The sequence below is a fragment of the Brevundimonas sp. genome (assembly GCF_035935935.1).
Taxonomy (GTDB): domain Bacteria; phylum Pseudomonadota; class Alphaproteobacteria; order Caulobacterales; family Caulobacteraceae; genus Brevundimonas.
In genome coordinates, this window is sequence record NZ_DASYWO010000012.1 from 1 (window position 1) to 110,948 (window position 110,948).

At 69.7% G+C, this 110,948-nt stretch carries 110 protein-coding genes and 1 tRNA gene (1 of these 111 running past the window's edge); 58 read left to right on the forward strand and 53 right to left on the reverse strand.

The window, feature by feature from the left end:
* Positions 1 to 277 precede the first annotated feature (277 nt).
* On the forward strand, positions 278 to 1,663 hold the full coding sequence (gene gor / locus VGR32_RS12200; protein WP_327451030.1) for a glutathione-disulfide reductase: 1,386 nt from the start codon (positions 278 to 280) through the stop codon (positions 1,661 to 1,663).
* On the opposite strand, the gene VGR32_RS12205 is transcribed toward gor, so the two are convergent.
* On the reverse strand, positions 1,660 to 2,124 hold the full coding sequence (locus VGR32_RS12205; RefSeq protein ID WP_327451032.1) for a response regulator: 465 nt from the start codon (positions 2,122 to 2,124) through the stop codon (positions 1,660 to 1,662). The genes gor and VGR32_RS12205 overlap by 4 nt on opposite strands.
* Positions 2,125 to 2,253: 129 nt before the next feature.
* On the opposite strand from VGR32_RS12205, the gene VGR32_RS12210 reads away from it, so the two are divergent.
* Positions 2,254 to 2,853: an ATP-binding protein gene (locus VGR32_RS12210; RefSeq protein WP_327451034.1), complete on the forward strand. Its 600-nt coding sequence runs from the start codon at positions 2,254 to 2,256 to the stop codon at positions 2,851 to 2,853.
* Positions 2,854 to 2,857: 4 nt separating this feature from the next.
* Here VGR32_RS12210 and VGR32_RS12215 read toward each other — a convergent pair whose 3' ends face one another.
* Complete coding sequence (locus tag VGR32_RS12215; RefSeq protein ID WP_327451036.1) at positions 2,858 to 3,310, reverse strand: hypothetical protein; 453 nt, start codon at positions 3,308 to 3,310, stop codon at positions 2,858 to 2,860.
* Positions 3,311 to 3,399: 89 nt separating this feature from the next.
* Positions 3,400 to 5,184 (reverse strand): acyl-CoA dehydrogenase C-terminal domain-containing protein, encoded by a 1,785-nt coding sequence (locus VGR32_RS12220; protein WP_327451038.1) that lies wholly within the window; start codon positions 5,182 to 5,184, stop codon positions 3,400 to 3,402.
* 84 nt (positions 5,185 to 5,268) lie between these two features.
* Between VGR32_RS12220 and VGR32_RS12225 the strand changes: the two genes are divergently transcribed.
* Both VGR32_RS12225 and VGR32_RS12230 read left to right on the forward strand, forming a co-directional pair.
* The gene (locus VGR32_RS12225; RefSeq protein ID WP_327451040.1) at positions 5,269 to 5,820 is read left to right on the forward strand and encodes a cytochrome b; all 552 of its coding nucleotides are present in this window, start codon (positions 5,269 to 5,271) and stop codon (positions 5,818 to 5,820) included.
* On the forward strand, positions 5,817 to 6,734 hold the full coding sequence (locus tag VGR32_RS12230) for an L-threonylcarbamoyladenylate synthase (RefSeq protein WP_327451042.1): 918 nt from the start codon (positions 5,817 to 5,819) through the stop codon (positions 6,732 to 6,734). Before VGR32_RS12225 ends, VGR32_RS12230 begins: the two co-directional genes overlap by 4 nt.
* Before the next feature lie 64 nt (positions 6,735 to 6,798).
* On the opposite strand, the gene rpiA is transcribed toward VGR32_RS12230, so the two are convergent.
* The gene (gene rpiA, locus VGR32_RS12235) at positions 6,799 to 7,485 is read right to left on the reverse strand and encodes a ribose-5-phosphate isomerase RpiA (RefSeq protein ID WP_327451044.1); all 687 of its coding nucleotides are present in this window, start codon (positions 7,483 to 7,485) and stop codon (positions 6,799 to 6,801) included.
* The gene (gene glmU / locus VGR32_RS12240; protein WP_327451047.1) at positions 7,482 to 8,819 is read right to left on the reverse strand and encodes a bifunctional UDP-N-acetylglucosamine diphosphorylase/glucosamine-1-phosphate N-acetyltransferase GlmU; all 1,338 of its coding nucleotides are present in this window, start codon (positions 8,817 to 8,819) and stop codon (positions 7,482 to 7,484) included. The genes rpiA and glmU overlap by 4 nt, the downstream gene beginning before the upstream one ends.
* Positions 8,820 to 8,883: 64 nt before the next feature.
* Between glmU and VGR32_RS12245 the strand changes: the two genes are divergently transcribed.
* The 5 genes from VGR32_RS12245 (at position 8,884) to VGR32_RS12265 (ending at position 14,059) form a co-directional block, all read left to right on the forward strand.
* Entirely contained in the window at positions 8,884 to 9,606 is a 723-nt protein-coding gene (locus VGR32_RS12245; RefSeq protein WP_327451049.1) for an HAD-IA family hydrolase, read from the forward strand.
* 8 nt (positions 9,607 to 9,614) lie between these two features.
* Positions 9,615 to 9,689: transfer RNA gene (locus tag VGR32_RS12250), tRNA-Val, on the forward strand.
* A 54-nt stretch (positions 9,690 to 9,743) separates the two neighbouring features.
* Complete coding sequence (locus tag VGR32_RS12255) at positions 9,744 to 10,898, forward strand: aspartyl/asparaginyl beta-hydroxylase domain-containing protein (protein WP_327451051.1); 1,155 nt, start codon at positions 9,744 to 9,746, stop codon at positions 10,896 to 10,898.
* A 105-nt stretch (positions 10,899 to 11,003) separates the two neighbouring features.
* Positions 11,004 to 12,905 carry a DEAD/DEAH box helicase gene (locus VGR32_RS12260; protein ID WP_327451053.1) on the forward strand — a complete coding sequence of 634 codons (1,902 nt, stop codon included), beginning with the start codon at positions 11,004 to 11,006 and terminating at the stop codon, positions 12,903 to 12,905.
* Positions 12,906 to 12,973: 68 nt separating this feature from the next.
* Entirely contained in the window at positions 12,974 to 14,059 is a 1,086-nt protein-coding gene (locus tag VGR32_RS12265; RefSeq protein WP_327451055.1) for a sn-glycerol-3-phosphate ABC transporter ATP-binding protein UgpC, read from the forward strand.
* A gap of 22 nt (positions 14,060 to 14,081) precedes the next feature.
* Here VGR32_RS12265 and VGR32_RS12270 read toward each other — a convergent pair whose 3' ends face one another.
* From VGR32_RS12270 to VGR32_RS12280, 3 genes are read right to left on the reverse strand one after another with little or no spacing between them, the layout of a single operon-like run.
* Positions 14,082 to 17,294 carry a discoidin domain-containing protein gene (locus VGR32_RS12270; protein WP_327451057.1) on the reverse strand — a complete coding sequence of 1,071 codons (3,213 nt, stop codon included), beginning with the start codon at positions 17,292 to 17,294 and terminating at the stop codon, positions 14,082 to 14,084.
* Between the two features lie 20 nt (positions 17,295 to 17,314).
* The gene (locus tag VGR32_RS12275) at positions 17,315 to 18,142 is read right to left on the reverse strand and encodes a carbohydrate ABC transporter permease (protein ID WP_327451059.1); all 828 of its coding nucleotides are present in this window, start codon (positions 18,140 to 18,142) and stop codon (positions 17,315 to 17,317) included.
* The gene (locus VGR32_RS12280) at positions 18,139 to 19,077 is read right to left on the reverse strand and encodes a sugar ABC transporter permease (protein ID WP_327451061.1); all 939 of its coding nucleotides are present in this window, start codon (positions 19,075 to 19,077) and stop codon (positions 18,139 to 18,141) included. Before VGR32_RS12280 ends, VGR32_RS12275 begins: the two co-directional genes overlap by 4 nt.
* A 275-nt stretch (positions 19,078 to 19,352) precedes the next feature.
* Here VGR32_RS12280 and VGR32_RS12285 point away from each other — a divergent pair, with 275 nt between their 5' ends.
* Positions 19,353 to 21,146 (forward strand): ABC transporter ATP-binding protein, encoded by a 1,794-nt coding sequence (locus tag VGR32_RS12285; RefSeq protein ID WP_327451063.1) that lies wholly within the window; start codon positions 19,353 to 19,355, stop codon positions 21,144 to 21,146.
* Positions 21,139 to 22,278: a glycosyltransferase gene (locus VGR32_RS12290; protein ID WP_327451065.1), complete on the forward strand. Its 1,140-nt coding sequence runs from the start codon at positions 21,139 to 21,141 to the stop codon at positions 22,276 to 22,278. Before VGR32_RS12285 ends, VGR32_RS12290 begins: the two co-directional genes overlap by 8 nt.
* 6 nt (positions 22,279 to 22,284) lie before the next feature.
* Here VGR32_RS12290 and VGR32_RS12295 read toward each other — a convergent pair whose 3' ends face one another.
* The 5 genes from VGR32_RS12295 to VGR32_RS12315 all read right to left on the reverse strand — a co-directional run bounded on the left by VGR32_RS12295 (position 22,285) and on the right by VGR32_RS12315 (position 30,906).
* Positions 22,285 to 23,544, reverse strand: a complete 1,260-nt coding sequence (locus tag VGR32_RS12295) for a sugar ABC transporter substrate-binding protein (RefSeq protein ID WP_327451067.1) — start codon at positions 23,542 to 23,544, stop codon at positions 22,285 to 22,287.
* Positions 23,541 to 24,968 carry a glucoamylase family protein gene (locus VGR32_RS12300; RefSeq protein ID WP_327451069.1) on the reverse strand — a complete coding sequence of 476 codons (1,428 nt, stop codon included), beginning with the start codon at positions 24,966 to 24,968 and terminating at the stop codon, positions 23,541 to 23,543. The genes VGR32_RS12295 and VGR32_RS12300 overlap by 4 nt, the downstream gene beginning before the upstream one ends.
* Positions 24,969 to 25,061: 93 nt before the next feature.
* Positions 25,062 to 28,115 (reverse strand): TonB-dependent receptor, encoded by a 3,054-nt coding sequence (locus VGR32_RS12305; RefSeq protein ID WP_327451071.1) that lies wholly within the window; start codon positions 28,113 to 28,115, stop codon positions 25,062 to 25,064.
* A 1-nt stretch (position 28,116) separates the two neighbouring features.
* Complete coding sequence (locus VGR32_RS12310) at positions 28,117 to 29,178, reverse strand: LacI family DNA-binding transcriptional regulator (RefSeq protein WP_327451073.1); 1,062 nt, start codon at positions 29,176 to 29,178, stop codon at positions 28,117 to 28,119.
* A 207-nt stretch (positions 29,179 to 29,385) separates the two neighbouring features.
* Entirely contained in the window at positions 29,386 to 30,906 is a 1,521-nt protein-coding gene (locus VGR32_RS12315) for a carboxylesterase/lipase family protein (protein WP_327451075.1), read from the reverse strand.
* 110 nt (positions 30,907 to 31,016) lie between these two features.
* Here VGR32_RS12315 and VGR32_RS12320 point away from each other — a divergent pair, with 110 nt between their 5' ends.
* Both VGR32_RS12320 and VGR32_RS12325 read left to right on the forward strand, forming a co-directional pair.
* Positions 31,017 to 32,525, forward strand: a complete 1,509-nt coding sequence (locus VGR32_RS12320; protein WP_327451077.1) for a sensor histidine kinase — start codon at positions 31,017 to 31,019, stop codon at positions 32,523 to 32,525.
* Entirely contained in the window at positions 32,526 to 32,897 is a 372-nt protein-coding gene (locus VGR32_RS12325) for a response regulator (protein ID WP_327451079.1), read from the forward strand. It abuts the gene before it with no gap.
* A 12-nt stretch (positions 32,898 to 32,909) separates the two neighbouring features.
* On the opposite strand, the gene VGR32_RS12330 is transcribed toward VGR32_RS12325, so the two are convergent.
* From VGR32_RS12330 to VGR32_RS12340, 3 genes are all read right to left on the reverse strand, one after another.
* Positions 32,910 to 33,119, reverse strand: a complete 210-nt coding sequence (locus VGR32_RS12330) for a DUF3126 family protein (protein WP_125256962.1) — start codon at positions 33,117 to 33,119, stop codon at positions 32,910 to 32,912.
* A gap of 69 nt (positions 33,120 to 33,188) precedes the next feature.
* The gene (gene cysE, locus VGR32_RS12335) at positions 33,189 to 34,010 is read right to left on the reverse strand and encodes a serine O-acetyltransferase (protein WP_327451081.1); all 822 of its coding nucleotides are present in this window, start codon (positions 34,008 to 34,010) and stop codon (positions 33,189 to 33,191) included.
* A 17-nt stretch (positions 34,011 to 34,027) separates the two neighbouring features.
* The gene (locus VGR32_RS12340) at positions 34,028 to 34,669 is read right to left on the reverse strand and encodes an NUDIX hydrolase (RefSeq protein WP_327451082.1); all 642 of its coding nucleotides are present in this window, start codon (positions 34,667 to 34,669) and stop codon (positions 34,028 to 34,030) included.
* Positions 34,670 to 34,714: 45 nt separating this feature from the next.
* Here VGR32_RS12340 and VGR32_RS12345 point away from each other — a divergent pair, with 45 nt between their 5' ends.
* Together VGR32_RS12345 and VGR32_RS12350 are read left to right on the forward strand one after the other, a co-directional pair.
* Entirely contained in the window at positions 34,715 to 35,299 is a 585-nt protein-coding gene (locus VGR32_RS12345) for a nitroreductase (RefSeq protein WP_327451083.1), read from the forward strand.
* Complete coding sequence (locus VGR32_RS12350) at positions 35,296 to 35,712, forward strand: GNAT family N-acetyltransferase (RefSeq protein WP_327451084.1); 417 nt, start codon at positions 35,296 to 35,298, stop codon at positions 35,710 to 35,712. Before VGR32_RS12345 ends, VGR32_RS12350 begins: the two co-directional genes overlap by 4 nt.
* Here VGR32_RS12350 and VGR32_RS12355 read toward each other — a convergent pair.
* Together VGR32_RS12355 and queF are read right to left on the reverse strand one after the other, a co-directional pair.
* The gene (locus VGR32_RS12355) at positions 35,709 to 36,563 is read right to left on the reverse strand and encodes a DUF817 domain-containing protein (RefSeq protein ID WP_327451086.1); all 855 of its coding nucleotides are present in this window, start codon (positions 36,561 to 36,563) and stop codon (positions 35,709 to 35,711) included. The genes VGR32_RS12350 and VGR32_RS12355 overlap by 4 nt on opposite strands.
* Positions 36,564 to 36,630: 67 nt before the next feature.
* Positions 36,631 to 37,092, reverse strand: a complete 462-nt coding sequence (gene queF, locus VGR32_RS12360) for a preQ(1) synthase (RefSeq protein ID WP_327451088.1) — start codon at positions 37,090 to 37,092, stop codon at positions 36,631 to 36,633.
* Between the two features lie 86 nt (positions 37,093 to 37,178).
* Here queF and VGR32_RS12365 point away from each other — a divergent pair, with 86 nt between their 5' ends.
* The 6 genes from VGR32_RS12365 to VGR32_RS12390 all read left to right on the forward strand — a co-directional run bounded on the left by VGR32_RS12365 (position 37,179) and on the right by VGR32_RS12390 (position 40,610).
* Positions 37,179 to 37,925 (forward strand): TonB family protein, encoded by a 747-nt coding sequence (locus tag VGR32_RS12365; RefSeq protein ID WP_327451090.1) that lies wholly within the window; start codon positions 37,179 to 37,181, stop codon positions 37,923 to 37,925.
* Positions 37,926 to 37,988: 63 nt separating this feature from the next.
* Complete coding sequence (locus tag VGR32_RS12370) at positions 37,989 to 38,924, forward strand: nitronate monooxygenase (protein WP_327451092.1); 936 nt, start codon at positions 37,989 to 37,991, stop codon at positions 38,922 to 38,924.
* Positions 38,925 to 38,992: 68 nt separating this feature from the next.
* On the forward strand, positions 38,993 to 39,703 hold the full coding sequence (locus VGR32_RS12375) for a TorF family putative porin (RefSeq protein WP_327451094.1): 711 nt from the start codon (positions 38,993 to 38,995) through the stop codon (positions 39,701 to 39,703).
* Between the two features lie 168 nt (positions 39,704 to 39,871).
* Positions 39,872 to 40,084 (forward strand): cold-shock protein, encoded by a 213-nt coding sequence (locus VGR32_RS12380; protein ID WP_327451096.1) that lies wholly within the window; start codon positions 39,872 to 39,874, stop codon positions 40,082 to 40,084.
* 105 nt (positions 40,085 to 40,189) lie between these two features.
* Positions 40,190 to 40,333: a hypothetical protein gene (locus tag VGR32_RS12385; RefSeq protein WP_327451098.1), complete on the forward strand. Its 144-nt coding sequence runs from the start codon at positions 40,190 to 40,192 to the stop codon at positions 40,331 to 40,333.
* 25 nt (positions 40,334 to 40,358) lie between these two features.
* A complete protein-coding gene (locus tag VGR32_RS12390) occupies positions 40,359 to 40,610 on the forward strand; it encodes a hypothetical protein (protein WP_327451100.1) in 252 nt (83 codons plus the stop codon).
* Positions 40,611 to 40,614: 4 nt separating this feature from the next.
* Here the strand turns inward: VGR32_RS12390 and VGR32_RS12395 are convergent, their stop codons facing one another.
* From VGR32_RS12395 to VGR32_RS12420, 6 genes are all read right to left on the reverse strand, one after another.
* On the reverse strand, positions 40,615 to 41,775 hold the full coding sequence (locus VGR32_RS12395) for a cystathionine gamma-synthase (RefSeq protein WP_327451102.1): 1,161 nt from the start codon (positions 41,773 to 41,775) through the stop codon (positions 40,615 to 40,617).
* Complete coding sequence (locus VGR32_RS12400; RefSeq protein WP_327451104.1) at positions 41,772 to 42,500, reverse strand: dienelactone hydrolase family protein; 729 nt, start codon at positions 42,498 to 42,500, stop codon at positions 41,772 to 41,774. Before VGR32_RS12400 ends, VGR32_RS12395 begins: the two co-directional genes overlap by 4 nt.
* A 10-nt stretch (positions 42,501 to 42,510) precedes the next feature.
* Positions 42,511 to 43,236, reverse strand: coding sequence for a dienelactone hydrolase family protein (locus VGR32_RS12405; RefSeq protein WP_327451106.1), 726 nt, complete (start codon positions 43,234 to 43,236; stop codon positions 42,511 to 42,513).
* Positions 43,237 to 43,366: 130 nt separating this feature from the next.
* Positions 43,367 to 44,158: an alpha/beta hydrolase family protein gene (locus VGR32_RS12410; protein ID WP_327451108.1), complete on the reverse strand. Its 792-nt coding sequence runs from the start codon at positions 44,156 to 44,158 to the stop codon at positions 43,367 to 43,369.
* Positions 44,159 to 44,261: 103 nt separating this feature from the next.
* Positions 44,262 to 45,662: a cystathionine beta-synthase gene (locus tag VGR32_RS12415; RefSeq protein WP_327451110.1), complete on the reverse strand. Its 1,401-nt coding sequence runs from the start codon at positions 45,660 to 45,662 to the stop codon at positions 44,262 to 44,264.
* 98 nt (positions 45,663 to 45,760) lie between these two features.
* Positions 45,761 to 46,114: a hypothetical protein gene (locus VGR32_RS12420; RefSeq protein ID WP_327451112.1), complete on the reverse strand. Its 354-nt coding sequence runs from the start codon at positions 46,112 to 46,114 to the stop codon at positions 45,761 to 45,763.
* A gap of 104 nt (positions 46,115 to 46,218) precedes the next feature.
* Here VGR32_RS12420 and rnr point away from each other — a divergent pair, with 104 nt between their 5' ends.
* The 4 genes from rnr to VGR32_RS12440 are packed head-to-tail and all read left to right on the forward strand — an operon-like array spanning position 46,219 to position 51,515.
* On the forward strand, positions 46,219 to 48,534 hold the full coding sequence (gene rnr, locus VGR32_RS12425) for a ribonuclease R (protein WP_327451114.1): 2,316 nt from the start codon (positions 46,219 to 46,221) through the stop codon (positions 48,532 to 48,534).
* On the forward strand, positions 48,531 to 49,226 hold the full coding sequence (locus tag VGR32_RS12430; RefSeq protein ID WP_327451116.1) for an NUDIX hydrolase: 696 nt from the start codon (positions 48,531 to 48,533) through the stop codon (positions 49,224 to 49,226). The genes rnr and VGR32_RS12430 overlap by 4 nt, the downstream gene beginning before the upstream one ends.
* A gap of 31 nt (positions 49,227 to 49,257) precedes the next feature.
* Positions 49,258 to 51,111 carry a sulfotransferase gene (locus VGR32_RS12435; RefSeq protein WP_327451118.1) on the forward strand — a complete coding sequence of 618 codons (1,854 nt, stop codon included), beginning with the start codon at positions 49,258 to 49,260 and terminating at the stop codon, positions 51,109 to 51,111.
* On the forward strand, positions 51,108 to 51,515 hold the full coding sequence (locus VGR32_RS12440) for a DUF5990 family protein (RefSeq protein ID WP_327451120.1): 408 nt from the start codon (positions 51,108 to 51,110) through the stop codon (positions 51,513 to 51,515). The genes VGR32_RS12435 and VGR32_RS12440 overlap by 4 nt, the downstream gene beginning before the upstream one ends.
* Here VGR32_RS12440 and VGR32_RS12445 read toward each other — a convergent pair.
* Entirely contained in the window at positions 51,490 to 52,056 is a 567-nt protein-coding gene (locus tag VGR32_RS12445; RefSeq protein ID WP_327451122.1) for a hypothetical protein, read from the reverse strand. The genes VGR32_RS12440 and VGR32_RS12445 overlap by 26 nt on opposite strands.
* A 108-nt stretch (positions 52,057 to 52,164) precedes the next feature.
* On the opposite strand from VGR32_RS12445, the gene rpmG reads away from it, so the two are divergent.
* Positions 52,165 to 52,332, forward strand: coding sequence for a 50S ribosomal protein L33 (rpmG, locus tag VGR32_RS12450; protein ID WP_003164451.1), 168 nt, complete (start codon positions 52,165 to 52,167; stop codon positions 52,330 to 52,332).
* A gap of 11 nt (positions 52,333 to 52,343) precedes the next feature.
* Here the strand turns inward: rpmG and VGR32_RS12455 are convergent, their stop codons facing one another.
* Complete coding sequence (locus VGR32_RS12455; RefSeq protein WP_327451123.1) at positions 52,344 to 53,072, reverse strand: Crp/Fnr family transcriptional regulator; 729 nt, start codon at positions 53,070 to 53,072, stop codon at positions 52,344 to 52,346.
* 152 nt (positions 53,073 to 53,224) lie between these two features.
* Here VGR32_RS12455 and VGR32_RS12460 point away from each other — a divergent pair, with 152 nt between their 5' ends.
* The 3 genes from VGR32_RS12460 (at position 53,225) to VGR32_RS12470 (ending at position 53,994) form a co-directional block, all read left to right on the forward strand.
* The gene (locus tag VGR32_RS12460; protein ID WP_327451124.1) at positions 53,225 to 53,404 is read left to right on the forward strand and encodes a DUF3606 domain-containing protein; all 180 of its coding nucleotides are present in this window, start codon (positions 53,225 to 53,227) and stop codon (positions 53,402 to 53,404) included.
* A complete protein-coding gene (locus VGR32_RS12465) occupies positions 53,404 to 53,544 on the forward strand; it encodes a hypothetical protein (RefSeq protein WP_327451125.1) in 141 nt (46 codons plus the stop codon). The genes VGR32_RS12460 and VGR32_RS12465 overlap by 1 nt, the downstream gene beginning before the upstream one ends.
* 78 nt (positions 53,545 to 53,622) lie before the next feature.
* Positions 53,623 to 53,994, forward strand: coding sequence for a response regulator (locus VGR32_RS12470; RefSeq protein ID WP_327451127.1), 372 nt, complete (start codon positions 53,623 to 53,625; stop codon positions 53,992 to 53,994).
* Between the two features lie 12 nt (positions 53,995 to 54,006).
* On the opposite strand, the gene VGR32_RS12475 is transcribed toward VGR32_RS12470, so the two are convergent.
* Together VGR32_RS12475 and VGR32_RS12480 are read right to left on the reverse strand one after the other, a co-directional pair.
* Positions 54,007 to 55,371, reverse strand: coding sequence for a PleD family two-component system response regulator (locus VGR32_RS12475; RefSeq protein ID WP_327451129.1), 1,365 nt, complete (start codon positions 55,369 to 55,371; stop codon positions 54,007 to 54,009).
* Positions 55,372 to 55,381: 10 nt separating this feature from the next.
* Positions 55,382 to 55,759 (reverse strand): response regulator, encoded by a 378-nt coding sequence (locus VGR32_RS12480; protein WP_327451131.1) that lies wholly within the window; start codon positions 55,757 to 55,759, stop codon positions 55,382 to 55,384.
* Between the two features lie 117 nt (positions 55,760 to 55,876).
* On the opposite strand from VGR32_RS12480, the gene VGR32_RS12485 reads away from it, so the two are divergent.
* Positions 55,877 to 57,148: a DNA polymerase IV gene (locus VGR32_RS12485; protein ID WP_327451133.1), complete on the forward strand. Its 1,272-nt coding sequence runs from the start codon at positions 55,877 to 55,879 to the stop codon at positions 57,146 to 57,148.
* Between the two features lie 24 nt (positions 57,149 to 57,172).
* The gene (locus VGR32_RS12490; protein WP_327451135.1) at positions 57,173 to 57,913 is read left to right on the forward strand and encodes a polysaccharide deacetylase family protein; all 741 of its coding nucleotides are present in this window, start codon (positions 57,173 to 57,175) and stop codon (positions 57,911 to 57,913) included.
* On the opposite strand, the gene VGR32_RS12495 is transcribed toward VGR32_RS12490, so the two are convergent.
* A complete protein-coding gene (locus VGR32_RS12495) occupies positions 57,808 to 58,800 on the reverse strand; it encodes a hypothetical protein (RefSeq protein WP_327451137.1) in 993 nt (330 codons plus the stop codon). The two genes, VGR32_RS12490 and VGR32_RS12495, sit on opposite strands and share 106 nt — an antisense overlap.
* Before the next feature lie 100 nt (positions 58,801 to 58,900).
* Between VGR32_RS12495 and VGR32_RS12500 the strand changes: the two genes are divergently transcribed.
* Both VGR32_RS12500 and VGR32_RS12505 read left to right on the forward strand, forming a co-directional pair.
* Positions 58,901 to 59,359 carry a RidA family protein gene (locus VGR32_RS12500; RefSeq protein WP_327451139.1) on the forward strand — a complete coding sequence of 153 codons (459 nt, stop codon included), beginning with the start codon at positions 58,901 to 58,903 and terminating at the stop codon, positions 59,357 to 59,359.
* Positions 59,356 to 60,498, forward strand: a complete 1,143-nt coding sequence (locus tag VGR32_RS12505) for a GNAT family N-acetyltransferase (protein WP_327451141.1) — start codon at positions 59,356 to 59,358, stop codon at positions 60,496 to 60,498. Before VGR32_RS12500 ends, VGR32_RS12505 begins: the two co-directional genes overlap by 4 nt.
* On the opposite strand, the gene VGR32_RS12510 is transcribed toward VGR32_RS12505, so the two are convergent.
* Positions 60,495 to 60,869, reverse strand: a complete 375-nt coding sequence (locus VGR32_RS12510; RefSeq protein WP_327451143.1) for a hypothetical protein — start codon at positions 60,867 to 60,869, stop codon at positions 60,495 to 60,497. The genes VGR32_RS12505 and VGR32_RS12510 overlap by 4 nt on opposite strands.
* Before the next feature lie 260 nt (positions 60,870 to 61,129).
* Here VGR32_RS12510 and VGR32_RS12515 point away from each other — a divergent pair, with 260 nt between their 5' ends.
* From VGR32_RS12515 to VGR32_RS12525, 3 genes are all read left to right on the forward strand, one after another.
* Entirely contained in the window at positions 61,130 to 62,647 is a 1,518-nt protein-coding gene (locus VGR32_RS12515; protein WP_327451145.1) for a DEAD/DEAH box helicase, read from the forward strand.
* A 93-nt stretch (positions 62,648 to 62,740) separates the two neighbouring features.
* Complete coding sequence (locus VGR32_RS12520) at positions 62,741 to 63,802, forward strand: GGDEF domain-containing protein (RefSeq protein WP_327451147.1); 1,062 nt, start codon at positions 62,741 to 62,743, stop codon at positions 63,800 to 63,802.
* A 46-nt stretch (positions 63,803 to 63,848) separates the two neighbouring features.
* Positions 63,849 to 64,643, forward strand: a complete 795-nt coding sequence (locus VGR32_RS12525) for a 1-acyl-sn-glycerol-3-phosphate acyltransferase (protein WP_327451301.1) — start codon at positions 63,849 to 63,851, stop codon at positions 64,641 to 64,643.
* Here VGR32_RS12525 and VGR32_RS12530 read toward each other — a convergent pair.
* From VGR32_RS12530 to VGR32_RS12575, 10 genes are read right to left on the reverse strand one after another with little or no spacing between them, the layout of a single operon-like run.
* The gene (locus tag VGR32_RS12530; RefSeq protein WP_327451149.1) at positions 64,600 to 64,962 is read right to left on the reverse strand and encodes a TfoX/Sxy family protein; all 363 of its coding nucleotides are present in this window, start codon (positions 64,960 to 64,962) and stop codon (positions 64,600 to 64,602) included. The two genes, VGR32_RS12525 and VGR32_RS12530, sit on opposite strands and share 44 nt — an antisense overlap.
* A gap of 3 nt (positions 64,963 to 64,965) precedes the next feature.
* Positions 64,966 to 65,352, reverse strand: coding sequence for an iron-sulfur cluster assembly accessory protein (locus tag VGR32_RS12535; RefSeq protein WP_327451151.1), 387 nt, complete (start codon positions 65,350 to 65,352; stop codon positions 64,966 to 64,968).
* A gap of 3 nt (positions 65,353 to 65,355) precedes the next feature.
* Positions 65,356 to 65,742 carry an SUF system Fe-S cluster assembly protein gene (locus tag VGR32_RS12540; protein ID WP_327451153.1) on the reverse strand — a complete coding sequence of 129 codons (387 nt, stop codon included), beginning with the start codon at positions 65,740 to 65,742 and terminating at the stop codon, positions 65,356 to 65,358.
* The gene (locus tag VGR32_RS12545; RefSeq protein ID WP_327451154.1) at positions 65,739 to 66,977 is read right to left on the reverse strand and encodes a cysteine desulfurase; all 1,239 of its coding nucleotides are present in this window, start codon (positions 66,975 to 66,977) and stop codon (positions 65,739 to 65,741) included. Before VGR32_RS12545 ends, VGR32_RS12540 begins: the two co-directional genes overlap by 4 nt.
* The gene (gene sufD, locus VGR32_RS12550; RefSeq protein WP_327451156.1) at positions 66,956 to 67,981 is read right to left on the reverse strand and encodes a Fe-S cluster assembly protein SufD; all 1,026 of its coding nucleotides are present in this window, start codon (positions 67,979 to 67,981) and stop codon (positions 66,956 to 66,958) included. Before sufD ends, VGR32_RS12545 begins: the two co-directional genes overlap by 22 nt.
* Complete coding sequence (gene sufC / locus VGR32_RS12555; RefSeq protein WP_327451158.1) at positions 67,978 to 68,739, reverse strand: Fe-S cluster assembly ATPase SufC; 762 nt, start codon at positions 68,737 to 68,739, stop codon at positions 67,978 to 67,980. Before sufC ends, sufD begins: the two co-directional genes overlap by 4 nt.
* Before the next feature lie 2 nt (positions 68,740 to 68,741).
* On the reverse strand, positions 68,742 to 69,230 hold the full coding sequence (locus VGR32_RS12560; RefSeq protein WP_327451160.1) for a hypothetical protein: 489 nt from the start codon (positions 69,228 to 69,230) through the stop codon (positions 68,742 to 68,744).
* Entirely contained in the window at positions 69,227 to 70,693 is a 1,467-nt protein-coding gene (gene sufB / locus VGR32_RS12565; RefSeq protein WP_327451162.1) for a Fe-S cluster assembly protein SufB, read from the reverse strand. The genes VGR32_RS12560 and sufB overlap by 4 nt, the downstream gene beginning before the upstream one ends.
* Entirely contained in the window at positions 70,693 to 71,826 is a 1,134-nt protein-coding gene (locus VGR32_RS12570) for a cysteine desulfurase family protein (RefSeq protein ID WP_327451164.1), read from the reverse strand. Before VGR32_RS12570 ends, sufB begins: the two co-directional genes overlap by 1 nt.
* Positions 71,823 to 72,302, reverse strand: a complete 480-nt coding sequence (locus VGR32_RS12575) for an Rrf2 family transcriptional regulator (protein ID WP_327451166.1) — start codon at positions 72,300 to 72,302, stop codon at positions 71,823 to 71,825. The genes VGR32_RS12570 and VGR32_RS12575 overlap by 4 nt, the downstream gene beginning before the upstream one ends.
* A 151-nt stretch (positions 72,303 to 72,453) precedes the next feature.
* Between VGR32_RS12575 and VGR32_RS12580 the strand changes: the two genes are divergently transcribed.
* Positions 72,454 to 73,104: an alpha/beta hydrolase gene (locus tag VGR32_RS12580; RefSeq protein WP_327451168.1), complete on the forward strand. Its 651-nt coding sequence runs from the start codon at positions 72,454 to 72,456 to the stop codon at positions 73,102 to 73,104.
* 61 nt (positions 73,105 to 73,165) lie between these two features.
* Here the strand turns inward: VGR32_RS12580 and VGR32_RS12585 are convergent, their stop codons facing one another.
* Positions 73,166 to 74,368 carry a DUF1343 domain-containing protein gene (locus VGR32_RS12585; protein ID WP_327451170.1) on the reverse strand — a complete coding sequence of 401 codons (1,203 nt, stop codon included), beginning with the start codon at positions 74,366 to 74,368 and terminating at the stop codon, positions 73,166 to 73,168.
* Positions 74,365 to 74,868, reverse strand: a complete 504-nt coding sequence (locus VGR32_RS12590) for a DOMON-like domain-containing protein (RefSeq protein WP_327451172.1) — start codon at positions 74,866 to 74,868, stop codon at positions 74,365 to 74,367. Before VGR32_RS12590 ends, VGR32_RS12585 begins: the two co-directional genes overlap by 4 nt.
* Positions 74,869 to 75,071: 203 nt before the next feature.
* On the opposite strand from VGR32_RS12590, the gene tyrS reads away from it, so the two are divergent.
* The 4 genes from tyrS to VGR32_RS12610 all read left to right on the forward strand — a co-directional run bounded on the left by tyrS (position 75,072) and on the right by VGR32_RS12610 (position 78,667).
* Complete coding sequence (gene tyrS, locus VGR32_RS12595) at positions 75,072 to 76,328, forward strand: tyrosine--tRNA ligase (protein WP_327451174.1); 1,257 nt, start codon at positions 75,072 to 75,074, stop codon at positions 76,326 to 76,328.
* Positions 76,328 to 76,792 carry a peroxiredoxin gene (locus VGR32_RS12600; RefSeq protein WP_327451176.1) on the forward strand — a complete coding sequence of 155 codons (465 nt, stop codon included), beginning with the start codon at positions 76,328 to 76,330 and terminating at the stop codon, positions 76,790 to 76,792. Before tyrS ends, VGR32_RS12600 begins: the two co-directional genes overlap by 1 nt.
* Positions 76,793 to 76,992: 200 nt before the next feature.
* A complete protein-coding gene (locus tag VGR32_RS12605) occupies positions 76,993 to 78,129 on the forward strand; it encodes a peptidoglycan DD-metalloendopeptidase family protein (protein ID WP_327451178.1) in 1,137 nt (378 codons plus the stop codon).
* Positions 78,119 to 78,667, forward strand: coding sequence for a polymer-forming cytoskeletal protein (locus VGR32_RS12610; protein WP_327451180.1), 549 nt, complete (start codon positions 78,119 to 78,121; stop codon positions 78,665 to 78,667). The genes VGR32_RS12605 and VGR32_RS12610 overlap by 11 nt, the downstream gene beginning before the upstream one ends.
* 42 nt (positions 78,668 to 78,709) lie before the next feature.
* Here the strand turns inward: VGR32_RS12610 and prfB are convergent.
* From prfB to VGR32_RS12625, 3 genes are all read right to left on the reverse strand, one after another.
* A protein-coding gene (gene prfB / locus VGR32_RS12615; RefSeq protein WP_327451181.1) for a peptide chain release factor 2 occupies positions 78,710 to 79,832 on the reverse strand; the annotation gives its coding sequence in 2 pieces (ribosomal slippage) (positions 78,710 to 79,762 and positions 79,764 to 79,832; 1,122 coding nt in all).
* A gap of 75 nt (positions 79,833 to 79,907) precedes the next feature.
* A complete protein-coding gene (locus tag VGR32_RS12620) occupies positions 79,908 to 82,295 on the reverse strand; it encodes a penicillin-binding protein 1A (protein WP_327451303.1) in 2,388 nt (795 codons plus the stop codon).
* An 87-nt stretch (positions 82,296 to 82,382) separates the two neighbouring features.
* Positions 82,383 to 83,594: an N-acetylmuramoyl-L-alanine amidase gene (locus VGR32_RS12625; RefSeq protein ID WP_327451183.1), complete on the reverse strand. Its 1,212-nt coding sequence runs from the start codon at positions 83,592 to 83,594 to the stop codon at positions 82,383 to 82,385.
* A gap of 435 nt (positions 83,595 to 84,029) precedes the next feature.
* Between VGR32_RS12625 and VGR32_RS12630 the strand changes: the two genes are divergently transcribed.
* The 3 genes from VGR32_RS12630 to VGR32_RS12640 all read left to right on the forward strand — a co-directional run bounded on the left by VGR32_RS12630 (position 84,030) and on the right by VGR32_RS12640 (position 88,884).
* Positions 84,030 to 86,552, forward strand: a complete 2,523-nt coding sequence (locus VGR32_RS12630) for a ribonuclease E/G (protein ID WP_327451185.1) — start codon at positions 84,030 to 84,032, stop codon at positions 86,550 to 86,552.
* Positions 86,553 to 86,669: 117 nt separating this feature from the next.
* Positions 86,670 to 88,079 carry a M48 family metalloprotease gene (locus VGR32_RS12635; protein ID WP_327451187.1) on the forward strand — a complete coding sequence of 470 codons (1,410 nt, stop codon included), beginning with the start codon at positions 86,670 to 86,672 and terminating at the stop codon, positions 88,077 to 88,079.
* Between the two features lie 19 nt (positions 88,080 to 88,098).
* Positions 88,099 to 88,884, forward strand: coding sequence for a DsbA family protein (locus tag VGR32_RS12640; RefSeq protein ID WP_327451189.1), 786 nt, complete (start codon positions 88,099 to 88,101; stop codon positions 88,882 to 88,884).
* Between the two features lie 3 nt (positions 88,885 to 88,887).
* Here VGR32_RS12640 and VGR32_RS12645 read toward each other — a convergent pair whose 3' ends face one another.
* Both VGR32_RS12645 and thiS read right to left on the reverse strand, forming a co-directional pair.
* Entirely contained in the window at positions 88,888 to 89,667 is a 780-nt protein-coding gene (locus VGR32_RS12645; protein WP_327451191.1) for a HisA/HisF-related TIM barrel protein, read from the reverse strand.
* Positions 89,668 to 89,676: 9 nt separating this feature from the next.
* On the reverse strand, positions 89,677 to 89,874 hold the full coding sequence (gene thiS, locus VGR32_RS12650; RefSeq protein ID WP_327451192.1) for a sulfur carrier protein ThiS: 198 nt from the start codon (positions 89,872 to 89,874) through the stop codon (positions 89,677 to 89,679).
* A gap of 92 nt (positions 89,875 to 89,966) precedes the next feature.
* Between thiS and VGR32_RS12655 the strand changes: the two genes are divergently transcribed.
* From VGR32_RS12655 to aat, 4 genes are read left to right on the forward strand one after another with little or no spacing between them, the layout of a single operon-like run.
* Positions 89,967 to 90,419 carry a type II 3-dehydroquinate dehydratase gene (locus VGR32_RS12655; RefSeq protein WP_327451194.1) on the forward strand — a complete coding sequence of 151 codons (453 nt, stop codon included), beginning with the start codon at positions 89,967 to 89,969 and terminating at the stop codon, positions 90,417 to 90,419.
* Positions 90,420 to 90,452: 33 nt separating this feature from the next.
* Positions 90,453 to 90,980, forward strand: coding sequence for an acetyl-CoA carboxylase biotin carboxyl carrier protein (accB, locus tag VGR32_RS12660; RefSeq protein WP_327451196.1), 528 nt, complete (start codon positions 90,453 to 90,455; stop codon positions 90,978 to 90,980).
* 3 nt (positions 90,981 to 90,983) lie between these two features.
* The gene (accC, locus tag VGR32_RS12665; RefSeq protein WP_327451198.1) at positions 90,984 to 92,336 is read left to right on the forward strand and encodes an acetyl-CoA carboxylase biotin carboxylase subunit; all 1,353 of its coding nucleotides are present in this window, start codon (positions 90,984 to 90,986) and stop codon (positions 92,334 to 92,336) included.
* A 3-nt stretch (positions 92,337 to 92,339) separates the two neighbouring features.
* Complete coding sequence (gene aat, locus VGR32_RS12670; protein ID WP_327451200.1) at positions 92,340 to 93,008, forward strand: leucyl/phenylalanyl-tRNA--protein transferase; 669 nt, start codon at positions 92,340 to 92,342, stop codon at positions 93,006 to 93,008.
* Here aat and VGR32_RS12675 read toward each other — a convergent pair.
* Together VGR32_RS12675 and VGR32_RS12680 are read right to left on the reverse strand one after the other, a co-directional pair.
* Positions 92,975 to 93,670 (reverse strand): DUF2155 domain-containing protein, encoded by a 696-nt coding sequence (locus tag VGR32_RS12675; protein ID WP_327451202.1) that lies wholly within the window; start codon positions 93,668 to 93,670, stop codon positions 92,975 to 92,977. The genes aat and VGR32_RS12675 overlap by 34 nt on opposite strands.
* Positions 93,667 to 94,059 (reverse strand): NADH:ubiquinone oxidoreductase subunit NDUFA12, encoded by a 393-nt coding sequence (locus VGR32_RS12680; RefSeq protein WP_327451204.1) that lies wholly within the window; start codon positions 94,057 to 94,059, stop codon positions 93,667 to 93,669. Before VGR32_RS12680 ends, VGR32_RS12675 begins: the two co-directional genes overlap by 4 nt.
* Positions 94,060 to 94,289: 230 nt before the next feature.
* Here VGR32_RS12680 and VGR32_RS12685 point away from each other — a divergent pair, with 230 nt between their 5' ends.
* The 3 genes from VGR32_RS12685 to VGR32_RS12695 all read left to right on the forward strand — a co-directional run bounded on the left by VGR32_RS12685 (position 94,290) and on the right by VGR32_RS12695 (position 98,211).
* Positions 94,290 to 96,647, forward strand: a complete 2,358-nt coding sequence (locus VGR32_RS12685; RefSeq protein ID WP_327451207.1) for a TSCPD domain-containing protein — start codon at positions 94,290 to 94,292, stop codon at positions 96,645 to 96,647.
* Between the two features lie 45 nt (positions 96,648 to 96,692).
* Positions 96,693 to 97,193 (forward strand): pentapeptide repeat-containing protein, encoded by a 501-nt coding sequence (locus VGR32_RS12690; protein WP_327451209.1) that lies wholly within the window; start codon positions 96,693 to 96,695, stop codon positions 97,191 to 97,193.
* A gap of 61 nt (positions 97,194 to 97,254) precedes the next feature.
* Positions 97,255 to 98,211 (forward strand): pentapeptide repeat-containing protein, encoded by a 957-nt coding sequence (locus VGR32_RS12695; RefSeq protein WP_327451212.1) that lies wholly within the window; start codon positions 97,255 to 97,257, stop codon positions 98,209 to 98,211.
* A 23-nt stretch (positions 98,212 to 98,234) separates the two neighbouring features.
* Here the strand turns inward: VGR32_RS12695 and aspS are convergent, their stop codons facing one another.
* Entirely contained in the window at positions 98,235 to 100,064 is a 1,830-nt protein-coding gene (gene aspS / locus VGR32_RS12700; RefSeq protein ID WP_327451214.1) for an aspartate--tRNA ligase, read from the reverse strand.
* A gap of 201 nt (positions 100,065 to 100,265) precedes the next feature.
* On the opposite strand from aspS, the gene VGR32_RS12705 reads away from it, so the two are divergent.
* From VGR32_RS12705 to VGR32_RS12720, 4 genes are read left to right on the forward strand one after another with little or no spacing between them, the layout of a single operon-like run.
* Positions 100,266 to 100,913: a chromosomal replication initiator DnaA gene (locus VGR32_RS12705; protein ID WP_327451216.1), complete on the forward strand. Its 648-nt coding sequence runs from the start codon at positions 100,266 to 100,268 to the stop codon at positions 100,911 to 100,913.
* 51 nt (positions 100,914 to 100,964) lie between these two features.
* Positions 100,965 to 103,181 (forward strand): RNA degradosome polyphosphate kinase, encoded by a 2,217-nt coding sequence (locus VGR32_RS12710; protein ID WP_327451217.1) that lies wholly within the window; start codon positions 100,965 to 100,967, stop codon positions 103,179 to 103,181.
* Positions 103,165 to 104,667 (forward strand): Ppx/GppA phosphatase family protein, encoded by a 1,503-nt coding sequence (locus VGR32_RS12715; RefSeq protein ID WP_327451219.1) that lies wholly within the window; start codon positions 103,165 to 103,167, stop codon positions 104,665 to 104,667. Before VGR32_RS12710 ends, VGR32_RS12715 begins: the two co-directional genes overlap by 17 nt.
* A complete protein-coding gene (locus tag VGR32_RS12720) occupies positions 104,667 to 105,035 on the forward strand; it encodes a VOC family protein (RefSeq protein ID WP_327451221.1) in 369 nt (122 codons plus the stop codon). Before VGR32_RS12715 ends, VGR32_RS12720 begins: the two co-directional genes overlap by 1 nt.
* Here the strand turns inward: VGR32_RS12720 and rnd are convergent.
* Entirely contained in the window at positions 105,032 to 106,183 is a 1,152-nt protein-coding gene (rnd, locus tag VGR32_RS12725) for a ribonuclease D (protein ID WP_327451222.1), read from the reverse strand. The genes VGR32_RS12720 and rnd overlap by 4 nt on opposite strands.
* 80 nt (positions 106,184 to 106,263) lie before the next feature.
* Here rnd and purM point away from each other — a divergent pair, with 80 nt between their 5' ends.
* Together purM and VGR32_RS12735 are read left to right on the forward strand one after the other, a co-directional pair.
* Entirely contained in the window at positions 106,264 to 107,301 is a 1,038-nt protein-coding gene (gene purM / locus VGR32_RS12730; protein WP_327451223.1) for a phosphoribosylformylglycinamidine cyclo-ligase, read from the forward strand.
* Positions 107,302 to 107,318: 17 nt separating this feature from the next.
* On the forward strand, positions 107,319 to 108,701 hold the full coding sequence (locus VGR32_RS12735) for a M28 family peptidase (RefSeq protein WP_327451224.1): 1,383 nt from the start codon (positions 107,319 to 107,321) through the stop codon (positions 108,699 to 108,701).
* A gap of 1 nt (position 108,702) precedes the next feature.
* Here VGR32_RS12735 and VGR32_RS12740 read toward each other — a convergent pair whose 3' ends face one another.
* Complete coding sequence (locus VGR32_RS12740; protein ID WP_327451225.1) at positions 108,703 to 109,908, reverse strand: DUF418 domain-containing protein; 1,206 nt, start codon at positions 109,906 to 109,908, stop codon at positions 108,703 to 108,705.
* 93 nt (positions 109,909 to 110,001) lie between these two features.
* On the opposite strand from VGR32_RS12740, the gene purN reads away from it, so the two are divergent.
* The gene (purN, locus tag VGR32_RS12745) at positions 110,002 to 110,604 is read left to right on the forward strand and encodes a phosphoribosylglycinamide formyltransferase (protein ID WP_327451227.1); all 603 of its coding nucleotides are present in this window, start codon (positions 110,002 to 110,004) and stop codon (positions 110,602 to 110,604) included.
* Between the two features lie 51 nt (positions 110,605 to 110,655).
* On the opposite strand, the gene ndk is transcribed toward purN, so the two are convergent.
* Positions 110,656 to 110,948, reverse strand: the 3' portion of a protein-coding gene (ndk, locus tag VGR32_RS12750; protein ID WP_327451229.1) for a nucleoside-diphosphate kinase. 127 nt of this gene lie beyond the right edge of the window; the window shows 293 of its 420 coding nt (coding positions 128–420); its start codon lies beyond the right edge, outside the window — the gene reads right to left on this strand; its stop codon occupies positions 110,656 to 110,658.

Consider the following 110,948-nt stretch of genomic DNA (forward strand, 5'->3'; position numbering starts at 1 on the left):
GGTTCGCAAGTCTCCCGCCCGCCCGCCGAAGGCGCGTCCGTTAGTCGCCAAGCAGCGGCCCTATGCGGTGGTCCTCTCCACCTCGGACAGCTTTCGATCAGACGGACCGCGCGGAGCGTCGTCGCGAAGCCGAAACGGTAACACATCACAGCATCCGGGCTCCGCGCCCGGCGCTCCGCCCGCCCTTTCCACCCTCGCCCTCATGCGGCGGGGCGCTTCCGCTTGCCCGGCGCCTGCCGCGCGCCTACCTCCGCGGTTCACGCCGCCGGAGCCCGACATGACCGCCTTCGACTACGACCTCTTCGTCATCGGCGCCGGCTCGGGCGGGGTTCGCGCCGCGCGGCTGGCGGCGCTGGACGGCAGGCGCGTGGCGGTGGCCGAGGAGCATCGCGCCGGCGGCACCTGCGTCATCCGCGGCTGCGTGCCCAAGAAGTTCATGGTCATGGCCTCGGACTTCGCCCACCAGTTCCACATCGCCGAAGGCTACGGGTGGACGATTCCTGAGCCGACCTTCGACTGGCCGGCCTTCATCCAGACCAAGGACGTCGAGATCGCCCGCCTGTCGGGCATCTACGCCGCCAACCTCGGCAAGGCGGGGGCCGAGCTGATCCACGGCCGCGCGGTGCTGAAGGACGCCCACACCGTCGAGATCGTCGGCAAGGACCGGACCTACACCGCCGAACGGATCCTGATCGCCACCGGCGGCCGGCCGTGGGTTCCGCCCGAACTCCCCGGCGTGGAGCACGCGATCACGTCCGAGGAGGCCTTCCACCTGCCCGAGCTGCCCAAGCGCATCCTGATCGCGGGCGGCGGTTACATCGCGGTCGAGTTCGCCGGCATCTTCGCCGGCCTGGGCGTCGAGACGACCCTGATCTATCGCGGGCCGAACATCCTGCGCGGCTTCGACGACGACGTGCGCGCGCATCTGGCCGCCGAGATCGAGAAACGGGGCGTGAAGGTCATCCTCGGCTGCCAGCACGACCGCATCGAGAAGACGGCGACGGGTCTGGTGAACCACCTGGAGAACGGCCACGCGGTCGAGACCGACGTGGTCATGTTCGCCACCGGCCGCATTCCCTACGTCCGCGATCTGGGGCTGGAGACCGCGGGCGTCGAGCTGACCGACGACGGGGCGATCAGGGTGGACGCGTGGTCGCGAACCACCGCGGAGAACATATGGGCCATCGGCGACGTCACCGACCGCATGAACCTGACGCCCGTCGCGATCCGCGAGGCCGTGGCCTTCCACTCCACCGTCTTCCGCGACCGGCCCATGAAGTTCGACTATGAGGCGGTCGCCACGGCCGTCTTCAGCCAGCCGCCCGTCGGCACCGTCGGCCTGTCCGAGGCCGAGGCGCGCCGGGCCTGCGGCGGGGGCGTGGACGTCTACATGACGCGGTTCCGGCCGATGAAATACGCCTTCACCGGCTCGGACGAGCGCATGCTGATGAAGCTGGTGGTCGATCGCGAGACCGACCGCGTCGTCGGCGTGCACATCGTCGGACCCGACGCGCCGGAGATCATCCAGGTCGCGGCGATCGCGGTGAAGGCCGGCCTGACGAAGGCGCAATGGGACGCCACCTGCGCGGTGCATCCGACGGTGGCGGAAGAGCTTGTGACCCTGCGCGAACCCGTCCGGCCGCAGGACACGTCGCTGGGCTAGTGCGGGGCCACGTCCGGCGGCGGCGTGGTCAGCCACGGCGCCAGCCGGAACCGCCGCGGCGGCGCGCCCACGGTGCGGGTGGTGATGAACTGGCGCGCGAAGGTCACGACGCCCCGGATCGTCTGCTCGTCGAACGGCTTGCACACCGCGCCCAGGGCGCCGGAGAAGCCTTCGGGGATCTGCTCCGGGTTGGCGGTCAGGAAGATCACCGCCGCGCCGTGCCCGGCCACCAGCCGATGCGCGATCTGCGGCCCCGTCATGCCGTCCATCAGGTTGACGTCGACCAGGGCCAGATCCGGCTTCTCGCGTTCGGCCACCGCGAAGGCCCCGCGGGTGTCCACAGCGACGCCCACGACCTCGCAGCCCGCGTCGAGCAGGATCAGCTCAAGCTCCATGGCCAGCAGGGCCTGATCTTCCACGATCATGACCCTCAGCCCCTCGACGCCCGTCACTGTTCGCATCCCCCTCGCGCCTTCCGCCCCGCCTTCACCATAAGTGTCAGCGAGCGGACACTTGCAACGTGGCGATGGCGGCTTGGTTCGCCGTCCGCTATGAAATTTTCCGGGGAATCAGGGCGTCGGAGTTCAGTGATGGCGGAAATGTCGCTTGCGGGTCTCATGGGGCCGGGCCCCACCGGTCCGGACGCGTGCTGCCGATTTCTCCAGACCCTCATCTCGATCCGCCTCCGGACCGTCGACGATCCGGAGTCGCGGCGACATCTCGGCTGGATCAGCGACATGGCCGCCGCCGTCGGCCTGCTGAGCGAGCGTCATGGTCAGGGCGATCCCTTCGACGCCTACGTCGAGGAGGCGCTGGCCTTCTGGCGTCGCAGTCTGGAATCCCGCGGCATCCGCCTGGAAGTGCGCGGCCGCGTGGGCGACCTGCCCGAGTCGCAGCGTCTGCCGCTGGCGGTCATCCTGCACGAGCTGCTGACCAACGTGACGCGCCACGCCTTCGCCGAGGGCAAGGGCGGCGCGGTCGCCGTCGCCTTCTCCGCCACCCGGTCGGGCCTGAGCCTGGTCGTGCGCGACACCGGCGCGGGCGCGGCCGTCCCTCGAAAGGGCGACGGCCTGTCGCTGATCGAGGGCCTCGTGGCGGGCCACGACGGCACGATGGCGCTGGAGACCTCGCCGGGCGCCGGCTTCGCCGTGCGGATCGGCCTGCCGTCCGGCGCCGAGCGCCTGAACTGAGGCCCTACTGCTCCTGCATCACCCGGCGGGCGTTCACCGCGAACGTCAGGGGATCGTCGAAATAGCCCTGCTTGCCCGGCGCGGCCGCACAGACCTGACCGCGCACGTCGTCCATCAGCGCCCCTGGGTTGATCGACGTCCAGCTGCCGTCGCCGACGAAGTCTTCCGAAGCCGAGCTGCCGTCGATGTAGAAGAAGCTGGAGCGCACGGTCTTGTATCGCGACTGGGAGCAGTCGACGTCGACCAGGGAGGTGGCCCAGTCGAACTGACCCGCCTCGGCCTGCACCGCGACCAGCGCCGTGTTGATCTGGCGCATGTTGCCGTTGATGCGCATCGAGCCCCAGTCGACGGCCATCACGGCGCTGTCGGAGATGGCGATCGCCTCCCACTCGTCCGCCGCTGCGGCGCCGGCGCTCAGCATCAGGGCGGCGGCGCCCACGAACATCGATTTCAGCATGGTCGGATCCCCTCCACAGCGATGCCGCGAACATCGCTCAGCGGAAGCCTCCCGTCGAGACGGATTTCCTCTCCGTTCCTGACGGCCCCTCACCCGGCCAGCACGTCGACGGACATGCGCCCCAGGAGGGCACCGCCCTGACCGATCGCGGCCAGCCGGCTGGAGGCGTGGCCCAGCACGTTGGCGGCGTAGATCTCGTACAGCGCGATGCGGCCTTCGAGGAACACCGGGTCGCCCTGCCCGGCCTCCAGTTCGGCCCGCGCCTCAAGCGCGCCGCGCGCCAGCATCCAGCCGCCGATCACGTCGCCCATCAGCTTCAGATAGGCGTCGGCGCCCGCCAGCACGTCGGCCGCGCGCGCCGGATCGGTCTTGGCGTCCAGAAGCCAGAGCGTGGCGTCCTCGACCGCCTCGACGGCGGCCGCCAGACGTTCCACCGGCTTGCCGGAATACAGCCGCGGCAGGCGGGCGAGGTCCGCCTTCATCTCGGCGACGACCGCCCGCGCCGCGTCGCCGCCGTCCTGCGAGAGCTTGCGGCCGACCAGGTCCATGGCCTGGATGCCGTTGGTGCCCTCGTAGATCGGCGCGATGCGCGCATCGCGATAGTGCTGGGCGGCCCCGGTCTCCTCGATGAAGCCCATGCCGCCGTGCACCTGCACGCCCATCGAGGCCACTTCGACCCCGACGTCCGTCGACCAGGCCTTGGCGATGGGGGTCAGCAGGTCCTCGCGACCCTTCCACGCGGCGCGCTCGTCCGCCGTGGACGCGTGCCGCGCCAGATCCGCGGCCACGCCGCAGGACAGGCAGATGGCCCTTGCGGCGGCGATCTTCGCCTTCATGACGGACAGCATGCGGCGCACGTCGGGATGATCGACGATCGGCGCGTTCGCCTCTCCGGTCAGGGCGCTGCGGCCCTGACGACGCTCCCGCGCATAGGCGAGCGCGCCCTGGTGCGCCCGCTCGGCGATTCCCACGCCCTCCACGCCCACGGCGAGGCGGGCGGCGTTCATCATGACGAACATGTGCGACAGCCCCTCGTTGGGCTTGCCCACCAGTTCCGCCGTCGCGCCCTCGTAGCTCATCACGCAGGTGGGCGAGGCGTGGATGCCCAGCTTGTGCTCCACGCCGACGGGACGGAACGCGTTGCGGTCGCCCGTCGACCCGTCGGGCTTCACGAGGAACTTGGGCGCGAGGAACAGGCTGATGCCCTTCGGCCCCGGCGGGGCGTCCGGGAGACGGGCCAGCACCATGTGGACGATGTTGTCCGTGGCGTCGTGGTCGCCCCATGTGATGAAAATCTTCTGGCCCGTCAGGGAATACGTCCCGTCGCCGTTGGGCGTCGCCGTCGACGTCAGGGCGCCGAGATCGGTGCCGGCGTGCGGCTCGGTCAGGACCATGGCCCCTGTCCACTCACCGGACACCAGCTTCGGCAGGTAGACCGCCTTCTGGTGGTCCGTGCCGTGCTCTTGCAGGGCTTCGATGGCCGCCAACGACAGCATCGGACACAGGCCGAAAGCCATGTTGGCCGCATGCACGGTTTCGTAGGCGGCGAGTTCCAGCGCTTTCGGCAGCCCCTGCCCGCCATGCGCCGGCGACGCCGTCAGGCCGGTCCAGCCGCCCTCCGCGAACTGACGATAGGCCCCGGCGAAGCCGGGGGCGGCGCTCACTGCGCCGTTCGCATACTTCGCCCCGGCCAGATCGCCGGGCCGGTTCAGCGGAGCCAGCACGTCCTGCGAAAATGCGCCCGCCGCGTCCAGCACGGCGTGCATCAGATCGTCGTCGTAGTCCGGAAACGCTCCCGTGGCGGCGAGGCGATCGATGCCGGCCACGGCCTTGAGCGTGAAGGCGAGGTCGCGAATGGGGGCGCGGTAGGTCATGGAACCCTCTTGAAGTCATCACGTCTTGGCCTGACGTGGCGCATGCCCCAAGGTGCCCCGGCGCCGCAGCGGAAGGGAAGGCCCATGAGCGAACCGCGTCACCGCTATTCCACGGTCTCCCTGACCCTGCACTGGCTGACGGCCCTGCTGGTGGTGGGCCAGATCGTCCTGATCTCGGTCGCCGAAGAGGTCAGCGGATCGGAGCGCGGCTTCTGGATGATGCTGCACAAGTCGGGCGGCGCGACCATCCTGATCCTGACGCTCATCCGGCTGGGCTGGCGCGCCGCCAATCCGGCCATCCGGCTGCCGGCGACCACGCCGAGGTGGCAAAGGCTGGCCGCGCGAGCGACGCACGTGCTGTTCTACGTCCTGCTGCTGGCGCTGCCGCTGACGGGCTGGCTGGCCGGGTCGGCGGCGGGGCGCGGCTTCGAATGGTACGGCCTGTTCGACTTCCCGCTGCTGCCGATCGGCGGCGGGCGCGATCTGGCGCGGACCCTGATGGACGTCCACGAGGCGCTGCCGAAGCTGCTGTACGTGCTGCTGTTCCTCCACGTCGCCGGCGCCCTGAAGCATCAGTTCGTCGACAGGGACGACGTGCTGCATCGGATGATCCCGGCGATCCCGCGACGGCCATGAGCGATCCGACGGCGCGGGCCGCGGCCGCGCTGGCGGCGGGCGAACTGATCATTCTGCCGACCGAGACCGTGTACGGACTCGGCGCCGACGCGGCGAACGCGCAAGCGGTGGCCAAGGTCTTCGAAGCCAAGGGCCGGCCGAGGTTCAATCCCCTGATCGCCCACGTCGCCGATGCGGCGCAGGCGGACCGGATCGCCGTGCTGGACGCCGCGGCGCGGCGGCTGGCCGCGCGGTTCTGGCCGGGCCCGCTGACCATCGTCGCCCCGGCCCGCGAGGGGGTGGGGGTCTGTGATCTCGCGCGCGCCGGACTGGACAGCGTCGCGGTGCGCGTGCCGGGCCACGCGACGGCGCGGGCGGTGATCGCGGCCTTCGGCGGAGCCGTCGTCGCCCCGTCGGCCAACCGGTCGGGCCGACCCAGCCCAACGACCTTCGCCGACGCCGTCGAGGAGACGGGCCATGCCGTGGCCGAGGCTTTGGACGGCGGGCCCTGCGCCGTGGGCCTCGAGAGCACGGTCGTCTCGGTGCTGGACGGGCGGATCGCCCTGCTGAGGCCGGGCGCCGTCACGCGCGTCGAGCTCGAGGCCGTCGTCGGGCGCCTGTCCGAGGTGGGGGACGGACGGCGCTCACCCGGCCGTGTGGCCCTCCACTACGCGCCCGACGCCCCGGTCCGGATCGAGACGACGCAGACGGCCCCGGGCGAGATCCTGCTCGGTTTCGGGCCCGGCGTGGGCGACCCGCGCTGGAGCCTCAGCCCTTCGGGCGACCTGCGCGAGGCCGCGGCCAACCTGTTCCGCCTGCTGCGCGAGGCCGACCGGGAGCGGCCCTCGGCCATCGTCGTGGCGCCGGTGCCGAAGGACGGACTGGGAGAGGCCGTGTTCGACCGGCTGCGGCGCGCGGCCGGGCACGTCGGCTGATCCGGCGGGTGTGCCCCGCGAAACTCGGCAGGCCGCATCGGCCCTCAGGCCAAGGGCAACCACATCACGGCGCCATCGTCTCCACGCCGTCCCCCGTGCCGATGATGGCTTCGTCCGCAAGGTCGAGGAATAGGCCGTGCTCCACCACGCCGGTGACCAGCTTCAGGTCGTCGGCGAGACGGGCGGGGTCGTGTATGACGCCGCATTTCGCGTCATAAATCAGGTTGCCGCCGTCGGTCCGGACCTGCCCCCTTTCGGCGGTGCGGACACGGGCCGGCAAGGCGACGTCGTGGTCGATCAGGACGTCGGCGATCCGGTTGCCGGTGGTCTTGTGGCCGAAGGCGACGACCTCGATCGGAAGGGGAAAGGCCCCGAGATGGGGCACCACCTTGGCGGCGTCGGCGATGACGATGCAGGTCGACGACGCCTCCCACACCAGCTTCTCGCGCAGCAGGGCCGCGCCGCCGCCCTTGATCAGGGCCAGACCGGGCCCGATCTCGTCCGCGCCGTCGACGGTCAAGTCGATGCGCGAGACGTCCTCCAGCGTGACGAGAGGCAGGCCCAGCTCGCGGGCGAGGTCGGCGGTGGCCTCGGAAGTGGGGACGCAGCGCAGGTCCGGCAGATTGCGGGCGGCCAGCGCCTTCACGAACCAGGCGGCGGTCGAGCCGGTGCCGAGGCCGACGGTCATGCCCGCCTCGACGCGCAGGGCGGCGGCTTCGCCGGCGGCTCTCTTCTGCGCGTCGGCGCTCACGCCTTGGCCGCCTTCTTCGCCCGCATCGTCTCCATGAAGCGGGCGGCCCAGCCGGGCTTGGCGGTCTGCGGCGCGCGGGACAGGGCCAGGTCGCCGGGCGCGACGTCCGACGTCACCACCGAGCCTGACCCGACCATGGCTCCGGCGCCGATGGTGACGGGCGCGACCAGCGAGGTGTTGGAGCCGACGAAGGCTCCCTGCCCGACTTCGGTGCGGTGTTTGAAGAAGCCGTCGTAGTTGCAGAAGATCGTGCCCGCCCCGATGTTGGCGCCCGCCCCCACCACGCCGTCGCCCAGATAGGACAGGTGGTTGGCCTTCGCCCCGGCGCCCATCGTGACGTTCTTCACCTCCACGAAATTGCCGACCTTGGCCTTGTCGCCCAGCTTCGCGCCGGGGCGCAGACGGGCATAGGGACCGACCTCGGCGCCGGAACCGACCTCGGCGCCCTCAACATGGCTGAAGGCGCGGATCTTCGCGCCGGCGCGCACGACGGCGCCGGGGCCGAAGACGACGTAGGGCTCGATCACGGCGCCGGGCTCGACCGCCGTGTCCCAGCTGACGAAGACGGTGTCGGGGGCGGGCATGCGGACGCCCGAAGCCAGTAGGTCTTCACGCCTCACCTTCTGGAACAGGGCCTCGGCCTGGGCCAGCTCGCCCTGGGCGTTGACGCCCATGACGGCGTCCTCGTCGGCGAAGACGGCCCGGGTCGGCTCGCCGCGGGCGCGGGCCAAGGCGACGACGTCGGTGAGGTAGTACTCGCCCTTGGCGTTGTCGTTCTTCACCTCGGCCAGCAGGTCGAACAGCAGGCGCGACGGCGCCGCCATGACGCCGGAGTTGCAGGCGGTGACCTTCAGCTGGTCCGGCGAGGCCTCCTTGTGCTCGACGATCGCTTCCAGCCCGCCGTCGGCGTCGATCAGCAGACGGCCGTAGCCGGTGGCGTCGCGCGCCTCGAAGCCGACCACGGTCAGGGCGTCGCCGAAGACCGGCTCGATGTCCGAGGCCTTCAGCAAAGGCACGTCGCCGTAGGTGACGACCACCTGGCCGTCGAAGTCGGCCATCAGTTCACGCGCGGCCAGGACGGCGTGGCCGGTGCCGAGCGGGGGATCCTGCACCGCGACGGCGCCGCCGCCGAGCCGTTTCTCGACGTGCGCGCGGACTTCCGGCGAATGGTTTCCGACCACCACGATCACCCGCTCGCAGCCCAGCCCCTCGGCCGCGTCGATGGCGTGATCCAGCATGGCGCGCCCGCCGACGGGGTGCAGCACCTTGGGCAGACCGGACTTCATCCGGGTGCCTTGGCCGGCGGCGAGGATGATGGCGGCGCGACGGGTCATGCGGGCTCCGGATTCGACGTTCGCCGCGTTTTACGGCGGCCCGGACTCAAATAGAACCACGCGCATGAAAGACCTGAGCGGCTGGACTTTCGCCTTCGACCTGGACGGGACCCTGGTCGAGACCGCGCCCGACCTGATCGGCACGCTGAACCGGCTGCTGGCGGCGCGCGGGCTTGCACCGCGGCCGGTTTCGGCGGCGCGCCACCTCGTGGGCCACGGCGCGGTCGCCCTGCTCAAGGACGGGTTCCGCGAGGCCGGCGCCGAATGGGACGCGGCGGAAGAGCCGACGCTGCTGGCCGCCTTCCTCGACGACTATCTGGCGCACATCTGCGACCACAGCCACGTCTATCCGGGCGTTGAGGCCGCGCTGGACCGGCTGGCGGCGCGCGGCGCGATCCTGTGCGTGGCGACCAACAAGCCGACGCACCTGTCCCTGGCCCTGTTCGACCGTCTGGGACTGACCGGACGTTTCGCGGCCATCTGCGGCGCGGACGCGGTGTCGGCGCGCAAGCCCGACGCCGCGCACATCCGCGAGACGGTGGCGCGGGCCGGCGGCGACCCGGCGCGCGCGATCATGGTCGGCGACTCGATCACCGACGTGTCGGCCGCGCGGGCGACGGGCGTGCCGGTCATCGTCACGACCTTCGGCTACACCGAAATCCCCGCTCACGACCTCGGCGGGGACGCCGTGATCGACGGGTTCGGGGAGCTGGAAGGGGCGGTCGACGCGCTCATCGCACGCGGGCTTGCTTACCCGAACGCTGCGGGCTATGTCCCCGCCTCCTGAAACGGCCCGGATGCGTAGCTCAGCGGGAGAGCACCTCGTTCACACCGAGGGGGTCACAGGTTCAATCCCTGTCGCATCCACCATTCAGGGTCGGTGGCGCTGATTGAGGAGACGGCCCGGTCGCGTTAGACGAAGGCATGTCCAGCACGACGCGCGCGCTCATCCCCGAAGCCGTCAGGGCGATCCAGAACGGCGACTGGCTCACGGCGCGCAGCCGCCTGGAAGCTGCGGAGATCGCGGGATCGGTCGACGCCGACCTGCTGTCCCTGCTGGGCTACGCCTGCCACAAGCTGGATGATCCGGAGGCGGCTCATGGGGCCCTGGACCGGGCGCTTCGGATGGACGGCTCCAGCATTCGCGCGCTTCTGACGAAAGCGGACCTCCTCGCAGCCCAAGGGGCACGGCGGGAAGCGAACCTGTATTACGGTGCGGTGGTGCGAGGTGGCGAGGGCCGCGCCCTGTCGCCCGACCTTGCCCACGGCGTGCGTCGCGCGAAAGCCGTGCAGGAACGTCTGGCGGGGGAAATGCGGGCGCATCTCCGCGCCGAGCTGGAACGCTCAGGCTACACTGAGGTTCGGTCGGACCGTCGGTTCACCCACGCCCTCGATCTGCTGGAGGGCCGCCGGCAGGTTTACCCTCAACAGCCGAGCGCCTTCTATTATCCCGAACTGCCCACCATCCAGTTCTTCCCGCGGGACCGGTTTCCGTGGCTGGAGGCGGTGGAAGTGGCGGGCGACGACATGCGGTCGGAGCTGCACGCAGAACTGGCGCGAGGCGGCTTCGCCCCTTACCTCCAGACCGTCCCGGGCATGCCCAATCAGGACTACCCGCTGATCGACAGCCTGGACTGGAGTTCGTGCTTTCTGGTCAGGGACGGGGCGAAGACCGAAGCAGCGCAGAGGTGCCCCCGCACGATGGCGGCGCTGGCCGACGTTCCGCTTTGCACGATCCCCGGACGCTCGCCGCAGATCATGTTCTCGCAGCTTCGTCCCGGCGCGCACATCCGGCCGCACACAGGTGGGGTGAACACCCGGCTGATCTGCCATATGCCGCTGATTGTGCCGGACGGCTGCTGGTTTCGGGTGGGCAACGAGACACGGTCGTGGGAGCGTGACGAGGCATGGGTGTTCGACGACACGATCGAGCACGAGGCCAGGAACGAGGGGACGCAAACCCGGGTCGTGCTGATCTTCGACGTCTGGCGCCCTGAACTGAGCGTCGAGGAGCGTGAGCTCGTCACGGTCCTGTTGCAGGCCTTGGACGCGTTTCAGCCCGGCGCGGCCTGGGACTGAGGTCCGGATGGTCGCGCTTCGGCCTTGATCCACAGGCAGAAGCCCCGCCCCTTTTGCCGAACCCCTGCCCACGCGGCGTCGCGTGGCGCCTGAACTGGACGCCTGATGCCCTTTCCCGCCAGCCATCCCGCGCTCGACCGAGCCCTGACCGAGCGCGGCTATGACGAGCCGACCGCGGTTCAGTCCGCCGTGCTGGAGGCCGAGCCGGGCCGCGACCTGCTGGTCTCGGCGCAGACGGGGTCGGGAAAGACGGTGGCCTTCGGCCTGGCGCTGGCCCCCACCCTGCTGGGCGACGCCGAGCGGTTCGCGGACAACGCCGCGCCCGAGGCGCTGATCATCGCCCCGACGCGCGAGCTGGCGCTGCAGGTGTCGAAGGAGTTGGAGTGGCTGTACGCCAGGGCGGGCGCGCGGATCGCCACCTGCGTCGGCGGCATGGACCCGCGGGCCGAGCGTCGCGTGCTGGAACGCGGCGCCGCCATCGTGGTGGGCACGCCCGGCCGTCTGAAGGACCACGTCGAGCGCGGCGGGCTGGATCTGTCGCAACTGAAGGCCGTGGTTCTGGATGAGGCCGACGAGATGCTGGACATGGGGTTCAGCGAGGACCTGACCTTCATTCTGGACCAGGCGCCGGCGGAGCGGCGGACGCTGCTGTTCTCGGCCACGATCGCGCGCGAGATCGCGCAGCTGGCGAAGACCTATCAGCGCGACGCCATCCGCATCGACACGACGTCGAAGACGGTCGCGCACGGCGACATCGCCTACAAGGCCATCCGAGTCGCGCCGCACGAGATCGAGCACGGCGTGGTCAACGTGCTGCGCTGGTTCGAAAGCCCCGGCGCCCTGGTGTTCGCCAACACGCGCGAGCGGGTGAAGCACCTGACGGCGTCCCTGCGCGAGCGCGGCTTCCAGGTCGTGGGCCTGTCCGGCGAGCTGACGCAGTCACTGCGTTCCGAGGCGCTGCAGGCGCTGCGCGACGGCCATGCGCGGGTATGCGTTGCCACCGACGTGGCGGCGCGCGGTCTGGACCTGCCGGACCTGGGTCTGGTGATCCACGCCGAGATCCCGGTGAACAAGGCGACCCTGCTTCACCGCTCGGGTCGGACCGGCCGCGCGGGCAAGAAGGGCACCTCGGTGCTGATGGTCAGCCACACGCGGCGCCGCAAGGTCGAGCTGATGCTGCGCTCCGCCAACATCGAGGCGGAATGGTCGGGCCCGCCGTCGGCCGACGAAATCCGGGCGAAGGATCAGGAGCGCATGCTGACCGACCCGGTGCTGACGGCCCCGGCGGACGACGAGGCGCTGGAGATGGGCCGCAAGCTGCTGGAGCGGTCGAGCCCCGAACAGGTCGCGGCCGCGCTGATCCGGCTGTATCGCGAGAAGCTGCCGCCGCCCGAGGACGTCCAGGACGACGCGCGAATGGCGCGCACGATGGAGGGCGAGCGCGGACGCCGGGAACGCGAGCCGGTCGACTTCGCCCAGGGCGGCGACATGAGCTGGTTCCGCATCAACGTCGGCCGCGAGAAGAACGCAGACCCGAAATGGCTGCTGCCGCTGATTTGCCGCCTCGGCCACGTGACCAAGCGCGACGTCGGCTCGATCAAGATCTTTGACCGCGAAACCAAGTTCGAGATCACGCAGGACGCCGAGGCCAGGTTCCGCGCGGCCATCGCGAAAGCGGGCGACGAGGACGTGTCGATCAGCGACGCCGTGGCTCCGGCGCCGGGCGAGAAGACCGCACGGCCCAAGCCCTTTGCCAAGCCGCGCCGCGACTTCGACGGGCCGAAGAAACCTTGGCAGCCGCGGCCCGAGAAGCCGGCGGAAGCCGCGCCGCCGGACGGCGGCAAGCCGAGGTGGGTGAAGCGGACGAAGGACGATCCGACGCCTCCCGGCAAGAAGCCGTGGGTCGAAAAGCCCAAGGGCGACAAAAAGCCTTGGACGGGCAAGGCGAAACCGTATCAGGCGAAGCCCGGCGCCAAGCCGTTCAAGGGCAAGCCGAAGCGCGCCTGAGGATTGCGCCGGCCCTGTAACCGTTTACGCTGACGCCAAACAAGAAACCGGCGTGGGCGGATAACGAGATGGCGGGCGTTAGGCTGAGCGGCGTGAGGAAGAGCTTCGGCGCCGTCGAGGTGCTGAAGGGCGTCGACCTGGAGATCGCCGACGGGGAATTCGTGGTCTTCGTCGGACCTTCGGGCTGCGGCAAGTCCACCCTGCTGCGCACCATCGCCGGACTGGAAGAGCTGGACGGCGGCGCGGTCGAGATCGGCGGACGCGACGTGACCGGACTGTCGCCGTCGGACCGCGGCATCGCCATGGTGTTCCAGTCCTACGCCCTCTATCCGCACATGACGGTGCGCGAGAACATGGGCTTCGCCCTGTCTCTGGCGAAGGTCGACAAGGCCGAGGCGAAGCGCCGCGTCGACGCGGCCGCCGAGGTGCTGAACATCACCGACTATCTGGACCGCAAGCCCAAGGCCCTGTCGGGTGGGCAGCGCCAGCGCGTGGCCATCGGACGCGCCATCGTGCGCGAGCCCGAGGTCTTCCTGTTCGACGAACCGTTGTCGAACCTGGACGCCGCCCTGCGGGTCCGCATGCGCTACGAGTTCGCGTCGCTGCATCAGCGGCTCGGCACGACGATGATCTACGTCACCCACGACCAGGTGGAGGCCATGACGCTGGCAGACCGGATCGTGGTGCTGAACGCCGGCAGGATCGAACAGGTCGGCGCGCCGATGGAGCTCTACGAGCGCCCCGCCAATCGCTTCGTCGCCGAGTTCATCGGCAGCCCGAAGATGAACCTCATCCCGGCCGAAGTGCTGGAGGCCGGCAGCGGACAGGTGACCGTGAAGACCGCGTCCGGCGCCGTCCTGCCGGCGTCGGTGAAGGCCGGCGCCGCCAGGGCAGGGGACAAGGTGACGCTCGGCGTCCGGCCCGAGCATCTGTCGACCGAAGGCCCCGGCGGCGCCCTGACGGCGACGACCACATTCGTGGAGACCCTCGGCCACGCCACCTATGCCTATCTCGAAGGCGGTGAGGGCGAGACGCTGACGGCCCAGCTGGACGGCGCCGCCCGACCCGCCCAGGGTCAGTCACTGACGCTCAAGGCGCCGGCCGAAAAGGTGCAGCTCTTCGACGCCGACGGTCGGGCGTTCGAGCGGGCCTGACGACGGCTTCGCCCGGGGTCGCTCAGCGCATCTCCACCTGTGCGGCGCCCGCCGGCACCTTCAGGACGTGTCCTTCCCACTGCGCCGCGCGGCCGTCGATTCGCACGCGGGCGGGGACCGGCTGATCGTCCGGCCAGTGCAGCTCGAACCCGCCGGGGGGAGAGGCGACGCCGGTGAACGTCAGGGTCCAGACGCCGTCGTCGCGCTTGAGGTGCCAGCTCAGCATTCCGTGGGCGGTTCGCAGGTCGCGGACGCCGACGCCGGTCTCCGACGCCATCCAGTCGAACGGCAGGCCGGCGGCCAGAACCAGAACCCCGTCGTCCACCCGCTCGTACACCAGCAGCTCGATGGCCGAACGGATGTAGTCCGAGCTGATCCAGGCGTGCGGCATGTCGCCGATGAAGCGCGGCTCACGCTCGTGGTGACCCACCACCTCGGCCCAGCCGTTCCACGCTGCGGGGCGCATGTCGGCGAAGTAGAAGTCGAGCGCGCGCAGCGCCTCGTCGCGGCGGCCCAGGCGGATCAGGGCGCCCACGTTGCGCAGTTCGTAGGGCGTGTAGTCGCGCCACGTCATGCGGTTCTCCTGCCGCGCCGTGAAGTTCTCCCACCACTTGTCGAAGGTGCTCTGGAGCAGCGCGTGCGGCAGCTCGTCGATCAGGCCGCCCGGCGACAGGCCGATGGTCGTCGACGTGGCGTCGAAGTCGCCCCGGTCGGCGGCGCCGGCGATCCAGTCAATGCCGTGGAAGCGCGCCGTTCCCTCGATTGACGCCATGACGTCGGAATTGAACTCCGCCCCGGCCGCCCTGATGCGGGCGGCGGCTTCGGTTTCGCCCAGCGCCTCGGCGATGAAGGCCGCGTCGCGGTAGCCGACCAGACCCCAGAAATCGTCCCAGTAGGAATAGGCGGGGTCGTCGGAATAGCCCTCATGGCTGATTGTCGGCGGCAGCAGGCCGAACAGGTGACGCTTGTCGGCCGCCTCGAAATCCGGCGTGCGCGTCGAGGCGCGCAGGCCGTCCATGTAGGCGACCGCCTTCTGCACCTGCGGCCACACCCGGCGCAGGGCGGGCAGGTCACGCGTGTGGCGGTAGTTTTCGGCGGCCAGGAAGATGAACTCCCCATGGCTGTCGTTCTCCGGCACCGGATCCGAGCCGCGGGCGTCGACGCAGCAGGGCACCTTGCCGTCCTCGAACACGAAGGGCGCGTACCAGTCGAGATATGCCGCGGAGACGTCGGCATGACCCAGCCGGTTCAGACCCTCGGCCATCATGGCGCCGTCGCGGATCCACGACCGGTTGTAACTGCGCGTGCCTGGCTGGATGATCGGCCCCTGACGGGACATCAGGATGTGCGCCAGCGAGGACTTGGCCACGTCCTCGATGCGCTGGGCTTGCGGCGGCAGGATCAGGTCGAAGCGGTCCACCTTCGCGCGCCACTCGCCCGCGACGACGGCCTCCGCCCGATCGAGTATGGCTTCCACCGAGGCGGTCGGCTGAAGGTCGGGCGTCGGCCCCGCAAGCCGCGCGAGAAAGCCGAAGGTGCGGGTCTCACCGGGCTGCAGCGTGACGTCGTACAGCAGGGCGCCGGCCATCAGACCGGAGGCGTCGGATTCCACCAGCCGGTCGCCCGGCGCGCGGCGCGCGGAGGCGTCGGCGATCAGGGCCTGCGGATCGGCGCCGGCCTGAAAGGTCGCGGCCGTGACGGCGCTCGGCATGACCAGGGCCGACACCCGCACGTCGTCGTTCAGGACCAGCGTCGCGCCATTCCAGTCGAACTGTTCGATCGGGCCGACGCCGCCGGGAATGGCGAGAAACTGCACAGGTCCGTTGACCTGATACGGGCGCGCCGCCAGCGCCAACGTGAGGGTGCGTGGGCGCGACGAGGTGTTGGTCAGGTCGTATCGGCCCCACAGAGCGGCCGAGTCCGGCGTGCCTTCGGCGAAGCTGGTGATCGCCAGCGTCCAGTCGTCCGACGTCCAGGTGACGGTGGGGATCGGCAGATCGTCGTCCCGCAACGACTGCCGCAGATTGACGTCGGCCCAGGTGATCAGCCGGCCGTTGTCGACCACGAAGGGTTCGATCGAGGGCCCGGCGCGGCGCAGCTCGACGGCGCCGTCCTCGCCCATCAGGCCGCTCTCGCCGCCGCCGTCGACCCCCACCAGCGTCCAGTAGGGCTGCTCGCCCACGAAGCCGCGCGGATACAGGCCGCGCAGGTTCTCTTCCGCCACCGCCATGACGAACTTCGTCGGCGTCTCGCCGAACGCCAGCGGCTCGATCTCCACGGACGACAGGGCATAGGCATTCGCTGCCAGCGCCGGGCGATTTTCGGCCTGGGATTGATCGAAGACGCCGCTGCGCTCGACGGGCTCGCGCAGTTCCAGGCGCAGCCAGCGCGCCGAGGCCTCAGGCGTGCGCAGCCAGTCGGTCCCGCCGTCGCCGTCCGTCACCCGCGCCAGTTCCCGCCACTCCCTTCCGTCCGAAGAGGCCATGACGGCGTAGTCGCCAGCCGCGAGCCGATCCGCCCAACGCAGGGTCAGACCCCCGAACTCGCGTTCGTATCCGAGATCCAGCGTCAGGAACTGGCCGTCGCCGGGGCGGGATCGCCAAAACGTGCCGGGGTCGTCGTCGACGGCGCGCGCGGCGACGTTCAGCCCGTCGACGCTGCTGGCCTCGGCCACCGGCCGCGGCGGAACGCCCGGTTCGGGCGGAAGCTCGCGGATCTCGAGCTGGTCGACCTCGAGCGTGCCCTTGCCGCCCTGCCCCGCCGTGACCACGAATTCGATCCGCTCGGCGCCGCGGAAGGTGCGGTCCGGGTCGGGGCCCCAAGCCCAGGTTATCTGGCGCTTCTTGATGGTGAAGCGGGTCCACTCCGACGGGGCGACGAAGTTCTCGATGCGGCGCCAGTGGACGTTGCGGCCCGAGGCGTCGGCGAACTTGATCTCCAGCGTGTTGGGACGCATGTCGCCGCGCGCCCAGAAGCTGATCTCGAAATTTTCCGGCACGTCCAGATCGACGGCGCGCGCGGCGAAGGCATAGCCCGAGCGGCCGTTGAAGTCGTAGGTCAGCCGCATCGCGCGCCCGACCCGGCCGTCGACCGGGGCGACGACGGAAGACACGTCGGTGGAGGCGTCGGCCGTCCACGGGGACAGCTCCTCGAAGGCGTCGAGGATGCGCGTCTCCTGTGCGGCGGCGGGCGTGGCGATCAACAGGGCAGCGACGACGCCGGGGAGGACGCGCATGGATTCAGCTCCGCGGTGGGTCAGCCCTTCACGCTGCCCGCGAGCATGCCGCGGATGTAGTAGCGCTGAAGGGCGAGGAAGAGGATCAGCACCGGGGCCACGGTGACGACGGCGCCGGCCATCATCATCTCGGCGTCCATCACATGCTCACGCGACATGGCGGCCAGGGCCACCGGCAGGGTGTAGTTGGACTGGTCGGTCAGCACGATCAGCGGCCACAGGAAGTCGTTCCAGCTGCCCAGGAAGACGAACAGGCCGAGGGTCACGACGATCGGCTGCAGCGTCGGCAGCACCACACGGCGGAAGATCTGGCCCTCCGACGCCCCGTCGACGCGCGCGGCCTCCAGCATCTCGTCCGGGATGCTCAGCGCGTACTGGCGCACCAGGAACAGGCCGAAGATGGACGCCAGCCAGGGCACGAGCGCGCCGGCGTAGGTGTTCACCAGACCCATGGACTTCAGCATCAGGAACAGCGGCAGGGTGCCGATCTGGGCCGGCACGACCAGGGCGGCGACCAGCAGCTGGAACAGGCGGTCCCGGCCCGCGAACCGCAGCTTGGCGAAGGCATAGCCGGCGGGCACGGTGAACAGCAGGGCCAGCACGGTGGCCAGCGTCGCCAGGATCAGGCTGTTCAGCATGTAGCGGCCCATGCCCTGCGTCACGAACAGGTCGCGATAGTGCTCCAGCGTCGGCCGGGCCGGGATCATTGGCGGCGGGAAGGTCGCGGCCTCGCCCTGGCTCATGAAGCTGACCGACACCATCCAGACCAGCGGAAACAGCACGATCGCCACCAGCGCCGCGACGGCGAGGTTGGCAAGCACGGCCTTTGGGGTCCAGCGGCGGGTCACTCGTAGGCCCCCACGCGCCTGGCCACCGCCAGCTGGATCAGGGTCACGGCCAGGATGCAGAGGAACAGGACGAAGGCGACGGCCGAGGCGGAGCCGAGGTTCCACCATTTGAAGCCCTCTTCGTACATGAAGTAGAGCACCGTCACGGTCGACTGGGCGGGGCCGCCCTGGGTCATGACGTAGGGCTCGGCGAACAGCTGGAAGAAGCCTGCGACCGAGATGATGGACACCAGCAGCAGCGTCGGCGCGATGGCCGGCAGGGTCACGTGGCGGAAGCGGGTCCAGGCTCCGGCCCCGTCGATGCGCGCGGCCTCATGCAGCTCGTCCGGAACCGTCTGCAACACGGCGAGGAAGATCAGCATGTTGTAGCCGAAGGTCTTCCACACGACGAAGATCAGGATCGCCGGGATCGACGTGGCGGGGCTGCCCAGCCAGTCGACGGGCGGGATGCCGAGGCCCGACAGGGCCCAGTTCAGCACGCCGTAGCGCGTGTGCAGCAGGTAGTTCCACAGCACGGCGGTGGCGACCAGGGTGGTGACGTAGGGGGCGAAGAAGGCGACGCGCCACATCGGCCGCCAGCGCACGATGCGGGCGTTCAGCAGCAGGGCCGCCGCCAGCGAAGCTCCCACCGAGGCCGGCACGCCGATGAGGGCGAACAAGCCGGTGTTCTTCATGGCGCCCCAGAACAGCGGATTGCCGAACAGGTTCGCGTAGTTGTCGAGGCCGACGAAGCGCAGGTTGCGCAGGTCCGCCAGGGCGTAGATGTCAAAATCGGTCAGGCTGAGCAGCAGCGCCGCGATCACCGGAACGGCGAAGAAGAGGCCGATCGCGATCAGGGCCGGCGCCACGAAACCCCAGGCCGCGTGCGAGCGGTTCGCCGGTCGCGCGGCGGCGCGGCGCGGCTCGGCGGCGATGGTGGCCTCGACGGCGGTCATCCTGGTCCTCTCCGCTTCGCCCCGAGCCGACGAAAAGTCTTCGTCATTCAGGCATCAAGGCCGACGCACCCTAGGACCCTGTCTTCGTCGTGTCGACGCGGAACGGGCCCGGGCGTGTCCTTGAGGCATCACCCGCCCGCGCGGCGCCAATCAAAACAGGTTTCGCGCACGGCCGTTCTGTCGGGCGCCGACGGTTTGGGCTAACGGGACGCTCGGCTCCGGCGATCCCGCCCGCCCGCGACGCGCCTCATTCCCGCGACCCTCACAGGCTGACCGTGACCTCACCCGAAGCGAACCTCGAACACCGGTCGACGCCGTCGCGCTCGATTCCGGACGCGCTGAAGGTGCTGTACGCCAGTCTGTCGCCCGCTCGGCGCAGGGCCGTTCTGCCGCTGCTGGCCCTGATGCTGGCCGGCGCCGTGGCGGAGCTCTTCACGATCGGGGCGCTGCTGCCCTTCCTGTCCGTGCTCGCCTCGCCCGACGGCTCGCCGCTCGTCACCGCCATCCGACCCGGCCTGGACTTGGTGGGCGCGCGCACGCCGTCGCAGATCCTGTGGGCGGTCACCGGCCTTTTCGCGTTCGCCGTGCTGGCGGCCAGCCTGATGCGTCTGACGCTGCTGTGGGCGTATCAGCGCTTCGTCTACGGTGTGGCCTATGAGCTGGCCGTGAACATCTACGGCGGCACGCTGACGCAGCCCTACATCTATCACACGCGGAGCAACACCAGCGAGATCATCGCCTCTCTGACCAAGATCGAGATGGTCACGAACCAGGTCCTGATGCCCGCCATTTCGGCCCTCGTGGCGCTGGTCATCTCGGTCTTCCTGATCGGCGGACTGGTGGCGATGGACCCGTGGGCCGCCCTGGTGGCCGGCGGCGGCTTCGTGGTGCTCTACGTCGCGACGTCCTTCCTCACCCGGCGCGGACTTGATCACGCGGCCGGCGCAGTGGCGGCGGCGCAGGACCAGAGGGTGCGCATCATGCAGGAAGGTCTCGGCGGAATCCGCGACGTCCTGATCGACCGTTCACACCCCGTCTTCGTCGGCGCCTATGAGCAGTGCGAAGCCCGCTTCCGCGACGCCCGCTCGCGCATCGCCCTCTATGCCAACGCGCCGCGCTTCATCGTCGAGGGCGCCGGGATGGTGCTGATCGCGCTGGTCGCGGTGACGGTCGTCGGCCGCCCCGGGGGCCTCGGCGGAGCGCTGCCGATTCTCGGCGCGCTGGCGCTGGGCGGGCAGAAGCTCCTCCCCATGGTGCAGCAGATCTATCTCGGCTGGGCGCAGACCGTGGGCAATCGCCAGAACCTGTTCGACGTCGTCGACCTCCTGCGTGCGACCTCGGCCGGAGCGGACGTCGCGTCGACCGAAGTCTCGCCGCTGCCGTTCCGGTCGGTCATCTCCCTGGACGGCGTCGGCTATGCCTATGAGACGGGTCGCAAGGCGGCGCTTTCCGGCGTGACCCTCGAAATTCCTCGCGGCGCGCGCGTCGGCATCAGCGGCAAGACGGGCAGCGGCAAGTCGACCCTGATGGACCTCGTCCTCGGCCTGCTGGAGCCGACGGAAGGCCGCATTCTCGTCGACGGCGTCGCCCTGACCGACGCCAACCGCGCCGCGTGGCAGAAGAACATCGCCCACGTGCCGCAGGCCATCTTCCTGTCCGACGCCAGCGTGGCGGAGAACATCGCCTTTGGCGTCAGCAAGGACCGGATCGACCTGACGCGGGTGCGTCACGCCGCCGAGCAGGCCGAACTGTCCGACGTCATCGCGGCCCTGCCCAAGGGTTACGACACGCGCGTGGGCGAGCGCGGCATTCAGCTGTCCGGCGGCCAGCGCCAGCGGATCGGCATCGCCCGCGCCCTGTACAAGCAGGCCCGGGTTCTCGTCTTCGACGAGGCCACCAGCGCGCTCGACACCGAGACCGAGGTCGCCGTCATGAGCGCCATCGAGCGTCTGGACCGCGACCTGACCATCCTGATCATCGCCCACCGGCTGTCGACGCTCGAGAACTGCGACGTGGTGTTGCGACTGGAAGGTGGCCGTGTGGTCCAGCAGGCGTCCACCCATGTCTGACGACGCGGCGCCGCGGCCGGAGACGGCGGGCGTCCGGCCTCTCGTCATCGTGTCGCGGTCGCTGACCCGCGAGGTTCTGGCCGACGGCCGGATCACGTCCTCCAGCCAGAAGTTCGAACGCGGTTTCGTCCTTGGCTGCTCGGCTCGGACCCCGGTCACGGTCGTCAACGTCAGCAAGAGGGGCGACGGCGGACGGGAGGGACGAATCGGCGACATCCGCTTCCTGTCGACGACCTATGCCGGCCTGATTCCGACCCTTATTCGCGTCGCCCCCCGCGATGCGGCGGTGCTGACGACGGGGTACGGGCCGATCACCATGATCGCGCTCGCGGTCAGCCGGCTTCTCGGCAAGCGGGTGTTCGCCTTCATCTATGACAGCCATCTCAACGATCTGAACGGCAGGTCGCTGGCCGGCAGGCTGGCCATTCACGCCTACTTCGGCATCGGCTTCCTGCTGGCGCATCTGATGAACGGCTGGATCGTGCTGAACGACGCCTTCGTCCGCGCCGGCCGCCTTCCGTCGCCGCCATGCCTGAAGGTGCGCGTGGGGGTCGACCCTGCGCTTCGCCCTTCCCCGCCCCGGCCCGCGACGGCGTCGGACAGGCCGGTCTTCGTCTGGTCGGGCACGCTGAACGCCGACAACGGCACGCAAGTCCTGATCGACGCGGCCGGCAAGATGGGCGCGCGCGCGTTCGAACTGCATGTCTACGGCTATGGTCCGATGACGCATCTGGTCCAGGAGGCCGCGGCCCGCGACCCCCGCATCCGGTTCCACGGCCGTGTGGACAACGCCGAAGTCGTGGCGGCCCAGCGCCGTGCCGACGCCCTGGTCCATCTGCGCGATCCGCGGTCGGCCGGCTCGGACCACGCCTACCCGTCCAAACTGATCGAATACCTGTGCAGCGATCGTCCGGTGATCTCGAACCCGATTCCGGTGATCTCGGACGTGCAGGACCTGCTGATTCCACTCGACGCCTACGACGCGGAAGCGCTGGCGAGCACGCTGTCGGCCATCGTCGACCGACGTCTGGCGCTGCCGCGGCAGACCGGAGCGGCGGCGGTGGTGGTTGCCCGGCAGAACTGGAACACGGTCTCCGCAGAGGTGCTCGACTTCGTCAGCGCGCCGCGCTGAGGCCGGTCACGCCCTGCCCTGCTCGCGCATCCAGCGGCGCTTGGCCAGAAGCCGGTCGGCGCGGCGATCGATCTCCGTCGCGGCGGTCTCCGGTGTGAACTCGCCGCGGACCATGCGCTCCGCCACGATCTGCATTTCCGTGACGATCCGCTCCCACTCCGGCGCCTTGGGCACCGGCCTCGCCCGCTCCAGCTGCCCCTTGAAGGCGGCGATGGCGGGGTCGGCGACCACGGCGGGATCGGCCCAGGCGCTGGGGCGACTGGGCAGGTCGCCGGTGATGCGGTTGAACTCGACCTGATTGGACGGATCCATGAGGAAGCGGACCAGTTTCCACGCCGCCTCCTGATGCGGCGACGACCGGTAGACCACCAGCGAGGACCCGCCCGGGGCCGAGGCGCCCGGGCCGCGCGGACCCGGCACGCCGGCGGTGTTCCAGCGCGTGGTCGGGGAGAGGCGGTCGCGGAACTCGCCGATCGTCCAGGGACCGGAGAAGTGGAAGCTGAACCAGCCGCGGTCGAACTCCGTCCAGACGTTGGAGATCTGGGTCGACGACGCGACCGGAGCCAGCCCCTCGTCGAACAGGCTCTTGTAGAAGGCCAGCGCGGCGACGAACGACGCGCTGGAGAAATTGCCGCGCGTGTCCTCGTCGCGCAGCAGCGGCTCGTCGCCCTGCAGCCCCAGCGTCAGCAGCTGCTCGAACTCGTTCAGGGGCAACAGGATGGCATAGCGGTCCGGGCCGACCCGGCGCTTGATGGCGTGCATGGACGCCTTCCAATCGGCCCACGTCGTCGGCACGGCCTCATAGCCCGCCTCGGCCAGCAGGTCGGTGCGCACGAACAGCAGGCGCGTGTCGACGTACCAGGGCACGCCGACCAGACGCCCGTTCACCCGGTTGGTGTCCAGCACCGCCGGGAACTGGTCGGTCAGCAGGTCCGAGGCGGCCGCGGGCAGCTCGCTGATGGCGCCGATGGCGGCCATTTCCGACACCCAGGTGTTTCCGACCTGGCTGAGATCCGGCAGCGACGACCCGGCATAGGCGGTCAGCAGCTTCTGGTGCGCGGCGGTCCACGGCAGGGCCTGCACGTCGACCGTGACGCCCGGGTTCTGGGCCTCGAACCGGGGCAGCAGCTGCGGCACGTTGGTCGCCTCGTTGCCCATGGCCCAGAAGGTCAGGCGCGTGCCGGACCCGCGCGGCGCGCAGGCCGCGACCGAGGCGCCGGCCATCATGGCCAGGGCGGCGCGACGGTCTGGCCGCGTCGGGTTCACGCCCGGTCCAGCCAGCCGCCGGTGAAGCCGGCGCGCTTCAGGCCGCGGATCAGGTTGGGCTCCGAGCGCATCCGTTTCCAGACGGCGTCGCTGCGGCCGTTCTCGATCTGGATGACGATCGGCCCCTGATCGATGCCCAGATAGTCGCCGTCGACCCAGCCCACGCCCGGGACCAGAGACCCATGCAGCAACGGCCCGTCGCGCTGCGTGAGCGTGGGGTTGAAGCTGTCGAGGAAGCCGTACTGCGTCCAGATCCCGGCGCCATAGCGCGACTTCAGCGCCTTGAAGCAGGCGGTCACGTCCGCGGGCGCGAACGGATAGCTCCCCAACGCTGCCGTCGGGGCCAGCGTCCCGTCGTCGCGCTCGCCCGGGCCGCGCGCGGAATAGCTGAAGAATTCGCGCTCGCGCCCGTCGACGACCTGTTTGAAGTCGCCCGGTCCGTCGCACGCCGTCAGGCCCCAGATTTCATCCGAGTATCCGACCCAGCCCTTCGGATTGCGGACGGCATAGTCCTTTTGCGCCGCGACGGCGCGGACGCTGTTCTGGAAGTAGTCGAAGCCGGGAATCTCGGCCTGCACGCCGCCCATCCAAGCGTCGTGGATGCCGCGGAAGTCGACGTACATGTGACTGTACTGGTGCCCGAAAAGCGGCGCGAACTGCAGGTGCTTCGGGCCCCATTCGGCGTTGAAGCTGCGGTCGTAGACCGAGCACCACTCGGTCCACACGTCGGCCGACACGGGATGGGTGTCGCTGCCGATCGCCAGCAGCAGCACCAGCATGCCCTCGTTGTAGACGTGCCAGTCCGCCGGGATGAAGCCCGTCTCCGGATGCCAGCCCATGGAGATCCGGCGCGGCCGGACCTCGACCCAGTCCCACTCCACGCGGTCGTAGATGGCCTGCACCTTGGTCCGGATCTCGGTCTCTTCCGGGTGGTCGGCGTCGAACCACTGCTTGGCGTAGAGCATGCCGCCCAGCAGCAGGGTGGTGTCGACGGTCGACAGCTCGGTCGTTCCGAACCGATGGCCGGTCTTCATGTCCAGGAAATGGTAGAAGAAGCCCTTGTGCCCCGTCATGCCCGTGGCGGCGGGCCCCTGCGGCGCGTCGTGGAAGAAGCGGATGGTGGCCAGGGTGCGCTGACGCGCCTCCTCCCGGCTCATCCAGCCGCGCTCGACGCCGATCGGCCAGCAGGTCAGGGCGAAGCCCACGGCTGCGACCGAGGCGAACGACGGCGTCGGCCAGCGGTCCGGCGTCAAGCCGTTCTGACGGTTCTGGGTCTCGGCGAACCAGCGGAAGGTGCGGTGCTGCAGATCGGTCAGCTCGGGATCGACGCCGCCCGTCATGCCCGGCAGCGACAGGGTCGAGCAGCCTGACCCCGCCAGCGCGGCGGCGGCACCCACGGACAGAAGAAGCTGACGACGGTCCATGGGCAAATCCTCTTACGCGACGCTTGGGAACACAAAAGAAAACAGGCCGCCGCGACGATTTGGGCGTCGCGGCGGCCCGGCAGGCAAGGCGGATCAGAACTTGTAGCGGGCTCCGATCTGGAAGGTCCGGGTCGGGAACAGGACCGCGGAAGGACGACCGAAGTTCGGATTCGGCGACGTGGCCGAGCCGGTGCCGCCGTCGAAGTTGGTGTAGTTGTCGAAGTTGAAGACGTTGATGGCGTCGACGAAGACCGACATCTCCGACCCGTTCCAGAGGCTGAAGTCCTTGGTCAGGCGCAGGTCCAGGTTCCGGTAGGCGAAGGCGTTCGGAACGATGAACGAGTACTTCTCCGGATCACCCGCGTACGGGCGGAAATAGAACCTGGAGCCGGTTCCGTCGAAGACGTTGAACGGGGTGCCCGAGCCGAGCGTGAGGATGCCCGACAGCTGCAGGTCCCACGGCAGATCGACGGTGCCGTTGGCGACGATGCGGTGCTCTTCGTCGTTCGCCGAACGGCGGGTCGGCGAGCTTTCGACGCTGAAGCAGTCAAAGCAGAAGTTGTCGTTGCCGCCGTTCTGCAGCGACTCCGACCACGTGTAGGCGATGTTCAGGCCCCAGCCGGAGTCGGCCGTGTAGGGCTTGTCCAGCTTGACGTAGAGGGCGGTGAACTCGCGCTCCTTGTTGTGGTCCGACACCAGGTAAGAGCGGTACGGGTTGGCGGCCCCCGGCGAGCAGAATCCGCCGTTGTCGCCGTAGCCGTCGCCGTCGTTGCCGTAGGTGGGCTCGCGGCAGCGGTTCAGGTACTGCCACGTGAACTCGTTTTTGGTCTTGCCGTAGGCCAGCGTGAACTCCGACTGCCAGTCGCCGAAGCGCTGGCGCACGCCGAAGTTGACCTGGTCGGTGACCGGCGGCTCCCAGTCGTTCGCCAGCAGGAAGGCTTCGCCCTTGCCCGGAATGGTGGCAAACACCGGATCGAGCCCGCCGGCCGTCCCGTAAGACGCCTGCCACAGGATGGGATCCCCGGCTTCACCCGGCAGATCGACGCCCGGACCGGGGTCGCGGTCCTGCCCGGCGGGCCGTCCCGTGGTGGAGAAGAAGGCGTTCTGGCGGATGTCCAGCGGCTTCACGATCTCGTCGTACGAGAAGTTGAAGTTGATCCGGTCGTAGTAGCGCCCGGCGCCCCCGAAGATGACCGTCGAGCGGTCTCCGAACACGTCGTAGGAGAAGCCGATGCGGGGCTGGAAGGCGCCCGCGAACGGGTCGCGGTTGTCGCCGGTCGAGATGTAGTCGTCGCGGTTGAACCAGCTCGGCGCGTAGCCGGCGGGCTTGCCGCCGTCCGTCGAGGCGATCCACTGATCGAGACCTGCGACCACCGATGCCGGGGTCACATAGTCCTTGTTGTTGGCGTTGGTCTCGTAGTCCCAGCGCAGCCCGAGGTTGATCTCGAGCTGGTCAGTGATCTGCCAGTCGTCCTGGATGTAGAGGCCGATGACGGTGTTATCGAGATCGACGTTCGGGAACGAGCGACCCAGTTCGACGCGGTACGGCACGGTGGCCGAACCGCTGAGCTCCGGGCGTCCGTCCACGTCGAAGTAGAACAGCGGATTCCGGCCGAACTGCTTCAGAACCTCGTAGTTCTGCATCGCGACCTTGCCGCCGAGCTTGATGGTGTGGAAGCCATTGAGCTCGACTTGGTCGAAGGTCAGATCGTTGCGGAAGGTGAAGCCGCTGTCGGAGATGTCCTGCGTCGAATCCCGGCCGCCGCGGTTGAAGATCGCCGTGCCCCCGAAGTAGTCCGGCTGGAAGCCCGGCGCAGGGCTCGTGTCGTTCTCGAACAGACGATAGTTCTCGCCCCGGTCGGTGAAGTTCGCGGCGCCCGGGTTGTAGTGATAGTCGCGGTAGTCGACGGCCATCTCGTTGAGGAATCCGTCGCCTTCCCACTGCCAGCGCAGGTTGCTGGCCAGCGTGTCCTGACGCAGGTCGTTGGCGCGCTCGAAGGAGTCGATGCCGCCGAAGTCGCGCAGTTCCGACTCGTCGCGATAAGTGACGCTCCAGTCGACGCGATGACCCTCGCTCGGCTGCCAGCTCAACTTGCCGAAGAACAGGTCTTCCTGGAACGGCGCGGCGAAGTCGCCGAGGAACGGCCCGAACTGGGCGACGAACCGCGGATCGGTCCGAGTCAGGGCGACGGTGTTGGCCCGATTTTCCTCCTTGCGCTCATAGGTGGCGAAGAAGTGCAGCCGGTCGCGGATGATCGGCCCGCCGACGGCCACGCCCCACTGCTCGATGCTCAGATCGGGCTCTTCCTGCGCCGGGTTCGCGAAGCGGCCCCGCTCAACCATGCTCTCGTCGCGGTAGAGGCCGAAGACCTCGCCCTCGAACTCGTTGGTGCCCGAACGGGTGACCGCGGTGATGATTGCGGACGAGGCCTGCTCGTACTCGGCCTTGAAGTTCTGGGAGACGACGCGGAACTCCTGGATGCCGGCTTGGGGGAAGGGATTCCCTCGGCTGTCGTCCTGGCCGATGATGCCGCCGGCGATGACGTTCGACTTCAGGCTGGCCCCATCGATGAAGGCGTTGACCGACTCGGCGCGCTGACCGCCTGCCGTGATCTGCTGCTCCGTCTCGTCCTGGGAAACGCGGACGCCGGGAGCGAGAGCCGCGAAGTTCAGGAAGTTGCGGTTGATCTGCGGCAGATCCTCGATCTGCTGGCTGGTGACGTTCGTGGCGTTCTCCGGCGTACGAACCTCGACCAGACGGCGGCCGACCACGACGATGTCGTCGACCTGGGTGGCCCCGGCGATGGCGACGCCGTCGACCGCGAGGTCCAGATCGCCCACCTGACCGACGCCGATCGACACCACGTCCGAGGCGCTTTCGCCGTCGGCTGTCGTGACGGTCACCTCGTAGGTGCCCGGCCGCAGGCCTGACAGCACGTAGTCGCCGTTGGCGTTCGCCGTGGCCCGCGAGGTGAAGCCTGTCGCGACGTCGCGGGCGACAACCGAGGCGCCCGCCTCAGCGGCGCCGCCGTCGGTGATCGAGCCGCGGATGGTAGACGTGGCGACCTGCGCCGAGGCCGTGCCGGCCAGTCCCAGCGAGACCGCGACGGCGAGGGCGGAGGCCGCCCCGAGATAACGCATGTTCATCCTAGACATCCTGATTGTCCCCCTGAGCGGAATGATGCGCGACCGGCGTCCGCTCGTTCGCCGCGCGTGGTTTCGCGTCCGGCCCCGAGGTGGAGCCGCGGATCACGAGTTCTGGCCGGACGGTCTGACGTCCGGCGTCCTGCTGGCCGTCGATCTGGGCCAGCAGGCGCACCAGCGCACTGCGGCCGATCTCGGCGATGTCGATGCGAAGGGTCGTCAGCGCGGGCCGCACCAGCGAGGCCAGCGGCACGTCGTCGAAGCCGACGACGGCGACGTCCTCCGGGCAGCGGCGACCGGCGTCCTGCAGCGCCAGCATGACGCCGAGCGCCATCATGTCGTTGCCGGCGAAGACGGCGTCCACGACGCCCCCGCGGGCCAGCTCCAGCCCCGCCCGGCGACCGGAGGCCATGTCGAAATCGCCTTCCACCACCCGGGCGTCCAGACCGGCGCCGGCCATGGCCTCGAGGTAGCCGGCGAGGCGGGCCTCGGCCTCCATGTTGTCGGTCGGACCGGCCACGTGGGCGATGCGCCTGCGGCCGAGCGAGATCAGATGCTGCACCGCGGCGACCGCGCCCCCCCGGTTGTCGACGACGATCGACGGCCCGTCGGCGTCGGCCGCGCCGTCGTTCAGCCGCACCACCGGCAACCCGCCGGTCACCGCCGCCGTCGCCTGCCCCACTTCCGCGTGCGGCGACATCAGGATCAGGCCGTCGACGCGTCCCCGCATCGAGCGCACGGCGGCCGCCGCGGCGCCCGCCTCGTCGTGGGAGCTGGAGACGATCAGGTGATACCCGCGCTCCCGCGCGGCCAGGTCCACGCCGCGGATCAGCTCGGAAAAGAACTCGCCGTAGAGGTCCGGCAGAATCACGCCGACCGTCTGGCTCCGGCTTGTCGACAGGCTGCGGGCGCCGGAGTGCGGCACGTACTGCAGCGCCTCGACCGCCTCCATGACCTTCTTGCGCGTGGCGTCGGTCACGGGACCGGCGCCGTTCAGCACGCGCGAGACCGACGCCACCGACACCTCGGCGCGCCGCGCGACGTCGCGGATGTTGGCGGGCTTCACGCCGCCGCTCCGCACGCGTGATCGAATGTGGGGGAAGGCCCCAAGACGCGTCTCTCCCGCACGCGGCCCGATCCCGGCCCCTTGTCGAGGTCCGCCCCGGCCGAACGTGTAAACGGTTACATGACACACCCTCAATGCGCCCCGCAAGGGCCGCAGTTCGGACACATCCGCCGCTGTGTTCGACGCGCTACAGCGCTATTGGGCCCGTCAGCGCGTCCGGTCGTAGAACTGCGAGATCAGGTCGAGGCGGGCCGGGTTGGGGATGGCCTTCGCCACCGGCCCGCCGTTCGTGAACTCCAGCAGCATGTCGGCCTCCGCCCGGACGTCGGGCCATGACGGCCTGCCGCCGCCGTTGGGGTCGCCGACGCGCGCAAAATCGGTCCAGTAGCCGGCCATGTCGGCCGAGGCGCGCCGATCCCGATCGCCCAGCGGTCGTCCGACCGTGTGCAGGGTCTCGAACACATAGGGCCGCTCCGAAGCGTGGGTCGCGCCACCGCTCGGTTCAGGGTTCGAATCGGGCACCACGTCGAACCGGTAGAGCCACGTCGGGTGGCCGGCCCGGGCGTGCAGGCGCGCAAGATGTCGAACCGGCTCGTTGAAGATGAAGTCGCTGACGACGTGCTGGTCGTAGGCTTCGCCGCCGCCGTAAGCCGCCAGCAACGCGTCGTGCTCCGCCTCGGTCAACGCGTCGTCGACCCGCCCGTAGGCCCCGGCGTCGGTCGGCCGGATCCACCAGAACTCGGCGCTGTTCGTGCCGATCAGAAGCGGGACCGGCGCCTGGCGTCCCCCCTCGAAGGCCTCGACGACGTCCTCGGTCAGCACCCGGCCGTCGACGATCAGGTTGTCGGAGTAGAAGGCGGGCATGGGCGTCAGAAGCTTCTCTGCCGGAACCGCCCTAAGCGTCTCGGCGTCGACGTCCGCGCGCAGCCCCGCCCCGCGCGCCCAGGCCCGTCCAAGCGACTGGGCCGAGGGCCGGCCCGGGCGGTCCAGCGCCAGTTCGGCCGACTGCTGACGCCCCAGTCCGGACTGGATCGCAGCGCGATGAAACAGTCCGCGCGCCCCCGGGGCGATCATGAGCTGCGTCACCGCCACGCCGCCGGCCGACTCTCCGAAGATGGTGACGTTCGAGGGGTCGCCGCCGAAGGCCGCGACGTTTTCCCTGACCCATTCCAGGGCGGCGATCTGGTCCATCACGCCGTAGTTGGCGGCAGGCTGATCGGCCGCGCGGTCGGCCGCCAGCGCGGGATGATCGAAAAAGCCCAGCCGGCCCAGCCGATAGTTGATCGTCACGACGACCACATCGCGTCGCGCCAGCGCCGAGCCGTCGTACAGGGCCGCCGTGCCGGACCCGTTGTTGTAGCCGCCGCCATGGAGCCAGACCATGACGGGCAGATCCCGTGCGCCCTCCGGAGCCCAGACGTTCAGCGTCAGGCAGTCCTCGCTCATCGGCAGGGGACCGACGCCGGGGTCGCCGTTGGCCGGCGGCTGAATGCAGATCGCGCCGTACGACGAGGCGTCGCGCGCATGTTCCCAGGCCGCGGGCGGCCGGGGCGGGGTCCAGCGGAGAGGGCCGACCGGCGGCGCGGCGTAGGGAATGCCCTTGAAGGCGACGACGCCCTCTCCGCGCACGCCCGTGACCCCGCCGGACGTCGTCTGGGCGCTCGGCCGGGCGGGGTCCTGAGGCGAAACGAGGAACATGGCGGCGACGGTCAGGGCAAGCAGCGACATGGCGCCACGCTTGCGCCGCCGCTGTCGGGGCGACAATGCAGAAATAGTTTCATCTGCGACGGAACCCGGATGAAAAAGCTGCGTTTCAACGCCCGCATGCGGGGGACATCTTGAAGCATCTGGCGCTGAGCGGCGACCTTGCGCGCGACATCGCGCTGGCGTTCGACGCCTCGCCCAACCCCTATATGCTGCTGACGCCGGACATGCGCTATGCCGGCATGAACCAGGCCTATCTGGACGCGGTCGGCCGCACGCGCGACGACCTGCTGGGCAAATACATCTTCGACGTCTTCGACGGCGGCGGGCCGGACCCGGCCGCCAAAACCAACGTGGAGCGGCTGCGCGAGTCCCTCGAGCACGTGGCGGTGACGGGCGAGCGCGATCTGCTGCCGCTGATCCACTACCCGATCGAAACCGCGAGCGCCGACGGCAGCCGCCGGGTCGAGGACCGCTGGTGGAGCGCCACCCATACGCCCGTTCGCAATGCGACGGGCGACGTCGTCTACATCCTGCAGCACACCCAGGACGTCACGGAGATCGAGCGTCTGCGCCGGCGCGTGGGCGATGAGGACCGCACGACCGTGGCGGCCATGCTCAGCGGCGACATCATGGCGCGCGCAGAGCACCTGCAGCAGGACAACCGGCGGCTTCAGACCGAGCGGAACCGCTTGCTGGACATGTTCCTGCAGGCGCCCGGCTTCATCGCGGTGCTGACCGGGCCCGAACACGTCTTCCAGATGCACAACGCAGCCTATGCGGAGCTGGTCGGACGAGACGATCTGGACGGCAAGAGCCTCAGGGATGCCCTGCCGGAGATTCGCGATCAGGGGTTCGTCGACCTGCTGGACGAGGTCAGGAGGACGGGCGAGCCGTTCCGGGGGCAGGCTGTGCCGGTTCAGCTGGCGCGCGCCGGGCGCGGCGCGCTGGAAACCGTCTATCTTGACTTCATCTACCAGCCCCTGCGCGACGCCGACGGCACGGTCGCCGGCGTCTTCGTGCAGGGGCACGACGTGACCGACGCCGTGCTGGCCGACCGGCGCCAGCGGCTGATGATCGACGAGCTGAACCACCGGGTGAAGAACACCTTGGCCACGGTGCAGTCGATCGCCATGCAGACCGCCCGGTCCCACGCCGAGCCCGAGCGGTTCGCCGAGAGCTTCCAGTCGCGCCTCCTCGCCCTGTCCCACACCCACGACCTGCTGACACGCAGCCATTGGGAAGGCGCCGATCTGCATGAGGTGCTGGAACACGAGACGGAGGCGCACGGACGCCAGCGGGTACTGCTGAACGGTCCCGTCGTCGCGCTTAAGCCGTCGGCGGCCCTTTCGCTCGGCATGGTGTTCCACGAGCTGGCGACCAACGCGGCCAAGTACGGCGCGCTCAGCTTGCCGGAAGGAAGGGTGACGGTCGACTGGACGGTCGACGCCGACGCGCGCATGACGGTGACGTGGCGCGAGACCGGCGGGCCGCCGGCTTCGCCGCCGGGGCGGCGCGGGTTCGGCAGCCGCCTGATCGAGCGCTCGGTGCGGCACGATCTCGGCGGCGAGATCACGATGGAGTACGGCGACCGCGGACTTGCGGTCGTCATGGCGTTTCAGGTGGATTCGGGGCGAAGCTGAATGAGTGCGTTGAAGGATCGGCGCGTGCTGGTGGTCGAGGACGAATCCCTCGTGGCCATGCTGCTGGAGACCATGCTGGAAGATCTGGGCTGCGTGCCCGTCGGCCCGGTGGCCTCGGTCGACGAAGGCCTGCGGCTGGCGCAGGAAGACGGGCTGGACGCCGCCCTGCTGGACGTCAACGTCGCGGGCACGCCTGTGTTTCCGGTGGCCGAGGCGCTGGAGGCGCGGGGCATCCCGCTGGTCTTCTCGACCGGTTACGGAGAGGGCGGCCTGCCGGAGAACTGGCGCGGCCGACCGACGGTGCAGAAGCCGTTCACCGAGGCGGTGATCCGCGACGCCCTGATGCGGGCGCTGGGCGTCGCGACCGTCTGATCCCTGAAGCCCTCAGGGGTTGGGCAGGTCCTCGCCGAGGATGGCCATCTCGAACATGAACGAGCCGTCCCCGTCCTCATCCTCGAAGACCACGCCCACGAACTCGTCGTCGACGTAGACCTCGGCCGAATCCGCCTGCTTGCGCGCGCGGACCTGGATGCCGCCGTGGTTGAAGGTGCGCTTCAGGTGCGTCTCCAGACGCTTGATGTCGGTGTCTTTCACGGGCGGACCTTCCAGTCTGAAGCGATGTCGCGCGGACCCTAGAGAAGGGGTCGGCGAAACGAAACCCCGTCAGATCACGAAGTCGTAGACGACGTCGGCGAGCGTGTGGTCCATGGTCCGCGCAGGCGCCGCCTCGGTCGGGCAGTTGACCAGGCGGGCGGGCACCCCGGCCACGGTGCAGCCGGCGGGCACGGGCTTGAGCACCACCGAGCCCGAGGCGACCTTGGCGTAGTCGCCGATCGTGATGTTGCCCAGCACCTTGGCCCCGGCGCCCAGAAGGACGCCCTTGCCGATCTTGGGATGCCGGTCGCCGCGCTGCGCGCCCGTGCCGCCCAGTGTGACGGCATGCAGCATAGAGACGTCGTCGCCGATCACCGCCGTCTCGCCGATCACCACGCCGGTGCCGTGATCGATGAAGATGCCCCGGCCCACACGCGCGGCCGGGTGCACGTCGACCTGAAACAGCTCGGACATGCGGCTCTGGATGTGGAAGGCCAGCGTCGTACGGTCCTGCCCCCACAGCCAGTTGGCCACGCGCCACGCCTGCAGGGCCTGGAAGCCCTTGAAATACAGGAACGGCTGCAGCAGCGAGCGGATGGCTGGATCGCGCTCCTCGACCGCGCGCAGATCGGCCTCGGCGGCGTCGACCAGATCGGGCCGGTCGGCATAGGCGGCCAGGCAGACCTCGCGCACGGTCATGGCGTTCAGCTCCTGATCGCCCAGCTTGCGCGCGATCTGGAAGCTCAGGGCGCCGGCCAGCCCCTCATGGGACAGCACGACGGCGTTCATCTGGGACGCCAGCCCCGGTTCCCGCGCGGCGGCCTCGGCGGCGGCGTCGCGCAGGCGCGCCCACAGGCTGGGCGCGACGGGCGCGAGTTCGGGAAGGGCCATGGCGTCCTCCGGGACGATCAACGCGGGCGGCCCAGCATGACGTGCGAGAGCCAGCCGGGCAATTGCGAGGTCACCGCCATATGGTGCGCACGAAGCGCGGTCGCCACGGTGAAGGCGTCGCGGACCTGCCCGGCGGCGACGGCGTCGATCAGATCGAGGAAGGGCACGCGGACCACGCGGAAGGCTTCCGTCGGGTCCGGCGAGGTCGGAACGGGATCGAGCTCCCAGGCCAGAAACGCCACGGCCTGCTCATCCGTGACGCTGTTCGACATGTCCATGCGCAGGACCTCGCGCCACGTGCGGGCCGACAGTCCCGCCTCCTCGGCCAGTTCCCGGGCGGCGGCCGCTTGCGGGTCCTCGCCGGGTCGGGCGCCGCCCTCGGGCATCTCCCAGGACCAGGTCGTCAGGACGAAACGGTGCTGACCCACCAGGGTCACGGTGCCGTCGCCATGCAGCGGCAGGACGCCGGTGGCCAGCGCCGTCGGGCGCATGACCACGTAGTCGGCCGCGGCCCCCGTGGGCGCCGTCGCCGCGTGTTCCGTCAGGCGCATCCACGGATTTTCGAAGATCAGCCGCTCGCCATGGTCCTTCCAGGGCGGCGGCCGCCCGGAGCCGTCGTCCCACGGAGGATCGCTGCGGGCGTCGTCGCGGCCGGTCATGCGCGCGGTATGGCGGATCGGACGGGCCGCGACTAGGTGAGGCGCATGAGCGATTTCGGAACCGCCCTGCCCCACCCCGCGCGCGACGCGGCCCTGATCGAACGCCTGCGCGCCCGCCGCTCCGCCCCGGCGCAGGGTCTGGCTGCGCCCGGGCCGTCCCACGCGGACCTTGAGGCCATTCTGGAAATCGGACTGCGCTCGCCCGACCACGGAAAGCTGTTCCCGTGGCGTCTGGTGGTGATCGGACCGCAGACGCGCGCGCGGTGGGTGGCGGAACTCGAGGCCGCCGCGCCGACCGACAAGGACCGCGCCGTGCTGCGCAAGCTGGCGGCGCCGCCCGTGACGGTGATGGTCGTCTCGACGCCTGTCGACAGTCCCAAGGTTCCGCTGTGGGAGCAGCAGCTGTCGGCGGGCGTGGTCTGCATGAACCTGGAGCACGCGGCGAACGCCCACGGATATGCGACCAGCTGGATCACGGACTGGTATGCCTACGACCCCCGCGCCCGGGCCCTGATGGGCCTGCGCGACGATGAGACGGTCGCCGGCTTCATCCACATGGGGACGGCCGCGGAACCCTTGCTGGAGCGCCCCCGGCCCCGGGTCGGCGACAAGGTGGAGCGTCTGCCATGACCCTGCCCGCCGGCTACGATCTGGCTTATGAGACGCCGGCCGTCGACGAGCACGTGCGGCTTCGTACGGACGCCGGCATGACGCCGATGGCGGCGGAGAACGCCGGTCGCGGCCTGCCGAACACCCTCGTCGGGGTCGTCGTGCGGCACGACGGCCGTGCAATCGGCATGGGACGCGCAATCGGCGACGGCGGCCTGTTCGCCCAGATCGTCGACGTCGCGGTCGATCCCGCGCATCAGGGCAAGGGGCTGGGCAAGGCGATCATGGCCGCGCTGATGAGCCGTCTCGCCGAGCTGGCGGCCCCGGGGTGCTACGTCAGTCTGATCGCCGACGGCGAGGCCTGGAAACTCTATGAACAGTACGGCTTCAGGCCCACCGCGCCCCGATCGATCGGCATGGCGCGCCTGCTCTAGGCCTCGCGCTGGGGCCGGCGGACGATGGCGACCAAAGCCACGCTCACCAGCATCAGCAGGTACCAGCTGCCGAATTTCTGCAGGGACACCATGCGCCAGACCGCGTCCTGATCCGGATAGGTCCAGGCGCGGGCGAAGGTGGCCAGGTTCTCGGCGAACCAGATGAACAGCGCGACCAGGCCATAGCCCGCCAGCAAGGGCATGCGGCGGCGCGCGCGATCGGCGACGAAGCTGAAGCTGCCCGCGGCGAACATCAGGGCGCTGGCGGCGAACAGGGCGATCCGCACGTCCGGCAGCCAGTGATGGGCGAAGAAGTTCACATAGATCGCGGCGGCCAGCAGCCACAGGCTCCACAGCGGCGGAAAGCGGCGCACCCGAATGTGGAAGATGCGCTGGACCCGCGCGATGTACGACCCCACCGCCGCGTACATGAACCCCGAGAACAGCGGCACGTCGCCGACCCTCAGCAGGCTGGGTTCGGGATAGATCCAGCTGCCGTGGGCGGTCTTGAAAAGCTCCATCACCGTGCCTGCGAGATGGAAAAGGAAGATCACCCGCGCCTCGGCCCACGTCTCCAGCCTGAAGGCGAGCATGCCGGCCTGGATGGCGAGCGCGCCGAAGACGAGGAAGTCGTAGCGGGCGACGGGTGCGTCGTCGGGCCACAGCAGATGCGTGGTCAGGACCAGCCCGAGGAGCAGGCCGCCGAACAGGCAGGCCCAACCCTGCTTCAGCCCGAACCAGACGAGCTCGAACCCCGCGGCCCGCCAGCGATCGCGATCGGCCCAGTCCTGGGTACGGGCGAGCCACCGACGGCCGAGGTTTTCGAGAGGGGGACGGCGCGCGTCGGTCATGCCGGGACGTCAGCAGACCCGCTGCCACGATTCATGAGCCCGTCATGAGCAAACGCCAAAAAACGGCTCAGCCGCGCCCGCGATAGGTCGGGACGCCGGGGTCCGGCAGCCAGAGGCCCTTCGGGGGCTCGCCGGATTGCCAGAACACGTCGATGGGGATCCCGCCCCGGGGATACCAATAGCCCCCGATGCGCAGCCAGCGCGGCTGAAGCAGCCCAAGCAGCCGCAGGCCGATGGAGACGGTGCAGTCCTCGTGGAAGGCGCCGTGGTTGCGGAAGCTGGTCAGGTACAGCTTCAGCGACTTCGACTCCACCAGCCAGTCCTGCGGCGCGTAGTCGATGACCAGGTGGGCGAAGTCCGGCTGGCCGGTGACGGGGCACAGGCTGGTGAACTCCGGCGCCGTGAAGCGCGCCAGATACAGCGCGTCGGGATGCGGATTGGGCACGCGCTCCAGCGTCGCCTGCTCGGGCGAGGCGGGGATGGGCGTATGGGCGCCGAGTTGAGACAGGTTGGAGGTGTCGGTGGTCATGGCTTGCGGCGAAGCTTTCGTCGGGCGATCAAGGCGCGATGGTCAGTGGAGTTAGTCGCTTGCGCGGGAAATGCCAAAGTCTGGGCTTGCTGGCCCTGCTGCTCCTTGTTCCGGGTGCGGCGCGCGCGCAGTCCGAAGACACGCGACCGCCGGTGGCCGTGATCGTGCCGCAGTCGGCGGGCGCGCCTCCGCCGCGCCCCTCGATGATCACGAACCCGGCCTGGGGAAGGCAGCCGAGACTCGAATATCCCGAACCGGCCCTCGACGCCGGCGTCGAAGGCTCGGTGACCCTGCGGTGCACCGTCTCGCGCACCGGATATCTGGTCGACTGCGAGGTTCTGGAAGACGTGCGCCCGGGCTTCGGCTTCGCCGAGGCGGCGTTGGCGGGCGCGGCGACGGCGCGCGTGTCGCCCCGCACGGTCGACGGTCTTGCCGAGGACGCCAAGGCGACGTGGACGGCGACCTTCCGCCTGCCGGAGGAGCCGGGGCCGCCGGCGCCTCCCCCGGGCGGCGGGCTCTACGACGCCAACGGTGGCTTGCTGGACGTCCCGCCGCGCTGGGCGCGACGCCCCGTGCCGGTCGCCGACGACTTGCCGGCGGCCCTGCTGCGAATGCGGTCGCCCGTGCATGCCGGCGCGCTTGTGGCCTGCCGCGTGCGGACGGACGGGCGACTTGAGGACTGCCGGGCCGAAGCCGAAACCCCGCGGGGCGCCGGGGTGGGTGAGGCGGCCGTCGGGGTCGTCAGGCGCGGACGCCTGGCCATGCCCATCGAGTCGGGTTCGGCGGCTGGGCCCTTCACGGTGCGCAGCACGATCACCTTCCACATTCCTTGACGCCGTTTGCCTTCCCCGACGGCGCCGTCCTATCCGTATTCAAACGCAACGGGGTGCATGCGCATGGCCATTCCTGAGAGCCTGAGGTCCGGACTGACGCTGCCGGTCATCGCGGCGCCGATGTTTCTGGTTTCGGGGCCGGACCTGGTGGTCGAGTGCTGCAACGCCGGGGTCATCGGCACCTTCCCGTCGCTGAACCAGCGCACGACCGACGGCTATCGGGAATGGCTGCACGAGATCAAGGCGCGGCGGAAGACGGGCGCGGCCGCGTTCGGCGTCAACCACATCGTGCATCCGACCAATCCGCGCCTGATGGCCGACATGATGGTGTCGGTCGAGGAGAAGGTGCCGCTGATCATCACCAGCCTGGGCGCCGTGCGGGACGTGGTCGACGCCGTGCACGGCTATGGCGGCGTGGTGTTCCACGACATCGCCAACATCCGCCATGCGCGGAAGGCGGCGGAGGCCGGCGTCGACGGCCTGATCCTGGTCGCGGGCGGCGCCGGGGGGCACGCGGGGGTGATCCATCCCTTCGCCCTGGTGGAGGAGGTTCGAAGCTTCTTCGGCGGCACGATCATCCTGTCGGGCTGCATCTCGACCGGGCGGGACGTGGCCGCGACGCGCGCGCTGGGCGCGGACTTCGCCTACATGGGCACCCGGTTCATCGCCACGACCGAGAGCGCGGCGCAGGGCGAATACAAGCAGATGATCGTCGACTCGGGATCGACCGACGTGACCTACACGCCGGCGGTTTCGGGCATTCCGGCGAACTTCCTGACGAAGTCGCTGGTCGCCAACGGCATCGACCCCAGGTCCCTGCCCGAGCACAAGCTGGACATGGGCGAAGAGGCGAAGGCGTGGAAGACGGTCTGGTCCGCGGGCCACGGTTCCGGCGCGATCCACGACGTGATCCCCACAGCCGATCTGATCGCGCGCCTGAAGGCCGAGTATGGCACGGCGGTCGCCGCCTTCGCCGACGAGCCCTGGCGCGCCGCCTGAGCCCAGACTTCATTTCGCCGTCGCGCCGCGGTAGGAGAGCCGCGCCTTTCCTCCGTCCACGGACCGTCATGACCCTGCGCCCGCTCGCCCTCGCCCTGCTCGCTTCGGCCCTCGCCGCGCCCGCCCTGGCACAGGATGCCGATCCGGCGCCGCGGGGCAGCTGGAGCTTCGGCGCGGGCGTGCAGTCCGACAATCGGTCGAAGCAGGTGTCGAAGTCAGACGGAGACCCCTCGGTATGGGCCTTGGCCGAATACGCAAGCGCCGACGGGGCCTTCTATTTCGGCCCCGCGGTGGAAACCGTGAAGTCCAACGGCGCCGAGGTCGAGGTGTCGCTGATCGGCGGGTGGCGCCCCCAGGTCTGGGGCTTCGACGTCGACCTGTCGGCGGAGCACAAGTGGCTGGTCGACGCGGCCATGACCGACGACGCCGGCGCGTGGGAGTTCACCGCCGACCTGATCCGGTCCATCGGACCGGTCGAGGGCAAGCTGCGTCTGCAGCACACGCCGGACGGCGTCGGATCGACCGAGGCCTGGACCTGGTACGAGGCCCGCGCCAGCTGGGACCAGTCGCCGCGCCTGAGCTGGTCGGGCGGCGTGGGCCAGCGCGAGCAGGAGGTGGGCGTGGACTACGTCGGCTGGGACGTCGGCGCCACATGGCAGGTCACCGACCGGCTGGAGCTGGACGCCCGCTGGCACGACACCGACGCCGACGGCCCCGCCGTGGTCGGAACGGAGATCTACGACGGCAGGTTCGTGGTCGGTCTGGCGACCTATTTCTGACGGTCCGCTTGCCTGGACCCCTTCGGGCGCCCATGTGAAGGGAGTCGACATCTCGTTTGCGAAACGCTGCCCTTTGCATCGCGCACCGAGGTTCCGCCGATCCCATCCCAGACCCGACGGGCCGCCGGGAATCCTCCCTTCGGCCAACCGCTTAGCGGAGGTCAGCTCATGGCGACCGGCACTGTGAAATGGTACAATTCCACCAAGGGCTACGGCTTCATCCAGCCAGACGACGGCGGCAAGGACGTCTTCGTCCATGCCTCCGCGCTGGAAACTTCGGGTCTGGGCGCCCTGAACGAGAACCAGAAGATCTCGTATGAGGTCGAACGCGACTCCCGTTCGGGCAAGGAGTCCGCAGGTCGTCTGAAGGCGGCGGAGTAGATCATCCTCCCCGTCGATCCCGGCCGTCCCGGCCCCGCGACGACGCCCGAACCCATCGCCTTCGAAGGCGAGGTCGTCGCTCTGTTGCCGCTGGGGCTGAGACGGGTGCGCCTGACGAACGGGCACGTGGTCACGGTCCTGCCGCCGCGTGGCCAGGATCTGCCGCCATGCCTGATCGGCGACGCCGTGCACATCGAGATCGCCTTCAATCAGCTGAGGGGCTGGCGTCTGTCCGGACGCCGGCCCTGAGGCCGCCATCGAAAAGGAGCCGCCCATGACCCCGCTGAGCGACCGCGTGCCTCACCTGAACGACGACGACCTCAACGTCCTCCGCGCCAACGCCGAACGGCTGATCGTGCACGGATCGATGACGCAGATGACGGCGGCGTCCGAGCTGCTGCCCTTCATCGACGAGGAACGCGCCCGCCGGGCCGCCCTGCCCCCGGCGCCGGTCGTGCGCAAGGCGCCCGTGCGCAAGAAGAAGGTCCCGCCGGCGACCGGGCATCAAACGGCCTTGTCGGGCTGACGCCTCAGCCCAGCGCCTGGTCCAGGTCGGCGATCAGGTCTTCGACGTCCTCGACGCCGATCGACAGGCGGATGAGGTTCTCGGTGACGCCTCCAGCCTCGCGCAGAGCCTTCGGGACGCTGGCGTGGGTCATGATGGCCGGGTGGTTGACCAGGCTTTCGACGCCGCCCAGCGACTCCGCCAGCGTGAACACCTCCACGCGCTCCAGCACCTGCCGTGTGCGCGACAGGTCGCCGTCGATGAAGGCGGTGACCATGCCGCCGAACCGGCCGTTCATCTGCCGCGCCGCCAGGTCATGCTGCGGGTGGGAGACCAGCCCGGGGTAGACGACGCGGGCCACGCCTTTCCGCTCTTCCAGCCAGCGCGCGACGGCCAGGGCGTTCTCGTTGTGCGCCTTCATGCGCACGCCCAGCGTCTTCAGGCCGCGATTGGCCAGAAAGGCGTCGAACGGCCCCATCACCCCGCCGACGGAGTTCTGCAAGAACTTCAGCTGGGCCGCGAGGTCGGCGTCCGCCGTGACCAGCGCCCCGCCGATGACGTCCGAATGGCCGTTCAGGTATTTCGTCGCTGAATGCATGACCACGTCGGCCCCCAGCGACAGCGGCTGCTGGCTCCACGGCGTGGCGAAGGTGTTGTCGACGATCAGGATCAGGCCATGCGCCTTCGCGATCTTCGACAGGCCGGCGACGTCCGCCAGCTTCATCAGCGGATTGGTGGGCGTCTCCGCCCAGATCATCCTCGTCTTCGGCGTGATCGCCGCCTCCACGGACGCGAGATCGCTCATGTCGACGTAGGCGAAGTCCAGCCCCGCCGACCGGCGGCGCACGCGCTCGAACAGCCGCCACGAACCGCCGTACAGGTCATCGCCCGTGACGATGTGCGAACCGGCGTCCAGCAGCTCCAGCGCCGTGGACGTCGCCGCCATCCCCGAGGCGAAGCCGAACGCGTGGGTCCCGCCCTCCAGATCCGCCAGGCAGGCCTCGAACGCCTCGCGCGTCGGGTTCTTGCCGCGCGCGTATTCATACCCCTTGTTCACGCCCGGGCTTTCCTGGGCATAGGTCGACGTGGCGTAGATCGGCGTCATGACCGCGCCGGTCGTCGGGTCCGGCCGCTGGCCCGCGTGGATGGCGCGGGTCGAGAAGCCTTGGCGATTGCGGATGGTCATGAGGTCTCCCGGCCGATGTTCGAGCCGTAGAACTGGGCCGAGACCTGAAAGATTTCCACCCATTCGTGCGGCAGAAACAGATGGCCGGCGCCCCTGACGGTGTGTTCGCGCACCGAGACGTCCCGGTCGCGCAGGAAGTCGATCCACGCGTCGGTGTTGCGCGGCAGGACGTGCGTGTCGTGCTCGGCCCGGATCATCAGCACCGGGACACGACGTCGCGGCGGGCGCGGCGTGTAGACGTCGACGCCGCCGGCGAGACCGATGGCGGCCGCGGCGCGGCTGTTTCCCAAGGCGCCGTCCACGGCGACGTAGGATCCCAGCGAATAGCCGAACATGGCCGTGCGACGGCGATCCACGCCCCGTTCGATGAACCAGTCGATCGCGTGCTCGCCCACGTCGCGCCACGCTTCCATCATCGCCGGCGGACGAATGCCGTCGTCGGGGAAGGCGTCGGTGTAGAGGGGCGTAAGCACTTCATAGCCGTCGCCTGCGAACTGCATCGCGAGGTCGTGCCACGGTCCGTCGTTGCGGATGCGGCCGCCCGAGCCGTGCATCATCACGACGGCGGCCTTCCGGTCCCTGCCCAGCGGTCGGTAGTGGATCGCGCGGATGTCCTTGTCGTGGCTGCGGAAGGTGAGGCCGGCGTAGATCAGCAACGGATCCTGAGCCCGAGCGGGCGCGGCCCCCAGAGCGGCCAGCCCCCCCAGTACCGAGCGTCGTCTCATGCAGCCTCCGTCAGCTGAGGTGCGGCCGGGCGAAGCGTTCCGCCCGCCCGAAAATCTCGCTCCATTCCGAAGGCTCGAACACATGGTTCCCGGAGTCCAGCACGTAGGTTTCGACCGGCACTCCGGCGTCGCGCATCCGCCGCCGCCACGCCCGGGTCGTCGCGGGCGCCACGACGGGGTCTGCGTCGGCATGAATCAGCAGAACGGGCGGCCGATGGACGATGGCCTCGACGGCCAGGTCGCCGCCCGACGCGATGCCGACGGCGCAGCGGAAACCCGGGCGCGTCAGCGCCGTCTCGGTCGCCAGCCAGCCGCCCCTGGAGAAGCCCATCAAGGCCACCCGCCCCGCGCCGACGCCGTGCGCGTTCGTCAGCCAGGTCGCGCAATCCACCACCAGGTCGACCCAGCGGACCCGGTTGCGCGGATCCGGCTCGGGCGTGGCGCCCAGATAGTTCGGCATTACGACGACGTAGCCTCGCTCCGTCATGCGCACCGCGTCGCGATAGAAGCGCGGCAGATCGTTGTTCGTGCCCCCGCCGCCGTTCAGCAGCACCACGCCCGCGCCGCGCATGGGGCCACCCGGCCGGGTCGGTGTGAACAGGACGGCGGCCACCTCCTGACCCGCGCTGACGAAAGCGGTCAGACTGACGCCGGGCGCCATCTCCTGGCCGAATGCCGATCCGCCCATCAACGCGGCGAGGGGCGCCCCGGCGAAGTGGCGGCGGGTCAAGGTCATCTCGCGCTTTCCCGGAAACTGGCGGGCCATCCTGCATGGATGCCGCAACGATCCCACTTGGCAAGTGCGACGGCGGCAGGTCCACGACCCGCCGCGACGCCGCCTCCGGTCGAGGACGCCGTCCCGCCTGTCAGGCGGGCGGGTTCAGGAAGTGCACTTCGAGGAATTCTCGCGTCCGGCCGAACACGTGGCACCACGTCGGCGCGTCCAGCTCATGCTGCTGTCGATCCAGCAGTTCGGTCTCGACCGTGGCGCCCCTGACGCTGAGATTGCGCGCCAGCGCTTCCATCGAGCGCACGCTGACCGAACGGTCCGACCGGCCGTGCATCAACAGCACGGGAATGGCCCGCGATCCGCGGGAGGCGTTGTTGAAGATGTCGGTTCCGGCGGAAACGCCGACGGCGCCCGCTGCGGTGCCGTAATCGGTCAGCGAACCGTCCGTCGCGATGTAGCCTCCCAGGGAGTAGCCCCACAGAACCACCTTCGCGGGATCGACGCCCGGCTGGGACGCAAGAAATTTCACGGCCTCGGCGGACGCCTGCGACCACTCCTTGACGTCGTCCCCGTCGAAACGCTGCCGCCACTGCCGGGCGTCGAAATAGCTCGGCATCAGAACGGTGTAGCCGCGGGAGGCGAGCTGGATGGCGTGCGGATCAAACAGCGGACCGTGCCCCCCCAGACCTGTGAAGCCGTGCAGGAGCACGATGCCCACGCCGTTTTCGGCGCCGGGGCGCGGCTTGTAGATCAGCGCCGGGATGGTCTTGCCCCGGTACTGGTAGGAGATGCTGTCGCGCGTGGCGTTCTGGCGCACGTCGTCGGCGCAGCCGGCCAGCGACGCGGGCGCCTGGGCTGAGGCCGACCACGCGCCGCCCAGGGCGATCGACGCAGCCGCCGCGCAGACGAGAAAGCGGGATAGGGTCATGATTTGCGGTCCCAAGGGTGGAACAGCCAGCGTCGACCACATTTTCGCCGCAGTCCAGCTCCTTTGACGACACGATCCGACGGTCCGGCCTGGACCTGCGAGATCAGCGGTTCAGGCTGAGGTGGTTGATCAGGTCGGTGCGGGTGATCAGACCGACGAACCGCTCACCGTCCAGCACGATGGCCACCCGGTCCCGGTCGAACAGGGGGATCAGGGCGTCCAGCGGCTCCTTGACCTGAACGGTGTCGAGGTCGCGCGTCATGGCCGACCGGACCGGCTTGGCGAACCGTTCCTTGCGCGTGATCTCGTCGGTGTCGAGCACGTGCACGATGTCGCTCTCGTCCAGAATGCCGACCAGACGGCCCTCCTGCAGCACCGGGAGTTGCGACACGTCGGCTCCCCGCATGCGCTTGAAGGCGGTGTCCAGCGTGTCGTCCGGACCCACCGTGACCACGCCGCCCTCCTCCGGCCGGCGCGTGATCAGGTCGCTGAGGTCGCCGTGCAGGGTCCGCTCGGTCAGCCCCTGATCGGCCAGCCAGGCGTCGTTGTAGACCTTGGACAGATACTTCGCGCCGGTGTCGCAGACGAAGGTGACGCAGGTCTTCGGCTCCGTCTGCTCGCGGCACCACCGCAGCGCCGCGGCGATCAGCGTGCCCGACGACGATCCGGCCAGGATGCCTTCCTTCAGCAGCAGCTCGCGCACCGTGGCGATCGCTTCCGCGTCCGGGATCGAATAGGCCTTGTCGATCAGGGTGACGTCCGCCGTGTCCGGCACGAAATTCTGGCCGATCCCCTCGACCGTGTAGCTGCCCTCCGGCCCCGGCACGCCGTCGTTGACGATGCCCGCGAGGGTCGACCCGACCGGATCGGCGAGGATGATCTCGGCGTCCGAGCCCACCGACTTCAGGTAGCGTGCGATGCCCGTGATGGTCCCGCCGGAGCCGATCCCCGCCACCAGCGCGCCGACTTCGCCCCCGGTCTGGGCCCAGATTTCGGGACCCGTGGTCTCGAAATGGGCGGCCGAGTTGGCGTCGTTGGCGAACTGGTTGACGTAGAAGCCGCCGGGGATCTGCTGGGCCAGCCGTTCCGCCATGTCGGTGTAGTATTCCGGATGTCCGTGCGGGACGTCGGAGCGGGTCAGGCGCACGTCGGCGCCCATGGCGCGCAGGTGCTGGATCTTTTCCTTCGACATCTTGTCCGGGATGACCAGCAGCACCTTGTAGCCCTTGGCCTGCCCCACCAGCGTCAGGGCCAGACCCGTGTTGCCGGCGGTGGCCTCGACGATGGTCCCGCCGGGCTTCAGGAACCCCTCGCGTTCAGCCGCCGCGATCATCGACAGCGCGATCCGGTCCTTGATCGAGCCGCCCGGGTTCTGCGACTCGAGCTTCAGCAGCAGGCGACACCTGCCCGTGTCCAACCGCGTCGCCTCGACCATGGGCGTGGCGCCGATGAGGTCCAGCAGCGAGCCGGACGGCGCGCTGACGGTCGGGGCGGCGGTGGGCATGACGTGAGCGACTCCCGTGAACGAACGCGCGCGAAGCTGGGCGCGCGTCCTCGCGGGGTCAAGCGTCGTGGGTCAGACGCCCGGCGCCCTCCCCGGCTTCACAGTGCGGAGGCGTAGCGCGTCAGGCAGGGCTCCAGTTCGCGCTGGATCGCGTCGAGACTGCCGTCGGCGACTGCGGCCTCCAGCCAGGCGTTGACCGCCTGACCGCTGGCCTCCAGGGCGATGCCCTCGCGACCGGCGGCGGCGACGCGATCGGCGTCGGCGGCCTGCGCCAGCTTGCCGGCGGTCGCCAGCAGCTCTTCGTTTTCGGCGGACGGAGACTCTTCCTGCGCCGCGCCGGCCATCACGGCGACGCCGATGAACACGCCGGTGCAGGTCACGGCCTGCTGGTGGCTGACGGGATCCTGCGGCGCCAGCAGGGCGGCGGTCAGGGCGAGGGCGGCGAGGGACATGTACGGGCTCCGGAGACGGATCTTCATCGTGCCCGCAAGACGGAGCCGCGGCAATCCACTCGAATCTGACGACGGGCGCGCCCGAAGCGCGTTATGTCGGGACGATGAGCAGACCCCCGAAACGCCCCGCCGCCGGACTTCCGGACAAGGAGACCCTCCTGGCCTTCCTGCGCGACGCGGGATCGGCCGAAAAGACAGACATCGCGCGCCATTTCGGCCTGAAGGGCGGCGAGCGCCGCGCCCTGCGCGAGATGATCCGCGAGCTGGAGGCCGACGGCGCCTTGGGCAAACGCGGGCGCAAGGGTTTCTCGCCGGCAGGAGACCTGCCTCCGGTCGGCGTCGCCGACGTGGTCGAGCGCGACGTGGACGGCGAGATGTACGTGCGGCTGGTCGAGGCGTCCGAGGACGCGCCGCGCGCCCTTCTGATGCCTGACCGCGGCGGCAAGACCGGCCCGGCCCCAGGCATGGGCGACCGGCTGCTGGTGCGGTTCTCCAAGGCCGTCGACGGCTGGGAGGCGCGGCTGATCAAGCGGCTGGATTCCGGGGCCAACAAGGTGCTGGGCGTGGTCCGGAAGTCGAACCGCGAGGTCCGCGTCGAACCGGTCGACCGCCGGTCCAGGGACGTGCTGATCATCCCGCCTCTGCTGGCCGAGGGGCTGAAGGACGGCGATCTGGTCGTCGCGGCCGTGGAAAAGGGCGAGCATCGCTACGGTCCGAAGCGCGGCAAGATCCTCGAAACCATCGGACGCGAGGACGACCCGCGCGCCGCCAGCCTGATCGCCATCGCCGCCCACAACGTGCCCATGGGTTTTTCCGAAGCCGTCGAGCGCGAGGCCGAAGATCAGGAGCTGCCGTCGCTGAAGGGGCGCGAGGACCTGCGCGAGCTGCCGCTGATCACCATCGATCCGGTGGACGCGCGCGACCACGACGACGCCGTCTATGCCCACCGCGACGAGGATCCGAAGAACCCCAACGGCTGGGTCGTGTGGGTCGCCATCGCCGACGTCGCCGCCTACGTCCGCCCCGGCTCGGCGCTGGACCGCGAGGCGCGGGAGAAGGGCAACAGCACCTACTTCCCCGACCGCGTGGAGCCCATGCTGCCGGAGGTGCTGTCCAACGGCCTGTGCAGCCTGAAGGCCGGTGAGAACCGTGCCTGCATGGCCGTGCGCATGGTGTTCGACGAGACCGGGCGGAAGATTGGCCACAAGTTCGTTCGTGGACTGATGAGGTCGCACGCCAAGCTGTCTTATGAACAGGCGCAGGCGGCGATCGACGGCCGGCCGGACGACGTCACCGGGCCGATCATGGAGGCGATCCTGTATCCCCTCTGGAACGCCTACCGCTGCATGCTGAAAGGCCGGCTGAAGCGCAGCCCGCTTCAGATCGAAAGTCAGGAACGCCGCATCCGCATGGCTCCCGACGGCGGGATTGCCTCGATCGAGGCCCGGGTGTCGCTGGAGGCGCATCGGCTGATCGAGGAGATGATGGTCCAGGCCAACGTCTGCGCCGCCGAGACGCTGGAGCAGAAGAAGACGCCGCTGATCTATCGCGTCCACGACGCGCCCAGTCAGGAGAAGCTGTTCAACCTGGCCGACTTCCTGCAGACGCTCGGCATCCCTTGGACCAGGGGCGAACCCGCCACGACGAAACGGTTCAACAAGCTGCTGGACCAGACGCGCGACGGGCCGCACGCCGAGGTCGTCAACGAGGTGGTGCTGCGCACCCAGATGCAGGCGATCTACAGCCCCGAGAACGTCGGCCACTTCGGACTGAACCTGGACCGCTACGCCCACTTCACCTCGCCGATCCGGCGCTATTCCGACCTGATCGTGCACCGCGGCCTGATCCGCGCTCTGGGCTTCGGAAAGGACGGGCTCACGGACCGCGAGATCGCGGAGCTGTCCTCGATCGCCGAACAGGTGACGACGACCGAGCGCCGGTCGATGGCCGCGGAGCGCGACGCCATGGACCGCTACGTCGCGGCTTTCCTGCAGGACCGGGTGGGGGCGACCTTCCGGGGGCGGATCACCGGCGTGACGCGCTTCGGCCTGTTCGTGCGCCTGGAGGAAACGGGGGCCGACGGCCTCGTCCCCGTGTCCTCGCTCGGCGGCGAGTATTTCACCCACGACGACCGAACTCACGCCCTGGTCGGCGGGCGCACGGGGGTGCGGTGGACGCTGGGGCGGTCGGTCGAGGTCAAGCTGGTCGAGGCGACGCCGGTGACCGGCGGCCTTCTGTTCGAAATGCTGTCGGACCCGGATCCGCGCGACCCCAATGCGCCGGCGCCCAGACTGGGCATGCGCGGCCGCGGCGGCGACGGTCCGCCCCAACGCGGCAAGGGACGCCCCGGCGGGCCGAAACCCCGGGGCGGCAAGCCGTCGGGCGGGCTGAAGGGCGTGCGCAAGGGCAAGCGGCGGTGACGCAGCCCTTCGACGCCACGCAGGACCTGAAGGACGCGCCGCACACGGGCGGGGGAATGCGCCCCCGCGACGCCGCGACCCTGATCCTGACGCGCGGGACCGGCGACCGGACGGAGGTGCTGATGGGGCGCCGCGCCGCCGGCCACGTCTTCATGGCCGGCAAGTGGGTGTTTCCCGGCGGTCGGGTCGACCGGGCCGATGGCCGCGCCGCCTCCGCGACCGATCCGACCGGCGAGACGCGGGCCCGGCTGACGGCGGAGGTCGGCGCCTACCGCGCGCGGGCGCTCATGCTGGCCGCCGTGCGCGAGACGTTCGAGGAGACGGGGCTGCGTCTGGCCCGACCTGCGCCCTCGGCCGCGGTGGCCGGCCCCTGGCGGGAGTTTCGGGCGGGAGGCGCCCTGCCCGACATCGCCGCCATGACCTACGTCGCGCGGGCCATCACGCCGCCGGGGCGCAGCCGCCGCTTCGACGCCCGCTTCTTTCGCGCCGACGCCTCGGCCCTGATGGACGACCGCCCGCGCCCCGCGGCGGACGAGCTGGAGGACGTCGCCTGGCTGAGGGCCGACGACGCTCTGTCGCGCGATCTTGCGGCGATCACCCGCTTCGTGCTGGGCGCGGCGCTGGAGGGGCGCGCCGAAGGCCTGCCCTTCGTCAGACAGGTGAGGGGCCGGCACCTCATCGAACGTCTTTGACCGTGTCGGACGCGGCCGGTATCCGTTCGGCATGAAGCTCAAGGCTCCCTTCATCAAGCTGCCCTTCACCTTCGACGTGGAGCGGCTGAAGGCCGAGGTGCTGGCCTTTCCGGCCGAGGCCTGGGCGCCTCATCCCAACCGGATCCCGGGGAACAGCGCCCTGCGCCTGATCACCGTCGGCGGGACCGAGAACGACGATGTCGCCGGGGCCATGGCGCCCACGCCGCATCTGATGGCGGCGCCCTATCTGCAGCAGGTGCTGAGCCACTTCGGCGTCGTCTGGAGCCGTTCGCGCCTGATGAAACTGGGCCCCGGATCGACCGTGCCGACGCACACCGACATCAACTATCACTGGTTCCACCGCGTCCGGCTGCACATCCCGATCGTCACGACGCCGCAGGTGAAATTCTTCTGCCACGACGACGTGGTCCACATGGCCGCGGGCGAGTCCTGGATCTTCGACAACTGGCGCACGCACAAGGTCGAGAACGGCTCGGACGTCGAGCGCATCCACCTGGTCGCCGACACCACCGGCAACGCCCGCTTCTGGGACATGGCGGACGCCGCGGCGGCGGGGCGCGCGCCGGTCATGCCGGTGCCCTACAGGCCAGGCGGGAAGGCCCCTCTGGCGTTCGAGCGCTTCAACGTCCATCGCGTCATGCCGCCGTCGGAGATCGACCAGCTGCTGGGCGACCTGGTGTCCGAGACGGTGTCGGCGAAGCCGGGCGCAGAGGGCGAGGCGCAACTGCGCGCCTTCGAACGCGCGGCCTGGGGCTTCCGTCAGGACTGGCGACAGCTGTGGTCCCTCTTCGCCGACGAGGACCGGGGCGTCCCCCACTACAGAAAGCGGATCGACGCCTTCCTGCAGCAGGTGAACGGACTGGGAGACGAACTGCGCGTGGGCTCCAACCAGATGCCCGCCGCGCGCGTGGCCGGCGCCCGCGTCGCCGCCTACGCCGTCAACGACGGGGCGCGGGGCCAGGCGCCGGCCGCCGTTCCGGGTCAGGGGCCGACGCAGGCCGGCCCACGTCCCTCGTCCGTCCGCACCGTGCCGGAATACGACCGGCCGATCTTCATCGTCGCCGCCCCGCGCTCGGGCTCCACCGCCCTTTTCGAGACCCTGGCGGTGACCCCGCAGCTGTACACGGTGGGCGGCGAGGCGCACTGGCTGGCGGAAGGCTTTCCACGCCTTCGGCCCGGCGCGCCGGGCGTGGACTCAAACCGCCTGACGGCCGCCCATTTCGATCCGCAGATCGCGCTGGCCATGCACGACCGGGTGGCCGAGAAGCTGCGCGACGGGGCCGAGGCGCCCTACGCCAATCAGCCCTCCGTCCGTTGGCTGGAGAAGACGCCCAAGAACGCCCTGCGCATTCCCTTCTTCGACAAGGCGTTCCCTGACGCCCTCTGGGTCTTCCTGTGGCGCGAGCCCGAGGAGAACGTTTCCAGCATCATCGACGCATGGCGCTCCGGGGGCTGGATCACCTATCCGCAGTTGCAGGGCTGGGACGGCCCCTGGTCCCTGCTTCTGCCGCCCGGCTGGCAGGGACTTAAGGGCAGGCCGGTCGAAGAGATCGCCGCGCACCAGTGGGCCGTCACGAACACCACCATCATGGACGATCTGGAGGCCCTGCCCGCCGACCGGCGTCACGTCGTGCGCTACGCCGACTTCGTCGCCGATCCGGCGGGGGTGATCGCCGCCATCGCGGATTTCGCCGGCCTTGAGGTGGACGAAGCGCTGACGCGGCGCACCGGCGGCCCCCTGCCCGACTCGCGCCACACGCTGGAGCCGCCCCGCCCCGACAAGTGGAGGAAGAACGCCGCCGAGATCGCGCGCGTGCTTCCCGGGCTCGAGTCCGTGCGCGAGAGGCTGCGGGCCTTCCGGTGACCGAAATCCGCGTCAGGCTGACGATCGACGACCCGGTTCCGGGAGTCCGCTACAGCCTGCAGAAGGACGACATGCCCTTCGAACCGGTCACCGCCGCCGAGGCGCCGCTGAGCTTCGACGTCCCGATCACCCTGCACGACGACGGGCGGATCACCGGTCCCTTCGTGCGCCGCGAAGGCAAGGAGAGGCGGTTCGTCTACCTGCGCATCGGGACGTCGGCCGGCGACCACGCGTCGGAGTGGTCGCGTCGCGCCAAGATCGACGTCCACGACATCCCCCGGGACCTGCTGGATCGGGCGCGCGCCGGCGCCGTGCTGGAGGTCGGTCTGCCTGGCCGCGGCAAGGACGGCTCGCCGGCTTGCGCGACCGTGCGGCCGGTCAGGGCGTGGCGACCGGTCGGCTGAGGTCGAAGGCCACGCGGAACAACCGCCCGCCGGGCCGGGACAGCTCATAGACGTATTCCCGTCCCGGTCTTACCTCGATCGCCCAGACGTTGGTGTTGGACACCGCCCGGCCTTCGCGGGTGAACAGGGCGATCGATTCGGCGTCGACGGGGAACTCCTGCCGCTCCGCCGTGCCGGGCGCCGCCGTGCCGCCCCCGTACCAGGTCAGGACGTCGGGCGTGCCGTCGTGATGGCGGTGGTCATGCTTCAGTCTCAGGCCGGAACGCGTCCGCGTGATCACCCATGTGCGCGAATGGTCCTCGCCGACGTGAAAGGGAATGCGGATTTCGGTCGGCGAGCAGTCCCTGACGTGCATCACCAGCGGCTTGCCGGCGAAGCCCGGGTCGTTCGTGTCGTCGGCGACGACGCGGCCGTGGAAGGTCTGGCCGCACAGGTCGGTCAGGGCGGCGAAGAACGCCTCCTGCGGGGCCGCCGCAGGCGTCGTGGCACACGCGGACAGGGCGAGGACGGCGGCGGGGACGAGGGCGATCAGGGCGTTCATGCGGCCACGCTAGCACGCCCTTCCGGCGGCGTTGACTTCCGGCCGCGCCTGAGTATGTTCCGCGCCTCTCGTTTCCAGCGGCTTTCGCCGTCGAAAAGGTAATTCCCGATGGCCAAGCCCGCCTCCATCAAGATCCGCCTCAACTCGACCGCCGACACCGGCTTCTTCTACGTCACCAAGAAGAACGCCCGGACCATGACCGAGAAGATGGTCGTCAAGAAGTACGACCCCGTCGTGCGCAAGCACGTCGAGTTCAAGGAAGGCAAGATCAAGTAAGGCTTTCCGCCTCACTGATTTCTGGACGCCCGGTCAGCGATGGCCGGGCGTTTTTCATGGTCGGCGTCCGGGCGACGCGGAGGCCCCGAGTAGCACTCGCACGCCGCCCGCTCGAGCTGCTCCCGGTCCCGTATCAGGATCCGGCCGCGCGAATACCGGATGGCTTCCAGCGCCTGCAGCGCCTGCGCCGCCTCGTTGACCGAGGTGCGCTGGACGGCCAGCAGGTCGGCCAGTTGCTGCTGCGTCAGGAACAGCTGGGTGGAGCCGGTGCGGTCCTGCAGGCGGAGCAACAGCCTCGCGAGCCGGGCGGCGGCGCCATGATGGGCGATGCACGCCAGACTCTCCGCCCCGACCTTCGCGATGACGGCCCCGTAGGAATCGAAGGCTTCCCTGAGTTCCGCGTGCTCCATGGCCAGCGCATGCAGGACCTCGACGCGGATCTGGCAGCCCTCGACGTCCGTGAGGGCCAGCAGGCGGCGGCGGGAGGCGCGCGGCCCGGATTCGAGATAGGTCGGGGTCGCTCCCTCGCGCCCGATCAGGCCCGTCTCGACGGTGCGCCCGTCGTGCAGCACGGTCAGGGCGGCCAGCACGCCCCGATAGGGCAGATGCGACCAGGCCAGGGTGTCGCCCTGTTCGCGCAGGATCTGGCCTGCGCGCAGTTCGAAGGGTTCGCAGTGTGAGGTGACCGCCTCGCGCACGCCCGGCGGCAGACCCTCCAGAATGTCGTTCGCGTCTTCCATGGCTCTCCCGAACGGCCGCGCTGAACGGCGCCCATAACGCCCGGGGCCCGGCCCGGGTTTCCGTCGTGCTCCCCCTCCGTCCGGTTTGACGGAAATCGACACAGGAACCGGACGTCGCCCGTGCCGGTTGCTCGGCGGAAAGGAGACCCGTCATGAGCGACGACAAGACAAACCGAGGCGGCGGCGACCGCCAGCGCATCAGCCTGAGCGAAGACTACGAGGTGCGCGACTGGGCCAAAAAGTTCGGCGTGACCGAGGAAGGTCTGCGGGCGGCGGTGCAGAAGGTGGGCGACCGGGCCGACGACGTGGAGCGCGAGCTGCGCGGCGGCTGATGCGGCTGCCGCCCAACCTTCTGGTCGTGCTGGCGGCGGTCGGCCTGTCGGCGCTGATCTGGTGGGCCAGCGGCGGCCGGGCCTTCGTGTTTCTCCTCCCGCTGCTTTTCGGCCTGCCGTTGCTTCGTCGAAACCGCTGAAGCCCCGAAACCGTCGGCCCGCGAACCGCGGCGGCGGTTCGGCGGCGTCGCCGTCAACCCAACCCATGGATTCGAAGGATGAAGCCCAAGGTCTGCGTGCTGGAAGACGACCCCATCATGCTGGAGCACTTGGTGGGGACGCTGTCCTCGCTCGGCTATCAGCCCCTGCCCGCCGGCACGGTGGACGAGGCGCTGGCGCTGGTGCGCCGAGAGAAGCCTGTCGCCGCGGTCACCGACATCCTGATGCCGGACAAGGACGGCCTCAACTTCATCATGGAGCTGGGCGCGGACCGCCCCGCACGCCTCGTGGCCATCAGCGGCGGCGGACGCCTGAGTTCGGACGCGATCCTGCAGATGGCGAAGGGCCTCGGCGCGGACGCGACCCTGGTGAAGCCGTTCACCGTCGAAGATCTGCAGCAGGCCCTGACCGGAGGCCTCGGCGACGCCTGACCTCACGCCGCCTCAGGCCGCGCGTGCGACCACCTGATCCCGGCCCCGGGCCTTGGCCTCATACACGCCGTCGTCGGCCCGTTTCAGCAGCGCCTCCGGCGTGTCGTCGGGCCCCGCGACCGTGGCGACGCCGATAGAGACGGTGACGTCCAGCGCCGCCTCGCCGTCCAGCACGCGGAACGGCACGTCCGCCACGTCCCGCCGGATCCGCTCGGCCACGCGAAGGGCCGCCTCCATGGGCGCCCCCGGCATGACGACCACGAACTCCTCGCCCCCCATGCGGCACGGCAGGTCGACTGCGCGGACGTTCGTGGCCAGCCGCACCGCGAACTCGCGCAGCACCTCGTCGCCCGCGTCGTGGCCGAAGCCGTCATTGACGGATTTGAAGTGATCGATGTCGAGCACGAGGATCGACACCGTCTCCCCGCCCTGCGCGGCACGACCCACCAGCGCCTGCAGCTGACCCGCCATGTAGCGGCGGTTGTGCAGCCCGGTCAGGGCGTCGGTGACGGCCATCTCGAGGCTGTAGTCCAGCTTCTGACGCAGGAAGTCCGCGTAGCGTTTGCGCCGGATCAGCGTGCGGGCGCGGGCCTGCAGCTCTTCCACGTCGACGGGGCGCATCAGGATGTCGTTGGCCCCCAGCTCCAGCGCCTTGACCATGCGGGGCCGATCGATGGGATCCACCACCGCCAGGATCGGGGTACGTCGCGCCGCCTCGGTCGAGCGGGCCTGGGCGATCAGGCGCAGGCCGTCGAACTCCGCCGCCGCCAGATTGACGATCATCAGGTCCAGTCCGCCCTTCGCCGCGTCCAGCGCCACGACGGGATCGACCTCGACGGTCGGACGGTGCTCCTCGGACAGACGCTCCAGGATCTTCGCGGCCTGACGCTCGGAATCGTCGACGATCAGAACCCGTCCGCCCGTGGCCCGCAGGCGTCCGGCGGCGTCGGCGTCGACGCCCAGACGGCGGCTGCTCTCCTCGCGGTCGTGCAGCTCGTCGACGATGGCCTTCAGCCGCGTCAGCGAGCGCACGCGGGCCATCAGGATCAGGTCGTCGATCGGCTTGGTGACGAAGTCGTCGGCGCCGGCGTCCAGCCCGCGCATGCGGTCCTCCCGGCCGTCCAGCGCGGTGACCAGAACGACCGGCACGTGGCGCAGGTCGGGGATGGCCTTCAGCCGGCGGCAGGTCTCGAAGCCGTCCATGCCGGGCATCATGACGTCCAGCAGGATCAGGTCCGGTTTCTCGCGCGCGGCGATCTCCAGCGCCGTCGGGCCGTCGGTCGCCGTCAGCACCTCGTAATACTCCAGCGTCAGCTTCGCCTCGAGCAGACGGACGTTGGGTTCGACGTCGTCGACGACGAGGATCCGCGCGGTCATCGACGCCCCCTCAGGCCGCCACGACGCCCAGATGGCGCCGGACGACTTCGAGGAAATGCAGGACGGAGATCGGCTTCGAAATATAGGCCTCGCACCCACCCTGGCGGATGCGCTCCTCGTCGCCCTTCATGGCGAAGGCCGTCACGGCGATCACGGGGATGTGCGACAGCTCAGGGTCGTCCTTCAGCCACTTGGTGACCTCCAGACCGGAAATCTCGGGCAGCTGGATGTCCATCAGGATCAGGTCCGGACGGTGCTCGCGCGCGATCGCCAGCGCCGAAAGACCGTCGCGCGTCTGCAGGGTGCGGAAGCCCTGCGAATCGAGCAGATCATGAAAAAGCTTCATGTTCAGCTCGTTATCCTCGACGATGAGGACGGTTTTGGTCATGGGCGCCTGACATCGGCATGCGTCCGCACGGGCGCGGGCGATTTCCGCCGGGTTCGGATGCAACCCTGCCCCATCGGTCTTAAGTTGGGGTAAGCGCGACCTTTCCGAGTCCTTTCCGTGGGCGATCCCGTCAGCATCTGCCGTGACTGTCTGAGCACCGCGGCGGCGGCGCGACGGACCTGCGACGCGTGCGGCTCCGTGCGGATCCTGAACCACCCTGAGTTGACCGGCCACGCCATCGCCCATCTGGACTGCGACGCCTTCTACGCCTCGGTCGAGAAGCGCGACCGTCCGGAACTGCGCGACAAACCCGTGATCGTCGGCGGCGGCGTGCGGGGCGTGGTGTCGACCGCGTGCTACGTCGCGCGGCTTTACGGGGTCGGTTCCGCCATGCCGATGTTCAAGGCGCTGAAGGCGTGCCCCGACGCCGTCGTGGTCAAGCCGAACTTCGACAAGTACGTCGTCGAAAGCCGGCGCATCTTCGACAAGGTGCGGGCCCTGACGCCGCTGGTGCAGACCCTGTCGCTGGACGAGGCGTGGATGGACCTGAAGGGCACCGAACGGCTCAACGGCGGTCCGCCGGTCCTCCAGCTAGTCCGGTTGCAGAAGGACATCGAGGAGGAAACCGGACTGACCGTCTCCATCGGCCTCGCCCCCAACCGCTTCCTCGCCAAGGTCGCGTCGGAGATGGACAAGCCGCGCGGCTTCACGGTTCTCGGCTCGGAGGCTGCGGCGACGCTGGCGCCCCGGCCGGTGACCATCCTGCCCGGCGTCGGGCCGGTGTTCGCCCGGACGCTGCGCAGCGACGGCTTCGCCACGGTGGGAGATCTGGCGGCGGCCGATCTGCGCGATCTGGCGCAGCGCTATGGAGAGTGGGGCCTGCGCCTCCACGAGCTCGCGCACGGAAAGGACGCGCGCGCCGTCAACCCTGAGCGGGATCGCAAGGGCATGAGCGCGGAGACCACGTTCAACCATGACCTGACCGACCGCGAGGCGCTGGAGGCCGAACTGTGGCCCCTGTGCGAGAAGCTGGCGTCCAAGGCCCGGCGCGACGGCGTGGCCGGAAAATCCATCGTGCTGAAGCTGCGGCGGACGGACTTCAGGATCGTCACCCGGCGAACCACGCCGCCGGAACCGGTGCAGACCGCACGCGCCCTGTTCGCCGAGGGTCGGCGGCTGCTGGGGCCGGAACTGGGCATCCCCTACCGCCTGATCGGCATCGGCATGGCCGACGTGGAGGACGCCGTCGACGCGCCGCCCGGACTGTTCGAGACGGAGGCCACGCGCACCCTGAAGACCGAAACCGCCGTCGACGCCCTGCGCGCGAAGTTCGGTCCGGCCGCGGTCGTGGCGGGCCGCGCGCTGAAGGGGCGCTCAACCCGGTCTTAAGCCCCCTGCCCTAGTTTTCCCGGCATGCAGGCCTTCGTCGACAAGATGCGCCGTCGCGCCGGGCGCTGGCTGGACCGCCGCCCGGTCCAGGTGCGCGCGCCCGGCGGCATGCTCAGCCTCAGCTTCGACGACTTCCCCGAAACCGCCTGGACCGAGGCCGGGCCGGTGCTGGCCCAGCACGGGGTGTTCGCCACCTACTACGTCTGCGGCGGGCTGGAGCGAGGCGAGAACCTCGGTCTGCCCCAGTTCACGGCCGACCAGATGCGGGAACTGTTCTTCGCCGGGCACGAGGTCGGCTGCCACACCTATGAGCACGTCTCGACGCTGACGCTGACGCCGGCGGCGCTGGGCCGCAGCCTGGCGCGCAACGCGCTGTGGGTGTCCGACCGACTGGACGGACACGTCATGGAGACCTTCGCCTATCCGTTCGGCGACGTGGCGCCGGGCGCCAAGCCCATCATCGATCTGCGTTTCGCCCTGGGCCGCGGCGTGCGCAACGGCGTCAACGCCGGGAGCGAGGACCGCAACGCGCTGAAGGCCATCGGCCTGGAGAGCCGGCGCCTGCCGGGCTACGACCTCGACGCCCTGTGCGCCGAGGCCGCGGCCCGGGACGGCTGGCTTATCGCCTATGGCCACGACGTGTCCGACGCCCCCACACCCTACGGCTGCACCGCGCGCGATCTCGAGCGGCTGATCCTCTCGGCGAAGGCGGCCGGCCTGGCCATCGTGCCGGTGGCCGAGGGCTGGAGGCGGCTGGCGGCGTAGGCCGTACGGCCGTCGGCCCAGCGGATCAGCGCCTTGCGCGGCCATGCGACAAGCCAGCTGCGGGCGGTGTACTCCCCGCTTTCGATCATGGCCCGACGACTGCCCGGACTGGCGGCGGCGCGCTGGGTGTGAACGTCTCCCGGCCCCTGATGGACCATCCAGGCCCCGCCCTTCAGCGGGTTCAGCCGAAGATGGGCCAGACGCGGGCTGATCGTCTCCAGCGGCGGATCGTAGAACCAGCTCGATCCGATCATCCCGGCCAGCTCGGGGCGGGTCTTGCAGATCTCGGCCGCCGTGGCCCACGCGCAGTTCCAGCCCTCCTCGGTGAAGTCCTCGAGGTGGCGGCTCTCGGTGTGCACCTGCAGCCAGGGCCGGTTGGCGCCGTGGCGGACGTAGTTGATCAGCGGGCCGACGCCGCGCCCGGACAGCGCGTGCCGCACGCTCTCGCCCGGGCCCATCGGCGAGGACAGGTCGATGATCTGCGTCTTCGCCCCCGGCACGGACAGGGCTAGGGCGAAACGCACGTCCTTGGCCCAGAAGTCGCGGTCATAGGCGCCCCGGCCCCCCTCCAGGAACTGCGCCGTCTGCTCGATCCAGTAAGGGTAGAGCTCCATCACCGCCGGCGGCATGCCGGCGGCGCGGGCGCGCTCCATGACGCCGAGCGTCCAGATCGCGATCAGGCCGCGCCGCGCGTCGTCGCCGGCGCCTTCACCGAGGACGGCGTCGACCTCCTGCGCGGGCAGGTCGAAGTTCCAGTGGGTCGCCACGGCGGCGGCGCGCCTGGCCGCCGGCTCGACGGCGGCGTCCACGCGGGCGCGGTCGGCCGCGCTCATGCGGGCGATGACGGCGTGCAGCGACGCCTCGACGGGGTTCACGTGCATGTCCATGCGCGGCACCCTCACACAGTGCGGTGAGCGTTCCCTTAAGGGCCGTGACGCGGCGCGCGCGCCTCGCTAAACAGCGGCCGAAGCAATCCCGGAGCCCCGCATGTCCGTCGCCGCCCGCCTGTCCGATCTCGGCATCGTCCTGCCCGAACCCGCCAAGGCCGTGGCCAACTACGTGCCCTGGGTCCGCAGCGGGAACCTGGTCCACATCTCCGGCCAGCTGTCGAACGACGCCGCCGGCGGCGTTCTGGGCACCGTCGGCGTCGACGTGACGCCGGAGCGCGCGCATGAGGCGGCGCGCATGTGCGGCGTCAATCTGCTGGCCCAGCTGTCGGCGGCGCTGGACGGCGATCTGGAACGCGTCGAACGCGTCGTGAAGCTGGGCGGCTTCGTTCAGGCCGGTCCCGACTTTTCGGCCATTCCGGCGGTGATCAACGGCTGCTCGGACCTGATGGTCGAGGTGTTCGGCGACAAGGGGCGCCACGCCCGCTCGGCCGTCGGCGTCTATCGTCTGCCGCTGAACTTCGCCGTCGAGATCGACGCAATCGTCGAGGTGCGGTGAGCCTCACCGCCCGCGTCCATCAGACGGTCGCCGACGTCGGCCGCGAGGCCTGGGATTCCCTGGCCGCGCCGACGGGCGACCCGTTCGTGTCGTTCGACTTCCTGCACGCCTGCGAGGCGTCCGGCAGCGCTGTGCCGCGACAGGGCTGGGCCGGCCGGCATCTGACGCTGGAGGACGACGGGCGGCTGATCGGCGCCCTGCCGCTTTGGCTGAAGGGACACTCGCAGGGCGAGTACGTCTTCGACCACGCCTGGGCCGACGCCTTCCAGCGCGCCGGCGGCGACTACTATCCCAAGCTGCTCTCCGCGGTCCCGTTCACGCCCGTGACCGGGCCGCGCCTGCTGACCGCCCCCGGCGAGGACGTCGACCGCGTCCGTGCGGGTCTTCTCCAATCCGCCGTCGGCCTCGCCGAACGGCTGGGCGTCTCGTCGCTCCACGTCACCTTCCCGACCGGCGACGAATGGGACTGGCTGGGCGACGCGGGCCTGCTGAAGCGCCAAGACCTCCAGTTCGTCTGGCGGGATCGAGGCTATGGGGACTTTGACGGGTTTCTGGCGGCGCTGTCCTCGGGGCGACGCAAGTCGATCCGGCGGGAGCGCCGCGACGCGCAGGCCGGTCTCGAGATTCGGGTTCTCACCGGAAATGACGTCAAGTCAGATCACTGGGACGCTTTTTTCGCTTTTTACATGGACACCGGCGGCCGCAAGTGGGGGCGCCCCTACCTGACCCGCGACTTCTTCGCGCGCATCGGCGAGACCATGGCCGACCGGGCGGCGCTGATCATGGCCTTCGACGACGGCGCCCCGGTGGCCGGCGCGCTGAACTTCATCGGCCGCGACGCCCTGTATGGCCGCCAGTGGGGCACGCTGATCGACCGGCCCTTCCTGCATTTCGAGCTCTGCTACTACCGCGCGATCGAACTGGCGCTGGAGCTGGGCCTGCCGCGCGTCGAGGCGGGCGCGCAGGGCGAGCACAAGCTGGGCCGCGGCTATCTGCCGGAGGGGGTGCACTCCGCCCACTGGATCGCCCACCCGGGCCTTCGGCGGGCCGTCGCCGACCATCTCGACGGCGAGCGCGCGGCGGTGGACGCGGAAATCTCGATGCTGCGCCGGGAAGGCTCGCCCTACCGCGAGACCTAGATGGCGCGTCCGGCGACCAGGGTGTTGCGCACCCGGCGCCCCAGAGGATCGCGGGCCGTCCAGGTCTGGCCGACCTCGGCCTCGACCATGCGGCTGCAGAAACGCGGGACCAGCATGCTGGGGCGGATGTGGGTCAGGCAGACGTTGGCCCCCTCGACCCGCCAACGCGCGGTGATGCGTCGACCGTCGCTGAAGTGGGCGGTGTAGGCGCCGTCAGGGTTGAACCAGTGCTTCACCCAGCCGCCGTCGGGGTAGTGCGACACGATCGTGTTGCCGAAGGCCGACGCCATTCCCGACTGGGCCGCGGCCGGCGCGGAAACGCCCGCCAGAGCCATGACCACGCACCCGAACAGCCACGCCTTCACGCGCATTCGATCCCTCCACCCAACCATCCCCGGGCGCAATCTTACCGAAAGTTCACGAATGGCAAGAGGTTTCGTCACTGGGCGGAATACTTGACTCCCGCGTGGGGAAAAGCCATATGCGCCAGCACGTTCGGGACAGGATGGCGATCCGCGCCGCCCGCACGCCCATGAGGGGCGGTTCCGCAGACGTCACGCCCTGAAACGATCAGGGCCATCACCCTGTCGCCGCCCCGCGTCTCGCCGGGCGGCTTTCCTGCAAGGACCGAATGACCGAATTCTCCCAGCTGGGCCTTTCGCCCACCACGCTGAGCGCCGTCGCCGCGACGGGCTACACCACCGCCACGCCGATTCAGGAGCAGGCCATCCCCGTGGCGCTCGCCGGTCGCGACGTCCTCGGCATCGCCCAGACCGGCACCGGCAAGACGGCCGCCTTCACCCTGCCGCTGATCGAGCGGCTGGCCACCGGTCGGGCCCGCGCCCGCATGCCCCGCGCCCTGGTGCTGGCGCCGACGCGTGAGCTGGCCGACCAGGTCGCCGAAAGCTTCGCCAAATACGCCAAAGGCACCAAGCTGAGCTGGGCCCTGCTGATCGGCGGCGTCTCCATGGCCGACCAGGTCGCGGCCCTGACCAAGGGCGTGGACGTGCTGATCGCCACGCCGGGCCGCCTGATCGACCTGTTCGAGCGCGGCAAGATGCTGCTGACCGGCGTCGAGGTCATGGTCGTCGATGAGGCCGACCGCATGCTCGACATGGGCTTCATTCCGGACATCGAGAAGATCTTCAAACTGACGCCGCCGCGGCGCCAGACCCTGTTCTTCTCGGCCACCATGCCGCCCGAGATCACCCGGCTGACCACCCAGTTCCTGAAGGACCCGACCCGGATCGAGGCCAGCCGGCCGGCCATGACGGCCGAGACCATCACCCAGTACATGGTGAAGCTGAAGACCAGCGATCCGAAGGCCAAGCGCGATGCCCTGCGCAAGCTGGTGGCGCGGGACGACGTCAAGAACGGGATCGTCTTCTGCAATCGCAAATCCGAGGTCGACGTCGTCGCCAAGTCGCTGAAGAAGCACGGATTCGACGCTGCGCCGATCCACGGCGACCTGGACCAGTCCCTGCGCATGAAGACCCTCGCGGCCTTCCGCTCCGGCGAACTGAAACTGCTCGTGGCGTCCGACGTCGCGGCGCGGGGCCTGGACATCCCGGACGTCAGCCACGTCTTCAACTACGACGTCGCCCACCACGCCGACGACTACGTGCACCGCATCGGCCGCACGGGCCGCGCCGGGCGCAAGGGTCAGACATTCATGATCGTGACGCCGTCGGACGACAAGGCGTTGGACAAGGTCCTGAAGCTCATCAAGATGACGCCGGAAGAACTGGCTCTGGACGGTCCGGCCGAGCGCGCTCCCCGCGCCGAAGCGCCGGCCGCCGCCGAAGACGACGCCCCGCGCCCCACGCGGTCGCGCGGCCGCCGTCGCGGCGCCGATCGCGCCGTCGAGACCGAGGCCGCCCCCGCCGCGCCCCTGCCGGAGTTCTCCGCTGTCGCCGAGGCTGTCGAGGCGCCCGTCCTGGCCGAAGCGCCGGAGACGAGCGCGACCGACGACGCGCGCGGCGACCGCCCGCGCCGTGAACGCGGCGGCCGCGGCCGGGGTCGCGATCGGGACCGCGCGCCGCGCGCGGCGTCCGAAGCGGCCGAGGACGCCCCGGCGCCGCGCGGCCGTCCGTTCGGCGACGCCGACATCCCCGCCTTCCTGCGCCGGCCCGTCGTCATCGGCGCTTGAAGCCCTTCCCGAATCCGCGTTCTTCCAGCCGCGCTTAACCCGCCGTTACGCTTCGGAGGCTAGGCTCGGCGGACCAAGAATGCGGGGGAACGCATGGCGAAGGTCGTAGAAACGACCCTGCGCGGACCGGAGGCCTATGGCCTGGCGCGGCGCGTGCTGGACGAGATGGAAGCCGCGGGCGTCTGGCCCACGCCGGTCAATTTCGAGCTGTGGCTGCATCATCTCGGCGAGCCCGAAGGCGCCTTGGGTCAGGAGATCCGCCGCATCCTCGCCGCCGGCGAGCCCTTCACCGAGGCGGTGTCCGACATGCTGGCGGCCGAGTATCTGCCGCGCGGCCGTCTCTCCGAGGAAATCCGCGACGCCGGTCGCGTGCTGGACCGCGAACTGACCAGCGTCGCCACCGCCATCGCCAGGGCCCACAAGAACCAGTCTGAGTACGGCCAGGTGCTGGCCGGCGCCGCGACGGACATGGCGGGGGCCGCCGCCTCTCCCGAAGGGCTTCGCACGGTCGTGGACGGCCTGACGGTCGCCACCCGCAAGGTTCAGAAGCAGAACGCCGACCTCGAGAAGCGCCTCGACGCCTCCACCCGGGAGGTGGCCCGTCTGCGCGAACATCTGGAGCAGGTGCGCCGCGACGCCATGACGGACGCCCTGACCAACCTGGCCAACCGCAAGGCGTTTGACGAGCATCTGGACGCCTGCGTCGAGGCGGCGCACCGCGACGGGCGCGACCTGGTCCTGGCCGTCGTCGACATCGACCACTTCAAGCGCTTCAACGACACCTGGGGCCATCAGACCGGCGATCAGGTCATCCGCTACGTCGCCAGCGTGCTGGGTCGCCTGGCGCGCACCCCGCGCATGGCCGCCCGCTACGGCGGCGAGGAGTTCGCGGTCATCTTCCCCAACGAGGATTCCGCCGCGGTCGAGGCGGCGCTGGAAGACGCCCGCACCGAAATCGCCTCGCGCAGCCTGCGACGGCGCTCGACGGACGACGAGCTCGGCGCCGTGACGATCTCGGCCGGCCACGCCCGGCTGGCACGTGGAGAGACCCCGGCCGCCCTGCTGGGTCGCGCGGACGAGGCGCTCTATGCCTCCAAACATGCCGGCCGAAACCGGGTCACCTGCGCCGAGGCCGCACGGAAGGCGGCGGCCTGAAGCGTCGCCTTGAACCGGCCACGCCGCCCTTGATGATGGCCGCATGATCCGCAGTCTCGCCTTCGCCGTCGCCTACTGGTCGCTGTCGATCGCCTATGTGCTGATGGCGGTGATCGCGGCCCTGCTGCCCGGCCGCGGGCCCACCGGCTGGATCATCCGCCGCTACGTCCGGCGCATGAAATGGGCCATGCGCCGGCTCGCCGGCATCCGCGTCGAGGTGCGGGGCAAGGACCGGCTGCCTGCCGGCGCCTACATCATCGCCGCCAAGCATCAGAGCTGGGGCGACGGCTTCTCCATCTATGGGGAGATCGAGGATCTGGCCTTCGTCACCGGCGACCACCTTGAGAAGTTCCCGCTGATGGCGACGGTGCTGCGCAAGCTGGGCGCCATCGTCGTCAACAACTGCGGCGGCCGCGAAGCGCGCGACTCGCTGAAGCAGCGGGGCGCCCACGCCCATCGCGAGGGGCGAAAGATCCTGATCTATCCCGAGGGCAATCTGGCGAGGGTCGGAGAGAAGTTCCGCTATCGCTCCGGCGTCTGGCACATGTATCGCGACTTCGACATGCCGGTCGTGCCCGTCGCGACGAACCTCGGCCTGTTCTGGCCGCAGGAGGCGTTCGAGAAGCGCCCCGGCACGGCGACGATCGAGTTTCTTGACCCGATCCCGACCGGCCTGCCGAAAGACGAGTTCATGGCGCGGCTGGAAGCCGCGGTCGAAGCGCGCACGGCGGAGCTCATCGCCGAGGCGACGGGAAGCCCCGTCACCCCTGCCCTTCAGGTGCCGACGCCGGACGACGTCAGGCGCGCGGCTTCTTCGGCTTCTTCGCCGACGCCTTCCTGAGAGCCGCGTCGATCGAGGCACGCGCCCATCTGACCGCCTCGTCCGGGTCGTCGACGGCGGATTCGGGCAAGCTCCAGTAGGCCATGGTCATCACCTGACCGTCCTTGGTCGGAAAGCTGAACTGGCGTGACCCCGCATCGCGCAGGGCCGGCTCGTTCTGTTCGTCCGCCTTCAGCCAGACGACGCCGTCGTCCAGCAGGGCGAAGATGCGCCCGTCCCAATAGATGCTGGCGCCGCCGAACATCCGCTTGATGGTCAGGGGGCCGAGCTCGGCGAAATGCTCCTGTACCCACTCCCCGAACGCGGGGTCATAGGCCACGGCTCAGACGCCCGTCGCGGGGGTGATCGTCACGCTCTCGCCGCAGCCGCAGGCGTCGGTCTGGTTCGGATTTCGGAAAACGAATTTCGAGGCCAGCGGCGTGACCTCCCAGTCGATCTCGCTGCCGATCAGATACAGGATCGCCTTGCCGTCGATCACGATGCGGGCGCCGTCGAAGTCGACCGCCTCGTCGAACGAGCTGACCAGGTCCGTCAGGCTGAAGACGTATTCCTGCCCGGCGCAGCCGCCGTTCTTGATGCCGATCTTCAGCCCGATCTTGTCGGGATTGGCCGCCAGCAGTTCGCGCACACGGTCGGCCGCGGTGGGCGTCAGGGTGACGACCGAGGGGCGTGGGCGGCGGGGACGGGTCGTGGTCTGAAGGTCGCTCATGGGTCAGAACATGTTCAGGGCCAGCTTGGCCTCGTCGCTCATGCGGGACGGGTCCCACGGCGGGTCGAAGACCAGCTGGGCCTTGGCCGACTTCACACCCTCGACCTTGGCCACCGCGTCCTCGATCCAGCCCGGCATCTCGCCGGCGACGGGGCAGCCGGGGGCGGTCAGGGTCATCTCGATGTCCACGTCGCGGTCGTCCGACAGGTCGACCTTGTAGATCAGCCCCAGCTCATAGACGTCGACCGGGATTTCCGGGTCGAACACCGTCTTCAGCGCCGCCACGATGTCGTCTGTCAGGCGCGCGATCTCGTCCTGCGACAGGGCGCTCTTCTGGGGCTCATCCCACGCGGCGGCGAAGTCGGCGTTGTCGGAGATCGGGGCGGTCATACGAAGAATTCTCGGGCCTTGATCAGGGCGTCGGCGAAGGCGTCGGCCTCGTCCACCGTGTTATATAGGGCGAAGCTGGCGCGTCCGCTCGACGTCAGCCCGAAACGCTGCGCCAGCGGCTCGGCGCAGTGCAGGCCGGCGCGGATCGCCACGCCGTACCGGTCCATGATCTGCGCCACGTCGTGGGCGTGCGCCCCCTCCACGGTGAAGGCGAAGATCGAGCCCTTGCCCGGCGCCGTGCCGATCTCCGTCAGCCAGTTGACGCCCGACAGGCGCTCGCGCACCCGCGCCATCAGCGCCGCCTCGTGCGCCCGCACGGCGGCGGGGTCGAAGGCCGAATACCACTCGATCGCCGCGCCGAGCCCGATCGCCTCCAGGATCGGCGGCGTGCCCGCCTCGAACCGGTGCGGCGGCTTCGCATAGGTGACGGCCTCCAGCGACACCCGCTCGATCATCTCGCCCCCGCCCTGGAACGGCGGCAGGGCCTCCAGCGCCGCCTCGGTCCCGATCAGCGCGCCGATGCCGGTGGGACCGAACAGCTTGTGGCCGGTCAGGACGTAGAAGTCGCAGCCGATGGCCTGCACGTCCGGCGCGCAGTGCACCGCGCCCTGACAGCCGTCGATCAGCACCTGGGCGCCCGCCGCGTGCGCCAGCCGCGTAATCTCCGCCACCGGGTTCACCGTGCCCAGCACGTTGGACATGTGCGTGACCGCGACCATTCGCGTCCTTGGGCCGAGCAGCTCGGCATAGGCGGTCATGTCGAGGCTGCCGTCGTCCCGCACCGGGATCCACTTCAGCACCGCCCCCTGCCGCTCGCGCAGCAGGTGCCAGGGCACGATGTTGGAGTGGTGCTCCATCTGGCTGACCACGATCTCGTCGCCCGGCCGGATGGATTGGCCCAGCCCGGCCGCCACCAGATTGATCGCCTCGGTGCCGCCCTTGGTGAAGACGACGCGTTCCGGCGCCTCGGCCCCCACGAACCGCGCCACGCTCTCCCGCGCGGCCTCGAAGGCCTCGGTCGTCTCGTTGGCCAGGGTGTGCAGCCCGCGATGGACGTTGGCGTAGCTGCCTTCCATCGCCCGCGTCATCGCGTCGATCACCGCGCGCGGCTTCTGCGCGCTGGCGGCGGAGTCCAGATAGACCAGCGGCCGCCCGTTCACCTGCCGCGACAGGATCGGGAATTCGGTGCGGACGGCCTGAACGTCGAAGGGGCTCACAGTCGTGCCGTCAGCCATTCCCGCACCACCTCTCGCGCGCCCTCGTGCTCGATCCGGTCGACCACCTCGAACAGAAAGGCCTGGGTGAGAAGCGCTCTCGCCTCCTGCGCCGGCAGGCCGCGTTGCTGCATGTAGAACAGGGCGCTCTCGTCCAGCGTGCCGACGGTGTTGCCGTGCGCGCACTGCACGTCGTCGGCATAGATGATCAGCTCCGGCTTGGCGTCGACCTCGCCGCGCTCCGACAGGATCAGGGCGTTGTGGGCCATGCGCGCGTCCGTGCCGTCGGCCCCGCGCTCGACCACTATCTTGCCCTGGAAAACACCGCGCGCCTGATCGCGCACCACGCCCTTGACCAGCTGGCTGGTCTGGCCGTTCAGACCCTCGTGGGTGACGACGCTGGTCAGGTCGGCGTGCCGCTCGCCAGACAGGGCATACAGCCCGTCCATGCGGACGGAGGCGCCCTGCCCCGGATGGCTGACGTGGGTCTCGAAGCGCTGGAGCCTGGCCCCGTCCGTCGCGGTGACCTGCTCGAACGTCGCGCCCGCCGACAGGGTCACCTCGGCCCTGACGAAGGCCAGCGCGTCCGCCGCGTCCTCGCCCAGCACGATCCGCGTCAGGGACGCGTCCTCGCCGACGAAAATCTTCAGCCGGGTGTTGGCGACGTAGCCGGCGGCGCGCCCCTCATGGCTCTCCAGCAGGACCAGCCGGGACCCCGCCGTCACCTCGATCGCCACCTCAGGCTGGTGCCCCGCGCCGTCGGCGGTAGAGACGAAGCGCAGGCGCACCGGCCCCTCACCCGTCCCCTCGGCGATGATCCCCGCAAAGCCCTCGCAGCGACCGTTGACGAAGGCCAGCTCTTTACCGCCCAGCGCCGCGAACGGCCCGCCCGGCGCGACGTCTGCGGCCGGGGACGCCGGCGGCGTGTCCCGCAGCAGACGGCGCACGTCGGTGTACTTCCACGCCTCGACGCGCCGCGACGGGAAAGACGACGGATCGCGAAGGTCGAGCAGCTGCGCCGTCACGCCGCCCCCTGAAGCGCTTCTGGCGCGTATTTGTCGTAGCCTTCGGCTTCAAGCTGCAGCGCCAGTTCCGGGCCGCCCGACGCCACGATCCGACCCGCGGCCAGCACGTGCACCCGGTCCGGCCGGATGTAGTCCAGCAGCCGCTGGTAGTGCGTGATGACCACCATCGACCGCTCCGGCGACCGCAGGGCGTTCACGCCGTCGGCGACGATGCGCAGGGCGTCGATGTCCAGGCCGGAATCGGTCTCGTCTAGGATCAGCAGCGAGGGCTCCAGCAGGGCCATCTGCAGGATCTCCATCCGCTTCTTCTCGCCGCCTGAGAAGCCCACGTTCAGGGGCCGCTTCAGCATGTCGAAATTCATCTTCAGCCGGGTCGACGCCGCGCGCACCAGCTTCAGGAACTCCGGCGCCGCCACCTCGGGCTCGCCCCGCGCGCGCTTCTGCGCGTTCAGCGCCGTGCGGATGAAGGTCATGGCCGGCACGCCGGGGATTTCCAGCGGGTACTGGAACGACAGGAACACGCCCTTCGCGGCCCGCTCGGCCGGGTCCAGCGCCAGCAGGTCCTCGCCGTTCCACGACGCCGATCCGGCCGTCGCCTCATAGCCGGGCCGGCCGGTCAGGGCGTAGCCCAGCGTCGACTTGCCCGCCCCGTTCGGCCCCATGACGGCGTGCACCTCGCCCGCGGGGACGTCGAGCGTCAGCCCGTTGAGGATCGGCTTGTCGCCGACGGTGACGTGGAGGTTGGAGATGGAGAGCATGGTCAATCGATCATCAATGAAGCGCGGTGTTCGAACTCGGCGGTCTTGTTCGACGGGGTGGTGAAGGTGATCGAGGCCCTGTCTTCCGCGTACGAAAGCGCCGCTCCTTCTTCCATCAGCGACACGATCTGATGGTAGCGTTCGACGTCCGCGGTCAGGCAATGCACCGAACGGTCGCGGCTCTTCAAATAAGCGGCCATCTCACCGTTCTTTTCGGGCGTCGTCCCGCTCCAGAAGCGTCCGTCCTGCGAATCCAGAAACCCGTGGTCGCGGCAGCCGCCACTCAGGAAATAGTGGTTCGCCTTCTGCTTGTCCGCGCCCGCAGCGACCAGTCGGATGCCGATGTTGGAGCCACGCACGTCCTGACCATTCAGCGAGACCAGATCGCCGACAAACACGTCGACCGCGTCATCCTGCCCGCCGGCCACGACTTGGGGCTGCGAACAGGCCGACGCCAGCAGGGCCAGGGCAATGACCGACGCCCCCCTCACCCCACGCTCCCTTCCAGACTGATCGCCACCAGCTTCTGGGCCTCGACGGCGAACTCCATCGGCAGTTCCTGCAGGACGTCGCGGACGAAGCCGTTCACCAGCAGGGCCACCGCCTCCTCCTCCGACAGGCCGCGCTGCTGGGCGTAGAACAGCTGGTCCTCGCTCAGGCGCGTCGTCGTCGCCTCGTGCTCCAGCTGGGCCGAGCCATTGCGGGCCTCGATGTAGGGGATGGTGTGGCTTCCGCACTCCTTGCCGATCAGCAGGCTGTCGCACTGGGTGAAGTTGCGCACGCCCGTCGCCTTGGGATGCACCGACACCAGGCCGCGATAGGTCGAATCCGACCGTCCCGCCGACACCGCCTTGGCGATGATCCGCGACTTCGAGTTCTTGCCCAGGTGCACCATCTTGGTGCCCGTGTCGGCCTGTTGCCGGCCGTTGGTGATGGCGATGGAATAAAACTCGCCCGAACTCTCCTCGCCCTTCAGCAGGCAGGACGGATATTTCCAGGTGATGGCGCTGCCGGTCTCGACCTGCGTCCATGACACCTTCGACCGGTCGCCGCGGCAATCGGCGCGCTTGGTCACGAAATTGTAGATGCCGCCCTTGCCCTCGGCGTCGCCGGGGTACCAGTTCTGGACGGTCGAATATTTGATCTCGGCGTCGTCCAGCGCGACCAGCTCGACCACCGCCGCATGCAGCTGGTTCTCGTCGCGCATGGGGGCCGTACAGCCCTCCAGATACGAGACGTAGCTGCCCTTGTCGGCGATGATCAGGGTCCGTTCGAACTGGCCCGTCTGGCTGGCGTTGATGCGGAAATAGGTCGACAGCTCCATCGGACAGCGCACGCCCGGCGGGATGTAGACGAAGCTGCCGTCGCTGAAGACCGCGCTGTTCAACGCCGCGAAATAGTTGTCGCTGACCGGCACGACGGTGCCGAGATATTGCCGCACCAGTTCAGGATGCTCGCGCAAGGCCTCGGAAATGGGCATGAAAATCACGCCCGCCTTGGCCAGCTCGGCCTTGAAGGTGGTGACGACCGACACGCTGTCGAACACGGCGTCCACCGCCACCTTCGGCGCACCCTGCACCCCCGCCAGCACCTCCTGCTCCTTCAGCGGGATGCCCAGCTTGCGATAGACCTCGAGCAGTTCGGGATCGACCTCGTCGAGGCTCTTCGGCCCCTCCTTCGTCTTCGGCGCGGCATAGTAGTGCAGGTCCTGATAGTCGACGGGTTCGTACTTCACCGCCGCCCACGTCGGCTCCTCCATCGCCAGCCAGCGCTCATAGGCGGCCAGACGCCACTCCAGCATCCACCGGGGCTCGCCCTTCTTCTCGGAGATGAACCGCACGATGTCGGCGTTCAGGCCCTTGGGCGCGAACTCCTGCTCGACGTCCGAGGTGAAGCCGTACTTGTAGCGCTCCAGCTCGGCGACGGCGTCGACGGTTTCCTTGACGGCGGCCATCAGGCGACCTCCGCCTGTCTGGCCCTGGCCTGACGCTTGCCCCAGGCTTCCAGCCAGGCGTCGGCGAAGCGGACCCAGTCGGCCTCGGTCGTGCCCCAGCCGCCGGAGATGCGGATGCCGTTGGTGGCCAGCGAGGTGCGGCCGGTCGCCAGAATGGCGCGCGACGGCTTGATCTTGCCCGACGAGCAGGCGCTGCCGCCCGACACCATCACGCCCATCAGGTCCAGCGTGATCAGCTGTTGCGGGCTCTCCCATCCGGGCGCCGCCATGAACAAGGTGTTGGGCAGGCGCGGCGCGCCCTCGGCGATGATCACCGCGCCGGCGGCCTTCACCCGCGCCTCGGCGGCGTCGCGCCACGCCTTGTGCGCCTCGGCCAGCGGCAGGTCGCGCGCTGCGCAATCGGCGGCCGTGCCGAAGCCGGCGATGCCCGGCACGTTCTCGGTGCCCGCGCGCAGGCCGCGCTCCTGCCCCGCGCCGTGCAGGATGCGCACGGCCTCGCGGCCTTCCTTCAGAACCAGCGCGCCCACGCCCTGCGGCCCGCCCAGCTTGTGCGCCGACAGCGTCAGGGAGTCGGCGCCCAGATCGCGCAGGCTCACCGCGATCTTGCCCGCCGACTGGATGGCGTCGACGTGCAGCCAGCCGCCCGCCGCGCGCACCAGCTTCGCCGCCTCGGCGATCGGCTGGATCGCGCCGCTCTCGTTGTTCGCATGATGGATCGCCACCACCGCCCTGCCCGGCAGGGCCAGCAGCTGCGCCAGCTTCTTCAGGTCGACCACGCCGTCGCGGTCCACCGGCAGCATTTTCACCGGCTTGCCCGACGCCGTCGCCGCCTCGGCGACGCAGGGGTGCTCGGTGGCCCCGACGATCAGCCGCTCGCAGCCCGCCGCGATGGCGCTGACGATCGCCTGGGCATTCGATTCCGTGCCGCCGGACGAGAAGATCACCGCCGTGGGATCGGCCCCGACCAGCTCGGCGACCTGGGCCCGGGCGGTCTCGACGCGGGCGCGCGCACAGCGGCCGGCCGCGTGCACCGCCGACGGATTGCCGTTGTCGGCCAGCGCCTTGGCCATAATGTCCTGAACTTCCGGACGAACCAGACCGGACGCGTTGTAGTCGAGATAGACGCCCGTCACGCCGCCGCTCCTTGGGCCAGCGTCGGCGCCGCGCGACGGCGCAGGCCCGTGCGCTTCATCACCACGTCCTCCAGCGACACGGCGGCCAGGTAGGCGTGGATCTCGGCGCCCAGGTCTTCCCACAGATGGTGGGTGATGCACCGTTCGCCGCCGGCCATGCAGCCCCGCGGCGTGCCCTGAACCGAGCAGCGCACGGCTCGGATCGGCTCATCGACGGCCAGGACGATGTCGGCGACGGCCGTTTCGGCCGGGGTGCGCGCCAGCCGATAGCCGCCGCCGGGCCCGCGCACGCTCAGCACCAGTCCGGCCTTCCGCAGGCGGGCGAACAGCTGCTCAAGATAGCTGAGCGAAATCTCCTGCCGCGCGGCGATCTCGGCCAGCGACACGGCGCGGGGCTCGCCCGCCGCGGCGCGGCCGTTCCGGGCCAGATCGGCCATCGCCATGACGGCATAGCGTCCCTTGGTCGACAGGCGCATGCGGGTCCTCAAAAATCGCGCGCATTCGCGGGGCTCTGTGCTAGAACCCGCGCCCTTGAACGGGCCGCACGCCGTGCCGGGGACTTAGAAAGTCCTACCCCCACGGTCAACCATTGCGGCGGCCTGAAACGACGTTTGAGACGGGAAACCGATGCCTGAAGTCATCCTGCCCGGCGCCTCGGGCCGCATCGAGGGCCGCTATTCGCCGGGCAAGCGCCCCAACGCCCCCATCGCCCTGATCCTTCACCCGCACCCCAAGGCCGGCGGGCACATGAACAATCCGGTCGCGGTGACCCTGTACCAGCTGTTCGTGAAGCGCGGCTTCGCCACCCTGCGCTACAACAGCCGGGGCGTCGGGAAGTCGCAGGGCGAATTCGACAGCGGCATCGGCGAACTGGCCGACGCGGCCACCGCTCTGGACTGGCTGCAGGCGTCCAACCCGGCCGCCAGCCAGACCTGGGTCGCGGGCTATCAGTTCGGCGCCTACATCGGCATGCAGCTGCTGATGCGCCGGCCCGAGACGGACGGCTTCATCTCAGTGTCGCCGCCCTCGAACATCTACGACTTCAGCTTCCTGGCGCCCTGCCCGGCCTCGGGCCTGTTCCTGCACGGCACCGCCGACACCATCGTGCCGCCGGTCGAGGTGGAGCGTGTGGTGAACAAGCTGCGCACCCAGAAGGGCATCGTCATCGACTATGAGCTGGAAGAGGGCGCGACCCACTTCTGGCAGGACCACGTGCCCGCCGTGGAGCGCCGGGTCGGCGCCTATCTCGACAAGCGGCTGGAAGAGAACCCGGCCTGACTTCCGCGCCGGACTTTGTGCAGTCGAAGTCCAGCGGATTTTCCAGGGTTGTGCAGTCCGCTCAGTAGAGCAGGAATTCCCTGCGCTCCGCCTCCCACGCGCGCTCGTCCGGCGTCGCGACCCCGTCCAGATCGCCGGCCTGCGCGTCCGCGTCGTCGACCCAGTCGCGCAGGGCCGTGCCACCGTTGATCACGTCGATGGCGAGCCTGTCGAAAACGTACTCGTACGGGAAGTCGCGCCACAGATCGTAGTCGGGACGCAGCCGACGGATGGCCTTGAACGCCAGCGCCTGCACGCGCCACGGCCGGAAGGCCGCGTGGTCGTAGGCCGGGTCGTCGACGTGAATCTGGACCCCGTTGCACAGCAGGCCGGCGTGCTTGTGAAAGGTCGGCTGGAACCAGACGTCGCGCAGGCGGCAGCCGTTCAGCCACTGCGGAGCGAGTGCGTGCATCTCGGCGATGATCGCCCGCGCGTCCAGGTCGGGCGCGCCGAAAAGCTCCAGCGGGCGCGTGGTGCCCCGCCCCTCCGACAGGGTCGTGCCCTCCAGCATCACCGTACCGGCGTAGGCGCGCGCCATGCTGACGTTCGGCGCATTGGGGCTGGGGTTGATCCAGCTGCGTTCGTTCAGAGGCCAGCCCCAGCCGGGCCCCTCGTCGGGCCGCCAGCCTTCCATTTCGACCACGCGGTAGTCGACGTCGAGATTGAACGCCTTGATGAACCACCGGCCCATCTCGCCCAGCGTCATGCCGTGGCGCATCGGCATGGGCCCGGCGCCGACGAAGCTTTCCCAACCGGGCCGCAGCGTCGTGCCCTCCACCGGCCGGCCCGCCGGATTGGGCCGGTCCAGCACCCAGACCGACTTGCCGTGCTCGGCCGCCGCCTCCAGCACGTAGAGCAGCGTCGTCACGAAGGTGTAGATGCGGCAGCCGAGGTCCTGCATGTCGATCAGGATCACGTCGAAGGTGCCCATCGACTGCCCCGTCGGTCGCCGCACCTCGCCGTACAGGCTGAACACCGGAATGCCGTGGACCGGATCCGTCTCGTCCGCCGACTCCATCATGTTGTCCTGCAGGTCCCCCTTCATCCCGTGCTGGGGCCCGAAGGCGGCCGTCAGCTGGACGTCCGGGCACGCCGCCAGGGCGTCGAGGCTGTGGGTCAAGTCGGCGGTCACGGACGCCGGATGCCCCAGCAGCGCCACCCGCCGCCCGCGAAGGTCGCGGCGCAGATCAGGATCGGACAGCAGGCGGTCGACGCCGAACTTCATGGCAGCTCCAGAACGAAGGAGTCGGGGTGGTGGAAGTCGGGCTTATCCGAAGGATGGGCGAGCGCCCAATAGGAGATCGTGCCGTCGGTGGCCTCGATGACGGCGGAAAGGCCCAGCCGCGCCGCGCCGGGCGGAAGCGTCAGCAGCGTCTCAAGCGCCGTTCGGTCGGCGCCGGCGTTCAGTTTCGGCGGCGTCGGCGTCACCTCGGCGTGCCGCATTCCCCGGCGCGGCGCGTCGAAGCGGTAGCTGGCCCATCGTCCCGACGGCGACAGGTTGAATTCGACGTAACCGTCGTCGGCCAGAACGAAGGCCTCAAAGCAGGTGGTCCGCCACAGGTCGTCGGCGCGTCCCTCGGCGGGCCGGGGCCAGACCACGCTCTCCGTACGTCCGTCGACCGTGAAGCGCAGCCACAGCTGCGAACCCTCGGGCTCCAACATGACCTCAAGGCTCTCGATCGGGCCGGGCGGCGACGACGGATGCGGCTTCAGGCTGACCTGCATCCCCCCTGAGTGCCACGCTCCCGGCGCGCGTCAAAGCCGCGTGCGACCGATCTCGTCGCAACATGTCGTCAACATGCGCGATGGGAGTCCAAGGCGAAGGTGGTGATGGAAATGAGAGTCTTTTTTTCCCGGACTCTCACTCTCACCGCTTCGCCCGGTCTCGACCGACATGTTATGCGCGCCGACCGCCTGAGAGACTCCCGATGACCGACGCCGCCTTCCAGTCCGAGTTCCTGAAGACGCTTCAGGCGCGCGGCTACATCCACCAGATCACGCATCCGGCCGAGCTGGACGCGGCGGCGAGCGCAGGCGTGGTTTCGGGCTACATCGGCTTCGACGCCACGGCGCCCAGCCTGCACGTCGGCAGCCTCATCCAGATCATGATGCTGCGCCGGCTGCAGCAGGCGGGGCACAGGCCGGTCGTCCTGATGGGCGGCGGCACCACCCGCGTCGGCGACCCCACGGGCAAGGACGCCAGCCGGCCGCAGCTGACGGACGAGACGATCGCCGCCAACATCTCCGGCATCAAACAGGTGTTCGCCCGCTTCCTGACCTTCGGCGACGGCCCGACCGACGCGGTGATGCTGGACAACGACGCCTGGCTGTCCGGCTACGGCTATGTGCAATTCCTGCGCGACTTCGGCACGCACTTCACGATCAACCGCATGCTGGCCTTCGACAGCGTCAAGCTGCGGCTGGAGCGGGAACAGCCGATGACGTTCCTGGAGTTCAACTACATGCTCATGCAGTCGGTGGACTTCCTGGAGCTGAACCGCAGCCACGGCGTAACCCTGCAGATGGGCGGGTCGGACCAGTGGGGAAACATCACGTCGGGCGTCGATCTGGTGCGACGCGTGGACCAGAAGGCCGCCTTCGGCCTGACCACGCCGCTGCTGACCACCGCGTCCGGCGGCAAGATGGGCAAGACGGCGCAGGGCGCGATCTGGCTCAACGCCGACCAGCTGTCGCCCTACGACTACTGGCAGTTCTGGCGCAACGCCGACGATGCCGACGTCGGCCGGTTCCTGCGCCTGTTCACCGACCTGCCGCTGGACGAGATCGCGCGGCTGGAAACGCTGCAGGGAGCCGAGATCAACGACGCCAAAAAGGTGCTGGCCGACGCGGCGACCACCCTACTGCACGGCGGGGACGCCGCGGCTTCGGCGCGGGCGGCGTCCGAAGGCGCCTTCGAGCAGGGCCGCCTGTCCGCCGACCTGCCGACTGTCGAACTGCCCCGTGATGAGGTCATCGGCGCCATGCTGGCCGCCTTGGCCACCAAGGCCGGCCTGACGGCGTCGAACGGCGAGGCGCGCCGTCTGGCCCAGGGCGGCGGCCTGCGGTTGAACGACCGGGCGGTGACGGACGGCGCGCAGCCGCTGGCGGACGCCGACGTGAACGCGGACGGCGTGATCAAACTGGCCGCCGGCAAGAAGAAGATCGTTCTGGTGAGGCCCGTCTGATGTTCGACCTGCCCGACGGATCCGCCGCCCCGGCCCTGCTGCTGCCGACCGCAGACGGCGGATCGTTCGATCTTTCCGCCCAGGGTCTTCCTACGGTCGTGTTCTTCTACCCCAAGGCGGACACGCCCGCCTGCACCGACGAGGCCAGACACTTCTCGGCCCTCCTGCCGGAGTTCGCCAAGGCCGGCGTCGCGGTGGTCGGCGTGTCGCCGGACGCGGTGAAGAAGCTGGCCCGCTTCGTCGCGAAGCACGATCTGACCGTGCCGCTCGCGTCGGACGAAACGACCGAAGCGGCGCAGGCTTGGGGCGTGTGGGGCGAGAAGACCCTCTACGGGCGCACCTACATGGGCGTTGAGCGGGCCACGTTTCTGGTCGATCGGGACGGCAGGATCGCCCGCAGCTGGCGCAAGGTGAAGGTGAAGGATCACGCGGCCGATGTGCTGGCCGCCGCCCGCGCGCTCTGACGATCCACACCTGTGCGCTGATCCCAAGTGCAGTGTCAGCAATCGTACAGACGAACGGCTCGCCCCACGGGCGAATTTCAGACCAGTGGATCACCGTTATTCGCGTGATGCCCCGGCAACGTGGTTAAGATTGCGTGAACGCTCTTGAACGTCGGTTTCCGGTGGAGGCATAACCTCGCACCGACGTTGGGGCGTTGCGTATGGCGGACGAGGCGAAGACTTCCTGGTTCCAGAAGCGGTTTCCGGTCCGCTACCTGTATCTGCGCACGGGCGACGACGTTCGCGCGGTCGCGCTGAAGCCCTGGCAACAGGTCGTCGGGACCTGCGGGATTGCGGCGCTGGCGCTGTGGACCGTCGTCGCCTCGGCCGGCTTCACCCTCGATCTGATGCACCTGGGAGCCGCGGATCGGGCCGTCGAGCGGGCCCGGGCGGCGTCCGAGCGCGCCAATGCCGACCTGCGCGCCCGTCTGGACACGGCGGTCGTGCGCATGACGGCGACGTCGGGTTCGCTGGACGAACTGGCCCACATGGTGGAACGCCGCCACGTCGCCCTGACGCAGGTCATGACCATGTTCCGCGGCGTGGACGGCGCGGAGGCCTTGCTGGTCCCGACGGTTTCGGATCCCGACGCCCCGCTGTCGCCCACCCAGCGCATCGTGGGCGTGCGGCTGGATCAGGAGACGCTGATCGATCGCGCCGAGAACCTCGCCCGGACGCGCGCGGAGCGGCTTCGGCTGGCGTTCCGTCTGGCCGGCCTGAACCCCGCCGCCTACGCGGTCGGCGGCCCGGGTCTGGGAGGCCCGCTGGTGACGGCCGACGATCCGCGCGCCCTTGCCGCCATTCTGGACGTCGACGAGCCGTTCGCCGCACGCATCCTGAACGCCTCGACGGATCTGTCCGACATGCGCAGCCTGACGGCCGTGTCCGCCGCCCTGCCCTTCGCCCGTCCGACCGACGCGCGGGTGACGTCCGGCTTCGGCCTGCGCTTCGACCCCTTCAACGCCCGCCCCGCCTATCATCAGGGCCAGGACTTCGCCGGGCCTCTGAACACGGCGATCGTCTCGACGGCTCCTGGAATCGTGTCTTTCGTCGGCGTCCGTTCAGGCTATGGCAACACCGTGGAGATAGACCATGGTCGCGGTTTCAAGACGCGATACGCCCATCTGAACTCCACCGCGGTCACGGTGGGGCAGCGGGTTGCCGTGGGCCACAGGATCGGCGCCATGGGAACCACCGGCCGCTCCACCGGCGTTCACCTGCACTATGAAGTGTGGATGGACGGCCGTCCGCAGAACCCCGCCCGCTTCATGAGAGCTGGAGATCATCTTGTTCAATAAGTCGAAATCGCCCTCCCCGGCCGATCCGAAATCCACCGCCATCCCGCCCCTGCCCGACATTCCGGCGCCGGCCGCCCCGCGCGCGGCGCAGCCTGCGGCGCCGACGCCGACGCCGGTGACCCCCGGTCGCGGCCTGTCGACGCTGTCGGCCGACCTCAGCTTCGAGGGCAACGTTTCCGGCGGCGGCGACCTGCAGATCGACGGCCAGATCAAGGGCGACGTGCGCGTCGGTCGCCTGATCGTCGGCGAGACCGGCGCCATCGAGGGCGGCGTCTCGGCCGACTACATCGAGATCCGCGGACGGGTGCAGGGCGCCGTGACCGGCAAGCAGGTCAAGCTGGTGTCGACCGCCTACGTCGACGGCGACATCACTGCGGAGCAATTGTCGATCGACGTCGGCGCCTATTTCCAGGGCCGCTGCATCCAGGGTCGCCGCGAAGCCCCGCAGCCGCCCAAGCCGGCGCCCCAGCCCGTCGCGCCGGCGCCGCAGGCCGCTCCGGCCCAACCGGCGACGCAGACGATCTCCATGTCCAACTGACGTCCGGCCCTTCCCCGTCCGCGACGGGGAAGGCGTCCCGGCTCAGTCCACCGTCGATCCGCGCGTCTCGCCGACGCGCGCGGCCAGCGCGGCGCCCATGAAGGCGTCCAGATCGCCGTCCAGCACGCCTTGTGTGTCGGACGTCTCCACGTTGGTCCGCAGATCCTTGACCATCTGGTACGGCTGCAGGACGTACGACCGGATCTGGTGGCCCCAGCCGATGTCGGTCTTGGCGTCCGCCAGTGCCTGGGCCGCCGCCTCGCGCTTCTGCAGCTCCAGCTCGTACAGGCGGGCGCGCAGCATCTTCCACGCCTGTTCGCGGTTCTGGTGCTGCGAGCGGCCGGCCTGACAGGCCACCACGGTGTTGGTCGGCACGTGGGTCAGACGCACCGCCGAATCGGTCTTGTTGATATGCTGCCCGCCGGCGCCCGATGCCCGGTAGGTGTCGGTGCGCACGTCCGACGGATTGATGTCGATCTCGATGGCGTCGTCCACCACCGGCGACACCCCGATCGAGGCGAAGCTGGTGTGGCGCTTGGCGGCGGCGTCGTAGGGGCTGATGCGCACCAGCCGGTGCACGCCCGATTCCGACTTCAGCCAGCCATAGGCGTTGGGCCCCTTCACCTGGATGGTCGCGGACTTGATCCCGGCCTGTTCGCCGCCTTCCTCCGCCTCGACCTCGACCTCATAGCCGTGGGCCCGGGCCCAGCGGGTGTACATGCGCAGCAGCATGCCGGCCCAGTCGTTGGACTCGGTCCCGCCGGCGCCGGAGTTCACTTCCAGATAGGCGTCGTTGCCGTCGGCCTCGCCGGACAGAAGGGCCTCCAGCTCGGCGCGGGCCGCCCGCTCCTTGATGGCCTTCAGATCGGCGCGCGCGCCCTCCAGGGCTTCCTCGTCGCCCTCCTCGTCCGCCATGTCCGCCAGCATGACGGCGTCCTCGACGCCCCGTTCCATCTCGCGGACGGCGTTGACCTGGGCCTCCAGCCGCGAGCGGTCGCGGCTGACCGCCTGGGCCTGTTCGGGGTCGTCCCACAGTGTCGGATCCTCGACCCGGGCGTTCAGCTCATCGAGCTTCCTGAGCGCGGCATCCCAGTCAAAGACGCCTCCTGAGCAGAGCGACGCTCTGCTCGATGTCGGCCTTCATGGCCTCGACATCCGGTCTCATCGCAAACTCCTGCGACGGTGTGAAAGGAAACGGCGCGCCGTTCTCCGGCGCGCCGTGATGGGCCTACCTAGTCCGTCAGAAGAGGCCGCTCAAGTCTTCGGGCGGATCCTGCTTCTTCGGCGGCGGCGGGGCGGTGGGCGGCGGGGCCGAGCCTTCCTGGGCCGCCTGGGCCTCGCGCTCGCGACGGATCAGGTCGTCATAGAGTTGCGGACCGGTCGGCGTCTGCGGCTCGGGCGCGCGCTCTTCTTCGCGACGGCGCTCGGTGCCGGGGCGGAAGGCTTCCTCGATGCCGTTGACGGTGCGGAACACGGCGTTCTTCGGCCTGACGAACGGACGGGCCGGCCGCGCCTTGAGCGCCGTCTGCATGAACTCGTTGAAGATCGGCACCGGCGTCGTCGCGCCCGTCTCGCCAGAGCCCATCGGCCGATTGTCGTCGAAGCCGATGAAGACGCCGACGACGATGTCGGAGGAAAAGCCGACGAACCACGCCGAGCGATACTCGTTCGTGGTGCCCGTCTTGCCGCCGACCCAGCGGCCGAGGCCGCGGGCGCTGGCCGCCGTGCCGCGCTGGACGACGCCTTCCAGCATCGACGAGACCTGATAGGCCGTGATGGGGTCGATGACCTGGACCCCGCGATCGGGCAGACGCGGCGATTCCTGACCGGAGAAGCCGCGGCCGCACTCGCGACAGCTGCGCTGGTCCGCGCGCCAGGTGATCTCGCCGGTGCGGTCCTGCACGTATTCGATCAGATACGGATCAACGCGCCGCCCTCCGTTGACGAAGGCGGAATAGGCGGCAGTCAGGCGCAGCGGCGTGGTCTCGCCCGCGCCCAGCGACACCGACAGGTTCGGCTCCAGCTTGCCGACGCCCATCTTGTCGGCCAGATCGACGACGTTGCGCATGCCGATGTCCTGCGCGAGGCGCACGGTCATGACGTTTCGCGACAGTTCCAGGCCGCGACGCAGGGTCTGGGGACCATAGTACTGGCGGCTGTAGTTCTCCGGCGTCCAGCGCGTGCCGTTCGGACCGCCCGCGAAGCTGATCGGGGCGTCCAGCACGATCGAGGCGGGGGTGTAGTCGCCTTCCAGAGCGGCGGCATATACGAAGGGCTTGAATGCCGATCCGGGCTGACGCTCGGCCTGGGTGGCGCGGTTGAAGCTGCTGAGCGCGTAGGAATAGCCGCCGACCATCGCCAGGACGCGGCCGGTATGCGGGTCGAGCGCTACCAGGGCTCCGTTGACGGCCGGGATCTGCTTCAGGGCGAATTGGCCGTCGCGCGGCTCGACGAAGATCAGGTCGCCGCGGCGCAGCTGCCGGTTGGCGTTGGCCCAGGCGGCGTCGGCGGCGATCAGGGCGCCCGTGCGGTCGTCGGCGGCCAGACGCACGCGCACGCTGTTGCCCGACACGCTCTCGACGGCGGCGGCGCGCCACGCCCGGCGCTCCGGCGGCGCCGTCTTCTTCAGCGCCTGCGCCTGCCAACCCTCGGCGAAGTCGGTCGTGCCCCACGGACCGCGCCAGCCGTGCCGGCGATCATAGTTCTCGAGCCCCGTCATGAGGGCGGAGCGCGCCGCGGACTGCAAGGCCGGGTCCAGCGTGGTGCGCAGGTAGAGCCCGCCGGCGTTGACCGGGCGGTCGCCGAAGCGCGCGACGGCCTGGCGACGCGCCTCCTCGACGAAGAAGTCGGCGTCGGCATACTGGGCCCGGCGGGGAGCGTCCTGAGTGGTCAGAGGGCGGGCGATGGCGGCGGCGACTTCGGCGTCCGTCAGGAAGCCGTTTTCGCCCATCTCGCCGATCACCCAGTCGCGGCGGCCCTTGGCCGCCTCAGGCCGGCGCTTGGGGTGATAGTTGTTCGGGCCCTTGGGCAGGGCGGCCAGGAAGGCAGCCTCGTCCGGCGTCAACTGGGTCAGCGACTTGCCGAAGTAGTTGTAGGCCGCAGACGCCACGCCGTAGGAACGATACCCGAGAAAAATCTCGTTCAGATACAGCTCGATGATCTGTTCTTTGGACAGGGTGCCTTCGAGACGGCTGGCGAGCACGGCCTCCTTCAGCTTGCGGTTCAGGCTGCTTTCCGAGGTCAGCAGAACGTTCTTGGCGACCTGCTGGGTGATGGTCGAGCCGCCCTCGAGCCGGCGGCCGGTGGCGACGTTAAACACATTCTTGAACATGGCCCGGCCGATGCCGGACACGTCGATCCCACCATGGCGGAAGAAGTTGCGGTCCTCGGCGGCGAGGAAGGCCTGGATCACGACCGGCGGGATCTGGTCATAGGAGACGTAGATCCGGCGCTCTTCCGAGAACTCGCCGATCAGGGTGCCGTCGGCCGCGTAGACGCGCGTGGCCGTGGGCGGACGGTAGTCGGCCAGCTCGGCTGCGTCCGGCAGGTCGTGAAACAACCACGCGGCATAGATCGTGACCACCAGCCCGGCCAGGGCGATGGCCCCCAGCAGGCCGACGCCCGCCATGACGATCCAACGTTCCGCGATCTTCACCGATGACTCCGAGCGACGCCCGAACAGGGTTTAGCCCGCGTCGCGCACGGCGCAAAGGGCTCAGGGGCGTCCGGCGGCGTTCCCGCTCGACGCGTAGCGCACGGGCTCCGCGTCGAGGAAGAAGGCGTCGATGCCCCGCACCACGGCGCGCATCAGGCGGCGGCGTCCCGACTGGCTGTCCAACGCCCGGGCGTCGTCGGGGTTGGTGATGAAGCCCATTTCCAGCAAGACCGCCGGCACGTCCGGGGCCAGCAGCACCGCGAGGCCGGCGTCCCGGTGACTGCGCCGCAGCATCGGATGACCGGCGCCCTCGATCTCGCCCAGCAGCCCGCGGGCGAAGCGGGCGGACTGGTTCTGGGTCGAGCGCTGGGTGATGTCGAGCAGGATGCGGTCCACCCCCGGATCGCGACCCGGAAGATCCAGCTCGCGCGTCCAGTCATCACGGCCGGTGAACTCGCGCACCGCACGCCCCGCGCCCTGTTCGGACAGGGTGTAGACGCTGGCGCCGCGCGTCGCGGGATCGCCCGACGAATCCAGATGGAGCGAGATGAAGAGGTCCGCCCCCGCGCGGCGCGCGATCTCGACCCGGCGCTGCAGCGGCACGTAGACGTCCCGGTCGCGCGTCAGCATGACGCGATAGCGCCCGGTCCGCTCGAGTTCGGCTTTCAGATCCAGGGCGGCGGCCAGCGCCAGTTCGCTCTCGCGATGCGACGCGCTCAGCGAACCCGGGTCGCGGCCGCCGTGGCCCGCGTCGATGACGACCAGGGGCTTCTCGCGGCGCGCTGCCGGGCGCGGCTCGGCGGCGGGGGTCGCGGCCGTGCGGCCGTCGGCGGCCAGATCCACGACGTAGCGGTGATGCTCCACGCCATCCCCGGGCGGCAGCAGGAAACGACGTTCGACCCGGGCGCCGGCGGCGAGGGTCAGTTCGACCCGCGAGCCCCCGGCCTCGGACGCCACGCGCCAGCGCCGGACGAGGCCGCGCCCCTCCCCTTCCAGCGGTGATCGGGCGCGGGCGCCGCGCAGCGCGATCACGACGCGACCGTCGCGGCCGGTTTCGACGACGGAGCCTTCCACGGCCCCGTCCAGATCGACCACGACGCGCGTCGCCTCCGCGTCCCCGCCCAGCCGTAGCCGCAGCACGTCCCCGCCGAACGCGGCCAGGCCCCGGCCCGCGGTCAGTCCAACGACGCAGACGACGACGAAGGCCAGCGCCGTCAGCGCCCAGTCGCGGGGCCGCCAGTGGACGCGAGGGAAGGAAAAGGAAGCACGCATTCTGACGGTCTTCGCGGACGAAATACGGATATGGCGGCGATCGTGCCGCATCGTCCTGTGGATTCCGTTAAGCCGCGCCGCGCTTTCAATTCGCGGCGGGCGCCCCTATGTTCGGTCGTCCGCGTCTGATCGCGCCGAGGGATACTTCCTGACCGGCGCGCCCTCCCCGCGGCGCCCCTACGCCATCCGGGCCGGCCCTGCGCCGCCCGACAGAGGGGGCGGACGTCGCTGGACGGCCGATCCCCGGATAAACCGAACCCATGGGCTTGCACGCCTTGGCCAACCCGCGGTCCGACCGGACCCTGACGCCGCCGCCCCACGGGCGACGCGGCGCGACGGCCCTTGCCTGCGCCCCTCAATCCATTCGGCGAGCCGTCGCGACGACCGGGCAAAGCCCCGGCGCGGACGACCGAGCGCGCCAGAGAGAGACGTTTGATGTCAAAGACCATGTTGATCGACGCGGCGCACGCGGAAGAAACCCGCGTCGCCATCGTCCAGGGCCGTCAGGTCGAGGAATTCGACTTTGAATCCAAAGCGCGGCGCCAGCTGCGCGGGAACATCTACCTCGCCAAGGTGACGCGGGTCGAACCCAGCCTGCAGGCGGCGTTCGTGGAATACGGCGGCAACCGCCACGGCTTCCTGGCCTTCAACGAGATCCACCCCGACTACTACCAGATTCCGGTCGCGGACCGCGAAGCCATCATGGCCGAGGCGGCGACGGACGAGGATCATGAGGACGATCTGGGCCGCGAAAGCGCCGACGACGAAGGCGACAGCGAAGGCAAGCTGGCCGACGAGGAACGCCTGAAGCGTCGCCTGATGCGCCGCTACAAGATTCAGGACGTCATCAAGCGTCGCCAGATCCTGCTGGTCCAGGTCGTCAAGGACGAGCGCGGCGGCAAGGGCGCGGCCCTGACCACGTGGCTGTCGCTGGCGGGCCGGTACTGCGTGTTGATGCCCAACACCGGCAAGGGCGGCGGCATCTCGCGCAAGATCACCAACGCCGCCGACCGCAAGCGTCTGAAGGCCGCGGCCGCCTCACTGGACGTGCCGCGCGGCATGGGGCTGATCATCCGTACGGCGGGCGCCAAGCGCACCAAGGCCGAGATCAAGCGCGACTACGAATACCTGCTGCGCCTGTGGGAGACCATCCGGGAGACCACCCTGAGGTCCAACGCTCCGGCGATGATCCACGAGGAGGAGAACCTGGTCCGCCGCGCCGTGCGGGACATGTTCGACAAGGACTTCGACGGCATCCAGGTCGAGGGCGTCGAGGGCTGGAAGGAGGCGCGCGACTTCATGCGCGTGCTGATGCCGTCCCAGGCGAAGAAGGTGCACCTGTACCGCGGGTCCAAGCCGCTGTTCGCCTCGAACGGCATCGAGGACGTGCTGCACCAGATCCACCAGCCGGTCGTGAACCTGAAGTCCGGCGGCTATCTGGTGATCAACCAGACCGAGGCCCTGGTCGCCATCGACGTCAACTCCGGCCGCGCCACCAAGGAGCGGAACGTCGAGCAGACGGCGTTCAAGACGAACATGGAGGCCGCCGCCGAGGCCGCCCGCCAGCTGCGGCTGCGCGACCTCGCCGGCCTGATCGTCATCGACTTCATCGACATGGAGGAGTCGAAGAACAACCGGGCCGTCGAGAAATGCCTGAAGGACGCGCTGGCTCAGGACCGGGCCCGCATCCAGATGGGCAAGATCTCCGGCTTCGGCCTGATGGAAATCAGCCGCCAGCGGCGTCGCCTGGGCGTGATTGAGGGCGCCACTGAGGCCTGTCCGCATTGTCACGGCGCCGGGCGCGTGCGCTCCGCCGAGAGCGCGGCTCTGATGGCCCTGCGGGCCGTCGACATCGAGGTCGGCAAGAACGGCGCGGGCGTCGTGAACCTGCGCGTTCCCACGGCCACGGCCCTTTACATCCTGAACTTCAAGCGCGGGCATCTGGACCGTCTGCTGGAGCAGCGCGGCGTGACCCTCGTGGTCATGGTCGACGACCGGCTGGGTCAGGCCGAGAGCGCCGTGGACCGCGTGGAGACCAACGAGGACTTCGTGCCGCCGGCGCCGGAGTTCGATCCCGCCGACCTGAACGACGACTTCGTCTATGATGAAGCCGAGGACGAAGACGAGGGCGGCGACGAGGTCTTCGGCGACGACGAGGACGACGACGCGTCGGATGATGAAGAGGACGAGCCCCGCCGCGAAGCGCGCGGTCCTCGCCGCGCCGAGAGCGAAGACGAAGGCGAAGGCGGCCGCCGTCGCCGGCGCGGCCGCCGCGGGGGCCGCAGGGCGCGCGAGGAGGCGGGCGAGACCGACGGTTTCGTCTGGGTGCGCGGCCGCACCCCGTCGCTGCAGGATCCCTTTGTCTGGTTCGATCCGTTGCAACCGTATGCCGACGCCGACGCGTCGAACCGCGGCGAGAGCGAGGCGCGCGTGACGGACGAGGTCCGGACCGACGACGCCCGGGGCGACGGCGAGCGCGGCGGACGACGTCGTCGGCGCCGGGGCCGCGGTCGCGGCGAGCGCGGCGAGACCGCCGGTCTGACGGACGCGACGACCGACGCGGCCACACAGGCCGCGGACGCCGCCGCTCCTGATTTCGCGGACGCTGTGACGGACGTGCCGGCCGTGCCGGCCGAACCCAAGCGCCGCCGCGTGCGTCGTAAGGTGACGGCCTCTGACCGCGCGGAAGACGCGCCGGTCGCCGAGCCCGCGCCGGCGCTCGAGGCGCCCGCCTTCGATGCGCCCGTGACCGAGGCCGAACCCGAGATCTCCGAGGCGGAAGTCGCCGACGCGGTCGAAGTCGAAACGCCGGTCGAGCCTGAGCCCGAGCCCGTGCTTGTGGCCGAGCCCGAGCCCAAGCCGGCCCGAACGCGCGCTGCGGCCGCGGCCGTCGAGGACGATCCCGCGCAGATCACCGCGCCGCCGCCCAAGCCCAAGCGCGGTTGGTGGCGGCTGTAAATCGCCATCACGCGGCCATGATGGTTTCGGAGGCAGGGGCGACCGCTCGACGCGGTTTCCCCTGCCGCCATCCTGGTCCAGGATGAAAGCGGAGGGGTGTCAGGAGTGGAGCGTGCGATGAGCTGGCTGTCCCGAACCGCGACCCGCGCTGCGGCCGTGCTGTCTGCCGCGGCGCTCGCGCTGTTTCCGCAGGCGGCCAGCGCGCAGAACCTGATCCGCGACACCGAGATCGAGGGAATCATCCACGACTGGTCCGAGCCGGTGTTCGTGGCGATGGGGCTGGAGCCGGATGAGATCACGATCCTTCTCGTGAACGACCAGGATCTGAACGCCTTCGCCACGCGGGGGCGGATCTTGGGCCTGAACACGGGCCTGATCATGCGGACGCGCACGCCCAACGAACTGCTGGGCGTGATCGCCCACGAGGGTGGGCACATCAAGAACCGCCACACCCTGCGCGACGGCGCCCAGAGCGCAGGCATGCAGCCGTTCCTGATGACGATGGCGCTGGGCGCGCTGGCGGCCGTGGCGGGCGCCCCGGACGCCGCCGCCGTGCTGCTGGCGAACAGCCAGTATTTCGGCACCCTGTCGGCCCTGCGCTATATGCAGGGACAGGAGGGCGAGGCCGACGTCACCGGCGCGCGCGCGCTGGAGCGGGCGGGCCTTTCCGGCCGCGGGCTGCTGGCCTTTTTTGAGAATTTCCGGTCGCAGGAAGTCTTTTCCGAAGCGCGTCGCTTCCCCTACTTCCGCAGCCACCCCCTGTCCTCGCAGCGGATCGAGCAGCTGCGCCCGATCGTCACGCAGGCCGAGCACTACGGCGTCGTGGACACGCCGGTGCAGATGGCCGAGCACGCCCTGGTGCTGGCCAAGATCCACGCCTTCATGGAACCGCCGATTCAGACGCTTCGCAAATATCCTGAATCCGACACCAGCTACCCCGCCCGCTACGCGCGCGCCATCGCCCGCTACCGCGGCGGCGAAACGGAAGTCGCTCTGGCGGCAGTGGACGAGCTGCTGGCCGAACAGCCGGAGAACCCATTCCTCTGGGAGCTTCGGGGCCAGATCCTGTTTGAGGAGGGCCGCGCCGCCGACGCCGTGGAAGCCCATCGGAAGTCGGTCGAGTTGCGGCCCGACGCGCCGCTGCTGCACGTCAACCTGGCGCACGCCCTGCTCGAATCCGGCCGCACCGACGCGGTGGAAGACGCGATCGGGCATTTGAAGACGGCCGTGTCGCTGGAGCCCGAGAACAGCATGGCCTGGCGTCTGCTGGGGCAGGCCTACGCCCGTCAGGGCAAGGAGGGCGAAGCGCGTCTGGCCCATGCCGAGCTGTATTTCGCGGTGGGCGACCAGCAACAGGCGGTGCAGTTCGCCCTGCGCGCGCGGGACATGCTGGAGCCGGGCTCGATGGAGTGGCGGCGCGCCATGGACATCATCCTGTCGTCAGGCGCGACCGAGGACGACCTGCGTCGTCTGGACGAGGACACCGCGCGTCGACGGCCGAGCGTGATCCGCCCCACCGGCGACTGACGCAGCCAAGGGATCACGCATGACCGAACAGACCCCGCCCGACGCCGCGCCGGCGCGCGACCCCTTCGCCCGCTTCGGCGATCCGCGCGCGACGGCCCTCGCATTGGCCGTCGCCGTGGTGGCCTTGGGAGCTGCCGCCTGGCCGCAGGTGAGCGGCGGCGGCGACTTCGGCGCCCGGGTGCGCGCCTATCTGCTGGCCAATCCCGAGGTTCTGGACGAGGTGGTTCGCGCCCGGGACGTCAAGGCGAATGCGGACCGCGTCAACGCGCTGACCAGGGCGGCGCAGGCCAACCCGGCCCTTCTCCAGCCGGGTCCCAACGAGCCGGCCTTCGGCCCTGCTGACGCGAAGGTCACCGTCGTCGAGTACTTCGATTACCGCTGTCCGTACTGCAAGCTGGCGGCTCCCGGTTACATCAAGCTGATGCAGGACAACCCGGACGTCCGCTTCGTCTTCCGCGAATGGCCCATCCTCGATCGGGAGGGTGAGATCACCTCGCAGTACGCCGCCCGCGCCGCGCTCGTCGCGCATGCGCAGGGCAAATACCTGCCGGTGCATCAGGCGCTGATGGCGGAACGGTCGCTGACGATCGAGGCCGTGGATCGCATTCTGTCGGAGAACGGCGTGTCGATCGGCGCAAACCGCGAAGCCCTTCAGTCCCCGCCCGTCGCGCAGGTTCTGGCCGACGTGCAGATCGGCGCGGGGCGGATGGGGCTGGACGCCACACCGACCTTCTTCGTCAACGGCCGCGCCATGCCCAGCAACGATCCGGAAGCCATCGGCCGGGCCATTCAGGGCGCGCGCTAGCGCTCAGATCAACCCGGACAGCGGTGAGCTGGCGCTGGCGTACATCCGGCGCGGCATGCGGCCCGCCAGATATCCCTGACGCCCCGCGATCACCGCGTGCTTCATGGCCTCCGCCATCAGGATCGGATCCTTCGCTCCGGCTATGGCGGTGTTCATCAGCACCGCGTCGCAACCGAGCTCCATGGCCAGCGTCGCGTCCGAAGGCGTGCCCACGCCGGCGTCGACGAGAACCGGGACCTTCGCCTGCTCGATGATCAGACGGATGTTGACGCGGTTCTGGATGCCCAGGCCCGAGCCGATGGGGGCGGCCGCGGGCATGATGGCCGCAGCGCCCGCCTCCTCCAGCCGCTTCGCCATGACCACGTCGTCGGTGCAGTAGACCATGACCTGAAAGCCGTCCCTGATCAGCAGGTCCAGCGCGCGCAGCGTCTCGATCATGTCGGGATAGAGGTGCGCCGTGTCGCTGAGCACCTCCAGCTTCACCAGATCCCAGCCCCCCGCCTCGCGCGCCAGCCGCAGCGTCCGCACCGCGTCCTCGCCGGTGAAGCAGCCCGCGGTGTTGGGCAGGAAGGTGAATCGGTCGGGCTTCACGTGATCCACCAGCAGGGGCTGGGACGGATCAGTCAGGTTCACCCGCCGCACGGCCACGGTGACGATCTCGGCCCCTGCCGCCTCGGCCGCCGCGGCGTTCTGCTCATAGCTCGCGTACTTGCCGGTCCCGACGATCAGCCGGGACGAAAAGGTGCGACCGGCGACGGTCCAGGTGTCGTGGGAAGAAGTCATGCGCGGGGTTTAGCCGCCGCCCACGAACTGCACCACCTCGATGCGGTCGCCCTCGGCCACCGGCGTGGCGGCGTGCAGCGAGCGGGGCACGATCTCCAGATTGCGCTCGACGGCCACCTTGCGGACGTCGAGGCCCAGCTCCTCAACGAGGGCCAGTATGGTGGTCGCCGCGACGTCGCGGTCCTCGCCGTTCAGCTGAATGCGCATGACGCTGGGTCAATCTCCGTGTTGGACGACGGCGCCGCCTCGGCTAAAAGGCGCGTCCGAATCCGGCCCGAACGGCCGCCCATCTCGAGCGCATGCCCGAAACCCCCGTCCTTTTCGTCCTGAACGGCCCGAACCTCAACCTGCTGGGGGAGCGGGAGCCGGAAATCTATGGGCGGGACACGCTGGCGGACGTCCAGTCGCTGTGCGAGCGCGCAGCGGCAGGTTGGCGCGTCGACTTCCGCCAGACCAACCACGAGGGCGTGCTGATCGACTGGGTGCAGGAGGCGCGAACGGCCGCGCAGGCGGTCGTCATCAATCCGGCGGCCTGGACCCACACCTCGATCGCCCTGCTGGACGCCCTGAAGACGCTGAGCATTCCGGTCGTCGAATGCCATCTGTCCGATCCGGCGACCCGCGAGCCGTTCCGGCATCATTCCTACGTCGCCCTGGCGGCGGCGAAGACGGTCGCGGGCCACGGCGCGCGGAGCTATGAACTGGCGGTCCGGGCGGCCGTCGAACTGGCACAGGAACGCGGGCTGGCGTAAGCCCGTTCGAAGACAGAAGAAACAGAGGTCCAGATGGCCGTCAGCAAGTCCCCCGCCGCCAAGCCGGCCGCCGCGAACTCCGACCAGATCGACGCCGGTCTGGTGCGTTCGCTGGCGGACATCCTGAAGGACACCGAGCTGACCGAGATCGAGGTGGAGCGCGGCGACCTGCGCATCCGAGTGGCGCGGGAGATCACGGTCGCCGCGGCGCCCATGGCCTATGCGGCCGCCCCCGCGCCGATGTCCGCCGCGCCTGCCGCGCCCGTGCCCGCCGCAGCTGCGGCCAGCATGCCCAGCGACCCGGCCACGATCGTGGCCAAGGCGGGCGAGCCGGTGAAGTCGCCGATGGTCGGCACGGCCTATCTGAAGCCCTCGCCGGAGGCCCCTGCCTTCGTGCAGCCCGGCGACGCGGTGAAGAAGGGCCAGACCCTGCTGATCGTCGAGGCCATGAAGACCATGAACCCGATCCAGGCCCCGCGCGACGGCAAGGTCGTCGAGGTGCTGGTCGGGGATGCCCAGCCGGTCGAATTCGGCGAGGCCCTCGTCCTGCTCGAGGCGTAAGCCATGTTCACGAAGGTTCTGATCGCCAACCGCGGCGAGATCGCGCTGCGCGTCCACCGGGCGTGCAAGGAAATGGGCATCTCCACCGTCGCCGTTCACTCGGAGGCCGACCGCGGCGCCATGTGGGTGCGTCTGGCCGACGAGAGCGTCTGCATCGGACCGGCGCCGGCGGCGAAGTCCTACCTCAACATCCCGTCGATCATCGCCGCCGCGGAGATCACCGGGGCGCAGGCGATCCACCCGGGTTATGGCTTCCTGTCCGAGAACGCCCGCTTCGCCGAGATCGTCGAAGCCCACGGCATGACCTTCATCGGGCCGCGACCCGAGCACATCCGCGTCATGGGCGACAAGATCACGGCCAAGCAGACGGTGAAAGACGCGGGCATTCCGGTGGTCCCCGGCTCCGACGGGGAGGTCGAGACCGTCGACGCCGCCATCGAAGCGTCGAAGGCCATCGGCTTCCCGCTGATCGTCAAGGCCGCCGCGGGCGGTGGGGGGCGCGGCATGAAGGTCGCCCTCACGCCCGACGACCTGGTCGAGGCGGTGCAGACGGCCCAATCGGAAGCGCTGGCAGCCTTCGGCAACGGCGCGGTCTACATGGAGCGCTATCTTCAGAAGCCGCGCCACATCGAGATTCAGGTGATCGCCGACAGCCACGGCAACGTGGTTCATCTGGGCGAGCGGGATTGCTCCTTGCAGCGCCGCCACCAGAAGGTGCTGGAAGAGGCCCCCTCCCCCGCCCTGTCGGCCGAGGGACGCCGGAGGATCGGCGAGACGGTCAACAAGGCCATCGCGGCCATCGGCTATCTGGGCGTCGGCACGATCGAGTTCCTGTGGGAGGACGGCGAGTTCTTCTTCATCGAGATGAACACCCGCCTTCAGGTCGAGCACCCCGTGACGGAGGCGATCACGGGCGTCGATCTGGTGCGCGAGCAGATCCGCGTGGCGGCGGGACTGCCGCTGTCGTTCACACAGGAGGACATCCACTTCGACGGGCACGCCATCGAAGTGCGGGTGAACGCCGAGAATCCGGACACCTTCACGCCGTCGCCCGGGACCATCACCGACTTCCATGCGCCCGGCGGGCTGGGGGTGCGGCTGGATAGCGCCATCTACGCCGGCTATTCGATCCCGCCCTTCTACGACAGCCTGATCGGCAAGCTGATCGTCCACGGACGCGACCGCGAGGAATGCGTGGCCCGGCTGAAGCGCAGTCTCGGCGAAATGGTCGTCGGCGGCATCGACACCACCATCCCCCTGTTTCAGCGGTTGCTGCAGGAGCCCGACATCCTGTCCGGCGACTACGACATCCACTGGCTGGAGCAGTGGGCCAAGCGACGCGCCGACGGGGCCTGATACGTGGCGCGGGGCGCGATCCCGCTCGATCTGCTGCTGCGGGCCTATCGGAACGGGGCCTTTCCGATGGCCGAAACGGCCGACGACGCCGAGGTCGGCTGGGTGCAGCCGCACGTGCGGGCCATCCTGCCGCTGCACCCCTTTCGCATGCCCTCACGGCTGGCCCGCACCGTCCGCAGGTCTGATTGGACCGTGACCACCGACCGGGCCTTTCCGAAGGTGATCCAGGCATGCGCCGAAGCGACGGCGGCGCGGCCCGACACATGGATCAACGGCGCGATCAGCGACGCCTACGTCGCCTTGCACGAAGCGGGCATGGCGCACAGCGTCGAGGTCTGGAGCGATTCCACGCTCGTCGGCGGCCTGTACGGGCTGAGGATGGGCGGCGCGTTTTTTGGCGAGAGCATGTTCAGTCGCGCGACCGACGCGTCCAAGGTCGCGCTCGTCCATCTTGTCGGACGGCTTGTGCGGTCAGGCTTCGTCCTGCTGGACGCGCAGTTCGAGAACCCGCACCTGGACCAGTTCGGCGCCGCGGCCGTGCCGCATGAGGCCTACATGGAAATGCTGGACGCGGCGGTGGCGCTGACGCCGGACCTGGATCTGTTCCACGCGCCCATGACGGGGGCGGAAGCCGTGGATCAACCGCGGCACCCCACGACCCAGGCGTCGTAGACCGGGTGCTGCAGACCGCTGACGCCGGGGCTAGAGGCGAACATCCAGCCGCGGAACAGTTGCCGGACGTCCTGCGACGGCGCGCCGCCTCGCGGCTGGGCGCTGATTTCCATGTAGGCCACGGCGTCCCGGGCGCGTTCGTCGGAGGCGGAAACCTCACAGGCGCGGGCACGGAAGATGAGCGTCTTGTTGAAGGCGACCGGCCGGCCGTTCACCTCGACCTCGAACCGCATGGTCTCGGCGGTGACCTTGTCTACGGCCTGGACGATGGCGTAGCGGCGGCGCTGCCGGCGGCCGGGGGTGCCTTCCGGCTCGGCGGCGGCCGGGGCGGCCGCGACCGTCTTTTCCTCGGCCTCGTCATCGTCGGCCTTCGTCTCAGGCTGTGCGGTCGTCGGAGGAGACTGTTCGGTCTCCTGCGCGGCGGCGACGGCCGCGGCGATCGAGTCGGCGCCGCCTGGCGGCGTCACCGGGACAGGGCGATCGGGCGCCGGGTCGCCGGCGGGCGCAGGCTCGGCCGGCGGCGTCTGGGGCGGATCCTGCGGCGGGTCCTGCAGCGGACGCGCATCCGTCGGCACATCCAGCAGTGCCGCCGTGACGCCGGCGCCGCCGAGCGCCAGCGCGGCGGCCCCCGCGATCAGGGCCAGGCGAAGTGCGCCTCTCACTCGGGTTTCCATGCTTCGTAGTCGCCGTCGGCCTTGGGGCGCACGCCCTCGGCCGCCAGCGAGCCCTGCGGCCGCCACGCCATGGGCGTGCCGGTCAGGTTCGGAAGATGGGACTTCTCCCACGTCTTGCGCGGCAGCGGGGTCCGGCTGGGCGGTTCGTCATAGGTGTACCGCAGCCAGCCGTGCCAGTCCGGCGGCACTTTCGAGGCCTCGGCATACCCGTTGTAGAGCACCCAGCGACGGCGGCGGCCGTCGTAGCTGACCTGGTCCCGCGACTGGAAATACCGGTTGCCGAACTCATCGGTGCCGACGTGCTCACCGCGCCCCTTCACCGTCACCAAGGTGCCGATGGTGGCGCCGTTCCACCAGGAGAAGAGCTTTGCGAGCACGCGAGACCGTCCGTCATCAACGCCCGCCGAGGGCTTCGGCCGGGCGGCGGGATCATAGAAACCCGCCGCCGCCGCGTCCAGCGCAACGCCCGCTCTCCCCTGTGCCATATCTTGTGGGTTAATCGGCTGCGCCACGCCAGATTTATTGCACGGGGCTCAATGGACGATTTAATCGGAGGGTCGCCGCCGAGTGAAGGACGCGCATGCCCAGGCTCCGCCGATTCCCGCCGATGCCCGCGGCCGCGCCTCTCGTCGAGATCGACGTGGAGCGGACCGGGCGCATGGTGACCGTCGCCGCGCCGATGGACTGGTCCACAGCGCGTCTCGATGCCTGGATGGACTGGGCGGGCTGCGACGGCGGCGACGTCGTCGAAGCGATCGCGGTTCGGCTGTGTGCTTTGGGCGCCGACGCCGGGACCGCCGCCGCGCTGGCCAATGCCGCAAGCGCCGGCCTCATCGCCTTCGGCGCCGTCGCGGCGATGAGCGGCGTAGTTGACGCGCGCGCGGGGGAAGGGCTGGCCGCGATCGAGCGGCACGTCGCTCAGGCGGCGGCCGCACGACTCTCAACGGGCGCGTTGACCGCCCTGACCGACGCCTTGTCCGGCGTGTCGGAAGCCGTTCTGCGATGCGAGGGGCCGGCCGCGGATTGCGGCGATCCCTTGCGAAATCCGGCGCTCGCCCGCGCCGCGTGGGCCGCACGCAGGGCTGGAGCGAGCGACGCCGACATCGCGCGCGCCGTGGACGGCGACGTGCCGGCCGACGTCGAGCGTCCGCCTGCGGCCCCGCCGCCCCTCATCACCATCCTCGCGCGAGCGGACGCGCCGGCGCCCGCCGTTCTCGCCGGCCTCCTTCATGGCGATCTGATCGCGATCTTCGATGCCCCCGAAGCCGCGACGGCATCCTCCGTCAGCCTGGCGCTCGATCTCGAAGCTTGGCGGCAAGCCTTCCCTGAGCCGGCCGATGAGGCGGGAGCCATGGCGTCCCTGATCGAGCACGCCGCGACCACGCTCGCCGCGCCCGGCGCTCGCCTGACGCTGCAGTTCGAAGGTCTTGCGGCGCGCGCGCTCCGGGCGGGGTCGGTCGAGGCCGGCATGGCCGAGGTGCGCAGGCTCGTCACTGAGGCCACCGTCGCCGTGCGCGCCGTCGATCGCGCCGTCGACCTGTACGGCGCCGACCCGGAAGCGACGCTGCGGCTCGGCATCGGGCCATGGTCGCCGATCGACGTGTTCGAGACTGCCGACGGCGCCGTGGCCCGTCGCCTGCACCCGGCGCTTGCCGACGCACTCGACCGTCACGACCCCGCCTTGGTCGAGGCGGCCGAGCGGCATCTTTTCGGACGTCGGACGCTGGTCGACGCGCCGGGTCTGGATCACGCGGCCCTCCGACGCGCAGGGTTCACCGACGTCGAACTGCAGGCGATCGAGAGCGCCCTCGTCGAGGTCGACGCGCTTGAGGCGGCCTTCGCCGAGCCGCATCTCGATCCCGGGTTCGCCCGCGACGTTCTGGGGCTGGAACCCGGCGATGGCGCGCTGCTCGCCCGCCTCGGCTTCGACGACGCCGCGGTGGCAACAGCCGGCCGTCATGCGCTGGGCGCGGCCGATCTGACCGACTGGGTCGAAGCCCCGCCGGCCCTCGCCCCGTGGCTCGGCGGCGCCGCCGACGTGACCGTCGCCATGGAGGCGGTCCTCGCGGGGCTGGGCAGCGCTCCGGACCTGCGTCCGCGACGCCTGCCGTGGCGTGCGACGGCGGCCGAAGCCGCTGCGCTTCTCGCCGCCGCGGCCGCGGAGGGACGCGCCGGTCTGCGTCTGAAGCGGGCCGATCCGCCCGCCGGCTTCTCGCTGGAACTGCGCCCCCCGGAGGAACCGCCGACACGTCGCACCGAGCCTCCGGCGCCGACCGGCGGGCCCCGGGTCGTCGAACGCGTCGTGGAAAAGGCGCGTGAGCGGCGCAAACTGCCGGATCGCCGGAAAGGCTACATCCAGAAGGCAGCCGTCGGCGGTCACAAGGTCTATGTCCACACCGGCGAGTATGAGGACGGCGAACTGGGCGAGATCTTCATCGACATGCACAAGGAAGGCGCCGCTTTCCGCAGCCTGATGAACAACTTCGCGATCTCGGTGTCCATCGGACTTCAGTACGGCGTGCCGCTGGACGAGTTCGTCGACGCCTTCACTCATACCCGCTTCGAGCCCTCGGGCCGGGTGACGGGCAACGACTCGATCCGGTCCGCGACCTCCATTCTCGACTACATCTTCCGCGAGCTGGGCGTGTCCTATCTGGGCCGCGACGATCTGGCCGACGGGGGCGAAGGGGGGGACCGCGACGGTCTGGTCCCGTCGGAGGACGCCGAGGCGGTGCCGGCATCCAGCCTCATTTCCAAAGGCTTCGCCCGCGGCGCGACGCCCGACAACCTTGTGGTCCTGCCCTTCGGAAAGGCGCGGGAGGAGCGGCGGGCGGCGACCGCCGCCGAGGCGGCGGAAGCCCCCTGCCCCGCGTGCGGCGGCATGGCCGTGCAGCGTCGCGGCGCGGCTCTCGTCTGCGACACCTGCGGGGTCGCGCCGGACGCCGCCAACGTCCCGACCGGCTGAGGCCCGCTTCTTGCAGGGGCCGCGGAGTCGTTTTCGGAGCGTCCCATGTCCCGCCTGACCGCTTTCGCCCTGTTCGCTGCCGCCCTTGCGGTCGCCGCGCCCGCCGCGCCCGCCGCGGCGCAAAACGCGGGGCAGATCTCGCGCGTGCAGGCTGGCCGCAGCTGCGCTGGATGCAACCTGTTCCAAGGCGACTTCACCGGGCTGGAAGCCTCGGGCCTCAACCTGTCGCGGTCGCGGCTGAGGCAGGCCTCGCTGTCTCTGGCGGTGATGAACCGCACCAACTTTTCGGGCGCCGACATGCGCGACGTGGACGCCTACGGGGCCGTGTTCGGCGGCGCGAGCTTCTCCGGGGCGAACCTGACGAACGCCAGCTTCGTCGGGGTCTACCTCGAGGGCGCGAATTTCTCGGGCGCCACCCTGTCGGGCGTGGACTTCTCGGGCGCCGAGATGGGCACGGCGCGCGGGCTGACGCAGGGACGGCTGAACCAGGCTTGTGGCGACGCGGCCACCCGCCTGCCCCGTGGGCTCCACATTCCCGCCTGCTGAGGGCGCCCGACCTTACTTCGATTTAAGTAGGGTTTTCGGCAGGATGGGATCATCTAGACCCGTGACCCAGTTTCCGCACCCCTCCCTGTTCCTGATCGCGGCCTCCGCGGCCGTGCTCGCGGCCGCCGGACCGGCGGCCGCACAGAAGGTGGAGCCGGTGGACGTTGGCATTCCGGTCGTCGGCGCCGTCAAGCCGCAGAACCCCTACCTCCAGCAGAACCCCTACTATGCGCAGGATCCGGACGTGGCCCGGACGGTGTCTTTGGGCGGCTCGTGCGTCCGCTGCGAGCTGTCAGGGCGCGACCTGTCGGGCGCGACCTTCATCTCGGCCACCTTCACCGGCTCGACGCTGGTCGGCGCGAACCTGCGCGGCGCCGAGCTGGTCGGATCGAACTTTTCCGGCGCCGACTTTTCGCGCGCCAACCTGACGGGCGCGACGCTGGTCGGGGCCAACTTCGGGTCGGCCAACTTCACCTCCGCCCAGCTGAACGGCGTCGAAGCCATGGGGTCGGTGTTCACCTCGGCCAACATGAGCCGGGCGAACCTGACGGGCGCCGAGCTGGGCGGCGCCAACATGAACCGGGCCAATCTACGCTCGGCCGTCTTCGCCGACGCGGAGCTGTTCGGAGTGACGCTGGCGAACGTCGACGCACGCAACGCCAGCTTCGCCGGCGCCGAGGTGGACGCCTCGAACCTTTCGAACGGCAACTTCTCCGCCGTCAACTTCCGCGGCGCGTCTCTGGACGGCGCCCGCCTGACGGGCGGTCAGTTCGCGGGGGCCAACTTCTCCGGGGCGACGCTTGACCGGACCGACATCCGCGGCGCCGACCTGTCCGGCGCGCGCGGGCTGACGCAGGCCCAGGTGTCCGAAGCCTGCGGCGACGCCTCGACCCGTCTGCCCCGCGACATGCGGGTCAACGTTTGCCGCGGCCGCATGGTCGTCGTGCGTCCGCCGGCCCCGCCGCGGCCGGCCGCGCCCCCGCGCACCACCCGCAACATCGTCGTCGCCGACCGCTGAGACCGGTCTGAGCCGGCCGCCCCCTACTTGAGGGGCAAGGCCGTGCGGATGTGCACGTCCTTCAGCTGACGCTCCTGGGCTTCCGTCGGCGCGTTCATCAACAGATCCTCGCCCTGCTGGTTCAGCGGGAAGGCGATGACCTCGCGGATGGCCGTCTGGCCGGCCAGCAGCATGACGATGCGGTCGATGCCCGGCGCCAGACCGCCGTGCGGCGGCGCGCCGTAGCGGAAGGCGTTCAGCATGCCGCCGAACTGATCCTCGACCACCGAGGCGTCATAGCCCGCGATCTCAAAGGCCTTGAGCATGATCTCGGCCTTGTGGTTCCGGATCGCGCCCGAGCACAGCTCATAGCCATTGCAGACGATGTCGTACTGATAGGCGCGGATCGTCAGCGGATCCTGCGTCTCCAGCGCCTCCAGACCGCCCTGCGGCATCGAGAACGGGTTGTGGCTGAAGTCGACCTTCTTCTCTTCCTCCGACCACTCGAACATCGGGAAGTCGACGATCCAGCAGAACTTGAACTGGTTTTCGTCGATCAGCTTCAGCTCGGTTCCGACGCGCGTACGGGCGAGGCCGGCGAACTTGGCGAAAGTCGCCGGAAGTCCGGCGGCGAAGAAGGCGGCGTCGCCCTTGCCGAGGCCCAGCGACGACATCAGGGCCTCGGTGGGCTCCTGCCCCAGGTTCTTGGCGATGGGCCCGCCCCACGCGTTCTGATCGTCGGACCAGAAGATGTAGCCAAGGCCCGGCTGGCCCTCGCCCTGGGCCCAGGAGTTCATGCGGTCGCAGAAGGCGCGTGAGCCGCCGGTCGGCGCCGGAATGGCCCAGACGGCATTCTTCTCGTCGGCCGCGAGGATCTTGTTGAACAGGCCGAAACCGCCGTCACGGAAGTGCTCCGAGACGTCCTGCATCCTGATGGGGTTGCGCGTGTCGGGCTTGTCGGTGCCGTACCACTTCATCGACTGCTCGTAGGTCAGGCGCTCGAAGCCCCTGTGCTCGGAGGTCTGGCCGAAATCGTTGGTGAAGATGTGGGACCCGTCGATCGGCGACACCGGCTTGCCGTCGGCGAACTCCGCGAACACGCCGTGCATGACGGGTTCGATCGCGGCGAACACGTCCTCCTGCGTCACGAAGCTCATCTCGACGTCCAGCTGGTAGAACTCCAGCGAGCGGTCGGCGCGCAGGTCCTCGTCGCGGAAGCAGGGCGCGATCTGGAAGTAGCGGTCGAAACCCGACACCATCAGCAGCTGCTTGAACTGCTGCGGGGCCTGCGGAAGGGCGTAGAACTTGCCGGGGTGCAGGCGCGACGGGACGAGGAAGTCGCGCGCGCCTTCAGGCGACGAGGCCGTCAGGATCGGCGTCTGGTACTCGAGGAAGCCCTGATCGACCATCCGCCGGCGGATCGACGAGATCACCTTCGAGCGCAGGACGATGTTCCGGTGCAGGGTCTCGCGGCGCAGGTCGAGGTAGCGGTGCTTGAGGCGCAGCTCCTCCGGGTACTCCGGCTCGCCGAAGACCGGCAGCGGCAGTTCGGCGGCTTCGGACAGGACCTCAACGGACTTGACCCGCACCTCGACGTCGCCGGTCGGGAGGTTGGGGTTCACCGTGCCGGCCTCGCGGGACACGACCTCGCCGTCGACGCGGATGACGCTTTCGGCCCGCACGCGCTCGACGACGTCGAAGCCCGGCGTCTCGGGGTGGAAGACGAGTTGGGTGAGGCCGTAGTGGTCGCGCAGATCGATGAACAGCAACCCGCCGTGGTCGCGCTTGCGGTGCACCCAGCCGGACAGGCGCACGTTCGATCCGGCGTCGGAGGACCGGAGGGCGCCGCAGGTGTGGGAGCGATAGGCGTGCATGGTCGGTTCGTCTTGGGAAAACGGGCCGCGGACGGCGCAATTCGGGGATGGCGTAGGGCGCATCATCGCCCCGCAAAGTCAAGGCTGGCCGTCCCCAACGGCCCTTGATCCGTCCACCGATCGACCCACGGCGACGCTGCCCCACGGCTGCGGTTCTGATATGGGGCGGACATGACGGGCGATCGGCCGGAACGCGGGCAGATGAGGCTGGACCTCGCGCACGAAAGCGCGGGTGTGGACCGGCCGTTTGTGACGTCGGCCTGCAACGCCGCAGCCGTCGAGAGACTGGCGTCCTGGCCGGACGCCCTGACGCCCGTGCTGGCGCTGGTCGGACCGAAAGGCAGCGGCAAGAGTCGGCTGGCGGCGGACTGGGCGGAGCGGGTCGGCGCGGTGCCGGTGCACGGCGCTGAGGCGTCGCTGCTGGATCCGCTGGAGGTCGAAGGCCGGGCCATCCTTCTGGACCGGGCTCCGGATGCGGACGACGAGACCCTGTTTCATCTGATCAACCTGGCGCGTTCGGGCGGCGGCGCCCTGCTGCTGGTCGCGCGCAGCGCGCCGTCCAGCTGGGAGACCGCCTTGCCCGACCTCCGCTCGCGGCTGGACGCGGTTCCGACCGTGACGATCGAGACGCCGGACGACGCCGTGCTGGCCGAGATGCTGGAGGCGGAGTTCGCGCGACGATCGATCGCCCCGCCGCCGGACCTGATTCCGTGGCTGCTCAAGCGCATCGAGCGATCCTCGGGCGCGGCGGAGGCCGCCGTGGCGAGACTGGACGCGGAACCGGGCGCCGTGACGCGCGCGGCGGCGCGTCGCATTTTCGGCCCCCTTGGTCCCGGCGACCGCGATTGACGTCACACCTTCGCGGTTGCGGGCCGGCTTCGACCGGGTCATGACCGGGACATGAGCGACTCCGCCGTCATCAGCGATCCGACACGCGGCGACGACGTCCCGACCTCGCGCGCGCCGCAGTTAAAGCTGGACAAGGCGCTGATGGCGTCGCCGGAGCGGTTCTTCAACCGTGAGCTGTCGTGGCTGGCCTTCAACGCCCGTGTGCTGGAGCAGGCGGCCAATCCCGATCATCCGCTGCTGGAGCGGCTGCGGTTCCTGTCCATCTCGGCCAACAATCTGGACGAGTTTTACATGACGCGGGTGGCCGGCCTGAAGGGTCAGGTGCGGGAGCGCGTGCGCATCGTCTCGCCCGACGGTCTGACGCCGGCCGAAGCGCTGGAAAAGGTCAATGCGGCCGCCGGGCGACTGATGGCGGAACAGCAGCGGCGCTGGCGGAAACTGCGCAAGGAGCTGGCCGGCGCCGGGATCGAGATCGTCGACGCGGCAAAAACGACCAAGACGGAGCGGGAGCGGCTGGAGCCCGAGTTCCTGAACCAGCTGTTCGCCATCCTGACCCCGATGGCCATCGATCCGGCCCACCCCTTCCCCTTTCTCCCGAACCTCGGCTTCTCCCTGGCGCTCAAGCTGCGGAGGCTGGCCGACAACAGGGTGCTTTACGCGCTGGTGCCGGTGCCGACCCAGGTGAAGCGGTTCTGGCCGCTGGCGACCGATGGGCGGTCCACGCCTGGGAAGAAGCGCTTCGTGACGCTGGAGAGCCTGCTGACGCTCTTCATCGATCACCTGTTCCCCGGCTGCGAGGTGCTGGAGCGGGGCGTCTTCCGCCTGATCCGGGACAGCGACATCGAGATCGAGGAGGAGGCCGAGGATCTCGTCATCGAGTTCGAGGAGGCGCTGAAGCAGCGCCGGCTGGGCTCGGTGGTGCGCATCAAGATCGAGGCGTCCATGCCGGACGACCTCAGAAGCTTCATCACCGGCGAACTGGACGCAGAGCCGCAGGACGTCATCCTGATCGACGGCATGCTGGGCCTCGCGCAGTTGTCGGACCTGATCCCGGGCGGGCATCCCGACCTGAAATTCAAGGGGTATGAGCCCCGATACCCCGAACGGGTCCGCGACCACGGCGGCGACATCTTCGCGGCGGTCCGAGAGAAGGACATGCTGATCCACCACCCGTTCGAGAGCTTCGACGTGGTGGTGCAGTTCCTGCGTCAGGCCGCGCGCGATCCCAACGTGCTGGCGATCAAGCAGACCCTCTACCGGACGTCGAAGGACAGCCCGATCGTCGCAGCCCTGATCGAGGCGGCGGAAAACGGCAAGAACGTCACCGCCCTGGTCGAGCTGAAGGCCCGCTTCGACGAGGAGGCCAACCTGCGCTGGGCGCGGGCCATGGAGCGGGCCGGCGTGCACGTGGTCTTCGGCTTCGTGGAGTGGAAGACCCACGCGAAGGTGAGCGTGGTGGTGCGCAAGGAGGGCGAAGCCCTGCGCACGTACTGCCATTTCGGCACCGGCAACTATCATCCGGTGACGGCGCGCATCTACACCGACCTCAGCCTGTTCACGTGCGATCCCGTGCTGGGGCGGGACGCGACCCGGGTGTTCAACTACATCACCGGCTACGCCGCCCCCGACGAGCTGGAGGCGCTGGTCGTGTCGCCCCTGAACATGAAGACGACGCTGATCCGGCTGATCGAGGCCGAGATGGCGGCGGCGGCGAAGGGCAAGCCCGCCGCGCTGTGGGCCAAGATGAACTCGCTGGTCGATCCAGAGGTGATCGACGCCCTGTATCGCGCCAGTCAGGCCGGCGTCCGCATCGAGTTGATCGTGCGGGGCATCTGCTGCCTGCGGCCCGGGGTCGAGGGGCTGAGCGAGAACATCCGGGTGAAGTCGATCGTCGGACGCTTCCTCGAACACAGCCGCGTCGTGGCCTTCGCCAACGGTCGCGATCTGCCCAACGACAAGGCCAAACTGTTCATCGCCTCGGCGGACTGGATGCCCCGCAACCTGAACCGCCGGGTCGAGTTGATGACTCCGGTCCTGAACGCGACCGTGCACGACCAGGTGCTGGACCAGATCATGGTGGCGAACCTGAAGGACGATCTGCAGAGCTGGATCCTGGGCCCCGACGGGGCCTACCTGCGGATGGACCCGGTGGACCCCGCCCGGCCCTTCTCCTCGCACAAGTACTTCATGACCAATCCCAGCCTGTCAGGGCGGGGCCGCAAGGTGAAGACCCGGCCGGAGCCGCTGCGCTATGACCGACCCGATTGAGGCGGGGCCCGCGCAGGCCGCGGTGGTGGACGTCGGCTCGAACTCCGTCCGCATGGTCCTCTACAGGTTGGAAGGTCGGGCCGTCTGGACCGTCTTCAACGAGAAGGTTCTGGCCGGTCTGGGCCGCGATCTGCCGCGCACCGGCCGTCTGTCCGAACGTGGCGTTGACGACGCCATGGCCGCGCTGAAGCGGTTCGCGGCGGTGATCGAGGGCGTGCGGCCGGATCTGGCCTTCGTCGCCGCCACCGCTGCGGTGCGCGAGGCGGAGGACGGGCCGGAGTTCTGCGAGCGCGTGGCGGCGGAGACCGGGCTGCGCATCCGCGTGCTGACCGGCGAGGAGGAGGCGCGCGCCTCGGCCCTCGGCGTTCTGGCGGGCGCCCCGGACGCGGCCGGCACGACCGCCGACATGGGCGGAACCAGCCTCGAACTGACGCGGATCGGCGAGGGCAAGGTCATGGGGGGCGTGACGCTCCCGCTGGGACCGTTCGCCCTGTCCGACGGGAAGCCGTTCGACGCCGAGCGCGTGCGGGCGCTGGTGGCCAAACGGCTGAAGCCGGCCCGAAGCGCACACGGCGACCGGCGGCTGCACGCGGTGGGCGGAGCGTGGCGCAGTCTGGCGCAGCTGCACATGGCGATCTCGGACTATCCGCTCAAGGTGGTGCACCAGTACGCCATGAGCGCCGGCGACGCTCGCGAGGTCGCCCGGTTCGCCGCCCGCCAGTCGCGGGCCTCGCTGGAAAAATCCCCCGGCATTTCGCGGCGGCGGGCCGAGACCCTGCCCTATGCGGCGCTCGTGCTGGAGGGGCTGATCGACCAGCTGGGCTTCGAGGAGATCAGCTTTTCGGCGTGGGGCGTGCGCGAAGGGCTGCTGTTCGAAGCCTTGGGCGACAAGACGCTCGCGACCGATCCCCTGCTGGCAGGCACGGCGGCGCTGGGCGCGCGACAGGGCGTGTCGCCGGGCCTGCCGGGCGCCGTCGCGGGCTGGATCGACGCGGTGACGCGCAGCCTTCCTCCCGCCTTCGACGTCGCCCGGGACGCCGTGCTGGTCCGCGCCGCCTGCAACCTGTGCGACATCGGCGCCAGGCTGCACCCCGACCACAGGGTCGAGCTGGCCTTCGACCAGGTGCTGAGAGCTTCCATTCCGGGACAGACGCACGTGGAGAGGGCTTTTCTGGCGACGGCGGTCAGCGCCCGCTACGGCGGCCCGACAGCCACGCCGGAGCCGGCGACGATCGACAGGCTGCTGAACGAGGATCTGCGAGGACGCGCGCGGGCCCTCGGGCTGGCGATCCGGCTCGCCTGTGACCTGTCGGGACGGTCGCCGCAACTGCTGGCGAACGCGACGGCGGCGATCGGCGACGGCGTCCTGCGCTTGTCGGCGACCCCGACCTATGCCGACATGCTGTTGGGCGAGCAGACCCGGCGACGGGCCCGGGCCCTGGCCGAGGCGTTGGACGCCGAACTGGTCATCGAGGGAGGCGGCTGATGGCGGTCACGGGAATCGGAGGGTTTTTCTTCCGCTCGGAGGATTCGAAGGCCCTGGCGGAGTGGTACCTGAAGCATCTCGGCGTCGGCGCGCCGGAAGGCGTCTTCGTCTGGCCCCAGCAGGCCGGACCCACGGTGTTCCAGCCGTTCAGGCACGACACCGACTATTTCGCCGCCGACAAGACCTGGATGCTGAACCTGCGGGTCGACGATCTGGACGGTCTCATCGCGAACCTGAAGGCGGCCGGGATCGAGGTCATCCAGAAGGCCGAGTGGGACGCCATGCCGGAAGTCGGCCGCTTCGCGCGAATCCACGACCCGGAAGGCAATCCGATCGAACTGTGGGAGCCGGCTAAGGCGTCGGACTAGCCCTCGATCTCGACGACCTCGACGCGAGGGCCGTTCAGCACCAGCGCGATCTCGCCGCGCTTCAGCTTGAGCGCGTCCTCGCCGAACAGCTGACGGCGCCAGCCCTGCAGGGCCTCGACGTCGGCCTCGTCGTCGACGGCGATCTTCTCGAGGTCGGCGACGGTGGCGATCAGCTTGGAGGCGACGCCGGCGTTGTCGCTCTTGGCCTTGAGCAGGACCTTCAGCAGCTCGACCACCGACGGTGGGGCGGGGTCGGCGCGACCGGGGCGCTCGACCTTGGGCGCGTGGGCTTCAGGGTCCGCAAGGACGCGCTTCAGGTCCTCGATCAGTTCCTGCCCCAGACGCGAGCCGCCGAATCCCTTGGGAACGGACCGAAGCCGATTGAACGCGTCTGCGTCGGTCGGCGCCTGGGTGGCGATCTCGTCGATGGCCTCGTCCTTGAGAATGCGCCCGCGGGGCTGGTCCCGCTCCTGCGCCGCACGCTCCCGCCACGTCGCCGTCGCCACGAAGGCGGCGAGGTATTTCGCCGACCACTTCTTGGGCTTCAGCCGCCTCCATGCCAGTTCGGGCGTGGTGTCGTAGAGGCCGGGATCGGTGAGATCCTCCATCTCCGACATGACCCAGTCCAGTCGGCCGTCGCGCTGCAGCCGATCGCGCAGTTTCGGATAGAGGGCGGCCAGATGCGTCACGTCGGCCAGCGCATAGGTCAGCTGGGCGTCCGACAGCGGCCGGCGGGCCCAGTCGGTGAAGCGGCTGCCCTTGTCCACCTCCTTGCGGATCATCTGGCGCACCAGCGCCTCGTAGGAGACCTGGTCACCGAAGCCTGCGGCCATGGCGGCGACCTGGGTGTCGAACATGGGACGCGGCATGGCGCCGAGGCGCACGAAAATCTCGACGTCCTGACGGGCGGCGTGGAAGACCTTGAGGATCCCGTCGTCGCGCAGCAGGGCCAGGAAGGGCTCGAGATCCAGCCCGTCGGCCAGCGGGTCGATGATGGCGGCGTCCGTCGGCGAGGCGGCCTGGATCAGGCACAACTTCGGCCAGTAGGTCGTCTCGCGCATGAACTCGGTGTCGACGGTGATGAAGGGCTCATCCGACAGCCGGGAGCAGAAGTCGCGCAGGGCCTCGGTGGTGGTGATCGGCGTCATTCGGATGCTATAGCCCCGCGCGCGCCCCGTGTGGCAAGAGCCGCCGCGCAAGTCCGCCAACCGATTCAGGCCCGTGACCCATGAGCGACACCCCCAATTCCGTGCGCAACGGCCTGACCTACGCCGACGCGGGCGTCGACATCGACGCCGGCGAGCGGCTGGTGGACGCCATCAAGCCGCTGGCGAAATCCACGGCGCGGCCGGGGTCGGAGCCGTCGCTGGGCGGGTTCGGAGCCCTTTTCGACCTGAAGGCGGCGGGGTTCAGCGATCCGCTGATCGTCACGACGACCGACGGCGTCGGCACCAAGCTGAAGATCGCCATCGAGACGGGGCGGCACGACGGCGTCGGCGTCGACCTGGTCGCCATGTGCGTCAACGACCTGCTGGCCCAGGGGGCGGAGCCCCTGCTGTTCCTGGATTACTACGCCACGGGCAAGCTGGACGTGGACGCGGCCCGGCGCGTGGTGGCCGGGATCGCCGAGGGCTGCCGTCAGGCGGGCTGCGCCCTGGTCGGCGGCGAGACGGCGGAGATGCCGGGCATGTATTCCGGCGGGGACTATGATCTGGCCGGCTTCTCGCTGGGCGCGCTGGAGCGGGGCGCCGCCCTGCCCCGCTTCGACCTGCAGAACACCGGCGACGTGATCGTCGGCATCGCCTCTTCCGGCCCGCATTCGAACGGCTACTCCCTGATCCGCCGGGTGATCGAAGCGGCGGGCAAGGGCTGGGGCGACGACGCGCCGTTCGACCGCGACCGGACGCTGGCCCAAGCCCTGATGGAGCCGACCCGCATCTACGTGAAGTCGGTGCTGCCCTTGATGAAGGCCGGGCTTGTGAAGGGCGCGGCACACATCACCGGCGGTGGCCTGATCGAAAATCCGCAGCGCGGCATCGCCGATCATCTGAAGCCGGTCTTCGACTGGGAGGCGTGGCCGATGCCGCCGGTCTTCCGGTGGCTGGCCGAGGCGGGCGGGATCGAGGCGCACGAGATGCGCAGAACCTTCAACTGCGGCGTCGGCTTCATCCTGATCGTCGGCCCGGAACAGGTCGAGGACGTCCTGGCCGGCTTGCTGGAAGCGGGCGAAACCGCTTTCGTCTGCGGACGTCTGGACGCCGCCTGAACCCGAGGATTTCCGAAATGCGCGCATTCGCCCTTGGCCTGACCCTGTTGCTGCTGGGCGGAGGCGCGGCGTCGGCGCAGACCTCCGCGGCGATGGAGCATCCTTTCCTTCACGAGCTGGCCGGACAGGTGCGGCCGGAGCGAATGCGGGAGGACATCGAGTTCATGGTGGGTTTCGGCACCCGTCACACCCTGTCGGAAACGCAGTCGGAGACGCGGGGCATCGGCGCGGCCCGGCGCTGGTCGGCCCGCCGTTTCGCTCAGATTTCCGCGGACTGCGGCGGCTGTCTGGAGATCGTGACGCCGTCCGACACGGTGACGGGCCAGCGCGTGCCCAACCCGACCGAGGTGGTGAACGTGGTCGCCATACAACGCGGCACAGGCGACCCGAACCGGGTCGTCATCATCTCCGGCCATCTGGATTCCCGGGTCAGCGACGTGATGGACTTCACCTCCGACGCGCCGGGCGCCAACGACGACGCCTCGGGCGTGGCGACGGTGTTCGAGGCGGCGCGCGTGCTGTCGCAGCACAGGTTCGACGCGACCATCGTCTACGCCGTCCTCTCGGGCGAGGAGCAGGGCCTTCTGGGCGGCAAAATTCTGGCCGACTACGCCAAGGCCGAGGGATGGTTCGTCGAGGCCAATCTGAACAACGACATCGTGGGGAACTCGGAAGGCTCCAACGGCGTGCGCGACACGACCCGCGTGCGCGTCTTTTCCGAGGGCACCAAGACGGTCGAGACCGACCAGCAGGCCGGCCAGCGCCGCTACAACGGCGGCGAGGTGGACAGCTCGTCGCGCAACCTGTCGCGCTTCGTCGACGGGGTCGCCGATCGCTATCTGGCCAATTTCGACGTGGAGATGATCTATCGCACCGATCGCTACGGGCGCGGCGGCGATCAGGTCGAGATGCTGCGCGCGGGCTTCCCGGCGGTGCGCATCTCGGAAGGCGCGGAACACTACGACCGCCAGCATCAGGATCTGCGCGTCGAGAATGGCGTGCACTACGGCGACGTGATCGAGGGCGTGGACTTCGACTACCTTGGTCAGGTGGCGAGATTGAACATCGTGTCGCTGGCGGCGCTGGCGAAGGCGCCGGCTCCGCCGACAGGGGTCGCCATCGCGGGAGCCGTGCGGCCAGACACCACCGTCCGCTGGCAGGCCGTGCCCGGCGCGGCGGGCTATCGCGTCTGGTGGCGGTCGACCACGGCGCCCCAGTGGACCCACAGCCGCACGTTCGGCGCCGAAGTGACCGAAGCGGTGCTGCGCGGCGTCGTCATCGACGACTACTTCTTCGGCGTGTCGGCCATTTCCGCCGACGGCTATGAGAGCCCCGTGGTCTTCCCCGGCGCCCCCGGCGACTTCCGCGCGCCCGCGCCGGTTGTGGCGCCGGGCGACTGAGTCAGGCGGCGCCGGTCGGGTCCGCCGCGGGGGGCCGGCTGCGACGTCCGCACAGGAAGCGCCAGAGCCCCTCGACCGGACCGATCGGGAAGACCTTCAGCCACAAGGTCGCAAGAACGCACAGGCCGAGAAAGACGCCCAGCGCCAGAAGGTTGATCTGGGCCATGCCCCATTCGCCCAACCAGCCCAGCCCCCAACCGTACCAGACGAAGCCACCGATCAGGTTGGACGCCAGATAGCCCGTAAGGGCCAGCCGCCCCATCGGAGCCAGCGCCCGCCCCAGCGCGCGCCCTGATCCCGAAAACCACAGCGTGAACATGGCCAGATAGCCGAAGGCCAGGATCGGCAGGCCGACGTAGGCCATGCGCTTCGCTCCGGCGATCCAGCCCTGCAGCGGGATCTGCAGGATGTCCGGCGCGATGTAGGCGCCGCTGATCAAAAGACCGGCCGGCAGGCAGATCCACAACACGCGCCGCAAGAAGGGCCGGAAGCGGTCGACGTCGGCGAAGACCCCCTTTCGCACCGTCCAGAGGCCCAGCATGAACAGGCCCATGACGCCGAGATCGTAGACCGCCACGTAGGCGGTGTCGAAAAGGTTGTGCGCGACGTAGTACTTCAGGTTGGCCTGCATGACGGCGAAATAGTCGGGGCTCTCATAGATGGGCCGCAGGCTCTCGAACCAGCGCCAGCCTTCGGCCGCGATCTGGCCCGACAGGCCGCGCAGCGGGCCGAACAGGATTTCAGCGGCGCCGGCCACGAAGGGAGGGGCCAGCACCAGCGCCAGGCCCGCCCTCAGGAGGGTCTGCTGCGACCAGCCCCGGCACAGCATCAGCAGCATGCCGCAGATCGCGTAGACGATCAGGATGTCGCCCCAGTAGAGGAAGGCGAGATTGAAGACCCCGATGCCCAGCAGCAACAGCATCCGACGCAGAAAATAGCCCCCAAAATCCGGACCGGTCCGGGACATGAGCAGGCCGAAGCCGACGCCGAACAGAAACGCGAACATCGAGCGCGCCTTGCCCTGCATGAACAGCAGGTCGAACAGGCCGACCGCAAGATCGGCCGGTCCGGCCCGCGTCATGACCTGGCCCGCCGCGAAGACCATGACCATGCCGGTCAGGTTCATGGCTATGACGCCGTAGAGGGCGATCGCCCGCACGCCGTCGATCACCGGCAGCCGCCCTTGGCCCGCGCTAACGTCCGTCATTCGTAAACCCCCGTTCGCACGAGAGCGTCCCAGATGCCGGGCGCCGCGTCCAGCGCTTGCCTTGGTCGATCATCGCGGCCATCCCTCGCGGCGATGAGCACACCGGATTCCCCCCGCGTCCCCGTCGCCGTGCTGATCTCCGGCGCGGGATCGAACATGGCTGCCATCGCCGACGCGGCCCGGATGCCGGACGCCGCCTTCGAGGTCCGGGCCGTGATCTCCAATGTGCCCGGCGCCGGCGGGCTGGCGTTGGCGGAAGCGCGCGGGATACCGGCCGTCGTCGTCGATCACCGCGCGTTCGGCCAGGACCGGAGGAACCACGAGCAGGCGATCCACGCGGTGCTGGAGGCGCACGGGGTCGAGGTGGTGGCCCTGGCGGGCTACATGCGGCTGCTGACGCCGTGGCTGGTGTCCGCATGGGAAGGTCGGATGCTGAACATCCACCCCAGTCTCCTGCCCAGGCATCCCGGACTGGACACGCACGGCCGCGCACTGAAGGCCGGAGACGTGGAGGCCGGCTGCACCGTGCATGTGGTGATCGACGACGTCGACGCGGGACCGATCCTGGGCCAGTCGCGCGTTCCCGTCCTGCCCGGCGACGACGTCCACGCCCTGGCCGCGCGGGTCAGGACGGCCGAGCATGAACTCTATCCGGCGGTGCTGGACCGGTTCTGTCGCGACCTGCGGCGAGCATGAACAAGGCCCCGGCGGCAGCCGGGGCCCTTTTCATCCTCCGGGTGAGGACGTTCAGCCGACGATCTGATCGTCCGTGAAGAACTGGGCGATCTCGATGGCCGCGTTCTCGGCCGAGTCCGAGCCGTGGACCGAGTTCTCGCCGACGCTTTCGGCGTAGAGCTTGCGGATGGTGCCTTCGTCGGCGTTGGCCGGGTTGGTGGCGCCCATGACTTCGCGATAGCGGGCCACCGCGTTCTCGCCTTCCAGCACCTGAACGACGACCGGGGCGGAGGTCATGAACTCGACCAGTTCGCCGAAGAACGGGCGTTCGCGGTGCACGCCGTAGAATTCTTCGGCCTGTTCGC

Coding starts and splice junctions, on each gene's coding strand:
- gor (WP_327451030.1), top strand. CDS start 278: ATGACCGCCTTCGACTACGACCTCTTCGTCATCGGCGCCGGCTCGGGC.
- VGR32_RS12205 (WP_327451032.1), bottom strand. CDS start 2,124: ATGCGAACAGTGACGGGCGTCGAGGGGCTGAGGGTCATGATCGTGGAA.
- VGR32_RS12210 (WP_327451034.1), top strand. CDS start 2,254: ATGGCGGAAATGTCGCTTGCGGGTCTCATGGGGCCGGGCCCCACCGGT.
- VGR32_RS12215 (WP_327451036.1), bottom strand. CDS start 3,310: ATGCTGAAATCGATGTTCGTGGGCGCCGCCGCCCTGATGCTGAGCGCC.
- VGR32_RS12220 (WP_327451038.1), bottom strand. CDS start 5,184: ATGACCTACCGCGCCCCCATTCGCGACCTCGCCTTCACGCTCAAGGCC.
- VGR32_RS12225 (WP_327451040.1), top strand. CDS start 5,269: ATGAGCGAACCGCGTCACCGCTATTCCACGGTCTCCCTGACCCTGCAC.
- VGR32_RS12230 (WP_327451042.1), top strand. CDS start 5,817: ATGAGCGATCCGACGGCGCGGGCCGCGGCCGCGCTGGCGGCGGGCGAA.
- glmU (WP_327451047.1), bottom strand. CDS start 8,819: ATGACCCGTCGCGCCGCCATCATCCTCGCCGCCGGCCAAGGCACCCGG.
- VGR32_RS12245 (WP_327451049.1), top strand. CDS start 8,884: ATGAAAGACCTGAGCGGCTGGACTTTCGCCTTCGACCTGGACGGGACC.
- VGR32_RS12255 (WP_327451051.1), top strand. CDS start 9,744: ATGTCCAGCACGACGCGCGCGCTCATCCCCGAAGCCGTCAGGGCGATC.
- VGR32_RS12260 (WP_327451053.1), top strand. CDS start 11,004: ATGCCCTTTCCCGCCAGCCATCCCGCGCTCGACCGAGCCCTGACCGAG.
- VGR32_RS12265 (WP_327451055.1), top strand. CDS start 12,974: ATGGCGGGCGTTAGGCTGAGCGGCGTGAGGAAGAGCTTCGGCGCCGTC.
- VGR32_RS12270 (WP_327451057.1), bottom strand. CDS start 17,294: ATGCGCGTCCTCCCCGGCGTCGTCGCTGCCCTGTTGATCGCCACGCCC.
- VGR32_RS12280 (WP_327451061.1), bottom strand. CDS start 19,077: ATGACCGCCGTCGAGGCCACCATCGCCGCCGAGCCGCGCCGCGCCGCC.
- VGR32_RS12290 (WP_327451065.1), top strand. CDS start 21,139: ATGTCTGACGACGCGGCGCCGCGGCCGGAGACGGCGGGCGTCCGGCCT.
- VGR32_RS12300 (WP_327451069.1), bottom strand. CDS start 24,968: ATGGACCGTCGTCAGCTTCTTCTGTCCGTGGGTGCCGCCGCCGCGCTG.
- VGR32_RS12305 (WP_327451071.1), bottom strand. CDS start 28,115: ATGAACATGCGTTATCTCGGGGCGGCCTCCGCCCTCGCCGTCGCGGTC.
- VGR32_RS12315 (WP_327451075.1), bottom strand. CDS start 30,906: ATGTCGCTGCTTGCCCTGACCGTCGCCGCCATGTTCCTCGTTTCGCCT.
- VGR32_RS12325 (WP_327451079.1), top strand. CDS start 32,526: ATGAGTGCGTTGAAGGATCGGCGCGTGCTGGTGGTCGAGGACGAATCC.
- cysE (WP_327451081.1), bottom strand. CDS start 34,010: ATGGCCCTTCCCGAACTCGCGCCCGTCGCGCCCAGCCTGTGGGCGCGC.
- VGR32_RS12340 (WP_327451082.1), bottom strand. CDS start 34,669: ATGACCGGCCGCGACGACGCCCGCAGCGATCCTCCGTGGGACGACGGC.
- VGR32_RS12345 (WP_327451083.1), top strand. CDS start 34,715: ATGAGCGATTTCGGAACCGCCCTGCCCCACCCCGCGCGCGACGCGGCC.
- VGR32_RS12350 (WP_327451084.1), top strand. CDS start 35,296: ATGACCCTGCCCGCCGGCTACGATCTGGCTTATGAGACGCCGGCCGTC.
- VGR32_RS12355 (WP_327451086.1), bottom strand. CDS start 36,563: ATGACCGACGCGCGCCGTCCCCCTCTCGAAAACCTCGGCCGTCGGTGG.
- queF (WP_327451088.1), bottom strand. CDS start 37,092: ATGACCACCGACACCTCCAACCTGTCTCAACTCGGCGCCCATACGCCC.
- VGR32_RS12370 (WP_327451092.1), top strand. CDS start 37,989: ATGGCCATTCCTGAGAGCCTGAGGTCCGGACTGACGCTGCCGGTCATC.
- VGR32_RS12375 (WP_327451094.1), top strand. CDS start 38,993: ATGACCCTGCGCCCGCTCGCCCTCGCCCTGCTCGCTTCGGCCCTCGCC.
- VGR32_RS12380 (WP_327451096.1), top strand. CDS start 39,872: ATGGCGACCGGCACTGTGAAATGGTACAATTCCACCAAGGGCTACGGC.
- VGR32_RS12390 (WP_327451100.1), top strand. CDS start 40,359: ATGACCCCGCTGAGCGACCGCGTGCCTCACCTGAACGACGACGACCTC.
- VGR32_RS12395 (WP_327451102.1), bottom strand. CDS start 41,775: ATGACCATCCGCAATCGCCAAGGCTTCTCGACCCGCGCCATCCACGCG.
- VGR32_RS12400 (WP_327451104.1), bottom strand. CDS start 42,500: ATGAGACGACGCTCGGTACTGGGGGGGCTGGCCGCTCTGGGGGCCGCG.
- VGR32_RS12405 (WP_327451106.1), bottom strand. CDS start 43,236: ATGACCTTGACCCGCCGCCACTTCGCCGGGGCGCCCCTCGCCGCGTTG.
- VGR32_RS12410 (WP_327451108.1), bottom strand. CDS start 44,158: ATGACCCTATCCCGCTTTCTCGTCTGCGCGGCGGCTGCGTCGATCGCC.
- VGR32_RS12415 (WP_327451110.1), bottom strand. CDS start 45,662: ATGCCCACCGCCGCCCCGACCGTCAGCGCGCCGTCCGGCTCGCTGCTG.
- VGR32_RS12420 (WP_327451112.1), bottom strand. CDS start 46,114: ATGTCCCTCGCCGCCCTCGCCCTGACCGCCGCCCTGCTGGCGCCGCAG.
- rnr (WP_327451114.1), top strand. CDS start 46,219: ATGAGCAGACCCCCGAAACGCCCCGCCGCCGGACTTCCGGACAAGGAG.
- VGR32_RS12435 (WP_327451118.1), top strand. CDS start 49,258: ATGAAGCTCAAGGCTCCCTTCATCAAGCTGCCCTTCACCTTCGACGTG.
- VGR32_RS12445 (WP_327451122.1), bottom strand. CDS start 52,056: ATGAACGCCCTGATCGCCCTCGTCCCCGCCGCCGTCCTCGCCCTGTCC.
- rpmG (WP_003164451.1), top strand. CDS start 52,165: ATGGCCAAGCCCGCCTCCATCAAGATCCGCCTCAACTCGACCGCCGAC.
- VGR32_RS12455 (WP_327451123.1), bottom strand. CDS start 53,072: ATGGAAGACGCGAACGACATTCTGGAGGGTCTGCCGCCGGGCGTGCGC.
- VGR32_RS12460 (WP_327451124.1), top strand. CDS start 53,225: ATGAGCGACGACAAGACAAACCGAGGCGGCGGCGACCGCCAGCGCATC.
- VGR32_RS12465 (WP_327451125.1), top strand. CDS start 53,404: ATGCGGCTGCCGCCCAACCTTCTGGTCGTGCTGGCGGCGGTCGGCCTG.
- VGR32_RS12470 (WP_327451127.1), top strand. CDS start 53,623: ATGAAGCCCAAGGTCTGCGTGCTGGAAGACGACCCCATCATGCTGGAG.
- VGR32_RS12475 (WP_327451129.1), bottom strand. CDS start 55,371: ATGACCGCGCGGATCCTCGTCGTCGACGACGTCGAACCCAACGTCCGT.
- VGR32_RS12480 (WP_327451131.1), bottom strand. CDS start 55,759: ATGACCAAAACCGTCCTCATCGTCGAGGATAACGAGCTGAACATGAAG.
- VGR32_RS12490 (WP_327451135.1), top strand. CDS start 57,173: ATGCAGGCCTTCGTCGACAAGATGCGCCGTCGCGCCGGGCGCTGGCTG.
- VGR32_RS12495 (WP_327451137.1), bottom strand. CDS start 58,800: ATGGACATGCACGTGAACCCCGTCGAGGCGTCGCTGCACGCCGTCATC.
- VGR32_RS12500 (WP_327451139.1), top strand. CDS start 58,901: ATGTCCGTCGCCGCCCGCCTGTCCGATCTCGGCATCGTCCTGCCCGAA.
- VGR32_RS12510 (WP_327451143.1), bottom strand. CDS start 60,869: ATGCGCGTGAAGGCGTGGCTGTTCGGGTGCGTGGTCATGGCTCTGGCG.
- VGR32_RS12515 (WP_327451145.1), top strand. CDS start 61,130: ATGACCGAATTCTCCCAGCTGGGCCTTTCGCCCACCACGCTGAGCGCC.
- VGR32_RS12520 (WP_327451147.1), top strand. CDS start 62,741: ATGGCGAAGGTCGTAGAAACGACCCTGCGCGGACCGGAGGCCTATGGC.
- VGR32_RS12535 (WP_327451151.1), bottom strand. CDS start 65,352: ATGAGCGACCTTCAGACCACGACCCGTCCCCGCCGCCCACGCCCCTCG.
- VGR32_RS12540 (WP_327451153.1), bottom strand. CDS start 65,742: ATGACCGCCCCGATCTCCGACAACGCCGACTTCGCCGCCGCGTGGGAT.
- VGR32_RS12545 (WP_327451154.1), bottom strand. CDS start 66,977: ATGGCTGACGGCACGACTGTGAGCCCCTTCGACGTTCAGGCCGTCCGC.
- sufC (WP_327451158.1), bottom strand. CDS start 68,739: ATGCTCTCCATCTCCAACCTCCACGTCACCGTCGGCGACAAGCCGATC.
- sufB (WP_327451162.1), bottom strand. CDS start 70,693: ATGGCCGCCGTCAAGGAAACCGTCGACGCCGTCGCCGAGCTGGAGCGC.
- VGR32_RS12575 (WP_327451166.1), bottom strand. CDS start 72,302: ATGCGCCTGTCGACCAAGGGACGCTATGCCGTCATGGCGATGGCCGAT.
- VGR32_RS12580 (WP_327451168.1), top strand. CDS start 72,454: ATGCCTGAAGTCATCCTGCCCGGCGCCTCGGGCCGCATCGAGGGCCGC.
- VGR32_RS12585 (WP_327451170.1), bottom strand. CDS start 74,368: ATGAAGTTCGGCGTCGACCGCCTGCTGTCCGATCCTGATCTGCGCCGC.
- VGR32_RS12590 (WP_327451172.1), bottom strand. CDS start 74,868: ATGCAGGTCAGCCTGAAGCCGCATCCGTCGTCGCCGCCCGGCCCGATC.
- tyrS (WP_327451174.1), top strand. CDS start 75,072: ATGACCGACGCCGCCTTCCAGTCCGAGTTCCTGAAGACGCTTCAGGCG.
- VGR32_RS12600 (WP_327451176.1), top strand. CDS start 76,328: ATGTTCGACCTGCCCGACGGATCCGCCGCCCCGGCCCTGCTGCTGCCG.
- VGR32_RS12605 (WP_327451178.1), top strand. CDS start 76,993: ATGGCGGACGAGGCGAAGACTTCCTGGTTCCAGAAGCGGTTTCCGGTC.
- VGR32_RS12620 (WP_327451303.1), bottom strand. CDS start 82,295: ATGGCGGGCGTCGGCCTGCTGGGGGCCATCGCCCTGGCCGGGCTGGTG.
- VGR32_RS12625 (WP_327451183.1), bottom strand. CDS start 83,594: ATGCGTGCTTCCTTTTCCTTCCCTCGCGTCCACTGGCGGCCCCGCGAC.
- VGR32_RS12630 (WP_327451185.1), top strand. CDS start 84,030: ATGTCAAAGACCATGTTGATCGACGCGGCGCACGCGGAAGAAACCCGC.
- VGR32_RS12635 (WP_327451187.1), top strand. CDS start 86,670: ATGAGCTGGCTGTCCCGAACCGCGACCCGCGCTGCGGCCGTGCTGTCT.
- VGR32_RS12640 (WP_327451189.1), top strand. CDS start 88,099: ATGACCGAACAGACCCCGCCCGACGCCGCGCCGGCGCGCGACCCCTTC.
- VGR32_RS12645 (WP_327451191.1), bottom strand. CDS start 89,667: ATGACTTCTTCCCACGACACCTGGACCGTCGCCGGTCGCACCTTTTCG.
- thiS (WP_327451192.1), bottom strand. CDS start 89,874: ATGCGCATTCAGCTGAACGGCGAGGACCGCGACGTCGCGGCGACCACC.
- VGR32_RS12655 (WP_327451194.1), top strand. CDS start 89,967: ATGCCCGAAACCCCCGTCCTTTTCGTCCTGAACGGCCCGAACCTCAAC.
- accB (WP_327451196.1), top strand. CDS start 90,453: ATGGCCGTCAGCAAGTCCCCCGCCGCCAAGCCGGCCGCCGCGAACTCC.
- accC (WP_327451198.1), top strand. CDS start 90,984: ATGTTCACGAAGGTTCTGATCGCCAACCGCGGCGAGATCGCGCTGCGC.
- VGR32_RS12685 (WP_327451207.1), top strand. CDS start 94,290: ATGCCCGCGGCCGCGCCTCTCGTCGAGATCGACGTGGAGCGGACCGGG.
- VGR32_RS12690 (WP_327451209.1), top strand. CDS start 96,693: ATGTCCCGCCTGACCGCTTTCGCCCTGTTCGCTGCCGCCCTTGCGGTC.
- aspS (WP_327451214.1), bottom strand. CDS start 100,064: ATGCACGCCTATCGCTCCCACACCTGCGGCGCCCTCCGGTCCTCCGAC.
- VGR32_RS12705 (WP_327451216.1), top strand. CDS start 100,266: ATGAGGCTGGACCTCGCGCACGAAAGCGCGGGTGTGGACCGGCCGTTT.
- VGR32_RS12710 (WP_327451217.1), top strand. CDS start 100,965: ATGAGCGACTCCGCCGTCATCAGCGATCCGACACGCGGCGACGACGTC.
- VGR32_RS12715 (WP_327451219.1), top strand. CDS start 103,165: ATGACCGACCCGATTGAGGCGGGGCCCGCGCAGGCCGCGGTGGTGGAC.
- VGR32_RS12720 (WP_327451221.1), top strand. CDS start 104,667: ATGGCGGTCACGGGAATCGGAGGGTTTTTCTTCCGCTCGGAGGATTCG.
- rnd (WP_327451222.1), bottom strand. CDS start 106,183: ATGACGCCGATCACCACCACCGAGGCCCTGCGCGACTTCTGCTCCCGG.
- purM (WP_327451223.1), top strand. CDS start 106,264: ATGAGCGACACCCCCAATTCCGTGCGCAACGGCCTGACCTACGCCGAC.
- VGR32_RS12735 (WP_327451224.1), top strand. CDS start 107,319: ATGCGCGCATTCGCCCTTGGCCTGACCCTGTTGCTGCTGGGCGGAGGC.
- VGR32_RS12740 (WP_327451225.1), bottom strand. CDS start 109,908: ATGACGGACGTTAGCGCGGGCCAAGGGCGGCTGCCGGTGATCGACGGC.
- purN (WP_327451227.1), top strand. CDS start 110,002: ATGAGCACACCGGATTCCCCCCGCGTCCCCGTCGCCGTGCTGATCTCC.